Annotated in this window: 116 protein-coding genes, 5 tRNA genes and 3 pseudogenes (2 of these 124 only partly in view); 96 read left to right on the top strand and 28 right to left on the bottom strand. The window is 49.4% G+C overall.

Translation table 11 applies throughout. The features are described from left to right. Nucleotides 1–790, top strand: partial view of a heparinase II/III domain-containing protein gene (locus PSHG_RS19865; RefSeq protein ID WP_010276776.1) — the final stretch only. 1,682 nt of this gene lie to the left of the window's left edge; the window shows 790 of its 2,472 coding nt (coding positions 1,683–2,472); its start codon lies off the left edge, out of view; it ends in the stop codon at nt 788–790. Then, the gene (locus tag PSHG_RS28395; RefSeq protein ID WP_010276772.1) at nt 774–3,461 is read left to right on the top strand and encodes a DUF4962 domain-containing protein; all 2,688 of its coding nucleotides are present in this window, start codon (nt 774–776) and stop codon (nt 3,459–3,461) included. Before PSHG_RS19865 ends, PSHG_RS28395 begins: the two co-directional genes overlap by 17 nt. A gap of 741 nt (nt 3,462–4,202) precedes the next feature. Here PSHG_RS28395 and PSHG_RS19855 read toward each other — a convergent pair. Then, nucleotides 4,203–4,589 (bottom strand): rhodanese-like domain-containing protein, encoded by a 387-nt coding sequence (locus tag PSHG_RS19855; RefSeq protein WP_010276768.1) that lies wholly within the window; start codon nt 4,587–4,589, stop codon nt 4,203–4,205. 850 nt (nt 4,590–5,439) lie between these two features. Further along, nucleotides 5,440–6,075 (bottom strand): spore cortex-lytic enzyme, encoded by a 636-nt coding sequence (gene sleB, locus PSHG_RS19850; protein ID WP_010276766.1) that lies wholly within the window; start codon nt 6,073–6,075, stop codon nt 5,440–5,442. Nucleotides 6,076–6,548: 473 nt separating this feature from the next. On the opposite strand from sleB, the gene PSHG_RS19845 reads away from it, so the two are divergent. From PSHG_RS19845 to PSHG_RS19820, 6 genes are read left to right on the top strand one after another with little or no spacing between them, the layout of a single operon-like run. Further along, nucleotides 6,549–7,082 (top strand): hypothetical protein, encoded by a 534-nt coding sequence (locus tag PSHG_RS19845; protein ID WP_026021494.1) that lies wholly within the window; start codon nt 6,549–6,551, stop codon nt 7,080–7,082. Beyond that, nucleotides 7,070–7,654, top strand: a complete 585-nt coding sequence (locus tag PSHG_RS19840; protein ID WP_026021493.1) for a hypothetical protein — start codon at nt 7,070–7,072, stop codon at nt 7,652–7,654. The genes PSHG_RS19845 and PSHG_RS19840 overlap by 13 nt, the downstream gene beginning before the upstream one ends. Before the next feature lie 4 nt (nt 7,655–7,658). Beyond that, entirely contained in the window at nt 7,659–8,294 is a 636-nt protein-coding gene (locus tag PSHG_RS19835) for a DUF4129 domain-containing protein (protein WP_010276761.1), read from the top strand. Next, a complete protein-coding gene (locus PSHG_RS19830; protein WP_042122410.1) occupies nt 8,278–9,411 on the top strand; it encodes a DUF4350 domain-containing protein in 1,134 nt (377 codons plus the stop codon). Before PSHG_RS19835 ends, PSHG_RS19830 begins: the two co-directional genes overlap by 17 nt. Before the next feature lie 5 nt (nt 9,412–9,416). Then, a complete protein-coding gene (locus PSHG_RS19825; protein WP_010276757.1) occupies nt 9,417–10,337 on the top strand; it encodes an AAA family ATPase in 921 nt (306 codons plus the stop codon). After that, nucleotides 10,288–11,664, top strand: a complete 1,377-nt coding sequence (locus PSHG_RS19820) for a DUF58 domain-containing protein (RefSeq protein ID WP_026021491.1) — start codon at nt 10,288–10,290, stop codon at nt 11,662–11,664. The genes PSHG_RS19825 and PSHG_RS19820 overlap by 50 nt, the downstream gene beginning before the upstream one ends. 43 nt (nt 11,665–11,707) lie before the next feature. Here PSHG_RS19820 and PSHG_RS19815 read toward each other — a convergent pair whose 3' ends face one another. Continuing rightward, nucleotides 11,708–12,751 (bottom strand): stage II sporulation protein M, encoded by a 1,044-nt coding sequence (locus PSHG_RS19815; RefSeq protein ID WP_010276751.1) that lies wholly within the window; start codon nt 12,749–12,751, stop codon nt 11,708–11,710. Between the two features lie 183 nt (nt 12,752–12,934). Here PSHG_RS19815 and PSHG_RS19810 point away from each other — a divergent pair, with 183 nt between their 5' ends. Next, nucleotides 12,935–13,744 (top strand): RDD family protein, encoded by an 810-nt coding sequence (locus tag PSHG_RS19810; RefSeq protein ID WP_010276749.1) that lies wholly within the window; start codon nt 12,935–12,937, stop codon nt 13,742–13,744. A 203-nt stretch (nt 13,745–13,947) separates the two neighbouring features. On the opposite strand, the gene PSHG_RS19805 is transcribed toward PSHG_RS19810, so the two are convergent. Next, nucleotides 13,948–14,856 carry a helix-turn-helix domain-containing protein gene (locus PSHG_RS19805; protein ID WP_010276745.1) on the bottom strand — a complete coding sequence of 303 codons (909 nt, stop codon included), beginning with the start codon at nt 14,854–14,856 and terminating at the stop codon, nt 13,948–13,950. Nucleotides 14,857–15,097: 241 nt separating this feature from the next. Here PSHG_RS19805 and PSHG_RS19800 point away from each other — a divergent pair, with 241 nt between their 5' ends. Then, on the top strand, nt 15,098–19,405 hold the full coding sequence (locus tag PSHG_RS19800; RefSeq protein WP_010276742.1) for a heparinase II/III domain-containing protein: 4,308 nt from the start codon (nt 15,098–15,100) through the stop codon (nt 19,403–19,405). Nucleotides 19,406–19,569: 164 nt separating this feature from the next. On the opposite strand, the gene PSHG_RS19795 is transcribed toward PSHG_RS19800, so the two are convergent. Then, a complete protein-coding gene (locus PSHG_RS19795; RefSeq protein WP_010276738.1) occupies nt 19,570–20,724 on the bottom strand; it encodes a mechanosensitive ion channel family protein in 1,155 nt (384 codons plus the stop codon). A 375-nt stretch (nt 20,725–21,099) separates the two neighbouring features. After that, nucleotides 21,100–21,834 (bottom strand): UTRA domain-containing protein, encoded by a 735-nt coding sequence (locus tag PSHG_RS19790; protein ID WP_010276735.1) that lies wholly within the window; start codon nt 21,832–21,834, stop codon nt 21,100–21,102. A 320-nt stretch (nt 21,835–22,154) separates the two neighbouring features. Between PSHG_RS19790 and PSHG_RS19785 the strand changes: the two genes are divergently transcribed. The 13 genes from PSHG_RS19785 (at nt 22,155) to PSHG_RS28390 (ending at nt 36,121) form a co-directional block, all read left to right on the top strand. Next, the gene (locus PSHG_RS19785; RefSeq protein WP_026021490.1) at nt 22,155–23,141 is read left to right on the top strand and encodes an SIS domain-containing protein; all 987 of its coding nucleotides are present in this window, start codon (nt 22,155–22,157) and stop codon (nt 23,139–23,141) included. 150 nt (nt 23,142–23,291) lie between these two features. Beyond that, nucleotides 23,292–24,593: an ABC transporter substrate-binding protein gene (locus PSHG_RS19780; protein ID WP_010276731.1), complete on the top strand. Its 1,302-nt coding sequence runs from the start codon at nt 23,292–23,294 to the stop codon at nt 24,591–24,593. 89 nt (nt 24,594–24,682) lie between these two features. Continuing rightward, nucleotides 24,683–25,561, top strand: coding sequence for a carbohydrate ABC transporter permease (locus PSHG_RS19775; protein WP_010276728.1), 879 nt, complete (start codon nt 24,683–24,685; stop codon nt 25,559–25,561). 2 nt (nt 25,562–25,563) lie between these two features. Then, nucleotides 25,564–26,442, top strand: coding sequence for a carbohydrate ABC transporter permease (locus tag PSHG_RS19770; protein WP_010276726.1), 879 nt, complete (start codon nt 25,564–25,566; stop codon nt 26,440–26,442). 54 nt (nt 26,443–26,496) lie between these two features. Continuing rightward, on the top strand, nt 26,497–27,324 hold the full coding sequence (locus PSHG_RS19765) for a PfkB family carbohydrate kinase (RefSeq protein ID WP_010276724.1): 828 nt from the start codon (nt 26,497–26,499) through the stop codon (nt 27,322–27,324). 202 nt (nt 27,325–27,526) lie between these two features. Further along, nucleotides 27,527–28,345 (top strand): sugar phosphate isomerase/epimerase family protein, encoded by an 819-nt coding sequence (locus PSHG_RS19760; RefSeq protein ID WP_010276721.1) that lies wholly within the window; start codon nt 27,527–27,529, stop codon nt 28,343–28,345. Between the two features lie 220 nt (nt 28,346–28,565). Beyond that, nucleotides 28,566–29,969, top strand: a complete 1,404-nt coding sequence (locus tag PSHG_RS19755; protein WP_010276718.1) for an NAD-dependent malic enzyme — start codon at nt 28,566–28,568, stop codon at nt 29,967–29,969. An 80-nt stretch (nt 29,970–30,049) separates the two neighbouring features. Continuing rightward, nucleotides 30,050–30,745, top strand: coding sequence for a cysteate racemase (gene cuyB, locus PSHG_RS19750; RefSeq protein ID WP_010276715.1), 696 nt, complete (start codon nt 30,050–30,052; stop codon nt 30,743–30,745). A gap of 143 nt (nt 30,746–30,888) precedes the next feature. Beyond that, nucleotides 30,889–31,731 (top strand): STM4015 family protein, encoded by an 843-nt coding sequence (locus tag PSHG_RS19745; RefSeq protein WP_010276711.1) that lies wholly within the window; start codon nt 30,889–30,891, stop codon nt 31,729–31,731. A 4-nt stretch (nt 31,732–31,735) separates the two neighbouring features. Further along, nucleotides 31,736–33,061, top strand: coding sequence for an STM4014 family protein (locus PSHG_RS19740; RefSeq protein ID WP_010276707.1), 1,326 nt, complete (start codon nt 31,736–31,738; stop codon nt 33,059–33,061). Beyond that, on the top strand, nt 33,049–33,834 hold the full coding sequence (locus tag PSHG_RS19735; protein WP_010276703.1) for an STM4013/SEN3800 family hydrolase: 786 nt from the start codon (nt 33,049–33,051) through the stop codon (nt 33,832–33,834). The genes PSHG_RS19740 and PSHG_RS19735 overlap by 13 nt, the downstream gene beginning before the upstream one ends. 20 nt (nt 33,835–33,854) lie before the next feature. Beyond that, nucleotides 33,855–35,231: an STM4012 family radical SAM protein gene (locus PSHG_RS19730; RefSeq protein WP_010276698.1), complete on the top strand. Its 1,377-nt coding sequence runs from the start codon at nt 33,855–33,857 to the stop codon at nt 35,229–35,231. Continuing rightward, nucleotides 35,228–36,121: an STM4011 family radical SAM protein gene (locus tag PSHG_RS28390; RefSeq protein ID WP_010276695.1), complete on the top strand. Its 894-nt coding sequence runs from the start codon at nt 35,228–35,230 to the stop codon at nt 36,119–36,121. Before PSHG_RS19730 ends, PSHG_RS28390 begins: the two co-directional genes overlap by 4 nt. Nucleotides 36,122–36,183: 62 nt before the next feature. Here PSHG_RS28390 and PSHG_RS19720 read toward each other — a convergent pair whose 3' ends face one another. After that, the gene (locus PSHG_RS19720) at nt 36,184–36,729 is read right to left on the bottom strand and encodes a 5' nucleotidase, NT5C type (protein ID WP_010276692.1); all 546 of its coding nucleotides are present in this window, start codon (nt 36,727–36,729) and stop codon (nt 36,184–36,186) included. A gap of 27 nt (nt 36,730–36,756) precedes the next feature. After that, nucleotides 36,757–37,566 (bottom strand): GntR family transcriptional regulator, encoded by an 810-nt coding sequence (locus PSHG_RS19715; RefSeq protein ID WP_010276691.1) that lies wholly within the window; start codon nt 37,564–37,566, stop codon nt 36,757–36,759. Nucleotides 37,567–37,778: 212 nt separating this feature from the next. Here PSHG_RS19715 and PSHG_RS19710 point away from each other — a divergent pair, with 212 nt between their 5' ends. The 12 genes and pseudogenes from PSHG_RS19710 to ptsP all read left to right on the top strand — a co-directional run bounded on the left by PSHG_RS19710 (nt 37,779) and on the right by ptsP (nt 47,146). Continuing rightward, nucleotides 37,779–38,279 carry a PTS sugar transporter subunit IIA gene (locus PSHG_RS19710; RefSeq protein WP_210436483.1) on the top strand — a complete coding sequence of 167 codons (501 nt, stop codon included), beginning with the start codon at nt 37,779–37,781 and terminating at the stop codon, nt 38,277–38,279. A gap of 18 nt (nt 38,280–38,297) precedes the next feature. Further along, nucleotides 38,298–38,768 (top strand): PTS sugar transporter subunit IIB, encoded by a 471-nt coding sequence (locus tag PSHG_RS19705; RefSeq protein ID WP_010276682.1) that lies wholly within the window; start codon nt 38,298–38,300, stop codon nt 38,766–38,768. A 17-nt stretch (nt 38,769–38,785) separates the two neighbouring features. Beyond that, a complete protein-coding gene (locus PSHG_RS19700) occupies nt 38,786–39,532 on the top strand; it encodes a PTS mannose/fructose/sorbose/N-acetylgalactosamine transporter subunit IIC (protein WP_010276679.1) in 747 nt (248 codons plus the stop codon). Further along, nucleotides 39,529–40,404 carry a PTS system mannose/fructose/sorbose family transporter subunit IID gene (locus tag PSHG_RS19695; protein WP_010276676.1) on the top strand — a complete coding sequence of 292 codons (876 nt, stop codon included), beginning with the start codon at nt 39,529–39,531 and terminating at the stop codon, nt 40,402–40,404. Before PSHG_RS19700 ends, PSHG_RS19695 begins: the two co-directional genes overlap by 4 nt. Nucleotides 40,405–40,446: 42 nt before the next feature. Further along, nucleotides 40,447–41,355, top strand: a complete 909-nt coding sequence (locus PSHG_RS19690) for a class II fructose-bisphosphate aldolase (RefSeq protein ID WP_010276673.1) — start codon at nt 40,447–40,449, stop codon at nt 41,353–41,355. Nucleotides 41,356–41,376: 21 nt separating this feature from the next. After that, a complete protein-coding gene (locus tag PSHG_RS31255) occupies nt 41,377–41,760 on the top strand; it encodes an iron-containing alcohol dehydrogenase (protein WP_210436482.1) in 384 nt (127 codons plus the stop codon). 8 nt (nt 41,761–41,768) lie between these two features. Further along, a pseudogene (locus tag PSHG_RS32095) lies at nt 41,769–41,849 on the top strand (hypothetical protein); the annotation flags it as partial. Nucleotides 41,850–41,864: 15 nt separating this feature from the next. Next, entirely contained in the window at nt 41,865–42,545 is a 681-nt protein-coding gene (locus tag PSHG_RS28385) for a hypothetical protein (protein ID WP_454185275.1), read from the top strand. Nucleotides 42,546–42,575: 30 nt separating this feature from the next. Next, complete coding sequence (locus PSHG_RS31250; RefSeq protein WP_010276670.1) at nt 42,576–43,616, top strand: zinc-dependent alcohol dehydrogenase; 1,041 nt, start codon at nt 42,576–42,578, stop codon at nt 43,614–43,616. Nucleotides 43,617–43,715: 99 nt separating this feature from the next. Further along, nucleotides 43,716–45,104 (top strand): NADP-dependent glyceraldehyde-3-phosphate dehydrogenase, encoded by a 1,389-nt coding sequence (locus tag PSHG_RS31245; RefSeq protein WP_042122502.1) that lies wholly within the window; start codon nt 43,716–43,718, stop codon nt 45,102–45,104. A gap of 19 nt (nt 45,105–45,123) precedes the next feature. Continuing rightward, on the top strand, nt 45,124–45,387 hold the full coding sequence (locus PSHG_RS19670) for an HPr family phosphocarrier protein (protein ID WP_010276664.1): 264 nt from the start codon (nt 45,124–45,126) through the stop codon (nt 45,385–45,387). A 7-nt stretch (nt 45,388–45,394) separates the two neighbouring features. Continuing rightward, on the top strand, nt 45,395–47,146 hold the full coding sequence (ptsP, locus tag PSHG_RS19665; RefSeq protein WP_026021487.1) for a phosphoenolpyruvate--protein phosphotransferase: 1,752 nt from the start codon (nt 45,395–45,397) through the stop codon (nt 47,144–47,146). A gap of 148 nt (nt 47,147–47,294) precedes the next feature. On the opposite strand, the gene clpP is transcribed toward ptsP, so the two are convergent. Then, entirely contained in the window at nt 47,295–47,876 is a 582-nt protein-coding gene (clpP, locus tag PSHG_RS19660; RefSeq protein WP_010276659.1) for an ATP-dependent Clp endopeptidase proteolytic subunit ClpP, read from the bottom strand. A gap of 207 nt (nt 47,877–48,083) precedes the next feature. On the opposite strand from clpP, the gene PSHG_RS28380 reads away from it, so the two are divergent. The 3 genes from PSHG_RS28380 to PSHG_RS19645 all read left to right on the top strand — a co-directional run bounded on the left by PSHG_RS28380 (nt 48,084) and on the right by PSHG_RS19645 (nt 50,318). Next, nucleotides 48,084–48,836 (top strand): RNA polymerase sigma factor, encoded by a 753-nt coding sequence (locus PSHG_RS28380; RefSeq protein ID WP_010276655.1) that lies wholly within the window; start codon nt 48,084–48,086, stop codon nt 48,834–48,836. A gap of 618 nt (nt 48,837–49,454) precedes the next feature. Beyond that, nucleotides 49,455–49,784, top strand: coding sequence for an ArsR/SmtB family transcription factor (locus tag PSHG_RS19650; RefSeq protein ID WP_010276653.1), 330 nt, complete (start codon nt 49,455–49,457; stop codon nt 49,782–49,784). 24 nt (nt 49,785–49,808) lie between these two features. After that, nucleotides 49,809–50,318 (top strand): SRPBCC domain-containing protein, encoded by a 510-nt coding sequence (locus PSHG_RS19645; RefSeq protein ID WP_010276650.1) that lies wholly within the window; start codon nt 49,809–49,811, stop codon nt 50,316–50,318. A 338-nt stretch (nt 50,319–50,656) separates the two neighbouring features. Here PSHG_RS19645 and PSHG_RS19635 read toward each other — a convergent pair whose 3' ends face one another. The 4 genes from PSHG_RS19635 to PSHG_RS19615 form a co-directional block, all read right to left on the bottom strand. Next, nucleotides 50,657–51,601: a YwqG family protein gene (locus tag PSHG_RS19635; RefSeq protein WP_010276647.1), complete on the bottom strand. Its 945-nt coding sequence runs from the start codon at nt 51,599–51,601 to the stop codon at nt 50,657–50,659. Nucleotides 51,602–51,678: 77 nt separating this feature from the next. After that, entirely contained in the window at nt 51,679–52,371 is a 693-nt protein-coding gene (locus PSHG_RS19630; RefSeq protein WP_010276644.1) for a DUF4274 domain-containing protein, read from the bottom strand. Nucleotides 52,372–52,465: 94 nt separating this feature from the next. Beyond that, nucleotides 52,466–53,050 (bottom strand): LOG family protein, encoded by a 585-nt coding sequence (locus PSHG_RS19625; protein WP_026021486.1) that lies wholly within the window; start codon nt 53,048–53,050, stop codon nt 52,466–52,468. A 434-nt stretch (nt 53,051–53,484) separates the two neighbouring features. Next, nucleotides 53,485–54,498, bottom strand: a complete 1,014-nt coding sequence (locus tag PSHG_RS19615) for a hydroxyacid dehydrogenase (protein ID WP_010276637.1) — start codon at nt 54,496–54,498, stop codon at nt 53,485–53,487. A 590-nt stretch (nt 54,499–55,088) separates the two neighbouring features. Here PSHG_RS19615 and PSHG_RS30100 point away from each other — a divergent pair. Beyond that, a complete protein-coding gene (locus PSHG_RS30100) occupies nt 55,089–60,908 on the top strand; it encodes a cadherin-like beta sandwich domain-containing protein (RefSeq protein ID WP_010276632.1) in 5,820 nt (1,939 codons plus the stop codon). A gap of 435 nt (nt 60,909–61,343) precedes the next feature. On the opposite strand, the gene PSHG_RS19605 is transcribed toward PSHG_RS30100, so the two are convergent. Both PSHG_RS19605 and PSHG_RS19595 read right to left on the bottom strand, forming a co-directional pair. Beyond that, nucleotides 61,344–62,687 carry a sensor histidine kinase gene (locus PSHG_RS19605; RefSeq protein WP_010276630.1) on the bottom strand — a complete coding sequence of 448 codons (1,344 nt, stop codon included), beginning with the start codon at nt 62,685–62,687 and terminating at the stop codon, nt 61,344–61,346. 72 nt (nt 62,688–62,759) lie between these two features. Continuing rightward, nucleotides 62,760–63,449: a response regulator transcription factor gene (locus PSHG_RS19595; RefSeq protein ID WP_010276626.1), complete on the bottom strand. Its 690-nt coding sequence runs from the start codon at nt 63,447–63,449 to the stop codon at nt 62,760–62,762. A 162-nt stretch (nt 63,450–63,611) separates the two neighbouring features. Between PSHG_RS19595 and PSHG_RS19590 the strand changes: the two genes are divergently transcribed. Further along, nucleotides 63,612–64,484: an S-layer homology domain-containing protein gene (locus tag PSHG_RS19590; protein ID WP_010276624.1), complete on the top strand. Its 873-nt coding sequence runs from the start codon at nt 63,612–63,614 to the stop codon at nt 64,482–64,484. Nucleotides 64,485–64,721: 237 nt separating this feature from the next. Continuing rightward, nucleotides 64,722–68,060 carry an S-layer homology domain-containing protein gene (locus tag PSHG_RS29560; protein ID WP_010276623.1) on the top strand — a complete coding sequence of 1,113 codons (3,339 nt, stop codon included), beginning with the start codon at nt 64,722–64,724 and terminating at the stop codon, nt 68,058–68,060. Nucleotides 68,061–68,466: 406 nt separating this feature from the next. On the opposite strand, the gene PSHG_RS19575 is transcribed toward PSHG_RS29560, so the two are convergent. Beyond that, entirely contained in the window at nt 68,467–69,237 is a 771-nt protein-coding gene (locus PSHG_RS19575; RefSeq protein ID WP_010276619.1) for a class I SAM-dependent methyltransferase, read from the bottom strand. 314 nt (nt 69,238–69,551) lie between these two features. Here PSHG_RS19575 and PSHG_RS19570 point away from each other — a divergent pair, with 314 nt between their 5' ends. Next, the gene (locus PSHG_RS19570; RefSeq protein ID WP_010276616.1) at nt 69,552–72,473 is read left to right on the top strand and encodes an S-layer homology domain-containing protein; all 2,922 of its coding nucleotides are present in this window, start codon (nt 69,552–69,554) and stop codon (nt 72,471–72,473) included. A 326-nt stretch (nt 72,474–72,799) separates the two neighbouring features. Here PSHG_RS19570 and PSHG_RS19565 read toward each other — a convergent pair whose 3' ends face one another. The 5 genes from PSHG_RS19565 to PSHG_RS29555 form a co-directional block, all read right to left on the bottom strand. Then, complete coding sequence (locus PSHG_RS19565; RefSeq protein ID WP_010276613.1) at nt 72,800–73,534, bottom strand: DUF899 family protein; 735 nt, start codon at nt 73,532–73,534, stop codon at nt 72,800–72,802. A gap of 78 nt (nt 73,535–73,612) precedes the next feature. Further along, nucleotides 73,613–74,131: an SRPBCC domain-containing protein gene (locus tag PSHG_RS19560; RefSeq protein ID WP_010276610.1), complete on the bottom strand. Its 519-nt coding sequence runs from the start codon at nt 74,129–74,131 to the stop codon at nt 73,613–73,615. A 129-nt stretch (nt 74,132–74,260) separates the two neighbouring features. Beyond that, on the bottom strand, nt 74,261–74,386 hold the full coding sequence (locus tag PSHG_RS31760) for a hypothetical protein (protein WP_262362381.1): 126 nt from the start codon (nt 74,384–74,386) through the stop codon (nt 74,261–74,263). Nucleotides 74,387–75,641: 1,255 nt separating this feature from the next. Further along, a complete protein-coding gene (locus PSHG_RS30730) occupies nt 75,642–77,126 on the bottom strand; it encodes an S-layer homology domain-containing protein (protein ID WP_010276607.1) in 1,485 nt (494 codons plus the stop codon). A gap of 90 nt (nt 77,127–77,216) precedes the next feature. Beyond that, nucleotides 77,217–77,927, bottom strand: a complete 711-nt coding sequence (locus PSHG_RS29555) for a hypothetical protein (RefSeq protein ID WP_010276605.1) — start codon at nt 77,925–77,927, stop codon at nt 77,217–77,219. Between PSHG_RS29555 and PSHG_RS28360 the strand changes: the two are divergent. Continuing rightward, nucleotides 77,881–78,171 (top strand): annotated as a pseudogene (locus PSHG_RS28360) (porphobilinogen synthase); the annotation flags it as partial. The gene PSHG_RS29555 and the pseudogene PSHG_RS28360 overlap by 47 nt on opposite strands. Before the next feature lie 57 nt (nt 78,172–78,228). Beyond that, nucleotides 78,229–79,524 carry a glutamate-1-semialdehyde 2,1-aminomutase gene (hemL, locus tag PSHG_RS19535; protein WP_010276599.1) on the top strand — a complete coding sequence of 432 codons (1,296 nt, stop codon included), beginning with the start codon at nt 78,229–78,231 and terminating at the stop codon, nt 79,522–79,524. 188 nt (nt 79,525–79,712) lie between these two features. Here the strand turns inward: hemL and PSHG_RS19530 are convergent, their stop codons facing one another. Both PSHG_RS19530 and PSHG_RS19525 read right to left on the bottom strand, forming a co-directional pair. Beyond that, entirely contained in the window at nt 79,713–80,318 is a 606-nt protein-coding gene (locus PSHG_RS19530; RefSeq protein ID WP_010276598.1) for a TetR/AcrR family transcriptional regulator, read from the bottom strand. Nucleotides 80,319–80,335: 17 nt separating this feature from the next. Beyond that, nucleotides 80,336–80,806 carry a hypothetical protein gene (locus PSHG_RS19525; protein WP_010276595.1) on the bottom strand — a complete coding sequence of 157 codons (471 nt, stop codon included), beginning with the start codon at nt 80,804–80,806 and terminating at the stop codon, nt 80,336–80,338. A gap of 239 nt (nt 80,807–81,045) precedes the next feature. Between PSHG_RS19525 and PSHG_RS19520 the strand changes: the two genes are divergently transcribed. The 8 genes and pseudogenes from PSHG_RS19520 (at nt 81,046) to PSHG_RS19490 (ending at nt 88,065) form a co-directional block, all read left to right on the top strand. Further along, nucleotides 81,046–81,240, top strand: coding sequence for a hypothetical protein (locus PSHG_RS19520; protein WP_010276592.1), 195 nt, complete (start codon nt 81,046–81,048; stop codon nt 81,238–81,240). A 254-nt stretch (nt 81,241–81,494) separates the two neighbouring features. Beyond that, nucleotides 81,495–81,647, top strand: a pseudogene (locus PSHG_RS29550) (uroporphyrinogen decarboxylase family protein); the annotation flags it as partial. A gap of 14 nt (nt 81,648–81,661) precedes the next feature. Further along, complete coding sequence (locus PSHG_RS28355) at nt 81,662–82,087, top strand: site-specific integrase (protein ID WP_235782088.1); 426 nt, start codon at nt 81,662–81,664, stop codon at nt 82,085–82,087. A 384-nt stretch (nt 82,088–82,471) separates the two neighbouring features. After that, entirely contained in the window at nt 82,472–83,524 is a 1,053-nt protein-coding gene (locus PSHG_RS19510; protein WP_316244851.1) for a LolA family protein, read from the top strand. Between the two features lie 177 nt (nt 83,525–83,701). Next, nucleotides 83,702–84,895, top strand: coding sequence for an alanine racemase (gene alr / locus PSHG_RS19505; protein WP_010276584.1), 1,194 nt, complete (start codon nt 83,702–83,704; stop codon nt 84,893–84,895). Between the two features lie 159 nt (nt 84,896–85,054). Then, entirely contained in the window at nt 85,055–85,306 is a 252-nt protein-coding gene (locus PSHG_RS19500; RefSeq protein WP_392392027.1) for a CopG family ribbon-helix-helix protein, read from the top strand. Between the two features lie 3 nt (nt 85,307–85,309). After that, nucleotides 85,310–85,660: a type II toxin-antitoxin system PemK/MazF family toxin gene (locus tag PSHG_RS19495; RefSeq protein ID WP_010276580.1), complete on the top strand. Its 351-nt coding sequence runs from the start codon at nt 85,310–85,312 to the stop codon at nt 85,658–85,660. Nucleotides 85,661–85,887: 227 nt separating this feature from the next. Then, nucleotides 85,888–88,065, top strand: coding sequence for a Tex family protein (locus tag PSHG_RS19490; protein WP_042122485.1), 2,178 nt, complete (start codon nt 85,888–85,890; stop codon nt 88,063–88,065). A gap of 232 nt (nt 88,066–88,297) precedes the next feature. Here the strand turns inward: PSHG_RS19490 and cmpA are convergent, their stop codons facing one another. Together cmpA and PSHG_RS19480 are read right to left on the bottom strand one after the other, a co-directional pair. Then, entirely contained in the window at nt 88,298–88,429 is a 132-nt protein-coding gene (cmpA, locus tag PSHG_RS30300) for a cortex morphogenetic protein CmpA (RefSeq protein WP_085980220.1), read from the bottom strand. A gap of 88 nt (nt 88,430–88,517) precedes the next feature. After that, nucleotides 88,518–88,874 (bottom strand): hypothetical protein, encoded by a 357-nt coding sequence (locus PSHG_RS19480; protein WP_010276573.1) that lies wholly within the window; start codon nt 88,872–88,874, stop codon nt 88,518–88,520. A 373-nt stretch (nt 88,875–89,247) separates the two neighbouring features. On the opposite strand from PSHG_RS19480, the gene PSHG_RS19475 reads away from it, so the two are divergent. The 6 genes from PSHG_RS19475 (at nt 89,248) to PSHG_RS19450 (ending at nt 90,810) form a co-directional block, all read left to right on the top strand. After that, the gene (locus PSHG_RS19475) at nt 89,248–89,715 is read left to right on the top strand and encodes a SprT family protein (RefSeq protein ID WP_010276570.1); all 468 of its coding nucleotides are present in this window, start codon (nt 89,248–89,250) and stop codon (nt 89,713–89,715) included. 370 nt (nt 89,716–90,085) lie between these two features. Continuing rightward, nucleotides 90,086–90,161, top strand: a tRNA-Asn gene (locus PSHG_RS19470). Nucleotides 90,162–90,169: 8 nt separating this feature from the next. Then, nucleotides 90,170–90,261: transfer RNA gene (locus tag PSHG_RS19465), tRNA-Ser, on the top strand. A gap of 268 nt (nt 90,262–90,529) precedes the next feature. Then, nucleotides 90,530–90,604, top strand: a tRNA-Glu gene (locus PSHG_RS19460). 4 nt (nt 90,605–90,608) lie between these two features. After that, nucleotides 90,609–90,684: transfer RNA gene (locus PSHG_RS19455), tRNA-Lys, on the top strand. Nucleotides 90,685–90,727: 43 nt separating this feature from the next. Beyond that, nucleotides 90,728–90,810 (top strand) — tRNA-Leu (locus tag PSHG_RS19450). Nucleotides 90,811–90,923: 113 nt separating this feature from the next. On the opposite strand, the gene PSHG_RS19445 is transcribed toward PSHG_RS19450, so the two are convergent. The 3 genes from PSHG_RS19445 to PSHG_RS19430 all read right to left on the bottom strand — a co-directional run bounded on the left by PSHG_RS19445 (nt 90,924) and on the right by PSHG_RS19430 (nt 93,672). Continuing rightward, nucleotides 90,924–92,060 carry a site-specific integrase gene (locus tag PSHG_RS19445; RefSeq protein ID WP_010276566.1) on the bottom strand — a complete coding sequence of 379 codons (1,137 nt, stop codon included), beginning with the start codon at nt 92,058–92,060 and terminating at the stop codon, nt 90,924–90,926. 755 nt (nt 92,061–92,815) lie between these two features. Then, nucleotides 92,816–93,229, bottom strand: a complete 414-nt coding sequence (locus tag PSHG_RS19435) for an ImmA/IrrE family metallo-endopeptidase (RefSeq protein WP_010276563.1) — start codon at nt 93,227–93,229, stop codon at nt 92,816–92,818. 53 nt (nt 93,230–93,282) lie between these two features. Next, nucleotides 93,283–93,672, bottom strand: coding sequence for a helix-turn-helix domain-containing protein (locus PSHG_RS19430; RefSeq protein WP_010276561.1), 390 nt, complete (start codon nt 93,670–93,672; stop codon nt 93,283–93,285). Between the two features lie 156 nt (nt 93,673–93,828). Here PSHG_RS19430 and PSHG_RS19425 point away from each other — a divergent pair, with 156 nt between their 5' ends. From PSHG_RS19425 to PSHG_RS30720, 38 genes are all read left to right on the top strand, one after another. Further along, complete coding sequence (locus PSHG_RS19425; RefSeq protein WP_010276559.1) at nt 93,829–94,059, top strand: helix-turn-helix transcriptional regulator; 231 nt, start codon at nt 93,829–93,831, stop codon at nt 94,057–94,059. Between the two features lie 14 nt (nt 94,060–94,073). Beyond that, nucleotides 94,074–94,274 (top strand): helix-turn-helix domain-containing protein, encoded by a 201-nt coding sequence (locus tag PSHG_RS19420; RefSeq protein ID WP_010276556.1) that lies wholly within the window; start codon nt 94,074–94,076, stop codon nt 94,272–94,274. A 12-nt stretch (nt 94,275–94,286) separates the two neighbouring features. Further along, entirely contained in the window at nt 94,287–94,946 is a 660-nt protein-coding gene (locus tag PSHG_RS19415) for a Rha family transcriptional regulator (protein WP_010276551.1), read from the top strand. A gap of 90 nt (nt 94,947–95,036) precedes the next feature. Continuing rightward, complete coding sequence (locus PSHG_RS19410) at nt 95,037–95,291, top strand: hypothetical protein (protein ID WP_010276549.1); 255 nt, start codon at nt 95,037–95,039, stop codon at nt 95,289–95,291. A gap of 127 nt (nt 95,292–95,418) precedes the next feature. Beyond that, on the top strand, nt 95,419–95,652 hold the full coding sequence (locus tag PSHG_RS19405) for a helix-turn-helix domain-containing protein (RefSeq protein WP_010276546.1): 234 nt from the start codon (nt 95,419–95,421) through the stop codon (nt 95,650–95,652). A 180-nt stretch (nt 95,653–95,832) separates the two neighbouring features. Next, nucleotides 95,833–96,339 (top strand): hypothetical protein, encoded by a 507-nt coding sequence (locus PSHG_RS31590; RefSeq protein ID WP_010276544.1) that lies wholly within the window; start codon nt 95,833–95,835, stop codon nt 96,337–96,339. 19 nt (nt 96,340–96,358) lie between these two features. Then, nucleotides 96,359–96,598: a hypothetical protein gene (locus tag PSHG_RS19390; RefSeq protein WP_010276541.1), complete on the top strand. Its 240-nt coding sequence runs from the start codon at nt 96,359–96,361 to the stop codon at nt 96,596–96,598. Further along, complete coding sequence (locus PSHG_RS31045) at nt 96,585–96,755, top strand: hypothetical protein (RefSeq protein WP_162830538.1); 171 nt, start codon at nt 96,585–96,587, stop codon at nt 96,753–96,755. The genes PSHG_RS19390 and PSHG_RS31045 overlap by 14 nt, the downstream gene beginning before the upstream one ends. Before the next feature lie 290 nt (nt 96,756–97,045). Continuing rightward, the gene (locus tag PSHG_RS19380) at nt 97,046–97,249 is read left to right on the top strand and encodes an Acb2/Tad1 domain-containing protein (RefSeq protein WP_010276538.1); all 204 of its coding nucleotides are present in this window, start codon (nt 97,046–97,048) and stop codon (nt 97,247–97,249) included. A 92-nt stretch (nt 97,250–97,341) separates the two neighbouring features. Continuing rightward, nucleotides 97,342–97,578 carry a hypothetical protein gene (locus PSHG_RS19375; RefSeq protein WP_010276535.1) on the top strand — a complete coding sequence of 79 codons (237 nt, stop codon included), beginning with the start codon at nt 97,342–97,344 and terminating at the stop codon, nt 97,576–97,578. Further along, nucleotides 97,575–98,057: a siphovirus Gp157 family protein gene (locus tag PSHG_RS19370; RefSeq protein WP_010276531.1), complete on the top strand. Its 483-nt coding sequence runs from the start codon at nt 97,575–97,577 to the stop codon at nt 98,055–98,057. The genes PSHG_RS19375 and PSHG_RS19370 overlap by 4 nt, the downstream gene beginning before the upstream one ends. Continuing rightward, on the top strand, nt 98,054–98,680 hold the full coding sequence (locus tag PSHG_RS19365; protein ID WP_316244850.1) for an ERF family protein: 627 nt from the start codon (nt 98,054–98,056) through the stop codon (nt 98,678–98,680). Before PSHG_RS19370 ends, PSHG_RS19365 begins: the two co-directional genes overlap by 4 nt. A gap of 1 nt (nt 98,681) precedes the next feature. Beyond that, a complete protein-coding gene (locus tag PSHG_RS19360) occupies nt 98,682–99,056 on the top strand; it encodes a single-stranded DNA-binding protein (RefSeq protein WP_010276523.1) in 375 nt (124 codons plus the stop codon). Between the two features lie 52 nt (nt 99,057–99,108). Continuing rightward, nucleotides 99,109–99,435, top strand: coding sequence for a hypothetical protein (locus PSHG_RS19355; RefSeq protein ID WP_010276520.1), 327 nt, complete (start codon nt 99,109–99,111; stop codon nt 99,433–99,435). Next, nucleotides 99,435–99,719, top strand: a complete 285-nt coding sequence (locus PSHG_RS19350; RefSeq protein ID WP_010276516.1) for an HNH endonuclease — start codon at nt 99,435–99,437, stop codon at nt 99,717–99,719. Before PSHG_RS19355 ends, PSHG_RS19350 begins: the two co-directional genes overlap by 1 nt. Beyond that, nucleotides 99,716–100,561 (top strand): helix-turn-helix domain-containing protein, encoded by an 846-nt coding sequence (locus PSHG_RS29545; protein WP_010276513.1) that lies wholly within the window; start codon nt 99,716–99,718, stop codon nt 100,559–100,561. The genes PSHG_RS19350 and PSHG_RS29545 overlap by 4 nt, the downstream gene beginning before the upstream one ends. Continuing rightward, a complete protein-coding gene (locus PSHG_RS19340) occupies nt 100,509–101,786 on the top strand; it encodes a replicative DNA helicase (protein ID WP_010276510.1) in 1,278 nt (425 codons plus the stop codon). The genes PSHG_RS29545 and PSHG_RS19340 overlap by 53 nt, the downstream gene beginning before the upstream one ends. Next, nucleotides 101,746–102,120 carry a hypothetical protein gene (locus PSHG_RS19335; RefSeq protein ID WP_010276508.1) on the top strand — a complete coding sequence of 125 codons (375 nt, stop codon included), beginning with the start codon at nt 101,746–101,748 and terminating at the stop codon, nt 102,118–102,120. The genes PSHG_RS19340 and PSHG_RS19335 overlap by 41 nt, the downstream gene beginning before the upstream one ends. Next, complete coding sequence (locus tag PSHG_RS28345; protein ID WP_010276506.1) at nt 102,117–102,356, top strand: hypothetical protein; 240 nt, start codon at nt 102,117–102,119, stop codon at nt 102,354–102,356. Before PSHG_RS19335 ends, PSHG_RS28345 begins: the two co-directional genes overlap by 4 nt. Before the next feature lie 13 nt (nt 102,357–102,369). Continuing rightward, entirely contained in the window at nt 102,370–102,753 is a 384-nt protein-coding gene (locus PSHG_RS19325) for a hypothetical protein (RefSeq protein WP_010276502.1), read from the top strand. Nucleotides 102,754–102,955: 202 nt separating this feature from the next. Then, nucleotides 102,956–103,189: a hypothetical protein gene (locus tag PSHG_RS19315; protein ID WP_010276494.1), complete on the top strand. Its 234-nt coding sequence runs from the start codon at nt 102,956–102,958 to the stop codon at nt 103,187–103,189. Nucleotides 103,190–103,194: 5 nt separating this feature from the next. Beyond that, nucleotides 103,195–103,569, top strand: coding sequence for a RusA family crossover junction endodeoxyribonuclease (locus tag PSHG_RS19310; RefSeq protein WP_010276490.1), 375 nt, complete (start codon nt 103,195–103,197; stop codon nt 103,567–103,569). Nucleotides 103,570–103,584: 15 nt separating this feature from the next. Then, nucleotides 103,585–104,499, top strand: coding sequence for a phosphoadenosine phosphosulfate reductase domain-containing protein (locus PSHG_RS19305; RefSeq protein WP_010276485.1), 915 nt, complete (start codon nt 103,585–103,587; stop codon nt 104,497–104,499). 575 nt (nt 104,500–105,074) lie between these two features. Continuing rightward, on the top strand, nt 105,075–105,221 hold the full coding sequence (locus PSHG_RS30725) for a hypothetical protein (protein ID WP_157213477.1): 147 nt from the start codon (nt 105,075–105,077) through the stop codon (nt 105,219–105,221). A gap of 12 nt (nt 105,222–105,233) precedes the next feature. After that, complete coding sequence (locus PSHG_RS29540; RefSeq protein WP_010276477.1) at nt 105,234–105,632, top strand: YopX family protein; 399 nt, start codon at nt 105,234–105,236, stop codon at nt 105,630–105,632. Continuing rightward, nucleotides 105,629–106,318, top strand: coding sequence for a dUTP diphosphatase (locus tag PSHG_RS19285; protein ID WP_010276472.1), 690 nt, complete (start codon nt 105,629–105,631; stop codon nt 106,316–106,318). The genes PSHG_RS29540 and PSHG_RS19285 overlap by 4 nt, the downstream gene beginning before the upstream one ends. A 12-nt stretch (nt 106,319–106,330) precedes the next feature. Continuing rightward, nucleotides 106,331–106,633: a hypothetical protein gene (locus tag PSHG_RS19280; RefSeq protein ID WP_010276469.1), complete on the top strand. Its 303-nt coding sequence runs from the start codon at nt 106,331–106,333 to the stop codon at nt 106,631–106,633. Nucleotide 106,634: 1 nt separating this feature from the next. After that, entirely contained in the window at nt 106,635–106,916 is a 282-nt protein-coding gene (locus PSHG_RS19275; protein ID WP_010276465.1) for a hypothetical protein, read from the top strand. 106 nt (nt 106,917–107,022) lie between these two features. Beyond that, a complete protein-coding gene (locus tag PSHG_RS19265; protein ID WP_010276462.1) occupies nt 107,023–107,214 on the top strand; it encodes a hypothetical protein in 192 nt (63 codons plus the stop codon). Nucleotides 107,215–107,695: 481 nt separating this feature from the next. Continuing rightward, nucleotides 107,696–108,172: a sigma-70 family RNA polymerase sigma factor gene (locus PSHG_RS19255; RefSeq protein WP_010276454.1), complete on the top strand. Its 477-nt coding sequence runs from the start codon at nt 107,696–107,698 to the stop codon at nt 108,170–108,172. A 416-nt stretch (nt 108,173–108,588) separates the two neighbouring features. Further along, the gene (locus PSHG_RS19250) at nt 108,589–109,056 is read left to right on the top strand and encodes a helix-turn-helix domain-containing protein (protein WP_010276451.1); all 468 of its coding nucleotides are present in this window, start codon (nt 108,589–108,591) and stop codon (nt 109,054–109,056) included. Next, on the top strand, nt 109,049–110,494 hold the full coding sequence (locus PSHG_RS19245; protein ID WP_010276447.1) for a phage terminase large subunit: 1,446 nt from the start codon (nt 109,049–109,051) through the stop codon (nt 110,492–110,494). Before PSHG_RS19250 ends, PSHG_RS19245 begins: the two co-directional genes overlap by 8 nt. Before the next feature lie 9 nt (nt 110,495–110,503). Next, a complete protein-coding gene (locus PSHG_RS19240; protein WP_010276444.1) occupies nt 110,504–110,716 on the top strand; it encodes a hypothetical protein in 213 nt (70 codons plus the stop codon). A 40-nt stretch (nt 110,717–110,756) separates the two neighbouring features. Next, nucleotides 110,757–112,820: a portal protein gene (locus tag PSHG_RS19235; protein WP_010276441.1), complete on the top strand. Its 2,064-nt coding sequence runs from the start codon at nt 110,757–110,759 to the stop codon at nt 112,818–112,820. Between the two features lie 74 nt (nt 112,821–112,894). Next, nucleotides 112,895–113,845, top strand: coding sequence for a V-type ATP synthase subunit I domain-containing protein (locus PSHG_RS19230; RefSeq protein WP_010276437.1), 951 nt, complete (start codon nt 112,895–112,897; stop codon nt 113,843–113,845). 13 nt (nt 113,846–113,858) lie between these two features. Beyond that, entirely contained in the window at nt 113,859–114,275 is a 417-nt protein-coding gene (locus PSHG_RS19225; RefSeq protein ID WP_010276434.1) for a hypothetical protein, read from the top strand. A 12-nt stretch (nt 114,276–114,287) separates the two neighbouring features. Then, entirely contained in the window at nt 114,288–115,244 is a 957-nt protein-coding gene (locus PSHG_RS19220; RefSeq protein WP_010276431.1) for a Mu-like prophage major head subunit gpT family protein, read from the top strand. 36 nt (nt 115,245–115,280) lie between these two features. Then, a protein-coding gene (locus PSHG_RS30720) for a hypothetical protein (protein ID WP_157213476.1) crosses the window boundary here: on the top strand, nt 115,281–115,343 show its beginning. The gene runs 93 nt beyond the window's last position; the window shows 63 of its 156 coding nt (coding positions 1–63); the start codon lies at nt 115,281–115,283; its stop codon lies off the right edge, out of view.

Raw genomic sequence — 115,343 nt, 5'->3', positions numbered from 1 at the left:
GATGGACCGCCATTTATGGATGACATCAGAATGGCTTCTCGATTGGTTCGAGATACGGACGCACGCTGAAGGTGAGAACGTGCCGAAGAAGGACTCAGGCGTGGATTGGTGGTTCCATTTTCTTGGTAAAGCCTCTGATATGAGCTGCCATCCTAATGGTGAAGGAGGACGGCGGGTGCCGATTCAAGGCAGATACCCGCAGAATAGCGTTACCGGAGTAGTACCGGACCTTGAGGCAAGCGGCCATGCTGAAAGGCAGGAGCTTGGCGACAGAGAAGGGAAAGAGGCTTGGAAACCGCTCGGAAATAGCGGGAATAGCGATGGCTACCGCTTTGTTCATGGGCACTGTCTTTCCGGCAGCCAAGCTGCCGCAGGCTTTCCCGAGGCTGGCAGTGGCCAATGGAGTTTCGTAATCCGGCAAACGACTCAGAGCTTACGCTCGCAAACTGGCACTGTGTTTGATGATAGCCCGGGCCGCTCTACCCCAGAGCCTGTGGCAGTCACTTTATGGCAAGAGGCTAACTCGGAGCTGTGGGAGGTTCGTTCTCCCGGAATCGCGATTGATCCGACAGTTCCAATGGAGGGCATGCTTCTTAGGCAAAAAGGAACAGCAGCCCGTTTTGTGGCTATATACTCTGCAGGAAACATCCCAGTAGGGATGGAATGGGAGGATGACGGGACGCTAAGGCTGGCCGGAAAAAGCACACTGGGTTTGCGGCTAACCTCGGACGGTTTGCAGCTCGCATCCGTGAACGAAAAAGGGGGCAAAAATGATGAACAGGCTGTTTGAGCCGCAAAGCGGCAAGCTGACTGTGCAGTATGCACCCGACGAGCATACCCGGCTGGAAGAGAATCCGCCTAGGTTCACCTGGATTCCCGCTAAGTCCGAAGGGGATTGCTATGTGCTGCAAATCTCGACTTCGCAGCATTTTGAGGCCGCGGTGACACGCACGATCGAACCGCTTCCCTATAATTTTTACACACCGGATTGGGTTTTCCCGCCCGGAGAGTATTATTGGCGGTATGCACTAGCGGAACAGGCGGAAGTGGAAGCAGAAACGGAAGCGGAAGGAAAAGGAGAAGGGGTAGTGGAAGGAAAAGAGAAAGCAGAGGAAGTGAAGGGAGGGACGGAAGAGAAGGCAGATGGAGAAGCGGAAGGAAGAGGGGAAACGAGAGGAGAAGCGAAGGGAGTAGCGGAAGGAAGAGGGGAAACGGAAGGAGGAGCGGAAGGAGAAGGAGGAGCGATAGGCGGGGCGGATGGGACGAAGGGCCACGCGGCCATTTCTAAAGGGGCGGACATAAGGGATGGGTCTGGCGCGGCGACGCTCGGGGGAGAAGCAAACGCCGGTGTGGAGGCTCTGGCTGGTCAGCATACCGAGAACACGGAAACCGCTTTCGGCATGGATAACAGGGGCGCTTTGTCCGGTGAAGACTCCCGGTCTGCCTGGAGCCGGGTAAGGAAGTTTTGCGTGCCCGCGGACCTTCCGCACACACCGCTTCCTGCCCGTGAAGCGAGATTTGAGCATACTTCCGAAGCCCACCCCCGGCTTTGGCTGAATGAGCAGGAGTTGGCTGCTTTTCGCCAGGAAGTTGCCAATGATCCTAACGCTTTTGGTTGGCAAACGTTTATCGATCGTTCCGTTCGCCCTTGGCTGACTAAACCGCTGATCGCAGAGCCCGTCCGCTATCCCAACAACCAAAGAGTGGCCCATTTGTGGAGGAAAATGTACATGGATTGCCAGGAACTGCTCTATGCCGTAAGACATTTGAGCATAGCAGGCGTCGTACTGGAGGACGCTTCAATCATCGAGCAAGCTAAAAAATGGCTGCTTCATGCCGTTTCCTGGGATGTGGCTGGCACTACCTCGCGAGATTATAATGACGAAGCCGCATTTCGTGTGGCAGGTGCTATTGCCTGGGGGTATGACTGGCTCTATCCTCATCTGTCCATCGATGAGCGCGGTGCCGTACGCACCTGCCTTCTGGAAAGGACACTTCAGGTGGCCTATCATGTGATAGAGCGGTCCAAGATTCATAGAGTGCCTTATGATAGCCATGCAGTACGTTCGCTTTCCTCCGTGCTCGTCCCGGCCTGCCTGGCAATGCTGCATGAAGAGCCGCAGGCAAAGGAATGGCTTCACTATACCGTGGAGTATTACGCCGGATTGTACACTCCTTGGGGAGGCAGGGACGGGGGCTGGGCGGAAGGTCCCATGTATTGGACAACTGGAATGGCCTTTGTGACGGAAGCGCTGAATCTGTTGAAGAAGCAGACTCGGCTTGATTTTTACCGAAGGCCCTTTTTTCAGAAAACCGGTGATTTCCCCCTGTACTGCTTCAGTCCGGACACTGTTCGTGCCAGCTTCGGCGACCAATCTACTCTAGGAGACCCGGTTAGTTTGAAGACCGGATTTAATATCCGCCAGTTTGCGGGGGTGACCGGCAATGGACTTTATCAATGGTATTACGAACAGGTTCGCGAAGCGGATGTCGATCCGGAATCGAAATATTACAACTATGGCTGGTGGGATTTTCGCTTTGATGAGATGATGTACCGGCATGACTATCCGCAGACTGCCCCCATAAAACCTACGGCTGACAAAATCGAGCCTGTCAAGTGGTTTCGCGATATCGGATGGGTAGCGATGCACAGCCGAATGGATGACCCGAGCGAGCATATCATGCTGCTGACCAAGAGCAGCCGCTATGGCTCGATCAGTCACAGCCATGGAGATCAAAACGGATTTTTGCTGCATGCTTATGGAGAGCCTTTGGCAATTGAAAGCGGCTATTATATAGCTTTTAACAGCACCATGCATACTCGCTGGCGCAGGCAAACCTTGTCTACTAACAGTTTGTTGATTGACGGAATTGGCCAATACGCCGGAGGGGATAAGAGCCTCTGTCTGGATGCCTATGGCGTTATTGAAGACGCTTATTCCCGGGAAGGGGGCGGGTATGTTCGGGGCAATGCTACAGCTGCTTATAAGCACACAGTTCCCTATGTGCGGAAATTTGTTCGGGAGCTTTATTTCTTTAGTGAGTCGTATGTAGTTATTGTCGATCAAGTAGATCTGGAAAAGCCGGGTCAAGTTCAATGGTTGTTCCATACATTGTACCCCATGAAGTTGAAGAATGATTCCTTTGAGGTAGCAGGCAGGCGGGCTGACATGGAAGGGCGTTTCGTCTATAATTCCTCCGGCGAGCTTGCGCTCTCTCAGCATAACGATTTTCCGGGGGTAGATCCTGCAGAAATTGAAGGATTACCCCGTCAGTGGCATTTGAGTGCAGCTACCGGGCTTGCGGCCAGCCATCGTCTGGTCACTCTGCTGGTCCCTATGAAAAAGGGAGACAGCAAATATGTTTCCTGTTTTCTCGACGATCAGGATCATGGGGTTCAGCTTTACTTTACCGATGAGTGGGGCATCTCACGCAAGGTCGAGGTTCCCAAAGCGTATTAGCAACCGGCTCTCTCTTGCTGAATCTACCGTCATTATCGAGTTGCACAAATATCGAATTGTCATACGTTTATACGGATCATCCAGTACAATGGGCTGTCATGAAGCAAGGGTGAACTCTTTCCTTGACCCTTTTCCTTGGCAGCTCTGTTTTCACTCGCAAATTGAAGCAGCTCATACAGTTTGATTTTCACGGATATCTAGCTGTTCTATTCACTACTTACAAGGCAGTTGGAATAAACGGGACTATTCTTGGCGACTCCTTACCCCAGTGGAAAAATGAGCCCCCAGTTCGTTCAAAACCGAAGCGGAGGCCGTTTTCTAGAAAAGCAGACTGGACTGACTGCTCTACAGTAGAATTTCCAGGCTCACAGCGCATTCATGACAATGCATCCACGAATATGCCAATCCGCCACTAACTTCCCGTTATTGCTATTGGATTTTTATCAAATGTGAAAATTATCAAGATAAGTATGGAAGACTATGTCTTCACCTATACTATGCCGTGGATCAGAGGTATTTTATACATGGTGCAACATTTGGAATCGTTTCGCTGCCATGGTGTGATCGAGACGATCGGAGAGATGATAGAGATCCGTAACCTTGACTGTCATCTTACCTGTATTAGATTTCTGTAAGCTGGAATGCTCAAATTTGGCGGCAAGCTTGGCGGTCTGGCGTCCATGACCACGTCTTAGGTTCAAGCTAAGCAGTTCTTCATAGGGCAAGCAATTTAGTAGCGGTTTAGTTTTGATCTTTCCTTTTCAGATTGGCCATTGAAAACTCTGTGATTACATGCTCATTTCCATGGGCAATTTCCTTGTCCCAAGCTAGCATGCCTCCTAAGTAGTTGTGGACCTTCTCAATCCCTTCGCTTTGAAAAAAGCGGGCGACCTCAAGGCTTCTGCGTCCGCTGCGGCAAATAAAGATATATTCGGCATCCTTATCAAAGCTGTCTACATGTTCAGGGATTTGGCCCATGGGCAAAAGAGGAATGCCAGGAATATGTCCGGCTTCATACTCTTCCGGCTCTCTTACATCAATAACATAAACGTTCGCGGGGGACTGGTTCAAAACCTCATATACTTCGTCTGCATTCAGATGGGAAACACCTTCAATGATTTCAGGCATGGCGAACAACCTCTTTTCTTATAAGAATATGTGCACACGCTATAAAATGAGGACTGCCGGAGGATACTGGACTGCTGCGCCTAGGCTTTCAATTCCATCAGCTTATCGGGTCCTTCCTGTGAGCGCACCAGGCACTAGTCCGGCATGCTTGCTGTTTCGTGCATCGGCACCAGTGTATTCGTCTGTAGAACAGGTGTCAAGTAAAACAACGTCATGACTCTTAATTTCTCTACCAAGGCTTGGACTGCGGGCTCCGACCAGGCTGCGAGCTCCGACCGGACTACGGGCGTTCGCTGCGGTTCGGGCAACGGCGTCTACGAGCAGCTTACTGTCTTAACAGGACAGCAAAGTGCTCTAATAAAGCGAAATCCTTCTACTGTTGGAACAATAGAAGGATTTTCGTGTGACACGACGCAGGGCCGTGCCGGCACCACATAGAGCACGTGTAGACACGACGCAGGGCCCTTGTAGACACGTGGAGCCCGCGCAGACAACGCAGGGTCCGTGTAGACACAATGTGGAGCCCGTGCAGATACGAGCGGATTCCTCACTCTGATCACGATTTCCTGAACGAGGGAGCCAATGAAGCACTCTAATGCTCAGTGGATGCATGGAAATCCGGCTGCTAACCTACATGGCGGCTATTCCGCTGGTTGAGGGAATGCGCTCTCGAAAAGGCAGTCAAAGGAGACCTGCAAGCTGTTCCGCGCTAACGCTCGCCCTCGCTCTTATTTGGCCGAAAAAGCAGGGATTTTATCTTCTGACCACGATCTTCCGACGAGGATTCTTCCGAATACGTTCTTCCGAACAGAACATTTTTTACCGAACTTATAAAAGAAAGACGTGTGTATTAAATGGCGAAAACATGCTTGCCGATTTTGCCCGTTTGTTGGCGGGTCCATATCCAGGCGGACGTTGCAGTTACGGGATTAAAATAATATAAGGCTCCGTTGGTTGGATCCCATCCGCGAAGTGCGTCCATAGCTGCTTGATAAGCCGATTGGTCAGGCTGCAGATAATACTGGCCGTCATCAACCGCCGTAAAAGCACGAGGCTGGAAAATGACATCAGCCATCTTATCCGGAAAATCCGGCGATTGCATGCGGTTAAGGACAACAGCGGCAACTGCCACCTTACCCTCGTAAGGTTCTCCCCGCGCTTCACCGTGAATGACTCTGGCCAGCATCGTCAATTCACTAGCATTGGCGGAAACCCTCTTCAGTGCTGACCAGGTTTGCGGGCCAGCGATCCCATCCACCTTCAAACCGTAATTTTGCTGAAAACGGCTCACAGCCGTCAAAGTATGATAACCGAAAATTCCGTCTATTGAATGTTGGTAATAACCGACAGTGTGTAATCTAAATTGCAAGTCCCACACATCTCCGCTTTGGCTTCCCTGCTGGACGGTTGGCGCTGCGGCAGTAGTAGGAACCAGAATTAACAGACAAAGAATTAATGACAATAAAGGTAAAAATTTCCTCTTCAAGTTATCCCCTCCTCGTTTGCCATTATAATGGGAGGGATCATAGGCCTCAATGCAATCATATTGGTAATCCAAGATAAGTTTACCAAGCAGCTGCGCGTTTCTGGCGGCATATAAATAGGTAGGAAAAAAGTAATATTGTTACGTTTTCCGTCACTGAAGCGCTAATTTTCTGATATAATTAGTCAATGATTTTGATTGTGCAGGTAAAAACGAAAATAAGGGCATGGCAGGACAGAAGAGGCACGGTCATCAAATAGGGACATGGACTGAACAGGAAAGGCGCGTCGCACGGAGGACAAAATTAGATTGTTTACATAAGCATTTTACATAACCGGTTTACGCTGTTTCCTTGTACAAGACATTGATTAATTGAACATTCTGATCCATACACCTGAATTAATATTGATTAACGAGGATATCCGGGTTCACCTTAAAATTTTACATAATAGAGAAAAAGAAACAGGAGGAAGACGATGGAGAGTTGGATGAAACCGGTTGGCGTAGGAGAACTGCTCGACCGCAGCTTTCAGCTGTACCGCAAATATTTTTTAACGGCATTTATGATTGTGCTGGTATTTATAGGACCTGTATACCTAGTACAGAATTTGCTGTTCTTTGATTACAGTGAAGCGACGAACATAGGCTTTTCTTTGCCATGGGAGGATGGCTTTGCAGCGGGAAACGAACTGGCGCCGGAGGGAGATGACGTTTCCGGATGGCAGGTTTTGTTCACCGTAGTGCTTTTGCCGCTGTATCTTATTTTTGTTTTCCCGTTAGCCTTATCAGCTAATCTGCATCTGGTCCGCGCCGGTTCCCGAGGGGAGCAGCCGTCCATTGGAGAACTGCTTAAGCGCAGCATTTCCCCCTTCTGGAAAAGATCAGGGTATTCGATATTATTCGGGCTGATTTTGTTAGGGATCTATATTGCCACAGTGCTGGCTGTCGTGGTGGCTGTCTTTGTCGTAATGTTTTTTTGTCGATCGTGGGGCTGGGAATGGTTCAGTTGAATGCCTCTTCGCCGGCTTTAGAGATTCTAATGGTTGTCATAATGATGCTGCTGTATATTGCGCTTGTTGCTGGAATTATAACAGGCTTTTTGTACTTTGTTATCCGTCTCGGTTTTTTTCTGCCCGTTCTCTCCCTGGAAAAAGAAAATGGGCCCTTCGGTAAAAGCTGGAGGCTTACCAAACACAGCTTTTGGCGGATTTATGTGACATTAATTGTTTTAACTGCTATATATAGTGTATTTTCTTTAGGTATCTATCTTCTTGTTTACTATGTGTTTAAGGTGTCGCTGCTGGGGCAATTAGTTTCCGTCCTGCTTTCGCTGCTTATTTTGCCTCTGTATACCATCACTTACGGTGTTGTGTTCGAAGATTTGCTGTTCCGCAGCCGGGGGAAGGATCTGGAGGAACGCATCGACTCGGCAATAAGGGAGTATCAGCAGCAATGGGAACGTTCCCGTTCTGCCGGGGCTCCGCTTGCAGCCGGCCCCATAGGCCCTTCTCCGGCGCCAGGCTATTCGCCAGGCTCCGCGCCTGAGGGCTCCACATACCGCAATCCACCGGAGGAGCATTAAGCTTATGAGCACTATCGACAACAGGCATGAAGACCGCGAACATTTGCAGGAGATCCTGTCCCGGGATGAATTCATGGCCTACCATCAGCAAGAAAGGGGTCCTTCTTTATGGGAACGAATGTGGGATCTGATCTCCGACTGGTTTCCCGATTGGTCGATCCAGCCGGAGGGCTCCCGCTCCGTAACCTTGATTATCGTTGCCGTGCTCATGGCGGTTCTCGCTGTAGTTATCATCTGGCTGGTTCGTAAAATGATCCTTAGCCGAACTATTCGTCATAAAGCTGTCTTTTTGAATGAAGATGATTTGCACAAGTCTTCGGCGGATCTGCTGCGGGAGGCCAATCTAGCCGCGCAGAAGGGCCAGTATAGAGAGGCAATCCGTTACCGCTTCCTGGCAATCCTTATAGCGATGGATGAGCAGGGCTGGGTAAAGGCGGAAAAGTGGAAAACCAACTATGAATACCGGGAGGAACTGAGAGAACAGCAGGCCGGAGCCATTCCGCCTTTCAGCAAGGCAGCCCGATTATTTGAGCAAATTTATTACGGCCGTTCCGCCGCGGGGCAATCCCAGTATGAGCTGATCAAGCAGTATGGCGAGGACTGCATGCGGAAGGGGGAACGGGATGATGCGCGTAGCTAAAGAGCATATCCTGCTTGGCTTCTGTGTGTGCGTTTTTCTTGTTCTGGGCTATTTCTTCGTTAAGCCGGATGTGCCCAAGTGGCCTTCTTATGCAGCTTCGTCTGCGGACAGGGACGGGGTCAAGGGCTTGTTTACCCTCATGAAAGAAAAGGGATACCCGGTGAAGGAATGGCGTCAGGAATGGCGGTTTCTGGCCGAAAGCCAGCAGGGCACGCTGGTAGTCATCAAGCCAGCAGGTGTTAGCGAAGCAGACCTTGATCTGATACATGATTGGGTGGCTGAGGGCAACCATGTGCTGTGGTTTGACAATAGAAGCCGTATCGGGGACTGGTTTGAAGCAGAGGGAAGCGGTGCACCTGCTGAAGGCGAAACGATAACAGCCTTCTCGGGTGCTGAGGGTGATCGCTCCGGCAGCTGGCCGGCCGCGGGCTATACCTCCTTGCGGATTGTCCCGGGCGGGGATATTGAACCGCTCATAACCGACGAGCATGGGATGCTTGCCGCAAGGAAAGAAGTAGGTGAAGGCACGGCGGCGCTGTTTCTTGTACCGGAATGGATGCGTAACGAGACGATTCTGGAGCAGGGTCATTTTGAGCTGATATGGCCCTATCTTAGCAGTCTTGAAGGTCCTGTCTGGTTTGACGAATATTATCATGGTTTACGTGTGCAGCCGGGAATCCTGGCCGTTTATCCCGCCTGGCTGATTGCGGTCCTGCTGCAGCTGGCTATCGCCGTTTTGCTGTGGCTGTGGTATAAGGGAGCGCGCTTTAGTCCCGCTTATACCCCACGGGAGTTTACAGTCCGCCGCGGGGATGAGACGCTGCTGGCGGCTGCCGGCTGGTACGAACGGCGACGGTTTGCGTATGAAGCCCTGGAGCATCAAATGCAGTACATACGCCATCTGTTCAGGGAGCGCTGGGGCGTTAGGACTGATGCCAGTGACTCTCAGCTGCTGGCTGCGGCCAGGCTCCATTGGAGCGCGGAAGAGATTCGGCGGTTGGATGAGCTGCTGCAAAGCTGGAGGAACGCAAGGCAGAGCAAGCAATATTCGTCCAAGCAGCTGCTGGAGGACAGCCGCCGTGCGGATGAATTCATACTTAAATTGGAGAAGGAGTGAGAGCGATGCAGCAGTTGCTTTATCAGATGGAACAAATTATTAAGGGACAGAATACGAATATCCGCTTGCTGTTAACCGCCTTTTTATCCGGCGGACACGTTCTGCTTGAGGGGGTTCCCGGCATCGGAAAAACGAAAATGGTGAGGACGCTTGCCGAGTTGACCGACGGGGTGTTCCACCGGGTGCAGTTTACACCGGATATGATGCCCAGTGATATTACCGGCAGCTTAATTTTCAACAGCCGCGAGCATTCCTTTGAAATGGTGAAGGGGCCGATATTTGCGAATTTGCTGCTGGCGGATGAAATCAACCGCACTCCCCCAAAGACGCAAGCGGCATTGCTGGAAGCGATGGAGGAACGGCAGGTAACTGTGCAGGGGGATACTTACCCGCTGCCTGATCCTTTCTTTGTAGTCGCTACCCAGAACCCGGTCGAGTACGAGGGGACATATCCTTTGCCGGAAGCCCAGCTGGACCGGTTTCTGTTTAAGCTGACGGTATCGTACCCTTCACTGGAATCTGAACTGGCTATTTTAAAAAATCACGTTCCTTTTTACGCGGAGAATCAGCAGGAGCCAAAGTCCAGTCTGTCCATCCAGCGCATAAAGGAGCTGAGAGCTGCCTTGACAAAGGTTGTCGTGGAGGATTCGATTATCGAGTACGTCGCTCAGCTGATCCGGTATACCCGCGAAGACAAGCGGCTGCAGCTTGGTGCGAGCCCCAGAGCGGGCATCGCCCTGCTTAACGCCGCCAAAGCCTGGGCTTTGCTGGACGACCGCAGCTTTGTCACTCCGGATGATATCAAAATCGTTGCCGTTCCCGCCTTGAGACACCGTTTACTGCTAACTCCGCAAATGGAATTGGAGGGAGAAACCAGTGACCACTTCATCCAGGAAACGCTGGCGACCATTCCGGTTCCTCGTTGAGGTGCTTGAGCGGCGCGCCGTGGTGCCGACGCTCAAGATGGTGTGGTTGACGGGAGCCTCCGCCCTGATTACCGGCTTGGGTTATTTTCTCGGATTGGGCCTGCCTGCGCTGCTGCTGACCAACGGTCTGCTGCTCGGTGCGGCGGTGCTGGATATATCGCTGCTGCCCCGGCGCAAAGGCTTGAGCTTTAGCCGTGAGCTGCCCAAGCAGGCGGATATCGGCAGCCCGTTTGAAGTGACGATTCATGCCAAAGCTCAAGACCCGGTATCGATTCCGATTGAGGTGCGTGATGATTTGCCGGCGGAATTCGTGTCTCCGCCAGTTGAACAGCTAGCAGCGACTTGGCAGGGAAGACACGCTGAAATCCGCTATACCACAACCGGGCGGGAACGCGGCCAATTCACATTGGGCTGGTTCCGTGTTCGCCTGCGGGGGCCGCTCGGCCTTTGGCAGAAGCAGATGAAGGTGGAGCAGCCGCAGGTCATGAATATTTACCCGGACTTGTCCGGGGTCAGGGGAGTGCTGTCTTCGATGCAGAACCATCTCATGCTCGAAGGCAAGCGACTTTTCCGCCGCGACCGGAGCGGCTCTGAGCTTCATGCCATCCGTGAATATGTGCCGGACGATGACCCGCGGATGATTAATTGGCGGGCTACGGCACGGGCCGGGACGCTGATGACCAATGTGTTTCGTCCGGAACGTGGAAAGACAGTTATGATCCTGATTGATTGCGGGAGAAGAATGGGCGTTGAATTGGCCGGCAGAACGAAGCTGGATGCAGTGCTGGAAGCGGCGCTTTCCCTGGCGGCGGTTGCCCTGAAGCAGGGAGACAAGGCGGGATTGATCGTGTTCGCCAGCGAGGTCAAAATTTATGTGCCGCCTGGCGCGGGATTAACTCATCTGCAGGCGATGACGGACGCTGTCTTCAATGTGCAAAGCGATTACGTAGAGTCCAGCTATGAGATGGCCCTGCAGTTTTTGATGAGGGTGCAGAGGAAACGCACATTGACGATCCTGTTCTCCGACCTCGATCTTTATATGCTGGAGAAATCCACCGGCATGCTGCTGGCAAGGGTTAGAAGGCAGCATCATCTGCTGCTTGTCGGGCTGCGGGATGAAGTGCTTCATGCCTGGACCCAAACGGAATCGGAGTCGATTCGCGATGCTTATATTAAAAGTATGGCGCATAAGCTTACTATGCAGAGAATGGAGCAGACCGCCCGCATAAAGGCAGCCGGCATAGAAGCGATAGATGTTCCGGTCGGCGAGCTGGCTTGGACAACGGTCAACCGTTATCTCCAGATCAAATCATCTGATGTGCTGTAATGAATGAAAGCAGCTATAGCGGGACAACGAAAAAAACCGGACGTCAGGTGGACGTCCGGGTCATGCCGGGCTTTCGGGCTGCCAGCAAGCTCTTGCGTGAGCGGCCTTGATCTTGCTTGGCCTGGTTCAAATCATGCCTGCGCTGATTCATTCTGCCGTAGGCTATATAGAGAACAAGGGCGAGCAGCGTGACCAGCGCGAACGTATACTTGGCGGCTAGCGGCAGGGTGGAAGGAGTAACGTATCCTTCAATTATGGCCGCGATGACAAACAATGGAATTGTGCCGATTAACAGCATCGCCGATTCACGAACGGTGCGCAGCAGCCGGTATTTCCATGTATAGGCCCCGGGATTGATCATGCGGTAGCCCAGATACAGGCCGGCACCTCCTGCTATAAAGATAGCAGCCAGCTCAATGATCCCGTGAGGTAGAATATAGGCCCAGAACACGTAGCTGGTCCCGGCCTGCCAAAATACCGCGGCCAGCGCCCCGATGATCAAGCCGTTGTAAAACAGAACATAGACGGTCATAAGACCAAGCGTAATGCCGCTGACAAAGGCCAGAATAGCGACCCGGATGTTATTGGTCATTATATTCGTAGAAAAAACAGCATTCTGCAGCTGGTCATGACCTTCTCCGACGCGGTAGGGGTCGATCTGGGAGGCCAATTCCGGCGAAGTGACGGCGGCGAGATTCAAGGGATCGATATATACCGCTATGAAACCGCTGATTCCACCCAGCATAAACAGTGCGAAGGCAAGCAGAATCATGTACCGGCGGTCAACCAAAAATTGAATAAACCGGCGGCCAAAAAAATCACCGAGGCGATGGGACGTTTTCCATTGCTCAGCGTGCAGGACATGATGAGTGCGTGATACGAGCTGGTTCAAGTAGACAACGATTTCATCGTTGGCGTAATAGGTTTGGGAGTAGGCCAAATGGGAGGAGGCCAGCTTGTATAAATAGGTGAGCCGGTCGATATGCTCTGCCTCCAGGCGGTTCTTATTTTTCTCAAATAATGTGAGCAGCTGCTCCAGTTCATTCCATACCGGCTTGTGCTCCCGGATATAACGTTGAATGGTCATAAGTTCAGGCAATCTCCTTATCGATAAAAGTTCCATTACATAGATAGCGTTAAGCTTTTTTTCTTAAACGATTCCAGCGCGGGTTACAAACTATATGGTTTGCAGCGCGTGATTGCAAATTTAGAGGGGAATCTATACGTTTCTAATTTTATCATATTACTCGAGTGAAGGAGAGATATACCTTTGCAGGACACATATCGAAGACAGTCCACAGTGGTTACTTCCGAGCATGTGCGGCTCCAGTTAACGATGGCCGGCTTAGGGAGCCGCGCTGCTGCGCTCCTGCTGGATATGCTTATTATTATCGGAATCATTATGGCGGTCAATCTGATCTTGTATCTTCTTCTGGCGCTGATTGGCACTGATCTCGCTAACCTAATGGGACAATATGTGGACGCTTTTCTGATTGTATTCAGCTGGCTGCTGTTCAGCGCGTACTATATTGTTATGGAATATTATTATGGCGGTCAGACCTTGGGCAAAAAATGGCTCGGCATAAGAGTGATCCAGGAAAATGGCCAGCCGCTTACCTTTTTATCTGCGGCTATCCGCACCTTTTTTCGGCTAATCGACTTCCTGCCTATAATGTTTATATTGGGAGCGGTATGGATATTCTTTCATCCTCAGGACCGGAGGCTGGGGGATGTAGCTGCCGGCACCGTGGTCGTACGTGATGCTCAGCAGGAAAGTCTTCGCCGCGAGAAGCGGCTGAACAAATGGCTCAAGAAGTTCCAAGCCAAATACGTCGTCCATCTGACATTGTCTCCCTCATTAAGCGAGCAGATGAGCCGCGAGGATTGGCAGCTTCTGCAAGGCTTGGTGGAAAGAATGCCTGCCCTGGATGCTCGGAAGCAGTATGAGCTGGCTTCGAAGCTGGCCCACTTATTAGGGGCAAGGCTGAATTTGCCGCGGGAGCAGTACTCGTCTTATCCTCAGGCTTTTCTTGTTGAATTGTATATGACTGTAAGAGAGGAATGGAAGCTGGGAGCTTGAAGAGAATGGCGGATCTGAATGGCGCTGCCTGGAGCTTAGCTAGGCGGATCTGAATGGTGCGGCTCGCAGCTGGGAAGCAGGCCATACAAGACCTGAAACGGTTAGGGAGCCGCGGAGCTCCATGTTAGCCGCTTCAGGTCTTTTTGTCATTGATTAGTTCAAACAATGAAGATGGGGCTAAAATCCTATAAGGTTTGCTATGGTTACGTTTCCTGGCTTTGCCGGGAAAGCCGAAATTCTGTGGGCGAGTAGCCAGTCCAGCGTTTGAACTGCTTGCTGAAGTGGGCACCGTCCTGATAGCCCAGCTTTGCAGCAATCCCTTCCAGCGTTTGCCCCGGGTCGAGCAGTTCGATTCGCGCAGTGTGCAGCATCATCCTCGACCAGTATTGCCGGGGAGAGCAGCCAAAGATTTTGTGGAACACTTTACGCAGATAGGATGCGCTGTAGCCGAGCTCCTCGGCCAACCGGGCAATGGATCGCTGGGAGTAAGCGGGCTGAACGTGGTCAGAGCGGATGGCATCCTCAATCCATTTCGCCATTTTGCAGGCCAGCCCCAGCATCGACGTATTCTGCGGCTGCTGCGGGAGTTCCCCGCGCTGCTCGCTGACTGTCCCCAGGGCGGCGAGCAAAGTGAATAAGCGAGAAACAAAGATCATTCTCTGCGAGATTTGCGACTGATCTTTACTATCATGCTTAATTACCTGCAGCAGCTGGCCCAGAGGCTCACGCAGAACGCTTTCCGAGGCCGAGCCTGCAGGATGAAGACCGCAGCCGTATTGATTAAGCATAGCTCTGAAGATGTAGTCCTCCACATCAAAATGAAGAGCGAAATAGACAACCTGCTGATGATTGGAATCAGTCACCCGATGAGGCACGCCCGGGGGAATCAGCAAAATATCGCCGGAATTCATGACAACCTTATCGTGGCCTACCAGCACTTTTTGGTGACCTTCCAGAACATAATTCAGTTCAAACATGGGGTGCTCGTGCAGGGGTCTCGACCAATTAGGCTGGGTGACCCGCCAGTGGGTTTGGTACACTTGGAAAGATGTGCTCATATCCGGAACGTAGATTGTTTGCTGATGAGAAGACAGCTTTGGAATCGCTTTCAAATCATCTGCTCCTCTCTTCTTTTCCTATGATATTAAGTATTCCTAGGTACACATGCCGAAGTGGGATGATGCGGAAGTTAGATGCTTTTATCTTATCATTACCCCAAGTTTAATTGAATAAAACGGTAGACTCATTTTGTCCAAGCTTCATCCTCAAATGTCCATTACCTTGATCATAGGCAGCGGCTATAATGCAGATGGAACCGTTTTACCAATCCTAGGAAAAAGGAAGTGATCCGGTGTGAGGTCTGGACGAAGGTTAAAGCCATGGCAAGGTGCAGGCTTGTCTGCTGTATTGCTGCTAAGCTTGCTGCTGCCGGCAATCAGCAGTGCTGCACAGCAGGGGGAAAGGGTCGATGAAGGAAGTCAGCATCAGGCGGGGACGTTGATTTATGATTTTTTGGATGCGTTTTCCGGTGACGGGGATCTCCGAGTGCTGGGGGATCCTAACGCGGCACCGGTGACGATTCGCAACAATGCCTACGGAGCAGGTATTGATGCACGCTCTATAGGCTTGTCCCGATCATTTGAATTTTCGGTTCCTGAGTCGGGGCATTATCTGCTCTCCTTCCAGGGCTACCTCTATTTTAGCGCCGGTATAGGGGAGCTTTCCGTGAACGGAGTATCGGTTGGAAGCTATGATTTTTATGACCCCGGCAGTGTTTTTGGTCCGGTCAAACCTATGAAAACGTTGTATTTAAATGAAGGCGATCATGTGCTTACTTTTGAAGTGATAGGACGCAATCCGGCGGCTACCCCCGGCAATAATTATTCTATGTATGCCAGCAAGCTATTCCTTGAGCCTGTAGAAGAGCCTTCCGAGCCGCACTTGGCGCAGATCCACCTGCAAACCGATCCGGTAACCGTAACGGTAAGCCAATACGGTCAAACGCGGTTAACCGGCCAGTATCAGGATGGGACCGAGGCGGACTTGTCTTATGCCTCTATAGAATGGGAAAGCTTGACTCCCGATATCCTGTACGTGGATCAGGCTACCGGAGATTACCGCGGGCTGCAGCCAGGCACTGGGGAGCTGCAGGCAACGGTGCAGCTGGATAGCGCCACGGTTACCGATTCTGTCTATATCGAGGTGACGGAGCTTACCAGTGACAAAACCAGAATCACTTATTATACAGAGGAAAAAATCACGAACGCAAGAAATAACGCGGCGGCTTATCCTTGGGCGGCCAGTATTCGCGATGCCGCGGTTACGGCAGCCGATGAATTCCTCGCTCTGGGCCATGAATTTCTATGGAATATGGTCTCTTCCCAGCATGTGCCGCGGAGCTATGGCGTCAATCAGGTGATGGGCAGTCCGGTCACGGGTAGGGACATCGATGAATACGGCAACTACCCTTATACGGCGGATCCGGTGAATGCCCCATGGAAAATAGTGGATCCGAGCAGCGGCTATGTTTTCCCGACCAATGATTTTGCTGCCTATTATGAGAGCGGCCTTGACGAACATGGCCTATTCCAGCCGGAGCTTGCGGATCGCAGTCTGCTGGTCAACACACTCTATCCCGAACGCGGCCCTGACTGGGGAGTAGACGACGGATATGGCTGGGTGGATGATGAAGGCAATACGTATACGTTTATCGCGTATTATAATCACTGGAACCTGTGGCATTCCACCGGCATGATTCCAAGGGCGCTTGCTGCTTTCAGAGACGCTTATTTGTACACAGGAGACGAAAAATATGCAAGAGCAGGAATTATTTTGCTGGACCGGGTTGCTGATGTATATCCCGATCTCGACACCTCCGCCTTCGACCCTGCCATCTTCCTGCAATCAGCTGGAGGAACGGGAACCGGTAAAGCGATTGGCTCGATTTGGGAGACGGCAACAGTTAAAGTGTTTATCAGCGCGTACGATGCTTTTTTCCCGGCAACCGATGATCCCGGCGTCATCGATTTCCTAAGCGCCAAGGGAGCGCAGTATAAGCTGTCCTGGAAGGATTCGGGCGAAGGCATCCGCCGAAATATTGAAGATGGCATTCTACGGCAAGTTTATCCCGGAGTTCAGAAAGCCCAGATTCGGGGAAATGTCGGCATGCACCAAAGCGCCCTGGCCATGGCGGCGGTAGTTCTGGATACGATGCCGGAAACGCAAATTTGGCTTGATTTTAACAATCAATCCGGCGGGCTGGTAGCTAATCCCTGGAGAGTTACCGGCGGCAACATCCTAGCCTCGCTCGTGAACGATGTTGATCGTGATGGGCACGGCAATGAAGCGGCCCCGGGCTATAATCGTCTGTGGCTGAACAATTTCATTCAAGTTGCCGATGTGCTGTATGGCTATGATCTGTATCCGACAGCCGATTTATATGAGAATGTGAAGTTCCGCAGCATGTTTGCCGCTATATATCCGCTGCTTCTGTCTGACCGGTATATCCCGTCCATCGGGGATTCGGAGAAAACCGGCAATCCAACGTTAAGCGGGCTGAATTTGGCCCAGACGGTTAAAGCCTTCCAAATCTATGGAGACCCTATCTACGCCCAAGTAGCGTATTTTCTGAATGGGAATTCCAGCGAAGGGATTCATGGAGATATTTTCACCGAGAATCCGGAAGCAATCGCTGCTGATTTGGAAGCGGTCATTCAGCAGGAGGGCCCTCTGCAGCTGGACAGCGTGAATTTGACAGGCTATGGATTCGCAGCGCTTCGCGATGGTGTAAACGATAGGACCCAGTATGGGATCAATTATAATTTCCCGCAGCTGCCGGTAACCCACGCTTCCACGGCTTACAATACGTATGCGTCTTCCGGGACTGTGCAGCTGGAGGCGGAGACGGCGGGGCACAGCATTACATTCGCTTTTGATGTGGCGGAAGCAGGCACGTATCATGTTATGCTCAAGCCATTCCGTGCAGCTTCGTATGGAGTATACAAGGTTTACTTGAACAATCAGCTGGTCAAGGAAATTGATTTCTTCGGGACGAACAGAGACGAAGAGCTATTGGCGGAGATGCCGCTGGCTGCAGGCACTCACACCATCCGGTTTGAAAATATCGGCCGCACGCCGGGAGCAACCAATTATAAAATGGGAGTGACCTCGCTCCGCCTGCTGACGGAGGAGGAATATGAACGGGTAGATGTGCAGCAGGATACGCTTCGCGATGTGTGGATGTACTATGGTCGGAACAGCGGACACGGCCACCGGGATACCCTTAACCTGGGTCTGCATGCCTTTGGGCTGGATTTGGCTCCTGATCTCGGCTATCCGGAATTTGCGGATTCAGTAGATATGCATAGAGCACAGTGGGTCAATAATACGATCAGCCACAATACGGTTGTCGTCAATAAGCGCAAGCAAAACTCTCAATTCGTTGCGCTTCCGACTCATTTCGACGAAACCGCACGGGTTAAGCTGGTTGAAGTGGAAGCGCCGCTTGTTTATCCGCAGTTAGATATCTACCGCAGGGCTACAGCGATGATCCAGGTGGACAACGAGAACTCTTACAGTGTCGATTTCTTCCGTGTCCGGGGCGGCAATGATCATCATTTCAGCTTCCATAGTGCCGAAGGAACCGTCACGACAGAGGGGCTGTCACTAACTGCTCAACCGACCGGCACCTATGCAGGGCCGGATGTGGAGTTCGGGGAGCGAGTGGATGATGTCCATGGACCGAACTATATGGGCAGCGGATTTCATTGGTTGAAAAATGTGGAGCGGGGCACGAGCTCAGCGGATCAATTCAGTATTGACTGGAATGTGCGGGATACTTGGAACGTATTAGGAGAGGGAGCGAGGGCCGCTACCGATATTCATCTGCGTCTGACTATGCTGGGAGCAGTGGATGAAGTGGCTTTGGCTGATGGAGTTCCGCCGAGGAATAAGCCAGGCAATCCTCCGGAGCTGCGGTATATGATCGCTCACCGCTCCGGCACCAATCTGGACAGCTTATTTACTTCCGTAATAGAGCCTTACCGGGGTGACCGGTATATCGAAGAAATCTCGGAAGCGGAAATAAAGCTTAACGGCGCAGTTGTAGATACTTCGGCTGATATGACGGTTCGCGCTGTAAAAGTGGAGCTGGTGGACGGACGGGTAGATTACATCCTTTATTCTGCTGATCCAGCGAAGGAATATGTTATCGATGACCGCATTGTGTTTAGCGGATTTTTCGGAGTGTACTCGGAGCAAAACGGTACGGCGGAATATTTGTATCTGCAGGATGGCACCAAGATCGGCCTGGTAGGGGAGACTCCGGTAACGTCTGCAGCTGCAGTCACGGGAGAGGTTGTGGATTTCACAAGAGACCTGAGCATGGAGAATGTAATTGAAGCCGAGCTCGAGTTGAATGGAGTGAATCCGCAGGAGCTCGTCGGACGCATGATTTACATTGAGAACGACGGGGTGCGTAATGCGGTGTACCCGATTCAGGGACTGGAACCAATTAGCGGCAGCCTCTACCGCATCGATATAGGTAATCAGACAACGGTTCGCAGGTATTTGAACGCGAATGATTTCAGTCAAGGTTACGTCTACGATCTGGAAGAAGGAGCTTCATTAAGAATTCCTCTGTCGGTGGAAATGGAATTTTAATGATCCGGATAGCAGTCAGAAAAAAACGAGCGCCAGCGCGGCTTCGGCCGCAGGCGCTCGTTTTGCTTGGGGCTGACCACCATCATGTGACGCCTAGCATTCACTCTTACGGGGGATCTAATACGTTAATGGGTTAGCATTTATTTCATGGCATTAAATTATCACTAACTACCCTGGCTTTCTTTGCGGATAGTCTGCTGGCTTTCTTTGTGTGCAGTTTCCTGATTTGTCTGCTCGCCTTCCGGAAGCGGTGTTTTAAAATATACACTAGTGCTCGGCAGAGCGATAGCTACCCCTTCCTCTTCCAGAATCTGCGTTATTTTCAAATTGCATTGTTCCTTAATGTCCAGCCACTCGCCCCAGACGGTTGTTTTGGTAAAGAAGTAAAAGTATAAGTTATACCCTCTGTCGGCAAATCCATCGAACTGTACAAATATCGTCCTCTGGTCAATATCGGGATTATTCTTCAGATACTCACGGATTCTCTCTAGACTGCGTTCCAGGCTGGCTCTCGGTGTAGTATAGGCAACCGGCAGTTCAAAGGTGATTCTGCGAATCCCCATCCTCGACCAATTCATGATCGCCTCGTTAGCCAGGGTCGAGTTGGGCACGGTAACGAGCGCTTGAGCAAAGGTCCGCACCCGCGTGCTGCGGAAGGTAATCTCTTCTACCGTTCCTTCTACGGAAGGGGTCTGGATCCAATCGCCAATCGAAAACGGCTTCTCGGTAATAATAACCACACCGCCAAAAATATTTTTCAGCGCATCCTGTGCAGCCAGGGCGAACGCCAGCCCTCCCAAACCGAGACCGGCGATAAAGGCGCTGATTTCATAGCCCCATTCCTGCGCAATGATGCTGATGCCAAGCAGGATGATAATTCCGCGGATAACCCTCGACAAGATAGGAATTAAAATCTGATCAATATCGAAGTTGAATTTCTTGCTGATCGCCTTAATCCAATTGGAAGAGCTAGCCGACAAGTTGAAAATCGCCCATACGATCAGTACAATAATCGCCGACCGGAAGGCACGATAGATGAACACATTAGTTGTGGCATTGAAAGGAATACCCAGAGCCTGCAGGGCAAAGAAGAGTCCGATGATAACGAATAAAACCTGCACAGGCTTTTCAAAGGCAAGCACCAGATGAGGGGCGAATTCGCTTCTTGTTTTGCGGCTGATCCTGAGAATAAACTTGAAAATGTATGTCGTAAATAATTTGCGCAGGAAAAGAAAAAGGAGAAAGAGGACACAGGCGGTCACCACCCTCATCCAGTTATCGGTAATCCATACATAGTACTGTTCAAGTGATAAAAACATAGTGCACTCCTTTATGCTAAGAAATGATTGATACATCCAGGTTATCATGTGATCTTATACGCGAGTGGGAAGCTGTTACAAGACGGCAGATTTCAGTTGGTTCACATTTTACCATACCTTGGTCAAGCTGAAAAATCTGCTGGGGTCGGAGTCAGAAATGCCGGGACAACATGGCGAAAGTAAAAGTGATGGCAAGTAAGCAGAAGCGATGCAGGTAAGCAGGAGATGTGGGCAAGTAGAGAGATATGGGTAAGTAAAGGAGATGCTGGCAGCAGAAGTGATGCAGGTAAAAGGGGTTGAGGCAAAAGCCCTGGACTTCTGCCTGTGTTTGGTCGGGAGAAAAAAGCAAAGAGAATGCTTTATGTGCCGGGTTAGCTACTTCCGCTTATCAACGGTAATGGTAAATTTAACCCGGTTCGTTTTATACAGGGATGACGATATGTGGATGGGATGATCATGGTTATCATAGGATTTGCGCTCTATCCGGTAAAGGCCGGCGCCCGGATCACATTTCAGCAGCCTTGCCTCTTCTTCCGTAGCATGAACGAGCTCAAGTGTTTTCACCGAGTAAGTGATTTCTACGTTGTACCTCGTTTTTAGCGTGCTGTAGGTAGAAGGATTCTCCATAATAAATCTTTCCAGATCGGGAAACCGATTAAGCGAATAATGGGCCGTTTCCAGGATCAGCGGCTCATCCTTGATATGGTGCAGACGCTTAAGCTCAAGAGCCCGCTCTCCGGGTTCTTCTTCGAAGAAGGCAGCCAAATAATCGTCAGATAATGTAACCGAGCAGGAGATAATCAGCGATTGCATGCCTTCTGCGCTGGTTGCTGTAGTATCCGAATAGCCTCCTATGGAGAACAATTCGCGTTGAATCATCGCTTCCCTGACGAAAGTGCCTTTACCCTGCTGGCGGCTAAGAATGCCTTCCTCCACCAGATCCATGATCGCTTTGCGGGCGGTTCCGCGGCTTACCCCGTAAATTTCACATAGCTCAGATTCCGGTGGCAGCTGTTCTCCGGGAGCGTAATTTCCTCTATTTATTTCTTCTTTGAGAACATGCTTCAATTGTAAATATAACGGTTCTTGACTAGAGTTGTTTAATTTCATAACTAAGACTCCTTGTTCATTGGCAGCTCATCACGGAAAAGGGAAGGATTGTGAAGTCTTCCTAAACCCGGTCATCATCAAGCTCTAATTAATCATACTTAGGATAAATATAAGTGTCAATCATTGCGAGTTTACAGCCTGGAAAATCGGAGGATTTGGAAAATCACATAAAGATCGATGTTTGAAAATCTAAATAGGGATTCATGTCGAACAACATAGAAATTTTTTTGTTGACCAAATTTGTATACTAATGTACAATGACGACTATAAACAATTATACTCATGGAGGTAACATCATGGTTAATGGTCAGATGCAGCAAGTGAACGGTCAGACGCAAAAAGTGAACGATCAGGTACAAAAAGTGTTGGATGCCGTTAAGGAAAGAACGATTAACCGGGTTTTCTTTGTAGCATGCGGAGGCTCTTCCTCGTTGATGTACTCAAGCAAATATATGATGGACCGTGAGGCGTCAAGCATCACAACCGACTTGTACAGCTCTAATGAATTCATTCATAGAAATCCGAAAACGTTGGGTGAACATTCGCTCGTTATTCTTTGCTCGCTTAGAGGGAACACCCCGGAAACCGTGGAGGCAGCACGGTTCGCACGCAGCAAAGGAGCTATTACAGCGGCGATGACGAATCTGGAAGACTCTCCCTTGGCCCAAGCGGCTGAATATGTGATTAAATATGGGTGGGGGCCGGATACACCGGTGGAAGAATCGAATTACTCTATTCTTTATCAGCTCGTGCTCGGCGTACTTTCCGTCAAGGAAGGAAATACGAAGTTCGAAAGCCTGATGCGAAGCTTGCCCCATCTTGATTCCGTTTACAACAAGGCGAAGCAGCAGTTTGCCGCTGCGAGCAAGCAGTTTGCCGAGAAATTCAAGGATGAGAAAGTCATTTATACAATGGCCAGCGGCTCCAATTACGGTATTGCCTATATGTTTGCGATCTGCTTCCTGATGGAAATGCAGTGGAAAAACTCCCATGCCATTCATGCCGGCGAATTTTTCCACGGGCCGTTCGAAATTCTCGATAAAGACGTACCCTTTATCCTGTTCATGGGCTTGGACGAGACTCGTCCGCTGGAAGAACGCGCTCTGAAATTCCTGAAGCAGTATGGAGAGAAGCTGCTCATTATCGATGCACAGGACTACGACTTTGCCGGGATTGAAGCCGACATTAAAGGCTACATTGCCCCGCTTGTGTTAAACCAGGTAATCCGCCTGTTTGCCGTTGATCTGGCTGAACAGACGAAGCATCCGCTGGAAACAAGAAGATACATGTGGAAAGTCGCTTATTAATATCATTAAGACTCTTACGGTCGGTTCGGCGCAGGACAAGGTAAACATCTTCCTGCGTCCGGGCAGTCCGGCGGAAAGCGGCGATTTTCTTCCTGCAGATTTTGTAAGCGCTTTTTATCGATCAGAAGATATCGAAAGGGGTAGAAGTCTATGAAAAAAAAGCTAACCGTCATATTGGGGATCGTAATGTCTTGCGTATTGATTGCCGGCTGCGGCAGTGGCAGCGGCAATCAGGGGGCTTCTGGCGAAGAGGGGACAGAGCAGGTTACACTGCAGTTTTTCCACAGATGGCCCAACGAACCGTTTAACGAGTATTTCAACAGTGTAATTGCAGACTTTGAGAGCCAGAATCCGGGCATCAAGATTGATGTAATCTCGGCCCTTAACGATCAATATAAACAAAAAATCAATGTCGTATTGGCCAACAGCAATCCGCCGGACATTTTCTTCTCCTGGGCGGGCGAGTACGGGCAGAAATTTGTCAGGGAAGGCAAAGCGTTGGATCTGACGGCCTTTTATAACGAAGACAAGGAATGGGCGGACAATATTATCAGTTCCACCATTGAGCCCTTCAGTCATGAGGACAAAATCTATGGCGTTCCTTTCATGGCCTCCGCCAAATTTTTCTACTATAATAAAACGGTTTTTGACCAGCTAGGGCTAAGTGAGCCTGAGACATGGAGCGAGTTTATGCACGTATTGGAAACGCTTAAGGCAGAAACCGAAATGATCCCGCTTGGCGTGGGCAACAAAGCTCCTTGGGTTGCAGGCGCTTACATTACAACCCTGAACGCGCGTATGGTGCCTGCCGATGTTCTTGCCAAAGACTACAACGCCGCAACAGGAGAATTTACCCATCCGGGCTATGTGCAGGCACTGGAAAAGCTTCAGGAGCTGATTCCTTACATGAACGAGCAGCCGAATGCGGTTTCCTTCGAAGAAGAGAGAAATATGTTCATTAACCAGCAGGTTGCGATCTCTTATGAAGAAACAAGCGGCTTCCGCTTCTTTAAAGACCTTCCCTTTGAATGGGGTTTCTTCCAGCTCCCCGCTATAGAAGGAGGGGAAGGAGATCAGACGATACTGACAGGAGCTCCGGAAGGCTTTATGATCTCCAGCCAGACCAGGCATCCGGAAGAAGCGATGAAATTTCTTAAGTTCCTGCTGTCCAAAGAAAACGGCGCTAAATACGTTGCGGAAACCAATTATGTAAGCGTCGTAGAGGGAGCGATCAACGAAGAGACCTCTCCTCACCCGCTGATGATCGAAGCCGCTAACAAGATTATCGAGGCGGAAGCCATGGCTCAATGGGTCGACACGCTTACCGATTCCCGCTTAGCAACTCCTTATATGGCGGCCATGCAGGGACTGCTTAATGAGGAGAAAACTCCCGAGGATGTGATGAAGGAAGTACAGGCGGTGGCCAGCGATCTCAGGTCTTCGGCCAAGTAGTACTTTGCTCGGCCCCAGCAACCTAATGCAGGATTTTGATGGCAGCGGAGCAGCAGCTCCGCTTCCTCCCATATGGAAGGTGTGGTGTAATGACGAACAGGAAATCGACTCCGTATCTGTACATTTTGCCGGCCATGATCATCATTAGCATTTTTATATATTATCCGGTCATTGAAAACTTGCGTTCCGGCTTTTACAGCTGGAGCCCTTTTTCCAGTACAAGGGATTTCAACGGAATAGACAATTATATCCGTTTGTTTAAAGATGCTATTTTTTACGTGGCTCTCAAAAACACTTTGCTTCACGCGATCATCTCCCTGGTCTGCCAGGTTTTAGGGGGAATGATTCTGGCGGCGATTCTGGAAGACAAGATTTTTCGCAGAGTGTCCCCGTTATTCCGTACTATTTATTTCATACCGGTGCTCATATCCGTTTCCGTAATCGGGCTGCTCTTCAGCTTTGTTTATAATCCGCAGATCGGCTTGCTTAATCATTTCCTCGGTATGATCGGTCTAGGCGAATATGCAACAGGCTGGCTCGGCAACAGCAGTACGGCAATCTATGCGGTCATAGCGATGAGTCAATGGCAGGGCATCGGGTACATTACCATGCTGTATATCGTAGCTATCCAGAAAATTCCCGCTGAATTGTACGAGGCGGCCAAGATAGACGGAAGCAGCAAAATCCAATCGTTCTGGCGGATTACGGTGCCCCAGGTTAAGGAAATGACCTTTGTTACGGTTGTTTTCGTTATCAGCCAATCGTTTCTGACCTTTGCCGACGTGTTTGTGTTGACGAACGGGGGGCCGGGCTATTCTTCCCAGGTGCTCAGTACCTATTTGTATGATAAAGCCTTTATCGACAGTGAGATGGGCTATGCTTCAGCGATCGCCAATGTTATCTTGGCTATTACCTTTTTGCTGTATGTAATGCAGACTAAACTATTCAAAACCGATGAGGAGGGATGACAATGAAAGCCGTCTTCGCACAGCCGGACAACCTGGCGCTTTCCCATAAGAAAAATGCCCTGGGAACTAAAGCCGCAATCGGCCTGGTCGCTCTCCTTCTGATCGGTTATTTCCTGATCGTAGCGTATCCGCTGTTCTGGATGCTGATGAGTTCGTTCAAGAAAACAGAGGAAATTTACAGCAGCACCTGGTCGCTGCCTCATGAATGGATGTTTTCGAATTATGCCAAAGCATGGGAGATGGGGGTTTCCCAGTACTTTTTAAATAGTGTGATTGTGAGTACCGTCGCGGTTATCATTACCGTTCTCGTCAGCGCTTTTAGTGCTTACGGGCTGTCGAGATTTTCCTTTAAAGGGAAATATCTCATTCTCGGCCTGCTATCTGCCGGGCTTATGTTTTCGCCGCAGGTCAGCTTAATCCCGTTGTACAAGCTCGTGCAAAACCTGGGCATTCATGACACTCATTGGGCGCTTATTCTGCCATATGTGGCGTTTCGGATCTCCATGACGGTGCTCTTGATCCGCTCCTTTTTTCTGAAAATTCCTAAGGAGCTCGAGGAGTCGGCTTATTTGGAAGGTTGCTCGAGTCTCGGGATTTTCTTTCGCATTTTCGTTCCTCTGAGCAAGCCAATTATATGGACCACCGTGCTGCTCACCGCTTACTGGACGTGGAACGAGTTCTTGTTCGCCATCATCTTCATTGACAGCAATTCTATGAAAACGATCACCTCCGGCCTGCTGGCGTTTCGCGACGCGCTGTATACCGATTGGGGCGTGCTGATGGCCGGGCTGGTAATCTCCGCGCTTCCTCTCGTGCTGCTGTTTATTTTTATGCAGAAGCATTTCGTGAGAGGACTAGCAGAAGGCGGAGTCAAAGGCTGAGCTTAACACTATACAACGATAGATGACTCGAAAAGACAGGAGAGGTGGAACCGGATGAAGCTGATCGGCATCGGCGACAGCGTCGTAGACTACTACAAACATCAAGGCGTGATGTACCCCGGAGGCAATGCTCTGAATGTGGCTGTATTTGCCAGACGGAACGGAGCCTCTGGAGCGGCTTATCTTGGAATTATCGGGGAAGACGAGCCCGGCGAGCATATTTTGGCCAGTCTGGCAAAGGAACAGGTCGATGCTGCTAGGGTGCGGGTTGTTAAAGGGATTACCGGGGTAGCAACGGTCTCGGTCAACGAAGAGGGAGACCGTGTATTTTTGGCCTTGAACAAGGCGGTAAGGGTACAATCGCTGCTCAAGCTGAATTTGGGTGACGCTGATCTGGAGTACATTAACGGCTTCGATCTGATTCATACGAGCATTAACAGTGATTTGGAGCCAGAGCTCGGCAAGCTGAGGCATAAACCAATTTCCTTCGATTTCTCGACAGCTAACCGCTGGAATCGGGAATACCTGCATCTGGTCTGCCCGCATCTGACCTATGCGTTCTTCTCAGGGAGCGGCTGGACTCGCACGGAAATTGAAGATTTATGCGGCTTCGTTCATAAGCTTGGGGTGAAAGTGGTAGGAGTTACCCGAGGCTCGCAAGCGGCGGTATTTTCGGAGCAGGGCAAATGGTATGAACAGATTCCGGTTCCCGCCAAGGTCGTGGATACGATGGGAGCAGGCGATTCGTTCATTGGCTCCTTCCTGTACCACTATCATGAGAGCCAGGATATGACGAGCGCAATTGAGAAAGCAACTGCTTTTGCCACAAGCGTTTGCGGGTATTATGGAGCTTTCGGTCATGGTAAAGAGATTGAGCTGTAAACGGAAAACCGTAAAAAGCGGAGGTTCAAATAAACGGCAGCAGTAAAAGGGAGCAATGAGATGGAGCACCGGAATAGGTCGCCGAGATGGAACAGCGAAATAGAACAGCGAAATAGAACAGCGAAATAGAACACCGAAAAAGAACAACAAGATGGAACAGCTTATAAAAGCCACTATGACTGTAATGGGACGGAGGATACCGATGGACAAAATTGCCAATATGAACTTTCACTATCACCGCTACCCGTTCGATTATTTCCTCGATTCAACGGTCCGTCTCGGGCTGAACGCAATTGAATTGTGGGCCGGCGCTCCACATTTATATGTGGAAGATACGACCCATCAGGAAGTGGCCGCACTCCTTAAGGAAATCAGGCGGCGTGATCTGGAGCTTGTCTGTTTTACACCGGAGCAATGCATTTATCCGATCAATCTGGCAGCTAAGAACGATACTCTGCGTAGAAGAAGTCTGGATTATTTCCAGAAAAGCCTGGAGGTAGCCAACTCTCTGGAATGCGGGATGCTGCTTGTTACTGCAGGCTATGGATTTTTTAACGAGCCGGCGGAGGAGGCTTGGCGGCGGGCGCGTGAATCGCTGGAGGAGCTGTGCCGGCATGCGGAAGCGGCCGGTGTAATACTTGTGCTTGAGCCTTTATCGCGCTTCGGTTCCAACGTCATCACGAATCTTGCATCGCTTAAACGGATGATTAGCGAAGTCGGCTCTCCTCAAATGAAAGCACTGCTCGATACAGTTCCGATGACACTTGTCGGAGATACAATCGATGGTTATGCTGCCGCTTTGGGCCGGGATCTGGCGCATGTACATTTCCTGGATGGAGACGGCAAAACCTCCGCCCATCTGGCTTGGGGTGAAGGGTGCTTTCCGTTAGAGGCTTTCAAACGGAGCTTGGACAACAATGGCTACGACGGCTTCCTGTCGCTGGAAATCATCGGGCCCCAATATAATTGGGATCCGGAAAATGCGACAAGAGCAAGCCTGGAGCGCCTTCGCCACAATTAGCCTGCAGCAGTGTCGCAACCCGAGCCGCAAAATGGCCTCCTACCCGATTCGGAGCCATTTCTACAGCCTAATCAGTCGTCTCTGGAATCCGGTATAAGCGCAAAGATTGATCGTTACTAAAACTCAGGAAGAATAGGCCTTTAACCCCGCTTCCTAACGAGATATATGGCTAGTTAAATTTTTATCAGCATCAGACTCAATACACAAAGGCGGAGACAGTATGGCACAATCGAGCATAATTTTACGAGTGGAGTTGGAACATAGACTGGCCACGTTCGGAGATGTGGCATCGGTGATCAGCAGGGCAGGGGGAGACGTCAGCTCTATCGACTTGATTCGTCCCGGGAAAGATTCATCCGTTCGGGATATAACGGTAGATGTAGCCGATACAGAAGAAGCCGCTATAGTGGAGGCAGTTAAAAAGCAGGAAGGCATAACTTTGATAAATGTATCCGACCGTACTTTTCTGGCTCATCTCGGAGGCAAAATTTCTGTCCAGCCTACTGTTCCGATAAAAAACCGGGATGATCTTTCCAAGGTGTACACTCCTGGTGTCGCCAAGGTATGTGCGGCCATAGCGCAGGATGAGAAAAAAGCGTATTCCCTGACAATCAAGCGAAATACCGTAGCGGTTGTATCGGATGGCAGTGCCGTGCTCGGACTCGGGGATATCGGTCCGCATGCGGCTGCGCCGGTTATGGAAGGAAAAGCGATGCTGTTCAAGCAGCTAGCTGGCGTTGATGCTTTTCCGATCTGCTTGGACACGCAGGACACGGAAGAAATTATCCGGACCGTCAAGGCGATCAGTCCGATTTTTGGCGGCATCAATCTGGAAGATATCAGCTCGCCGCGCTGCTTTGAAATCGAGAACCGATTAGCGGAAGAGCTGGATGTGCCGGTTTTCCACGATGATCAGCATGGTACAGCCGTTGTCGTTGTGGCTGGATTGCTGAATGCGCTGAAGGTCGTTGGAAAACGAATAGACCAGGTTAGAGTCATCGTTAACGGCATAGGAGCAGCGGGCTCAAGCATATGCAAAATGCTGATCGCCGCAGGGGTTACCAGACTAGTGCCTGTTGACCGCGACGGCGCTATTGTGCGTGGCGGGGATTACTCGCATCCTGTATGGCAGTGGTTGGCCGAAAAGGAGGAAGTAGAGAGCACGGCGGGTACCCTCCAGGAGCTGATTGCCGGGGCAGATGTGTTCGTAGGAGTATCCCGGGGAAGGGTGCTAACCTCCGAGGATGTCAGGCGAATGAATGCAGACAGCATAGTGTTTGCTATGGCTAATCCCGATCCGGAAATTTCTCCGGAGGATGCGCTCCCTTATGTCAAAGTGTACGCCACAGGACGAAGCGATTACCCGAACCAGTTGAACAATGTCTTGGTATTCCCGGGAGTTTTCAGAGGTGCTCTGGATTGCCGCGCCAGAAGGATTAATGAGCCGATGAAGCTGGCCGCAGCCCGGGCGATCGCATCGGTTGTGACAGGCGCAGAGCTTAACGAGCAGTATATCATTCCGAGTCTGTTCAACGAGCAGGTCGTCAGCAAGGTCCGGCACGCTATTGTGGAAACGGCTATTCTCACCGGGGAAGCCCGTCGAATTCCTCCTGACTTCCGCTAACCGCCCGGATCTGGAAGTTTTGCATACAATAGCTTCGCAAAAACTTCGCCTTATAACAGCGATCGGGGAGGAAACGATACATGTCGAAATCGAGGACAGTAGGAATTATTGGTGGCATGGGCCCGCTGGCGACTGTTGACTTAATGAACAAAATTATTCAGCAGACACCCGCACGGCAGGAGCAGGAGCATCTTCATCTGATCGTCGATCAATATCCGCAAATTCCGGACCGAACGGCTGCAATATTGGGAAGGGGCAGCGATCCTGTCCCTTATCTGGTAGAATCGGCCAGGCGGCTCGAGAGCGCCGGGGCTGAATTGATCGCCATAGCATGCAATACGGCTCATTATTATGTACGGCAGCTGGAAGAGACGGTCGCCATTCCCATTCTGCATATGCCGCGGCAGACCGTTGCTCATTTGGAGAAGCGCGGAGTGAAAAAGGCCGGTTTGCTGGCCACTGATGGGACGCTGCAATCCAGACTGTATCAAGACTTGCTGGCTTCGCGAGAAATAGATGCAGTGGTGCCCGAGCCTGCCGTGCAGCAGCATGTAATGCAAGGCATTTATGCAGTAAAAATCGGTGATCTGGAGATGGGAGTAAGTTTGCTGGCAGAAGCGGCAAACTCGCTTGCAGCCGCCGGGGCAGAAGTGGTTATAGCCGGCTGCACGGAAGTTCCTATTGTACTGAGCACATCGGAGCAGCTGCACATTATTAATCCGACGGAAATTCTGGCCAAAGAAGTCATCGCCCAGGCCAGACTGCCTGTTTGTTAAGATTATGCGGAGCTAAGGCCAGAACATTGTAGACATTCTTGTAAAAAAACGCTCTAGCACCTTGACCAAACCTTACAACCATCATAAACTATAGGCCAATATAGGAAAATTATTCATACTTAATAGGTCAAGGAGTTGGGAGTATGTCCGAAATCAAGCTCGTCATCGATTATGAAGCATATGAATCAGGCAAGACCATGACTGAAGGCTTGGAGCAGCTTGCTGCAAGTTCACAAAGCCAAGAACTGACCCGGCTGGTTATTGGAGATTGGGGAGGATCTTATGAAAATGATTCCAGCGAAATTGTCGCTACTTTGATTCGCCTTAAGGACCAATTTCCCAAGCTCCGCGAGCTATTTATCGGAGATATGGAATTTGATGAATGTGAGGTTTCCTGGATTATGCAATCGAATCTGGGACCGATCCTGGATGCCTTTCCGGAACTCACTTCATTGACGATCAAAGGGAGCACAGGATTAGAGCTTGACCCGGCCCGTCATGATAAGCTGGAAGAGCTTATTATTATATGCGGAGGTCTGGACAAACAAGTGCTTTCCGCTATTAGCGAAGGGCATTTTCCAAGTCTAAAAAAATTGGAGCTCTACTTGGGTGTGGAAGATTACGGGTTTAACGGTACGCTGGACGATGTGATGAAACTGATTGAACCGGGCCGATTCCCTCAGCTGCGCTATCTGGGTCTGAAGGACAGTATTATCCAAGACGAGATTGCTATTGCGATTGCCGAACACCCGATCCTGGAGCAGCTGCATACTCTCGATTTGTCGCTTGGAGTCTTGACTGATAAAGGCGGGGAAGCTTTGCTGCAAAGCGAGAAGATCAGGAAGCTGGAATTCCTTGATCTGAAGTATCACTACATGTCCGATAAAATGGTGAACCGCTGGAAGAAATCCGGCTTAAACGTTGATGTAAGCGAACAGCAGGAGGAAGAGGAAGAAGAGTATCGCTATCCTTTCCTGACGGAATAACACGATGTATGGTCCATTGGTTTTAATAGGAAATCTACATAATAAACGGACTTCAGGGCTCAGGCGAGCCAGGGAAAGATTCGGGCTTCCCGCAGTTATAGAAATTTCCTATCTTGATTTGCTGGAAGGCCGAGTAACACTTAGTGATACGCTGCTTCAGCACGGATTTGAAAGGGATGACCGTATCCTGCTGCGGTTGGACTCTCCTGGCGAACAATTTGCAGTAGAGCGGTCCTTGATTGCCCTTGGAGCAGCGGATGCATCGGAGATGCCAGCTGCTCCAAGTAATCCCGGTGCTCCGAGTGGCCTTAGTGCACGCAGGGAACCGGTTGAGTCAGTTGGCCCCGGTACACCCTATGCCGGGAATTACCTCGATAATAAGTGCTGGGCCGAAATGTCAAATTGGCTCCGAACCGCGGCCCGGCACTCTTTTTTATCCAGACAAGAGGCGCTGAAATTAGAAGAGCAGCCCGGTTATTTGCACCATCCTTCCCAATGGTTTCATGGCTTTAGCCGTTTTCTTGGTGAATTGGAACGGGAAGTAACTGGCGGATGGCCGCAAGCTCGCTGGTGGAATTCCCCTTCAGCCATCCTGCATATGATGGACAAGCGGCTCACCTATCGCGTCCTGACGAATGCGGGTGTCCCTGTGCCGCCTCGGCTCGCTGATCCTGCAGATATTCCCGACTACGTAACATTATGTGAGCGAATGCTTAAGGAGCGGATGCACCGCGTGTTCATTAAGCTTGCGGTCGGGGCGGGGGCTTGCGGGGTAATGGCTTTTCAAATCAATCCGGTGACGGGCAAGCAGCTGGCGGTAACCACTTTGAATGTGAGCAGTTCGAGTACCCGGCCGAACTTTTTTTTCAGTACGAAAAAGCTGCAAAAGTATGAAGACACCCCTGTGCTGCAACTGATGATTGATTGGCTCTTGAGCCACGGAGCGCAGGTAGAGCGCTGGATAGCGAAAGCCGGGCGCGGTGATCAGGTGTTTGATATTCGCCAGCTTGTAGTAGGCGGCCGAGCCTGTCACAGTGTTGTCCGCATCAGCCGCAGTCCGATTACCAATCTGCACCTGCGCAGTAAGCGGATGTCCCCGGAGGAATGGGGGCTGTCCGCAAGTGTTCTTGATGAGGTCAAACAATGTGCGGAGCAAGCTGTCCGTGCTTTTCCTCACGCTAATACTGCAGGTGTAGATGTTGTGTTGAGCCGCCATGCTAACCGCCCCTATGTTGTCGATGTGAATCCTTTCGGCGATTTATTGTATGATGTCACCTACCAAGGGTGGGATACATACGAGTGGGAGATGAAAATGTTATGCCAAATATGAATGAGGTTGTGGGCAGTCACGACTTATTGATGATCACCCTGGACACGCTGCGCTATGATGCTGCCATCATGGAGGAGGCGAACTGCCCTAATCTTTGCGGAGGCGGGGGATGGGAGAAGCGGCACACGCCGGGAAGCTTTACTTATGCCGCGCACCATGCTTTTTTTGGCGGTTTTTTGCCGACGCCGGCCACGACAGACAAATCGACGCATGTCCGGCTCTTTCATTCCAAAAACACAGGTCTTAACACGCACCCCGATACGTGGCTGTTCGACGCGCCGGACATCGTTTCCGGCTTAGCGAACGAGGGGTACCGGACCATCTGTATTGGAGGGGTAGTGTTTTTCACCAAGAAAGTGCCTTTGGCCCGCGTTCTGCCCGGTTACTTTCAGCAAAGCTACTGGCGCATGACGTTCGGGGTGACTAATCCGCGTTCTACGGAACATCAGGTCAATCATGCCCTGCAGCTGCTGGAGGGCATCGCGCAAGACGAGAGGCTTTTTCTGTTTATGAATGTGTCGGCAATCCACGGGCCGAACCATTATTTCGTGCCGGGTGCGAAGAAGGACTCCGTGGAAACACAGCGAGCTGCGCTCCGTTATGTGGATGGCGAGCTTGGCAGGCTGTTTACAGCAATGAGAAAGCGTAAACGTCCGGTGTTTTGCATGGCTTTCTCGGATCACGGCACCGCTTACGGGGAAGACGGCTACGAGGGCCATCGCTTGGCTCACGAAGTTGTGATGAACGTGCCTTATCGGGAATTTTTTCTATGACGGAAGGAGGGAAAGCCACCATGATGGATTCGCTGATCCCCCGCAGGAAGCTGGAGCCTGGTGAAGAAGAACAGATCGCGAGCTGGAAGCAGCAGCTGCTGGCTAATCCGTACCGGGCGTATCTGTATTCCTATCCCCATAAAACAGCTTACAGGCCTTTCCCCGCTCCGCTTAAGCTCTCTGATCTTTGGCGAGAAGAGACGGCGGAGACGTTTTTTTTGTACATGCATATTCCATTTTGCGGGGCCCGCTGCGGCTTTTGCAATTTATTTACCCTTCCGGACAAAAGAACGAGTGCCCATGAACAGTATGTGGATGCGCTTCAGAGGCAGGCCGAGCAGTGGGCGCCATACGTTTCGCATAAACCGCTGGCCCGCTTTGCGATTGGCGGAGGGACGCCGACTTTGCTTGAGCCTGCCTTGCTGCAGCGATTGTTTGAAATCGCTGAGAACACGATGGGCATGAATGCGGATAAGGTGTCTATTTCGGTGGAAACATCGCCTGAAACGGTGACCGATTCGCGGCTTGAAATATTGAAAGCGTACAGGACCGACCGCGTTAGCATGGGAATTCAGAGCTTTATAGAGGCGGAAGCAAATGCGATCTATCGTCCTCAGAAGCCTCAGGAGGTGGAGCGGGCTCTGGAGCTTTTGAGGGAGGCCGGCTTCCCGGTGTTGAATCTGGATTTGATCTACGGGCTGCCCGGTCAGACAGTGGCATCCTGGCTATATTCACTGGAGCGGGCGCTCGCTTACGAGCCGGAGGAAATCTTCCTATATCCGCTGTATACCCGGGAGCATACAATTGTGCGCCCGGAGCAGATTGAGGCGCAAGGAGAAGATTTACGCATGGCTTGTTATGTCGCGGGACGGGACAGGCTGCTGTCAGCGGGGTATGAGCAGCAGTCGATGCGGCGTTTCGCCAAGCAGGATGCTTCGCTCACCAAAACACTGCTGCCGTACAGCTGCCAGGAAGAAGGGATGATCGGACTCGGCTGCGGGGCCCGCTCCTATACGCGCCGCGTTCATTATGCTTCCCGCTATGCGGTCAGTAAGCGTGCAACGGCGAGCATTATTGCCGATTACGTGTCCGCCAAGTGCTATGATGAAGCCGACTACGGAATTGTGCTGAATGAAGCGGAACAAAAACGGCGGTTCATCATCAAAGCTATTTTGCATAGGGAGGGCTTGTCTTCAGCCGATTACACGGCCCGCTTCGGAAAAGGGCTGCTGGAGGATCATCCCGAATTGGAATGGCTTGTGCTAGGCGGGCTGGCGGAAGCTGCGGGCGGGATCATCCGCTTGACCGCTGAAGGCCTTGCCCACTCCGATGCGATCGGAGACTGGCTTATCTCGGAAAGGATTCGTGAACGAATGGAGGCGTTCGTGCATTTATGAGAGCTACCCTCTATTATCGCGGGAGCTTGTCCTCCTGCAATTACGATTGCCCCTACTGTCCGTTCAGCAAAAATAAAGACAATGCCGAGACGCTTGCTAAGGACCGCACCCAATTAGCCCGCTTCATGGACTGGGTGCGGGAGCAGGAGGCGGGCGGCAACCGGCTCTCTGTTTTCTTCAATCCTTATGGGGAAGGCTTGGTTCACCGCTGGTACCGGGAGGCCATGACGGAATTATCGCATATGGCGCATATTGACAAGGTTGCGATCCAAACCAATCTGTCTGTCAAGTTGGATTGGACGGAGCGGTTGAATCCGCGAAAAGCAGCATTCTGGGCCACTTATCATCCGGGTGAGACCAGCGAGGCGGCTTTCTTGAAGCAGTGCATGTTTCTCTATGGGAAGAACATTCCGTTCAGCGTCGGTTCCGTCGGGGTGAGAAGCGCCTTCGCGGCCATAAACTCATTACGCCGCAAGCTGCCGGAAGACGTTTACCTGTGGGTGAATGCTTTTAAGGATGCCAAAAACTATTATTCGGAAGCGGACAAAGAGCAGCTCCGCTTGATCGACCCTCATTTTGACCTTAATGTGAACGATTATGATAGCTATGGAAAACCGTGTGAAACCGGTCATTCGGTGTTCTACGTGCAAGGTAATGGTCTTGTCAAGCGCTGTTACAAGGACCGCACCGTCATTGGCAATCTGTATCGCAGCGGCCTGGAAGGACTTGCCCGGCAAAGGCCCTGCAGGCTCGCTTGCTGCGACTGCTATATCGGTTACATCCATATGCCGGAACTGGAGCTTAAGTCGGTATATGGAGAAAGTATGCTGGAACGGATCGCCAAGCCTGCCGACAAGGGCAGCGGCATGCGGCAGCGTATGAAGATCTAGGGGGAAAAATGTTTGGATAGACTTAAAGCGTGCCGGTTTGTCTTCTCGAAATGAGGTGCGGACTACCGGCTCAGCCATTCCGGCAGTCTGCTTTCAAACTCGAGCCAGGATTGAACACGGTGGCAATCGATATGCCGATTATACGGATAATCCATAGCCACCGCCACTCTGCCTGTGTTTTGAAACCCAAGCAGATTGTCGGGTGCGTCATCAAATAGCAAATCCCCCCGAATCATATCCTTGCGGTGGGAGAAGATCAGTCTTTCCTGGCCAATGAAGGGCAGATATGCCGCGACCCACTGCACCTTCTCTGCCAGCGATGACAGTGATGGGGGGGCTGTCACGAGAAACAACTCGTAATCAAGGTTCAGCCGCCCAAGCACTTCGATGGCATCAGGAAACGGCTTCAGACTCAGAAATAATCCTGGTTCGTGAAGATAATCCAAGATTTTGTCCCCGCATTCCTCCTTCACATAGCTTGGCGCATCCCAAGTATAAGCGCGTTCCACAGTAAGATCGTCGCCGTAATCCCGGTTATAGCGCGCAAACCATTCAGTGAACAAATCTGCGATAACCGCGTCCATATCCAGGCAAATGACAGGTTTCATGCCCCTCAACCCTTTCCTTCGGCCCAATTAGGTGGCGGTTCCGTTATGCATCCTAATCGTATAGCTGAACAAATCCCCGCGAAATATACCTTCCTCGTAAAGTACAGGAATGTCGTTCGCGTCATAATTCGTGCGCTCCATTGAGAAGCCGGCAGATTTCGATTCAACGCCTAAATGTCCGGCGATCTCTTCATCAATCAGTACCGCGCGAATCGTATGAACGGCGGAAACAACCTCCCTGCTGTGGCGCTCAAGCAAAGTATACAGTGAGTCCGGTAACGCCTCGTCCGGATTAAGCCCGATACTTAACGGAATATAGCTGACCAGGTACAGGATCGGGACATCGTTGCCCGTCCGAATGCGATGAGTCATTAATACCTTTCCCTCTGTTTGCAGTTTGCTGCGAACGTGCGGCGGCGGATCGATTACGGAAGAGAGAACAACGATCGTTCCCGGCCTCATCCCTCTGTCGATCAAATCCTGGGTCAGGCTTTTGAGCCGCGGAAGCATGATGTGGTCTTCTGGAATCTTGACGCTGACGAAGGTACCGCGGCCTGTGATGCGGATCAGTTGCCCTTGGCGAACTAGTTCTTCCAGTGCTTTGCGGATCGTCGCCCGGCTGATCCCTGTGAATTCCTGGATAAGGAGCTCGGTGGCAAAAAAACTGCCAGACTCCAGTAAGTTTTCCTCCAAAACCGATTGCATCGCCTGAAGAAGCTGGTGGTACAAGGGAAGCGGATTTCGCTTTGTCACCTTCTGCAGTGCGCTCTCAACCGGCTCTGGCAGCTTGTCGCTTGATCTTGGTTCTTTATGTGTCAGTTCAGTCATGCGGTTCATTATCAGTCCTCCTAAAATTATCAAAGGTTTGTTTGTATTATAGCACCAATTTCATGTATATACAAATATACAAATAAAACTAATATAATTACAAATCCCAAGATTTCAAGTGTGTAAAACAGCGCTATCCAAGTAATTTTATTCTCCAATAATCATTAATATTACAGCATTTATTTTTGTTGACAGGGAGAAGGAAAGGATGTACTGTTTAATTGTACACACAAACATACAAATTAATTACCCTGCTGTGTGCACAACAAAATAGTTCCTCAATAACAACGGAAAGGAAGGTGAAAGATGTGATCGGCCTCTTGTTGGTGACGCATGGAAATTTCGGAGCAGAGTTGCTGAGAAGTGCTGAGCTCATCGTTGGACCGTTCGAGCAGGCTGAGGCTTTGACTCTGCAGCATGGAGACGATGTGCAAGTATTACGGAAAAATGTAGCGGAGCGTATCTGTGCTCTCGATCAAGGCGAGGGTGTGCTGGTGCTGATTGACTTATTCGGCGGCAGTCCAAGCAACATTACAGCTGCCAATATGCGCGAAACTGATTTCCAATGTCTAACAGGGGTTAACATGGCGATGTTGGTCGAAGCACTCGAATTCCGCGAGGAATGCGATCTTGTGGAGCTTAAGGAACGCTGCCTGGAGGCGGGGAGAGCAGGAATTCGCGATTTGCGTGAAGCATTTCAAGCGAGGAAAATGAAAGCGTAAACAATTGGAGACCTGAAATTGATCCGGATCGATAGCCGCCTGATCCACGGCCAAGTCATCACGAAATGGCTGAAGCTGTCGGGAGCTTCTCGCATTGTTATCGTTGACGATGAGCTGGAGGCCGATCCGTTCATGTCCGACATTTTCGTTATGGCCGCCCCGCAAGGCATAGCGGTCGAAATTTACAGCGTCGAACGCGCTTTGCAGAGGTGGAAGGAGGACGAACTTGGGGAAGGAGACATTCTCGTGCTGTTCAAGGGCGTTGATTCCTGCTATCGTGCATTTGATGGTGGATTTCCGATCCGGACTCTGCAGATTGGAGGCCTCGCGAGCGCGCCTGGACGAACCACGGTTTCGAAGGCGGTTTCTTTCGATGCTGAAGATGTGCGTCAGCTCAAGGGGATGCGGTCCCGGCAAGTAGATATATACATCCATATTATTCCGGAAGAATCAAAAATCGACTTCGATAAGGTCGTCAAAAACTTTTAGGCGGGTGATGATCAGTGATGCTGGGATTGGCTCTATTTACCGGCCTTTGGTATTGGTTTTGCCGGAGCGCCTTTGGATATACCTTTCACGCAGTGTTGTGTCAGCCGGTTGTTATGGCGCTTCCAATCGGACTGATTATGGGAGACGTGCCCAAAGCGATGATGATCGGTGCAGCTATCGAGCTTGTTTATTTGGGCATGGTAGCGGCAGGGGCGAATATTCCCGCTGATGAAGCATTGGCCGGGGTAATCGCGATACCGATTGCGATGCAGACGGGAATGACTCCTGAGATGGCGGTTGTGCTCGCCGTCCCCTTTGGTATCCTTGGCGTATTTCTGGATCAGATCCGGCGTACCGTCAATGCGTTCTTTGTGCACTGGGCTGATAAACATGCGGCGGTTTGCAATATACGCGGCATCTGGTTTTGTGCATTGCTCTATCCGATGATTCTCGGCCTTATTCTCCGGTTCCCCCCGGTTTTTGCAGCCAACCTGTACGGCGCTGCTGTTGTCGAGTCGTTCATTGACAAGGTACCGGACTGGATAATGCATGGAATGAGCGTGGCTGGGGGAGTGCTGCCAGCGCTTGGTTTCGCTATTACGATTTTCATTATCGGTAAAAATAAGCTGATCCCATTCTTCATCCTCGGCTTTTTCGCTGTGAAATATTTGCAGATCAATATAATGGCTGCGGCAATCTTCGGCACCTGTATTGCACTGCTCATGGTATTCATGCGACGGGAGAAAGAGGGGGAAGCGGTATGAGCGCAGAAATGAACACGCCGGTTCAACCAGCAGGCACCGGGGCTTCCGATGTCCGCCCGGAGACGAACAAGCCGCTGCTCGGCAAGCGCGACGTTAACAAGTCATTTTTGTTGTGGTATCTCATTTGTGAAGTGTCCAACTCTTACGAGCGGATGCAATCGCTCGCTTTTTGCGCCGCGATGACTCCCATTCTAAAGAAATTGTACCGGACGAAGGAAGAGTTGAGCGAGGCGCTCAAGCGTCATCTGAATTTTTTCAATACTCAGGCAATATGGGGAACGCTGATCCACGGTATTACGATCGCGATGGAGGAGCGCAAGGCGAAGGAGAAGGACGTGCCGGACAACGCGATTACTGGCGTCAAAACCGGTCTGATGGGACCGATGGCAGGCATCGGAGATACGATAGACTGGGGAACGCTTAAGGCGATCATCTATGCTTTGGGTGTATCGTTCGCGACCAGCGGCAGCCCGCTTGGGGCGATTATTCCGTTCCTATTTACCATTATCACGCTGGCGGAAGGATACATGCTGTGGAACCTGGGATATGCTCTCGGTCGGGAATCGGTCAAGTCGATTTTGCAAAGCGGGTGGGTCAAAGAGTTGATTATGGGAGCCAGCATTTTGGGGTTGTTCATGATGGGAGCGCTTTCCGCCAACTTCGTTAAGCTGACGATCCCGCTTGAATTTCAAACCGGAGCGGAGCCGCTGGCTGTGCAGAATTTGCTGGACAGCATTGCACCAGGACTTCTGCCGTTGGCGGTTATCTTCGGCATTTACTGGTATTTGAAAAACAAAGGGCACAAAATCAACTACATTCTTCTGATTTTGGTAGCGGGAAGCCTGATTGGTTCGCTGATCGGGCTGTTCTGACAGACACGGACGTAAATCCATTCGGACAGGAGAGAAACGAATATGCTGGTTTCCATGAGACAAATGCTAGATCGGGCAAAAGCGGAAAAGTATGCGGTCGCCGCCCCCAACACGTTCAATGTGGAGACGGTAGAGGCGGCCTTTAAGGCGGCAAGCGAGTTGAAATCTCCCGTCATCATCGATTGCGCGGGAGTTCACGATATCGAACTGATCGCGGAGTTGACCCGTTTTTTTGACAAGCGATATCCCGAAGTGGCGGTTGCGCTCAATCTGGACCATGGCTCCACATATGAGGAGGCAATCAGGGCGATCAAGGCCGGATTCACTTCCGTCATGGCGGACCGTTCGACCCTGCCATACGAATACAATGTAACCCAGGTCAAGGAGATCGTCCAAGCGGCCCACGCCGTCGGCGTGTCTGTTGAGGCGGAATTGGGGCACGTTGGGATGGGCTATGAGTACGACAAGACAAGAGATGGCGCTCTGACGGATCCTGACGAAGCTGTGCGATTCGTGAAGGAGACGGACATTGACTGTCTGGCTGTCGCTGTAGGTACGTCCCATGGCTCCTACAAGGGTGAGCCGCGCATTGAATTCGATCGGCTGGCTGCCATGCATCGGAAAATTAACATTCCGCTAGTTCTCCATGGAGGCTCCGGAACAGGAGATGATAACCTGAGAAGGGCAGTTAAGACCGGTATCCAGAAGGTGAATCTATTCACTGACCTGAGTAATCGGGGCATCGGCTTCATGAGGAATTATCTGGTTGACATGCGGTCAGATGCGGAAGCTGATGCCGCTGCAACCGCGGGTAGTGTTGAGCCGGCCGGTGAATTTGACGGGAACGCCGGGACGATCAATCTGTGTGACGCCTTTGCCGAGGGAGCCAAGGGTTACAAGGAGGCGCTGAAGCATTATATGGTGCTGTTCGGTTCAGCGGGCAAAGCGTAAAACGATGATAGGAGCGGTTCCATGAATAATTTCGTTTTTCACAATCCGACTAAATTGATCTTTGGCAAAGGAGCTGAGCACTCAATAGGCGCGGAAGCGCGTCTTTTGGGAAGCCGAGTGCTGCTGCACTATGGCGGAGAGAGTGTTCGCAAGAACGGAGCCCATGCGAGGGTAACGCAATCGCTAAGTGAGGCTGGCATGTCTGTCGTTGAGCTGTCCGGAGTGAAGCCGAATCCACGGCTTGGTCTTGTGCGGGAAGGCATTCAACTGTGCCGTGAGGAACGGATTGACCTTATTGTGGCCGTTGGTGGCGGAAGTGTGATCGATTCGGCAAAGGCAATAGCGCGGCTGGTGTTGCCTATGAGGGTGATGTATGGGACTTTTTCGAGAAAAAAGCAGAGGTAGGCGCCGCGCTGCCGATTGGAACGGTTCTAACCCTTCCCGCTGCGGGAAGCGAAAGCAATGGCACGTCGGTAATTACTAGTGAGATTGGGGGTTACAAACTGTCTTTGACGCATCCGGCTCTGACCCCGGCATTCTCGATCCTTAATCCCGAATTCACTTTCACCCTGCCGCCGACTCAGACGGCAGCCGGCTGCGCGGACATGATGTCGCACGTGTTCGAACGCTATTTCACTCGTACGAAACATGTGTTGTTTACAGACCGGCTATGTGAAGCAACGTTAAGGACAATCGTAGGGCTGCTGCCCGTTGTGCTTAAGGAGCCTGCTCATTATGAGGCGCGCGCTGAAATTATGTGGGCGGGTACGATCGCCCATAATGGATTGCTCGGCACCGGCAGGGAAGAAGATTGGGCATCACATCTTATTGCGCATGAGCTGGGGGCCTTGTACGATATCGCTCACGGTGCGGCACTATCTATTGTATTTCCTGCCTGGATGAAACATTTGTACCGTTCCGATCTCGACCGTTTTTGCCGATATGCAGCTGAGGTATGGGATGTTGCGGAGGATGGAGACCGAGAGCGGACCGCTCTCAAGGGCATCGAGCGGACGGAAAGGTTTTTTGGAGAGGCGGGTCTTCCTGTCCGATTGTCCGAGGCGGGCATCGACAGCAGCCGCATCGAGGAAATCGCCTGGCGCTGCTGCCCGGAACCAGGCAGGACAATCGGGCACTTTGCGCGGCTTACGGTCACAGATATCATCAAGATTTTGCAGTCGGCACAGTAAATTTATAAAGAGAGCGAAGGAGTGGAGAAGATGACCGACAAGATGAGATTTGCGGTACTGGTTAAGGCGGGGCAGGCGGAAGTTAGGGAGCGTATGCTGCCCGAGTTGAAGGATCATCAGGTTCTGATCAAGCATGAGGCCTGCAATATTTGCACGACTGATTACGGCCAATGGATGGGCTTGAGGGAGCATCAGCCTTATCCGATGGCCGGCGGTCACGAGTGCTCCGGCCAGATCATCGCTAAAGGCAGTGCTGTCGGTGATGATCTGATGCCTGGCGATCGGGTGGGCATCGCTTATGGCTATTGCGGGATTTGTGACGCTTGTAAAGTTGGCTTAACCGGAGAGTGCAAGCAAATGTCGGGAGCGCCAACAGAGGACGGCTACTATGGCGACTTCGGATTCTCCGATTATTACGTCAGAGATGCCAAATCACTTGTCAAGATGAACCCCGAGCTGTCTCCTGGCGAAGCTGCGTTCCTGGAGCCGCTGGCAACGGTGGTGAAAGGCCTTCGCAAGCTGCGGCTTTCCCCTATGGAGACGGTAGCCATTATCGGCGCGGGCACGATGGGACTGGTTAACGCTCAGGCAGCTAGGGCCTATGGCGCTCGAGTCATCATTACAGAAATAATGGACAAAAAAATTAAGACGGCTGAGGCGATGGGCTTCGATGTCATTCGCGCCCATGAAGAGGATCCTGTACAGGCGGTCCGGAAGTGGTCGGGCGGCCATGGGACGGATGCAGTCATTATCGCGGTTGGGGCTACGATCGCTAATGATCAGGCGATTGAGATGGTCAAGAAGTGGAACGGGAGAGTGCTGTTGTTTGCTGCGGGATACCCTGCGCCTGAGCTTCGCGTCGATTCGAACAGTATCCACTATAGAAAAATGGAGCTAATCGGTACGTACGGAGCAGATATGGCTGATTTTATGGACTCCGCCCGCCTGCTCAATGATAAATTGGTGGACGTTTCCCTGCTCATCGAGAAAAGCTACGTGCTTGATGATATTCAAGCGGCTTACGAAACCGCCAGCACACCGGGAAGCTACCGAGTGAGCGTGAAGCTGTGAAACTATGTGAGGATCGCAACATTGCCCGGAAGGAGGATAACAGCATTGAAGTCCGCGAACATTGAGGAGTTTCCATACTTGCTGGACGGCCAGTGGCAAATGAGTAATTCTTCGCGCTATATCGATATTCACTGTCCTTACAAGCCGCTTGTTGTCGGACGCGTGCCGGCGATGACGGCGGATGAGGCGGGCAGTGCGGTTCTGTCCGCTGAGCGCGCCCAGAAGCTGTGGGCTGCTGTTCCCTTGCATGAAAGAGCAGGATTGCTGTATGCATGGGCAGATGAACTGCAGCGGATGGCGGACGAAATCGCAGAGTTCATTATGCTAGAGGTCGGGAAGAGTAGGGCAGCTGCACTCGCAGAGATTGAGCGGAGCGCTGATCTGGTCCGTCATACTGCGGAAGAAGGGCGGCGGTTGGGCGGGGAGCTGATCCGCGGAGATGCTTACCCTGGAAGCAAGCCGGGGAAGACAGCACTTATTGATAAAGTTCCGCTGGGTGTCGTATTGGCGATATCCCCGTTCAACTATCCGGTGAACCTGTCTGTCAGCAAAGTCGCCCCAGCGCTCATTACCGGTAATACGGTCGTGCTCAAGCCGCCGACGCAAGGTTCGATCAGCGCTCTGCTGGCCGCCCGGGCCCTTCACCGTGCGGGGTGCCCGCCGGGAGTCCTGAATGTGGTAACGGGCAGAGGCGCGGATATTGGAGATGTGCTTACGTCCCACACATCGGTACGCTGTATCAGCTTCACTGGAGGAACGGCCACCGGCAGGGCTATTTGCCGCAAAGCGAACATGATTCCCGTCATTCTTGAGCTTGGCGGAAAGGATCCGGCGATAGTGCTTGAGGATGCCGATCTACAGCTGGCTGCCCGTGAAATCGTAAGCGGCGCATTCTCTTACTCCGGACAGCGCTGCACGGCAATCAAGCGGGTCCTAGTGGCGGAACCTGTGGCTGAGCCGTTGATAGAGCTGCTCCGCTGCGGAATCGAACGACTGCGCGTCGGATCTCCGGAGGAGCAGGCTGATATTACACCACTTATCGATACGCAGGCAGCGGATAAGGTGAGCAATTTGATTCGCGAAGCGTTGGATGAAGGGGCCCGCCTTATAATAGGCAACCGGAGGGACGGTAATCTTATTTACCCGACCTTGCTAGACGGCGTAACGGAGAGGATGAGAGTGGCCTGGGAGGAGCCCTTCGGGCCAGTGCTCCCGGTTATTCGGGTTCGGGATGAGGAGGAGGCGATTCGGTGGGCAAATGCCTCCGAGTTCGGACTGCAAGCTAGTATATTTACGCGCGATGTACAGTCTGCGCTTGCTATCGCCAAAAGACTCGAGGTAGGCAGCGTGCAGCTGAACCGGAGAACGGAGCGGGGGCCGGATCATTTCCCGTTTTTAGGAATTAAAAGCTCAGGCCTCGGCGTCCAAGGCATACGCAGAAGCATTGAAACGATGGTGCGTGATAAAGTGACGGTGTTACAGGAATAGCTTCGGGAGGGTGAAAGAGATGGCGCAAAGAACGATTCGTCTGCAAGTCGAGGGAGGCCTTCATGCGAGGCCAGCCTCCCACGTTGTCAAGCTAGGCAAAAAATTCAAAAGCCGGATTACGTTCCGGTACGAAGATAAAGAAGCAAACGGCAAAAGCTTGCTCGGGATCATCGCGCTCGGTGCCGATGAGGGCCAGACGGTAACGTTGACGGTTGAAGGCGAGGACGAGAATGCTGCGCTCGAGGAGATCGCCTCCTATTTGACGGGCGTTGTCGGGGAATGAGGTGGGCATGGTGAAGGTAAGGCCGGAGATGAGACAACTGCGCGGTGTGGCCGCTGCCCCCGGTTACGCGATGGGAGCGGCTCGCTTGGTGGGCCGACAGGAGGCGGAAATCGATCCCCGTTCCATTTCGGCTGAGCAAGCGGAAGCGGAGCTTGAGCGGTTGGAGAACGGACAGCGGGGGGCGCAGACCGAGCTTGAACAGCTCGAGATAACGGCCCGCGAGACGGTTGGTGAAGAGGAAGCCGATATCGTTGCATCGCATCTGCTTATGCTGGATGATCCTGATCTTCTCGACCCCATACGCGAGAAGATTGGACGTGATCTGCTGAATGCAGAGCGTGCGGTTGCGGAAGTATCCGATGAGCTGATTGTCACGCTGCAGGCGCTGGAAAGCAGCTATATCAAGCAAAGAGCTGATGATCTGCGCGATGTACGCGATCGGCTTCTGCGTCATCTTCGTGGTGATGGAGGAGATCCGCTGCAGGGACTAACGGAGCCGGTTGTCCTGATCGCCCGTGATCTGGCCCCGACTGATACGCTCCGGCTGCGTAAAGACCTTGTAAAGGGCTTCGCCACCGATGAGGGGGGCAGTGCTTCACATACAGCCATTGTAGCCAGGTCGCTGGACATTCCGGCGGTGGTTGGGCTGAATTCAGCCACCGGTGAGATTCGCGACGGCGATTATGTGATAGTGGACGGTGTTAACGGGCTTGTTATCATCGACCCTGATCCGCCGGTACGGGATGAATACCGACAACGGGAAGCTGCTTACCGGGCGGAGCGGGAGGCATTGGCCAGCTTTCGGGGGGAGCCATCCGTCAGCGCGGACGGCACTCATTTGGAGCTGATGGCTAACATCGGCAGCGTGCAGGAAGCAAGAACTGCAGCGGAACAAAGCGCGGACGGCATCGGGCTGTATCGGACCGAGTTTCTGTATATGGGCCGTGCCCGGCTGCCTACCGAGGAGGAACAGCTTGAGGCATATCTGGCCATTATTCGGACGATCGGACCTGATAAGCCGCTAATCATTCGCTCGCTTGACATTGGGGGCGATAAGGAACTTCCCGCGTTCGGCTTAGAGCGGGAAAGCAATCCATTCCTGGGGTATCGCGCCATTCGGTTATGTCTGGATCGGCAAGAGCTGTTCAAGACGCAGCTGCGGGCGATCGCGCGCTCCAGCGCCTATGGCTGCGTCAAATTGATGTATCCGATGATCTCGACCTTGACCGAGCTGCGTCAAGCGAATGCGCTGCTCGAAGAAGCGCGGCGGGAGCTATCAGCTGAGGGCATCCCCTATAACCCGCAGATGGAGGTTGGGGTAATGATCGAGGTGCCATCGGCGGTTCTTGTTGCCGACAAACTCGCCAAAGAAGCTGATTTCTTCAGCATTGGCACTAATGATCTAGTTCAGTACGCGTTGGCTGTCGATCGAATGAACGGAAAAATCTCGCATCTATATCAGCCGTTTGATCCGGCAGTGCTGCGCTTGATTAGCATGACCGTTGATAGCGCCCGGCGGGAGGGAAAATGGGTTGGGATGTGCGGGGAAATGGCCGGCCAGCCGAAGGCGCTCCCCCTGCTGCTGGGCATGGGACTAACGGAGCTGAGCATGAACCCTTCTTCCGTCCTGCGCTGCCGAATGCTGCTCAGCCAACTGAGCATGCGGGACGCGGAGCAGCTGGCAGAACAGGCCTTGAAGTCGGAAAGTGCGCAGGAAGTGGAGCAGCTGTTAGATAACTTTTTGCAGGCTGTCAAATAACCTGTTTCATTTAAAAAACGGCCCCGGGCAATGGATGCTCGGGCCGTTTTTTTGTGTCAAGGGTAATGAAACCATGTATCCAGCGTAATGAAAACAAAACCTGATGGCATAAGGTTATGGTCGTTATATTTTATATATATCCCCGGGTTCAACCGGCAGTAATTATTTTATCAATAATCCCGTATTCCAGGGCTTCTTCAGCGGACATAAAATAGTCTCTGTCCATATCCTTCTCGATTTTCTCTATGGGCTGTCCCGTACGTTCAGACGTGATCTTTACGATCTTTTCGCGCACTTGCAGGATGCGTCTGGCGCTGATGGCAATGTCGCTGGCTTGCCCTTGGGCGCCGCCGTGGGGCTGGTGGATCATAATCTCGCTGTTGGGCAGCGCGAAACGCTTGCCTTTTGCTCCCGCAAGCAGCAGAAGAGAGGCGAAGGAAGCAGCGAAGCCGGTACAAATGGTGTTCACTTGTGGTTTAATATATTGCATCGTATCAAAGATACCGAAGCCTGCTGAAGTAGAGCCTCCAGGACTGTTAATGTACATGTGGATATCTTTATCCGGATCTTCCGCCTGCAGAAATAGCAGTTGGGCGACAATGCTGTTGGCTAAAGCATCATCGATTGCTGCCCCGACAAATACGATGCGGTCCTTAAGCAGCCGTGAATAGATATCATAGCTTCTTTCTCCACGCCCCGTTTGCTCAACAACATATGGGATATGGTTCATGGTGAAAGGGGAATAGTTCATTAAGATCGCCTCCGTTTGGTTGATGCTTTTTACTCGTAGTCGAACAAAGAAGGTGAAAAGATACGCTTTAGGGGCGTAACTTTTTACAGGGTTCAATCGTTTACCCCATAAAGGATAAGTAATATATAAGAATAAGGTGTGTTATATAAGGATAAGGTGTGTGGTTTTCAGAAAGGAGATCAGACTATGAGCTTGAAGCGATGGCGGGAATCAATGAGCGAAGAGCAATTCCAGGGGCTGCGGCTCGCTTTGTATAAATACTGTTTGTCTTTGACCAGATCAGCTCAGGATGCGGAGGATTTGGCGCAGGAAACTTGGCTGAAGGTTGCTGCTCAAGAAAAGCGGTACGGCAAGCATGCAAATCCAGAAGCGCTGCTGCTGCGTGTGGCCAAGAATACATGGATAGATTCCTTGCGGAGAAGCCTGTTATTCGGCAAGGTTTTACAGCGGGAGCAGGAACGGCAGAAGATAGCCGGCAGCAGCCAGGAGCAAAGTACAAGACAAAGACTGGAAGCAGCTTTTTATGTCATGATGCAGGATTTGTCTCCGATGCAGAGAACAGTGCTGCTGATGCGCGAGGTGTTTGGTTATTCTGCATTGGAATGTGCAGAGTATCTGAATACAACAGAAGGGGCGGTTAAAGCGTTGCTGTACAGAGCAAGGCAAGCCTTGATTCCGGCCAGAATGCGTGGAATTGATTTCTATGAGGAACAAATAATCGTTGAGGATGACAGCAAGCTGCCTGACTTAAGCTTATTCGTTGAAGCCTATGAACAAGGTGACATGGAGAGATTGATTGATATGGCCGGATGGAGTGTAAAAGATAAGCATGCGGCTAGTAATACTGGTTTGCAGGATTATGCTCAACCGATTTCCAAGCCGGCGGCTTTGCCTTCTATGAACACGACACCGCAGATGGCGATGAGTCTGGCGGCTTGATCTTATTGCCGCGTAGAGGCTATTGCTTATACGCGTAAAAGCTGTCGCTTATAAGCATAAAAGCTGCCGCTTATAAGTGCAAATCCATCCGTTGATCAACGGATGCTTGTGAGTGCAAGGCCCTGCGCGAGGTGCGGTGCGGGGCGTGTGGCGCTGGCACGAGGCGCTGGGCGCGCAGGTGTGTGGGCGCGAGACGTGAGTTGCGAGGCGTGAGTCCTGCTAAGCGCGGCATGTGCTAACGCTCGCCCTCGGTCTTATTTGGCAAAAAAGACCGGGATTTTAAATCTAACGCTCCTCCTCGCTCTTATTTATTACAAATAGTGGGGAAAACCGCGGGCGCGCAGGGTAGGCAGAGCTGACAGCGAGCAATCTGCGGCTAGCCTCCCGCGGACAGCGAGAAATCTGCGACTAGGCTGAGCGGGCGGCAAGCATGCAACTAGGCTGAAGCGGGCAGCAAGCTGCCGCGGTCAGCCCCATGGGCGCATGAGCTGCATAAGCTGTCTGCTCCAGCTCCAGGGGCTGCTTTTTAAATATTCCTTGAAAAGAATATTCCTATAATGGTATATTATCATTAATAAATACAAAGCAGAACCGAGGTGAATCTGCGCATTCAAAGTAATGAAGATTAAGCTGTTCAACGCATTAGCGGATCCAACCCGATTGCTGATAGTTGAGAAATTGCGGAAAGGACCCCTAATGGTAGGAGAGGTTGCTGAACAAGTAAATATTCGTCAGCCACAAGCTTCTAAGCATCTTAAGATTTTACATGAAGCTGGTTTGGTTGAAGTACAGGCAGAGGCTAATCGCAGGTATTACCGACTTCGAGCAGAGGGGTTTCAAAGTCTGGAATCCTGGTTATCTGATTATCGCCAGTTATGGGAAGATCGCTTTGATAATCTTGATGAATATTTAAAGAAGCTGCAGGCTGAGGGCAGTAAGTCAGACTGACTAAACGTGCAGGAGGAACAAGATATGGCGAAAAAGATGGTTACAAGAACTGAAGGTCGGGAACTCATTATGGAGAGGGTATTCGATGCGCCTCGGGATCTTGTATTTCAAGCTTTTACAAAGGAAGAGCATCTCAAGCAGTGGTGGGGACCAAAAGGTTGGAGCCTTACCTATTGTGATTTAGATTTCCGTCCAGACGGTGTCTGGCATTATTGCATGAAGTGTGTGGATGAAAGCCAGGGGGACTTTTTTGGGATGGAATCGTGGGGAAAAGCTGTGTATGCGGAAATTGTAGAAGGAGAGAAGATCGTATACACTGATTATTTTTCAGATGCTGAAGGAAGCATCAATACGGATATGCCTGCAGCTACGGTTACGATGATCTTCCTCGAGCAGGGAGGGAAGACAAAGCTAATTAATCGCAGCGAATATCCGACAATCGAAGCTCTCCAGCAGGTGATTGATATGGGGGTAGAGGAAGGTACCAGTCTAACGTTTGATTGTCTCGACGAATATTTGGAAGCCACCCGGTAGCGGACTGAAGCCGGGCTGCCTAATACGTCTTTCTCTTCTGGCGAAGGTGTCAAAATGAAACACCCAAGAATGTTGATTATAGGCATTCTTGGGTGTTGATTTTACGGCATTCTTTGGTGTTGATTTTTTAGAGTGTCAACTAAAATGACTTTAAGCGAGGCTGCCTAATAGAGCGGGGTTGCCTGTAAATCCTCCCTTTCAAAGTTTCAAAGCTGCTTTTCTAACATGTCAAAGCTGCTTTTCTAATATATCAAAGCTGCTTTCAAAAAGGTTGGTTCTTTGCCGTGAGCAAACAGTCAGAATAACGATGAAAGGGAGAAGGATCATTTTTTAACGCATTAACTAGTAGCCAAATTGAGGTAGGTGCGATCAAAGCGCCTGCGCTTCAGATCGTTGCGGTCGATCAGAAACTCAAGGAACCCAGCGTCCCACCAGCACATGTTAACGGCATCCAATGAGGATAGAGAGAGAAGCACCTGCCAATCCCGGGCCGCTTCCCGATGCTCTTTTTCCCGGTCTTTAAACTGAAGCAGGAGCGGAAGAGCCTTATGCTCGAGGTGTTCCGCATATTGTTCTTGTCCGTTCTCCATCGCTTGTCTCGCCTTTTGAAGCAGCTGTTCCGGCGTTCGATGAGTTTCAAACATGATTTCCTTCATTCCATGCCGGCATAAATAAGCATCCAGCTGTGTATCCCCGCACCAGCTTTGGAGTCCGCCGGCGAGCGCGTCGCTCTGGTCGCATATTTCCATATACAACGCCTCATTTTGGTCCAGTAATCCATCCGACTGTTCTCCCATGTCCGGAAGAGATAGCTGAGGCCTAAATGTAACCCGGTGGGGTACAAAATCCCTGTCTTCCGCAAAGACTTCTTCCTTTCCTTCTGGCGGAGAAGCCAATGTGAGCTCCTGGAGATCTCCATCATAAAATAGAACACGGTGATCCACGTCATAGGCCGGTTCATCTGCACCCAGGAAAAAATACAGCATGCCCGCGGCTGGCCAGTCGTCTGAAGGAAGAAAAGGCAGATCGCTCAAATTGATTTGGGCAAGAAAAGTATACCATTCTCCATCCTCTGTGCAGGGCCAGTCGATAGCTGGCGGCAGATCAGGCCGGCCTGCTATCCGGCTGCAGCCTTTTTGCTCATAATTTTCCTCACCTGCAAGCTCAAGCTTGATAGCTACTTCCGCATGCTCTAGCAAAAGCGTCTCAAGCTGCTTGTCCTTTTCGGCTCCGTGCTTACTGAGTATGTCTGCAATGGCTTGCTTCCTCCATGTTTCTCTCATCGCGGTTCTCTCCTTAAACGTGAATAGGGGGACTCATCTTTTTGAAGCAATCATTATTAGGGAATTTGCAGCGCTCATCATAAGGCATCGATTACAGGCTTCAGTTTCAATGCAAGCTTTCTATAGCCTTGTGTTTCGGGATCGGGCGCTTCTTCCAGCTCCAGCCAATAGTCTCCTTCCAGAAGGTCATACATATCAAGCTTGGTAATTTCCGCGCATGCAGGATGCTCGAAGACAGCAAGCATGGCTTCAGGTCCATCATCCCAGTTATATCGTTGAACAACAGCATGGAGGAGTTCGGCTGTGGGCAGCTGCCTGATTTTGCGGCATACAGCTTCTCTCGATTCATCGTGCAAAATATCATCAACCGTTTTGTCTTCCTCCTCAGTTAGAGTCAGACGTACCGCTCCTTTAGTAGCCAGGAGCATGTCGGCCAAGGAGAGGTCCTTAAAACGAGCGATGTTCCAAGCGGTCTCAAGTATACCTCCCGGAGAATCCAGCTTGGCTCCATAGTCGAGCAGCAGCCGGGCAGCTTCCTTCTGCTGAAACTTGGCCGCTTTTTTTAAAGGCGAGTCTCCCAGTTTATCCGCTGCTTCCAGTTCTGCTCCGTGATCGAGTAAAATTTTGAGCGCTTCAAGCGGTGCCCGATTTGTAATAAAAATCAGCAAAGGGGTGCGTCCCCGCTCATCACGCTCATGAATATCCAGTCGCTTGACAGCCTCTCTAATTTGAGAAATATCGTTAGCCTTGCTGACCGTTTTCCACTCCATAGTTAACTCCTTGCTTTATAGTTTGAGCGTATTGCGGGTGTATTTTAGGTGCATTTATACGATTCTCCACACTCAGCGCTTCTTCACCATTCCTCTAGGTCTGCGATGTGTCCGAAATATACGTTTTAGTGGATGGCGGCTCATAGGAATTGAATTTTTCAAGCAGGCTGCCAGGTTCTTCGTCTACTATAGCCATAGAGCGGTATTTTTCATGCAAAAACTGTTCCTTCAGCATATGATTGAACAATTCAACGAGAGGATCAAAGTAATGGTTAACGTTGAGGAGGCCGCAAGGCTTCCGATGCAGTCCTAACTGAGCCCACGTGTAAATTTCAAAAAACTCCTCTAATGTGCCCGGACCTCCCGGCAAGGCGATAAAGCCGTCAGCCAGCTCCGCCATTCGAGCCTTCCGTTCATGCATAGAATCGACAATAATCAGCTCGGATAAATGTTTATGAGAGATTTCTCTTTGATCTAAAAAGCCTGGCATGATGCCTATCACTTGTCCGCCTGCTTCCAGTACAGAATCGGCAAGTGCTCCCATGACACCGACGCTTGCCCCGCCATATACGAGAGTGATGCTGCGTTTTGCCAGTTCTCTGCCCAATTTTTGTGCGCTGTCTATATATACACTGGATGCCCCGTTGCTGGAGCCACAAAATACGGCTACATGGTTAATGGTGATCGCCTCCTAATGAAATCAGCATTATTATACAGGAAATCCCGATGCTTTGTTAACTTCATGCCGATGAACGCTTAAGCAAGCCAGCGGTCATAAAGATCTTTTGCATTTTAAATATTCTATCCTCAATAAGCGAAAAGACACATTCTATATAAGCGAAGACGCCCTCTATATAAGCGAAAAGACGCCTTCTTCCCAAATAGCTGTTAAAAACACTGCCGTCATCCAATTTAGATCCTTCACACAATAAAAATTAGCATTTTCTTAGAATAGCGGTTATGAAAATCACCTACAGGCCTGCATCCGGACTGCCAAAAAAGAAGATGCTCTTGTCCTGTACGGAGCATGCATCTTCTTCTTTAGATGAGGGTGTTCGATGGCAGTATAACGATAATAAATTTTTACCAGATAGAGCACATAGAGACGACAGGTCAGGCCATATAGCGGACTCGTTCTCTCGTAATCTCCCACAGCAGCTTTTCTCCAGCCAGATAGCGGCGAAGCTCGTCCAGCATATAGCTGCCCATGCGCCGGCATTCATTGTACAGCGAGCCGGCAATATGCGGGGTAAGCACAACATTCGGAAGACGGTACAGCGGCGACCCGGGCTCCGGCGGCTCCGGATAAGTAACATCGAGCACAGCGTACAGATCTTCCCGCTTGCGCAGAACCTCAATCATTTCTTCTTCCCGCACAACCGCTCCGCGCGACGTATTAATAAAAACAGCGCGCTGCTTCATCCGTTCAAAATGCGCACCGGTAATCATGCCTCGCGTCTCGTTCAGAAGCGGTGTATGCAGTGACACTACGTCGGACCGTTCAAACACCTCATCGAGTGAGCAAAGCTGCACACCAAGCGCCCGGGCTGTTTCTTCATCGACAAACGGGTCATACGCTATAACGTTGACGTCAAAAGGTTTCAGCAGCTCGCAGACGCGGCGCCCAATCATCCCGATAGAAATCAATCCGACTGTGCTACCGAATGCGCCCGGCGTTTCAATGCGAGGGGGGTAATGACCGTCCTGTTTCGTTCTGAGCGCATAATACCAGCCGCCTTTTAGAGCGAATAATATTTGGGAGAGGGAGTATTCGGATACAGGTACAGCATTAGCGGCATAGGCGCTGCATACACGTATCCCTCTGTCCCATAACGCATCTGTTACAAAGCCTTTTACCGAACCGGCGCCATGCAGCACCAGCTTCAGCTTCGGTGCCCGGTTTAAAAAAGCTTCATCCATATAGGCGGTTTCCCATCCGCTGAAAATCACTTCCGCTTCTCGCAAAATGTCAGGATTGTCTAAAATCGTTTCCCTGGTCTGCAAGGGGGCATAAATATGTACCAGTTCATCGATTCCGGCCCGCTCTTGAGGCCCATAAATCCAGTCAAAATTTCTTTCTCCGAGCAAATAAAGCGCTCTTGGCTTGTCGGCATTACGGGAATCCATTCCACCCTTTCCTTTCCATTAATTTTCTAATGTAGATTATACCATACCTTTTACCTGCTAGAGCCTTTACCTGCTAGGCCTTTTGCTTGTTAGACCTTTTGTTTTGAAAGACTGCTTTGAGTACATTCTAATATTGTTGGTCCGGTGACCTCGCTGACCCGGTGGTCCGATGATTGACACATACGAAATGTGGGGTTAGTTTCCACAAATTTACGAAAAGTAGTCTATTTTACGATTTTCGCAAAACGGTTAAAAAGCTTCAATACAGACGATTTCAAATAGAGCTGATTATGGTTATGATATACGCCAAACAAACCCTTGCGTTTAGAAGGGAGGGCAGCCGATGACCAGGGATTAGATTTAGATACCAGAGATTAATATTTAGATGACCAGAGACTAGATTTATAGGTATAGAAAAATTCAACACAACTGACATGAATCTCAAATTGGTGAATCTCAAATTAGTGAATTCCAAATTATTATGCAGCAAAAAAATGAAAGCGCTTCACTAAGCGTGTTTAGGAGTTGTTGGATTCAAGCGCGCATCTGTTGGCAAACCATGTACATGTATTGGAAAGGGGTATGACCGCATGCTAAAACGGATAAAGCACGATTTGAAAATCGGAACGCTGCTGTTATTGGTCGTTGCTCTCACGCTAGTTGGCCCGCTGACTGTGCCGGCGCCAGCACAAGCGGCGGGAGCGGTGACGCTAGATACGCCGGCAACAGGAACAACGTTCGGACCGGAGATCGTCCGCATTTCCGGGACGTATACGAACGCCTATGATCTTAGATTGTTTATCGACGGGAGCAGGCAGGTGCTGGCTACAATGGTAGACCCGGACGGAAACGATTCGGGGACTTGGTATTATGACCTGGATACCTCAACCTTTTACGGGGAAGTACAGATCACGGCTCGCGGCCTTGACAAGGATACGCGTTACGGTGTGTGGAGTCAGCCAATTACGCTGTACATCGACAATCCGGCGGCTGCACCGCCCGTTGTAAGCATCGTCAGCCCCCGAGAAGGGGTGTCGCTGAGCGGCATTGTCACAGTGCAGGTGGACGTGGAGGCGCATGCGGATGTGGAACGGGTCGAGGTGCGCATCAATAGCGGACCTTGGCAGCAGGCCACTGCAGACGGCAGCTTTTATACGCTGGAATGGGATACGGCTCCGCTTGGGGACAAGACGTCCAGCATTGAGGCGCGGGCGACGCTCGTCGGCGGTCAGCAGGCCAGCAGCCTAACGACATATGCCAAGGTTGGGGCTGGGACGAACGAGCCTTTTTATATGGGCAATCAGGATCGGGCGATATGGATTTGGGAGCCGGAAGCCTACAAGCTGCTGCTGAACCCCGGATCGCGCGATGTATTGGATGCGTTTGCACAAGATACGGAAACTTTCGGTTCAGATCCGATTACGACCTTTTACCTGGCTATTGGTCCGTTCGCGGGGATTGATATTCTCGAGGATGATCCAGGCAAGGTGCGTGATTTTATTGCCTGGGCGCATGAGCGGGGCTACCAGGTGCATGCTTGTATAGCAGGAGGCACATCGCCGCCGTATATGGGCGCATATGAGCGTTATCATCCGATGGCGATCCGCGAGATTGAGCGTGTCATCAACTACAATATAGCGGCAGGAGACAATGAAAAATTCGACGGAATCAACGTCGATATCGAGCCGTATATTGCTCCTGATTTTGCCAATGCGTATCCGTCACTGCAGCTACAGTATTTGGACGGGCTGAGCAAAATGATTGAGCGGCGCGATACTGCGGGCATCAATCTGCCATTCGGTCCGGCGATTCCCAGATGGTATGATACTTCAGACAATGCGAAGGACATTACGTGGAACGGCAGTACGAAATGGCTGTCCGAGCACATTCAGGACATCAGCGATTATATCTCGATCATGAATTATCGCGATACGGCGGACGGGTCGGCAGGCATTATCGCCCAAGCTCAAGGCGAGATCAATTACGCTGACTCCATCGGCAAGCCGGGCTCGGTCGTCATTGGCGTAGAGACGCTGGATGTCGCCAACAGCGGTGACCCCTCCGTGATTACGTTCCGCGAAGAAGGCCGCACGCATATGGAGGCCGAGCTGGATAAAGTGAACACGGCGTTTGCACATAATCCGTCGTATGGCGGTATTGCCATGCACCATTATGACTCCCTCCTTAACCTGCCGTCCGATTGGGGAAAAGACCGAATCTACTGGCAGCCCCCAGCCGATACAGAGCCGCCGACAGCGGTAAGCTCGGAGCTTGTTGCCGCGGCAGACGGCTATCAGGCTGCCACGCTGTCTTATGGCATGGCATACGACAACACCGAGATTGACCGCTATATTTTTTACCGCAGCACCATAGACGGCTTCACACCTGATGCGTCCCATATCGTCGGGATGACGCGCGGCCTGTCGTATCGGGATGTCGGCCTGCTGCCCGGAACGACTTATTACTACCGCGTAGCTGCAAGGGACGTGCAGGGCAATATAGGCCCGGCCTCGCAGCAGGCAGCAGTTACGACCGCGACTACGGAGCTCAAGCCGGCAATCCTTGATGGCCTGCATGTGGACTATGCGGCCAATAACCAGGCTGTGGCTGTCGTACAGGCAATCGACCTGGTTACGGGTGAGCCGCTGGCCGGAATCAGGGTTGAGGGCCGGTTCACTTATGCCGGAGGCAAGTACGTCGTGACGACGACAGACGAGAAGGGCTGGGCGACCTTCGTCTCGGAGACAATCCCCGAGGGCTGGCAAGCCGGCTTTGAGCCGCGGGCTTTGACCGCCGCCGGCTACTACTGGGCGCAGGCATACGATCGGCCGCATACGACTGCATGGGCGCCATGGTCAGGCTTGCAATCGCTTGAGCTGTTTGGCGCGGACGGCGTTATCGAGCTGCCATTCGAGACCGGCCAGACTCGCTATACGGTCGCTGTGCCGGAGCATATCGATCTCGTAACGGTCAGGCCGGAGGCCGCTGCCGCAAGCAGTATCGTTTTGGTGAATGGGCAGCGTGTAGAGGGCGGCCAGGCGACAGCGCCGATTGCATTGCAGCCGGGTGCGAATATGCTGCGCGTACTCGTCTATAACCTGGAAGGGACGATCGATACGTATACGCTCACGGTCACGCGAGGTGATGCGGGCAGCGAGCCGGAGCCGGTTGACAATGTTTTTGTCGCGGCGGAGGACACGTATGTGTCTGAGCATGAGCCGCGGGAAAATTTCGGCTCTGAACCGCTGCTGGAGGTCCTTTCTATACCGAGGGCGAACGGCGGAGGCAACCGCACCGCATTTTTAAAATTCCGTTTCGAGGATTACAATGAGCCTGTCGAAGATGCGGCCTTTTACTTCTATGTGGCCGAGAAGCCGGCTGTGCCGGTTCCGGTGAAGATCGAAGCCTACGATGCGGACAATTGGAGCGAGAGTGAGATGAACTGGGACAATCGTCCCCGCTCGGGCGTGCCCGGCTGGTATGCTCTGGGCAAAATCACCGTGCGCGATGCTGGCTGGCATCGGTTCGACGTGACACAGTTTGTCGCCAATCAGGCAGCGACAGACCGGATCGCGACAATCCGGCTGCTGGATGAGGATTTAAAAGCGACTCCAGTTCGGATTCACAGCCGGGAGAATGAGACGAATCAGCCTTATCTGCTGATTAATCCTTCATCGGACGCAGCGCTGCGGACACTAACTCTCGATCCTGGCAGCGTAGAGGTAGTGCCGAATGACGACGAATCGGTTTATGAGGCCGCTGTGCCCTATATCGTGGAAAGCGTGATGGTCACCGCCGTGCCTTCAGAGCGGCATGCAACCGCAACGGTCAACGGTGTTCCTGTGGAGCGCGGCCAGCCTTCTGAACCGGTTGCGCTGAAGGTCGGTGACAACATAATCACAGTGCAGGTCAGGGCGCAGGACGGGACGATTCGCGATTATTCTCTTGTCGTGAAGCGGGACTTACCAGCGGTTGCGGAGCTGAGCTCACTCACGCTGACCGGGATGGAGCTGAATACGGATTTTCGCCCTGACTTGACATATTATGAAGGAAGCGTCACGTATTCGGTGTACGGGATTGGATTGCAGGCAGTTTCGGCAGATCCGCTGGCAGGCATTACGATCGGAGAACAAGGCTTTGTCGGAGTGGCGAGTGTGCCGTTCGTACCGCTGCAGGTTGGCGACAATGAGCTGCGGATCAAGGTAACGGCACAAAACGGCAGTGAGCGCACGTATGTTTTGGCGATCGAGCGCCAGCCGCAAACGGTAGATCCCGGTCCGGAGCAGCCGCCTGAGGGGCCAGAGCAGCCGCCTGAGGGGCCAGAGCAGCCGCCGGGGGAGCCGGAGCAGCCGCCGGGGGAACCGGAGCAGCCGCCGGGGGAACCGGAGCAGCCGCCGGGGGAACCGGAGCAGCCGCCGGGAGAACCGCAGCTGTCCTCGGATGCAACTGTGCACACGCTGTCGATTGAAGGTGCGGTGGTAATACCGGATCCCGGCGGCGATGGCAAAGTTTATAAGACGGTAGTTCCTCACCTTGTCAGCAGCGTGACTGTAACCGCCGTGCCAACGAACCCGCATGCAACCGTAACGGTCAATGGCATACCTGTGGAGCGCGGTCAGCCTTCGGAGCCAATCGCGCTGCAGGTTGGCGACAACACCATCGTTGTGAGAGTGACGGCGCAGGATGGTACGGTTCGCGACTATACTCTTGTCGTGAAGCGCGACCTGCCAGCGGTGACAGAGCTGAGCTCGCTCACCTTGACCGGCGCCGCACTGAGCCCGAATTTCCATCCTGATGTGACGCGGTATGAACTCCGGGTGCCTAACAGGGTGCGAGAGCTCGGACTTTCCGCAGCAACGCTAGATCCGCTGGCGGTTCTTCGTGTAGGCGAACGTGATTACGTCGGGACCGCTGCAATATCATCTGTGCCGCTGCGAGTTGGCGTCAATGAGCTGCGGGTTAAGGTAACGGCTCAAAACGGCAGCGAGCGTACGTACACGATTGTTGTGGAACGGCGTGCAGCGAATCCAGGCACAGGTCCGGGGTGGTTCGGAGACGGTCAGCTGATCGGAGGCGGCGACCGGAGGGCAATTGTGGACGTTGGTGGACAAAGCAGCAGTGTCTTCGAAGTTGAACTTGTACGCAGTATGTCAGAAGGTAGAGTGAAGGATGCAGTTATTCTCGAGGAGTCCGCAATCGATCGAGCACTGAGGTCGGCAGGAGATACGGATGACCTTTCATTTAGGCTGGAGATTCGCGATTCGTCCACCGAACCTGCAGACGAGCTCCACGTGACAGTTCGCAGCGCGGCAGCTGCGCTGCTGGCTGAGCGGGATGCTGAACTGGTAATCGCTTCGTCCTACGGTACGATCCGCCTATCGGCTGAAGCACTGCGGCACTATGCTGCTGCTGCGGGCGGCAGTGACCTCGTGCTTGTAATCTCGCCGATCCAGGAGGATGAACGATCGGCCCTGACCGAGCGTTTCCTTGCAAACGAGACGTTGTGGAGGGAGAAAGGACAGGACTCGGAATCTGCGGCGAATATCGTCGGTGTCCCCGTGCGCATCGAGACTAAGCTCGAAGGTCGAACGGTTGGTGTATATTTGCCGTTGGATGAGGCTCCGGGTGAGACCGATTTAAGCCGATGGGCAGTCTATATCGAGCACAGCGACGGCGAGAATGTGCTGCTTCGTCCTTCCAAGGTTAGCTTGGACGACAGCACGGGGCGCCTGGCCGGTCTGGAGGTTGAGGTCGACAAGTTCAGTACGTTTGCCATCGTGCGGCTGCCACAGCCGTTGATAGATTCAGATGGTGAAGGCGGATCGCTGGAAGCGTACGTGAACGGGTACGAAGACGGCACATTCCGCCCGGAGGACACGCTGACGCGGGCGGAGCTGGCCGTATTGTTCGACCGTCTGTCTCCAGCGGCGAGCGGTGAGCCAATCCGGCTTCCCTATGCGGATATGACCGATAGTCATTGGGCGGCTGCGGCGATCAGCCGTCTGACATCTGAAGGCATCGTGGAAGGGAGAAGCTCCGGTTTGTTTGCTCCTGGCGAACCGGTAACGCGGGCGGAATTCGCCGCCATAGCGGTCCGTTGGCATAACGAAGCGGGAGGGGCCGCGTCCGCTGCGCAATTTGGCGATACGGCCGGTCATTGGGCTGAGGCGTATGTGGCCGTGTCAGCCGGGCAGGGATGGATCGAGGGCTACGAGGATGGCACGTTTCGTCCTGACCGGGAGGTGACGCGAGCCGAGGCGGTTACCGTACTGAATCGCCTTACCGGTCGCGAGCCGCTGTTAGACGAATCGATCAGCCCATCCTGGGACGATGTTCCGGTGACCCACTGGGCATTTGCTGCGATCGAGGCTGCTTCCCGCCATCTTCCGGCAGGTGAATCGACCAACTGACAATGAATTGTGACCGGACACGCTTATATAAGAGAGCAGCGATATGCTGAGGAAAGAAACAGGAAGCGGATGACATCCGTCTCCTGCAAAACTTCCTTAGGTCGGGTTTCTTCTCCGGCTCTATTAATCCAGAAATAACCGACCGCTATGCTCATACACCCCTATTGACAGACAGATAAAAAAATCTGTTTGTTAATAGGGGGTTTTTATATCAGGAGTTAATTTCTGCAAAAGTAACGACGATCGAATCGAGTTGTTTGCCGAACTCTCCGTAAACATCGAAATAATCCGTTATTTCAAGTAATGACTAGATGCATACTCGATGACGAAGGAGATACGCATCCGACAGCGTCCGCATTTGGAGGCATCGTCATTCGCTGACGTCCGAGACTCAATTGGATGAAGGCGGGGCGGTACCATCTGGCAAACATTCGGTTACGATGAAGCCCGCATCGTTCCCGGGTCAAGTGGCAGGATTAAGGTAAACGTCGTTTTTTCGTTCGGAAGGCTCTCCATGTGCACGCGCCCTTTATGGGCATTAGCCACTTCCTGAACGATGGATAAGCCGAGGCCCAGTCCTTCACCGCCACGAGCTTCTGACCCCCGGTAAAAGCGTTCGAAGATAAGCTTCTGTTTTACTGCGTCAATACCGGGGCCATGATCGGCAATGGTGATATGGACATGATCTTCCCTTTTATTCAGAAAAATGCCCAAATAGTTGCCTTCTCCCCCATGCTGTAAGGCGTTTTCAATCAAGTTCCGCAGCGCTCTTTCCATTAGAGGTTGATCGAAAGACGCATAGAGTGGTTCCTCCGGAATGTGGACATCCATGTCAATCGAGAGCGACTCCACCATCGGGATGTAGTCAGCGGCAATGAGCCGGATTGTCTCTCCTAAGTCTTGACGAATGAATTGGACACGGTCTTTATACGTATCCAGCTGCGCGATTTCCAGCAACTTCTGCAAGAGCACTTCCATATATCTGGCCCGTCTCAATAAGTTGGACGTAAATTTTTTCCTTTCCTCCGGGAGTTTCACGACTTGCCCGTCCAAAGACTCGGCATAGCCTATGATCATAGTTAGCGGTGTTCTCAAATCATGGGAAATATCAGCGATGAGCGACTTGCGCTTGACTTCCAGCTCCTGTATCCGCGCAACGTTGGAACGGATGCGGGCAGACATGTCGTTGAAGCTGCGCGTCAGCTGACCGATTTCGTCTTTGGATTGGCTCTCAATGGGCATAAGGGAACCGTTCGCATCAAATGCATTCATGGCATGATTCAACTTTTGCAAGCGACGGTTTAACCGGAAGAAGAAAAACAGAGCAAATACATAAGGCGTCACAATGAATAGGGCCACTGGGAGGAGCAGCTGGATGAACTGGGCGCTGTCCTGAATATAGACAAAAATTTGACTGCCTTGCATAACGTCGCTGGGCAGCATCATTACCAGAAACTGCTGCCGCCCTTCCCGCTGCCAATCGAAGAGGAGGGTGATGTCCGCCCCTTTCTCCCATAGGCTGGACGGCATATTCAAAAATCGGTTCATCAACTCATTCATGTCATAGTCTGTGGTACGGCCGTCGGTTGCATAGTGCAATTCACCGTTTGCCCCCAGCCAGGCAAGATCAATGAGCGGGTGTTCTTTCCGAAAATCGGCTAGCCGTTCTAGAATCTGCTCAGAATCAGCTCCGGCTTGTTCCGCCTCACGGCTCAGCTGATCGCCGAGTTCATTCAAATTCTGGTGCGTATAACCTTGGTTAAAGAGCAGCCCGATCACAGCAGCTATTCAGCAATAGCAGGGAGGTCAAGGAACTGGCCAGTAGCAGCAGCCACAGCTTGCCCTTCAGAGTCATGACGGGTCCCCCATAAAACGATAACCGATCCCCCGAATCGTCTGGATATACTTCGGTTTTGCCGGGTCATCTCCGATTTTTTTTCTTAAATAATTCACGTACACTTTGACCGAGTTGTTGTCTGCATGATCCAGCTTCCACACTTCCCGGAAAATTTCTTTATGGGTGAAAACCTTGCCGGGGTTTTGCAGAAAAAGTTCAAGCATCGCTCCTTCAATAGGCGACAGAGGGGTTGTTCCGGAAGAGCTCTGGATGAAGGAACCTTCAACATCAAAGATGCTTGAACCCAGCTTGAACTGCTTGATCCGCAAGTCCGGCTTGCTTCTTCTAAGAATCGCCTGGATCCGGGCGATCAGTTCGCCGGGGCTGAAGGGCTTCGTCACATAATCATCAGCACCCAGGCCAAGGGTTTCGATTTTGTCCGATTCCAGCTGTCTGGCACTGAGTACAATCACGGGAGTTCTCAACTGATGCTGCTTCATATATTTCAGGACTCCCCAACCGTCCATCTGCTCCATCATCAGATCCAGCACGATTAAATCAATGGGCTCCTGGCTAAGAATGGACAAGGCACACTGGCCCGAATCAGCTTCAAAGACCTGCATCGAGGCGTTCTCCAGGTGCAGCTTCAGGATGTCGCGGATTTCCTCCTCATTATCTACTACTAGTATTTTTTGACCTTCCACGGACGATCCCCCGTTCTGCGATCATTTCTCTTTTTCATTATACGGAATTGCTCTCGTAATCCTAGTGTTTTACATGAGCCTTTAACCGAGCTTTAACCGAGGAGCTCTATTCCCGATGGTAAAATGACGGGGATGCAGGAACGAGAGGAGAGAGTGGGTTTGATGCAAGTAAACGGTCGACTGTTTTCATGGGTGTTGATGATCGTTTTCGCTTTGTTGCTGGGACTAGGTGTGCCTGTTTTGGAGGTGAGTGCGGACGATGGACCATTTGAGGAAGTGCCGTATACCTATGAGGTTAACGAAGATGGTTCGGCGATGATTACGGGCTGGAACGAAGATGACTTTGGCCCGGTTCCGGCCATCGCAGTCGATCGGGATCAGGGAACGGTCAGCGGCACGATCGATCACTTAGCGGTTTTTGCAGCCATTGCACGGCTGGTGGAGACGGACGAACCCGAGGCTGAAGAGCCGGAACAAAAGGAACGAGGAGAGCCGCAATATTCCGGGCCGTCTTTCGCTGATCTTGACAGCCACTGGGCGAAAAACGAGATTTATCGTCTGGCTGCATGGGGCGCAGTGAACGGGTATCCTGATGGTACGTTCCAACCGGATCAGACGATGGCACGCGCTGAATTTGTAACGATGGTGGTGCAGGCGTTGAATCTGGAGGGAGGCAACGGCCATCTATTTGCCGACAGTGAACATCATTGGGCGCGTGATGCAATTGCTGCAGCAGCGGAGCACGATATCATAACGGGCTATGATGAGACGATATTTGGTGTGAACGATCCGATTACGAGGGAACAGTTGGCGTTAATCATCATGCGTGTGATGAAGTTGCCGGCGCAGCCGATTGAACCGTTGACGTTTACCGATCAGTCTGACATCGCGAACTGGGCTGGGGAGGCGGTCGCCCTCCTGCAAGCGGCTGGGATAATAAATGGTTACCCGGACGGAAGCTTCCGCCCTAAGCGGGAAGTAACGCGTGCGGAAGCAGCAGTTGTACTGGTTAGGGTACTGGACGAGATCAAATGAACAAAGAAGTCGAATAAGGAATTTACAGAGAGAGGCAGTCGTGCACTCTCTCCTTTTTTGATCCCCGGTTGGCGGCACTATTCATAATACTTGATTATTACGCATGACTAGCACGGATCGTCTTCCTTTAACCAAGCTTTAACCCTATAAGCGATTTTCGGAGATAGAATGATTAGGACGAGACGATGTTGGTATATGAAAACCAACGTAATGGGTTCAATGGGGGAGGTTATATATGTGAAGAGGCTGAACTTAGTGATTAGCCTTGTCCTGACGCTGTGCCTCACGGCGGGAGGTATCGCGCCAGCGATTCAGGCCAGCTCGGCAGAGAAAGCCGATTATGCCGGCCATTGGGCAAATGAAACGATTAAAAAATGGATCCATATGAACATGCTGGATGGTTATCCTGACGGATCCATTCGGCCGGATCAGCCGATTACGCGCGCGGAATTTGTCGTTTTTATCAATCGTGCGTTCGGATTTGCGGCAGGTGCAGCGAATCCCTTTCACGATGTGGACGAGGATGACTGGTACGCGCCAGCGGTAGCGATAGCGGTTCAGGCGGGATATGTCAGTGGTTATGAAGACCATACGTTCCGGCCGATGCAGGAGGTGAGCCGGCAGGAAGCGGCACAGATGCTGCATCATCTATTGGCGCTTCCTCCCGACCCGGCAGCGGCGGCCTCCTTCCTTGACGAAGCGGAGCTCGCCGATTGGAGTCGAGGCGCGGTGGGCGCCGTCACGGCACACGGCATTGTGAGCGGCTACCCGGGTGGACAGTTTCAACCGGAGCGATCACTGAGCCGGGCGGAAGCGATTGTGTTATTGGATCGGGCGCGTGAAACATGGGGTGAGACCGCTACGGAAGAGGAAGAAGAAGCGGAAGCGGTGGACGAGCGTGTGATCATTGACGCAGCAGGAGACACTTTTGGTCCGGATAGCGGCAGTCCGCTACGAATTGCCGGAGACGTAATCGTGGCCGCACCGGATACGACGCTCCGAAACTTGATCGTTGAGGGCGATGTCATCATTGCGAAAGAAGTCGGTGAAGGCGATGTAGACCTGCAAAATGTGGATGTGGGCGGAACGATGAACGTGCACGGCGGGGGAAGTGAAAGCATCCGCCTGCAGGACAGCACCGTGATTCGGCTCATTATTGAGAAGGAGAACGGTGCGGTTCATATCGTTGTATCCGGGGATACCGTCATTACGGAAACGGTCGTCTATTCTCCAGCCTTGTTGGAGGCAGCGAGAGATCTGGTTGGAGAAGGGTTTCAGCGTGTCACGTTGTTCGGCAGCGACATGGAGTTGCGTTTCATAAGGGCGGTCATCGGTCTGCTGCATGTGACGGAAGAAGTATCGGATTCTGTGATATACCTCCTGAACGGAGCAAGGATCATCGAATTGATCATGGATGGGAAGGCGACCATCATTGATAGCGGAAGCTACAATCCAAGCCATCATCCCGGTTCGGATTCGGGGAATGAGCCAGAGCCGGGGACGGGACCGGAGCCAGAGCCGGGGACGGGACCAGAGCCAGAGCCGACTTTGAGCTTTATCACGCACGCACCGGAAAGCCTATCCTTCAACGGGATTAGGGAGACGGAGAGCATCAGGCTGACGGCGCATTGGAGTGATGAAACGTCGGTTGATGTAACCGCTGAAGCGGTATGGCACTCGGATGACGAAACCGTCGCTTCGGTGACGGACGGCATCGTGACTGCTGAAGGATACGGTACAACGATGGTTTGGGTGGAATACGCAGATTATACGGCCAGCATTCCGGTTTCGGTTGTTCGCAAGGCATTGTATGCAGACATCGCAATCGCGGCCGAACTTGTCGTAGCCGGAGAGAACATCCCGGTAACATTCACAGTTTATCGTTCCGATGGCAGCGTCGATTCGGACTTCAACGGGGAGAAGATGGTGACGGTGAGCGGATATACGAACGCGCCAAGCGGAACAGCCGGCAGCTTCGCGGGAACGCCGTTGATTGGAGCTTCTACGGAACGATTACTCGCATTCACCAATGGTAAGGCATCAGCAAATCTCGTCTTGCATCATGCTGCCGAGCAGACGATCTTGATCGATGTGGTTGAACCGGAAGATGAGTCAACCCCATTTACGATCACACCGCAGCCTGCCGAACCAAGCAAGCTCACATGGAAGCAGAAGCCGGGCAAGGTCATTACGGAGGATGAAGCTTTCGAAGCGATTGTCCAGGTGGCAGATGAGTATGAGAATCCAATTGAGAAGCTGGGCCTGCTAGAAGTGCAGGCTACGATCGCTGAATCCGACACCGGAGTCAGCTTTAAGGAAACACCAGCCGCTAATGTTGTGGACGGCGTCGTTATTTTTCGCAATTTATTGCTGCAGGGTCTCGATTCTGATGCCAATCCCGAAGATGTTACTCTTCGCTTCACGTTGAAAATGGACGGAGCCGAATTATTGCTTGACAGCGATTCGGTCCAAGTGGTGCGCTTTGCACGTGGTGCAGGTACGGAAGCCGAACCTTATGAGATCGAAAGTCTCGGTCAACTCGCAAATGTGAGCAAACATTTGGATGCTCACTTCCAATTAAACGCAGACATCGATATGCCTGATAACCTGGAAGACTACAACGATCCGGGCGGTTGGATTCCGATCGGGCATGGATCCGGGACTGGATTCCAGGGTGTATTTGACGGAAAGGGGCATACCATCTCGAATCTTATGATCCGGAGGACGGGCAGCGAAGGTACAGGCGCCCAGGCATTAGGGTTGTTTTCAACCATTGCTTATGGCGGGGAGATTCGGAATCTGACATTGGAGAATGTGGACATCAAAAGCCCGGGGTCAGATGAGGACGGTGTAGCAGGAAGGAGCGTTGGTTCAGTGGCAGGTGTGATGAGCGAAGGCAGTTCCGTTACGAACGTAACGGTTTCCGGTAAAGTGGAAGGGGATAGTCAGGTTGGCGGTTTAGTCGGCTTGAATGCAGGTACAATTACGGAGTCCAGTGCGAATGTCATGGTAACAGGAAATTCAGCGGTTGGCGGTCTTATTGGGTTTCACAGAATGTTTGGAGGAGAGGTTACCAAATCATATGCAACAGGTGATGTGAATGGATCGTTGTACGTCGGCGGCCTGATCGGGCAAAAGGAAATGCTTACAGAGGTAAGCGAGGTGTTTGCGACAGGGGACGTGGCAGGCAGCGTTAATGTGGGCGGCCTGATTGGGGGTTCTTCCGGAACCGTCCGAGACGCCTATGCAACCGGCTATGTAACAGGGGACAATAACGTTGGCGGCCTTATCGGCAATATTGGCGGCGGAAGTACTATAGAGAATGCCTATGCAAAAGGCGTGGTGACAGATATAGATCCTTCCTCCGGAACTAATGTCGGCGGATTAATTGGCAGTATGTTATTTGGAACACCTACTGCTGCATACTATTATCAAGAACCGGATAATGGACGCGGGGAAAAGAAGAGTGAGAGCGAAATGAAACTACAAACCACTTATGAAGGCTGGAAATTCGATACCATTTGGCAGATTGTAGAAGGAGAATCCTTCCCGACTTTCATTTGGCAAAGTTCTTGATTGTCCTCATCTGTGCAGGCAGGGGAGCCCTTCGGGGTTCCCCTTTTTTTGGTAGCAGAATCCCAAGCGGAGTATTAGTCATAAAAGGATCCCGCACGCGAGCTGTAAAAGAGCTTTTGACAACAAACGCATTCGAATCTGATTAATTGGGATATAGAACACTTCATCTTATATGGAGGAGAATATGCCATATTCCATCTTAATTGCCGAAGATGACGCGCCCATTGCCGAACTGATCAAGCTTTCGCTGCAAGCAGGCTGGATCCCCCGGCGGGGAGGAAAGCCATTCCGCTTTTGCCGGACATTCGATGGAAACGGTCATACGATCTCGAGCTTGATAATGATTACTGGACAAGGATCTCTTTTACCATTTAAGTGCAGTTCCGGATCCGGCAAAAATGGAAGATCATAAAGGGCGTACGGCTTCGAACATGAACGTCTGGTTGGCGTGAACCGGCTTTTGCCCATAGACGAAATCAGCCGACACGACAATGTCTGTGAATCCGATGTCAGCCAGCAGCAGCTTGAATTCTTCCACCCCATACCAACGCAGGGCAAAACGCTGCAGCTCGGTCTGGAGCAGTTTGCCGTCGCGCCATTTCTCATAGCGCAAATGCGTGACCGTGTACTGGCGCAAGAAATCGGCTTCCACTAATGTGCGCTGCAGGGTAATCGTATCGCCATTCGGCAAGGCGTAGGTGGAAGTATCCGTTGATGCCCCGGTCTCGAAGCGAGGTTCCGGCAGGAAAATATCCATCAGCAAGCGGCCTCCCGGCTGCAAGTGCTCATATAGCCGCTGCAAGGCGAGTACGGATTGTTCGCGATTCTCAATGAGCAGAAATGAACCGGCTGGAATCAGAATCGCTTCATACCGCGTCGGTAGAGACAAGGTTTGCAAATCAGATTGGTACAGCTTTGCCTGCAGCCCGCGTTCTTCACAGCGGCGGCAGCAGGAAGCTAGCATATCCGGAGAATAATCGACGCCTTCCGCCTGCAAACCGGCTTCCAGCAGGGAAATCAGGACGCGGCCGGAGCCGGCCATCGCCTCCAGTATCGGCCCTTGGCAATTTTCAAGCCGCTTGAGGTAGTAGTCGATATCTCCAGCGATCGATTGTCCGACTTTTTTGGTCAAATCATAAACTTCGGTGCATAATTCCCCATAGTAACTAAATGACATGGCAGCATCCTCCAACTGTGCAGATAAGTCGAATCATAGGGCATGAAACGATAAACGTCAACCGTCAAACCCCAAACCCCAAACCCCAAACCCCAAACCCCAACTCCAGCGCAGTCGTGTCTTGCGGAAGCTATCTCTCGAGATGCAAGGGAGTTGGAGGAAAGGCGAAAAAAAAGTCAACGATGTCTCCAGCAGCCTTTCTTTTGATCCCTTGCGAAAAGGAATTGCTTTCCACCTTGCTGTATATCGTTCTATAATGTAGAAATAGCAAACAAAAAGAGCTTAGGTCTAGAAAATAACTGAGGTGAAAGCGTTTGAAAAACAACAACCGTGCCAAAAGAATGGCGAGTTTACTGATCTTATTTCTTGTATTTCATAATATATTTTTTCAACCGGCGGGTACATCGGCTGCAGGGTCAGAAGTTTCGCAGCCCAGCACGCCCATAAGCTTAAGTTCTGGTACAGAACGGATTGTGGATTACATTTACAATCAGAATGGGTTTAGTTATAGCGGACTTATTCCGGCTCAACCGCTAGGTACAGAGATTGAAATGATTGGTTATCAGGATTGGCCGGACGGTTTTACAAAAGATCGTTATGCCTTTGCTGGCGGGGTATTTGACGGTCAGAGCATTTGGATGCTTCCTTTCGATGCGGACCGGGTTGTGAAAGTGGATAGCGTGACCGGGCAGATGACGGGGTATAACGACTGGCCTGCCGGCCTTGATCTAGGGGGGAGCGGTGCGGGCCTCTTTGTCGGGTCATTCAGAGGAGGGGCGTTTGACGGTGAGAACATCTGGATGGTCCCTTATAATGCCAGCCATGTGGTTAAGGTGAATACAGCAACAGGCGAGATGACAGGCTATAATAATTGGCCGGCGGAATTCACAAAAGAAATATACGCCTTTTCAGGCGGGATCTATGCTGGTAATAGCCTGTGGCTGATTCCTGAGTCGGCTGATCGCGTCATCGAACTGAATACGGAAACGGGTGAGATGACAGGCTATGACGCTTGGCCAGCCGGTTTTACGAAGGGTTCGTATTCCTTTGCGGGCGGAGTGTACGACGGCCGAAACATTTGGCTGATTCCATACAGTGCAGACCGGGTTGTGAAGCTGGACACGGAGACCGGTGAGATGACAGGCTATGACGCTTGGCCAGCCGGGTTTGCGAAGAATCCGTATGCTTTTGCGGGTGGTGTGTATGACGGTCAGAACGTTTGGCTGGTTCCCCTTAACGTTTTGCAGGTGGTGAAAGTCAACACGCTGACAGGGGAGATGACTAGCTACGACTTGCCTGGTGATGCTTTGCAAGGAAGCGGGAGCGTTTTTCAAGGCGGCGTGTATGATGGTCAAAGCATCTGGCTCCTTCCTTATTCAGATGGGATTGGGGTGGTGCGAATTGATAAGACGACAGGCGAAATGACAACCTACAAAAATTGGCCAAGCGGCTTCTCAAAGGGGTTAGGTGCGTTTAATAGCGGTGTGTTTGACGGCCAAAATATCTGGATGATCCCTTATAGTGCCGACCGTATCATCAAACTATTTTCGCTGACCTATACGATAGAGGAGATCCAGGACCAGCAAATGATCCCGCTAACGGAAGGGTATGAGCCGGGCGCACAAGAGATCAAAACCATGACGATCACAAGGAGTGGGACAGGAGAGCTAACAGGCGTTGCGGTGGCCTTAAGCGGAACGGATGCTGATGCATTTGAGATCAGCCAGCCTGCAGCTGCAACCTTGAATGATGAGCTGGAGTCAACGACCTTTACCATCCAAGCGAAGGATGGACTCGAAGCGGGGACATACACAGGGCTGGTTGCTGTCACGGCCGACCAAATGGCGGATGATGTGACCTTTACCGTCACGCAAACGGTTGTCGGAGATAGTGTGCTAAGTCCCGTGACGGCGAGCTTTGACAAAAACACGGCTTCAGCAGCTTATGCAGATGTCACAACAGAAATAGCATGGAAGGGAAATACGTTAATTGCTATAGAAAACGGAGAGAAGAGGCTGGTTCCTGAGATCGACTACACGCTGACAGATAACGTGGTGACGATCAAGAAGGAATACCTGGCCGCCCTGCCTGCAGGCGCTACTAAGCTGACGTTTACATTTAGTGCAGGGAAGCAGCAGACACTGGCGATAACGATCAGCAACTCGACACCCGTAATTGAGGATGTGCCTAACCATAGTGATACAAATGACGGGGAGAGCATACCTCCAAATACCCACCTGATTTCGCATGCTGGGGCAACCATTTCTTTTCAAGGGGGACAGATTGTTATCCCTGAGGGAGCGTGGAGCGGTTCTTTTTACCTTACGATTAACAAGCTGCATAGCACAGAGGTTTTGGCTTTAGCCGATACACTGTCGTTAACAGCAAAGGGGCAGTTTGTTAGTGAAGTTATCGAGCTGGAAAAAGATCAGGCCGGGAAGTTTCAAAAGGAAGTTACCATAAAATTGGAGTTAACAGAGGATGAAGACTTTCTTGAGAGGGAAGGCATGAAAGTGTCCCTTTACTGGCTTAACGAAACAGCTAACCAATGGGTTGAGCTAAATAACGTTACCATAGATGGGGAAAAGAATATGATCAGCGGAACCGTTGCTCATCTTACTAAATTTGCAGCGATAGCTTCACAGATGGAAGAAAGAGAGGAAGCAGAAGAACCGGAAGAAACAGAAGAAACAGTACCCGATGTCTATTTATCTGATATTAGCGGACACTGGGCCGAGGAAAATATCCGTCGTTTGGTTGCCATGGGGATTGTTAATGGTTATCCGGATGGAACCTTTCAACCTGGTAAATCCGTGACAAGATCAGAATTTGTGACCATGTTGGTACGAGCGTTTCAACTTGAGCCAGAAGATGGACGTACGGCTGCGCTGCCTTTTGAAGATGTACGCGGGCATTGGGCTGCTGAAATGATCTCTGCTGCTTATGATTACGGAGTCATTCAGGGCTATGCCGAGACTGCTTTTGGTCCGGATGATTGGCTTACACGTGAGCAGATGGCAGTCATGATGGGTAATTTAATGGCGTTAGAAACGGCCGCGTTCGACCCAATATTTGCAGATCAGGGATCCATTTCTGACTGGGCTGGTCCACGAGTTATGGCCGTAGTACAGCATGGGATCATGGACGGGTATCCGGATCAGGCGTTTAGGCCGAAAGCTTTTGCTACTAGAGCGGAGATCGCCACCGTTATCCTTCGTGTGTTAGAGAAAAAATAAGCAAACTTACACATCACTCGCGGCAACGCTGCGTTTGTAAAGATGATAGGGTGCCAACAAATAAAGGACGACTGGCGCTCCGGCTCTAAACAATCGGGCAGGTTATCCCCGCCAATAAAGTGAAAAGAAAGCAGCCCGCTTTGCATGGCATGCGGTGGGCTGCTTTCTTTCATCGTAGTAAGGTCATCTTCAGGCATTAAGGCAAGATTCTATAGAGTTTTTCATATGTTTGAAAAGCTGCAAACAAACGCAAACACGAAGCTCGATGATAAGGATAGGGACAGCGAACTGCCAATTTACTGGAACTAATATAGGCATAGTTTGTCTTAGTTTCCGAGATCATCGGAATGTCCTGCTGCTAGGCGGGACCATTGTGCAGTTGGACGGCCGTCTAACTGAAATTGACCGCCTTTAGAGCCCCAATGTTGCGGCCAACCCTCGGGAGACTCCTCCCAAAACTCCTGTCGGCCGTAGACTGTAAGGTCTAGCAATCCGTAGGATGGTGACATTGGTTCGTTGCCGCGGCCCGTGGTCCAATAAGTTTCATAAACCTTATCACCATCCCGGAGATAGCAGACCAGGATGCCGAAGTGCCGATCTACGATCAACGGTTTCACGGCAGCCTGGGGCACTGAGTACCAGGGAACCTTCCAGCCCATGAAGTCACGATATCGCGAGCTTTCCTCATAAGGCCCCTGACAGAATGTAGCGTAGCTGACGTCCCGTGAATGTAAATAGGACAGCTCATTGATGTGAGCCGTGGAAAATGTACAGCCCTCGCACTGTTTAGCGGCAGGCTTGCCGGTGTGCCACATGTGATAGTAGGCGATCAGTTGGCGACGGCCTTGGAACGTATCCAGCAAAGTGACAGGACCATCCGGGCCTATTAACTGGATAGTTGAGTCCACCTCGACCATCGGCAGCCGCCTGCGGGCTGCTGCAATTGCGTCGCCTTCGCGAGTATGCATTTTCTCTCTGATGCGCAATTCATCAAGTTCTGCCTGCCAACTAGCCCGATCAACAACTGCAGGCAGCGGATTATGGTTGTCTCTTTTATTCATTTCATCATCCTCTTTCCCATCGTATACTTATTTCTGATTGTAATAAGTTCATTACTAATGATGTGTTTCGTTGTGCAGCTACTTTAATGACTCAACCAACGTGTTCAATCGTTCCAAAATCTGTGTCATTCCTTCTAAGAATCCCGTATCCTGAACAACTTCGAGGGATTCTTTCGAATTGAACACGTAACGGCTGACCAATTTTGTTTGTTCGCCTAAATCAACGAAATACATTGTAACTTCTGGTGCTGGCATGGATTCATCAATGTTGCCGTCAGCATCAGAAAAGTAATCGATATAACGAATAAACTCGGGTTCGACAATATCCTTGTAGACAATTTTCCCCCAAGCCTCCACACCGTAATAATTCTTTAAGTTTGGATCGATGCACTTCATACAATAGTGCCATATACCGCCAGGACGGAAATCAATGTGGCAAACCGGTATTTCCCAACCGTAAGGTCCCCACCAACGCTTAACATGCTCCGGTTCTTTGAAGAGCTTAAACACGAAATCACGCGGAGCATCGTATGTTCTTTCTAAGACTATAACCTTATCATTTTCAATCTTTGAGTTTATTGAATGATTGGATGTCATAATTCCTCCCAGATTTTAAAAATTTAGAACACTCCCTTGTCTTTCAATTCCAATAAATAATCATCTAAATTGTTGAATCTTTCTTCCATGGTAATTTCTCCAACAGTACGAGGCGAGTGCCTCAATAGTTCAACTATGGCCATTCGGTTCGGCTAATGCCTTGAATGTAGCGACATCCATGTCAGGAACATCTACTTGCATTTGGTTCACCTCTTTATAATAGGTACCCAGGTTGTGCCAGTTCGTGTCACTCATCTCTTTTCTCCGAATACGACTTGTTTACAATATAACATTTTTGTTATATAACTTTCAAGGCATATATTATCATAATGTTGTACAGGCAATGCTGGGACTAGCTACAGTGGCATAGAATCCGCGGGAGTCGTTACCCCTCGCCCCCGAATGACGATTCTGCTCAAAAGCTCGTCAAACCCGTCCGCATAGCTGTCGGAATGCCTCTTTTGCTTCTCGGAACCATTCGCCGGAACCCTCACGGCGCAAGGGATTGGGAGGTTGGGAGAACTACACGTGCGGGGATATTTGGAAAGCTGCAAACACGCTGCAAACACGAAACTCGGCTAGGATATTTCGGAACCCCCAAGCCAAGAGGTTCTAAGCAGGAGCAAGAAGCCGGGGCGAGTGTTTGGCCCGAGAGCTTCGGTGGTGGCCGGGAAGCCGCACTCTTGGGCAAGCGTCGAGCAGCTTGCCAAACCTGCGGGCATCCGACCGCCCCTCTGACCGGCAACAAACTACAAGATTAGGAAAGGGACTGGGCGGCCAGTGGGGTTCCAAAGTGCCGTCCCACCTAGCTGAAGTAACCTTAGTAACCCTCAAGTAAACATGACTACACGCCTCTGTCTCGGTGTACACGAAACGCAGTAAACCAAGTAAAAAAAGTAACTATGTATATATACATCTAAATCTGTATGTGAGTACGGGGGTACGTTTAAAGAAGGCTTCGCCAGATGTTACTGCCTTTACTGCGGTTACTGCCTCCCGTTCCCGCCGAAGCCGAAGCCACCCCACACCTTTACTGGAGCCTTACTAAGCATTACTAGCCCTTACCGGCAAAGCACTGCGGTTCCTGTAGTCTGCCTCTCCGTTCACAAGCTAGCCGAAAACACTTACAGCTACAAGGTCATCTTACACTGGAGTCATGGTGGCAAGGCGGGCGAACTGCCGAGCGCAAAGGTTCAGAGGCTGGGTCCATTGGCTTGGAACCTACACGTGTAGTTGCTGGTCAGACTCCCGAGTCTCAAGCGGAGTATTCAATCAAGACAGCGAGACGTTTCCCGACAAACGGAGAGGCATCTTCCTTGCGTTCGACTTCTATCTTGGGTATTTCATTGCCGTCCGTGTACACCAAAGCCAAGGGAAAGGCATTCTAGCCTATTTCTCTACAACAATAATTGCAACACTGTGAGGACCCATTACCTTTCTTCTACATATGCAAAAGGCACTCTCCTATGAAGGAAAGTGCCCTTAATTATGTTTCAGATTATTTATAACTTCACCAATCGGCTGGGCGGATGCTGTTAGGGTCAATGGCAACGTAGTGCTCACCATTAATCATAATGTTGTCAAAGATAGTTGTAGTACGAGACAAACCGCCGAATCCAATATCGATTCCTCTCGAATCATTGAATATGACACGAACATCCGCATATCCTTCGTACCAAACATTTCTTTGAAGGTTAAAAATGTCTACTTTACCATGATACTGCCGCACGTATTCATCGTGTACAATCATGTTATTCAATTCATCCGCATGGTTGATTCGGAATTTGTATTGCACACGGACAATATGATGTCTGCCATTGTCATATACAGTAGACGGTTCTACCTTGAATTCACCTTCGATTTGCACACGATTGGCTACAACGGCTTCTGCAAACGGCATATTGTATTTCCAAGCCGTATGACTACGCTCGTTATGTTGATACTTGAGAAGTTCTTTCGACCAAGCTTCGGGGTCCATCGTTCGATAGTCTACGTTGTACATCAGGTTGAGACCGGCTTCCACCTTGTCTAGAACTTTCTCAAATTCGGGCTTGTCATACACATTGTATAAATCGGATTCAAAGTATTCCTTGGGATTCAAAAAACGGTCCTTGTTCCAAACGAAGAACGGCATTTCGTACATTTCGTTGGGAATGTCATGCAGGATGTATGGGAACTGGTCTGCATTGCTTGGCAAATTGGTTGTACGGATAGCACGCTCCCAGGGGTCTCGTTCGGAACTCACATACTCAAGTGCGGTTGCGTCAACGGTAAGCGTTTCGCCATTCTTTAAAGCGAGCATGCGGTCTATAACCATTACAGCCTGAGCGCGTGTTACCGTATCATACGGCAATAGTTTGCCACTAGCCATGCCGCGGATAATACCTAGCTCAACTGCTTTCTTCATTACATTGTTTCTATGTTTCCAATCGTAGAGTACTTCAAGCGAGATATTATCTGCGATTTTGGAATTCTCTACTGACTCACCTAGAGCATTCAGCACAATCTCCGCCATTTCCACACGGGACAGAGGAAAATGGGCAAGATCAGCAGAAATTGAAATGCCATCTAAAGATGCGCCATAGCCACCTCTATTGTCCACTCCCTCCGGATATTGCGTATCTAGTTTCATTTGGTACTGGCGTGCTTCAATCCATCCATGTTCCACAGCTGCTGCGATGTATTTCATGGACCAGAGTGGGTAGTCTTGGAGTTTAGAATTGTCAATACCTGCAGCTTCTACCGCCATTTTAATGAATTCCTCGCGAGTCACTTTCTGGTCTGGCTTGAATGTGCCATCAGTGTAGCCGTTAACATACCCGGCGCTGACTGCTTGGGCAATGGCATCGGCCGCCCAATGATTCACCGGCACATCATCAAAAACTCTCTCATCATCACCGAATGCAGCAGATACGGTCACGCTCTGCGGAAGAAGAGCGAAAACCATAACGAATGCCATGACAAAAGCTGTAGCTGAAAATAAATGTTTCCTCAAAGATTGAAACCTCCCTATAAGTCATGTTTCTCATTTTTATATCGGTGAACTTTACTAAGAATTTAACGTGCCGATGCCGTTTATTGTGTATTACAGTTTCTTGAAATGAATGGTCATCCGGTCTGAACTGATTGCATGCGGTCGTACAGTCACTTGATAATCATCTGTAATTATCCGAGTGTCCTTCGCCTCAAGCAATGTCGGCGCTTCACGAATGGCATTCCGGATTTCATCATTGAGCGTAACCCCAGCGGCTTCCAGCATATCCAACGTTAAATCGATAACGGTGGAATCTGTAGCTTCAAAGACTAGGACAGCATCCGATTCGCTGTATTCGTCGATTGAATACGACAGTAGGGCTTTGTTCGTTTCCTTTACACTTACATCCGTGCTACTGTATACAACATCAAAATCTGTGTATGCCGGGTTGTTGGCAATGATGTCCTCCATGGCCGCCACCATGTTGGCAATTTCCTCCGGAACATCAGTCGGCGGTGTTGTCGGCTTTTGACCAGGCAGTGTCGGACGTTCCTTGAGTTCAGAAAGACCAGCGTCCTTCACGTTCTTAATGAACTGAATCGCTTCGGCCCTCGTCAGGAAATCTTCACCCTTGTAGCCGTCCACCGTTTTCTCTCCTGTTTTGCCTTGGGCAAAATTCTGATTCAGGAGATACTGGATGGCATCCACGCCGATAAGGTTAATGCCGTTGGCACCTGCGATGATGTTAGCGACCGTTTCACGTGTTACGGCTGTATTGCGGGAAGCAGAGAGCGATGTAGCGGAAGGCGCCGATATGCTCATGGTAAAGCCCGCACTGGCATACTTGGATGTCGTACGTGCGCTGAAGGAACGATTTGATTTGCCGGTTGCCGCATACAACGTAAGTGCTGAGTACTCGATGATTAAAGCGGCTGCGCAAAACGGTTGGATTGACGAGCGCGCGATCGTGCTGGAAATGCTCACGAGCATGAAGCGGGCAGGCGCGGATATCATTTTGACGTATTTTGCCAAGGACGCCGCGCGCTGGCTTCAGGAAAATCGATAACGGTTAAAGCTAAGATTAAGAAACACGCAATATGTTGAAAAGGAGAGTTGCGATCTAATGAACAGACGCAAGGATCAAAAGTCTAAGGCGGCATTTGAAGCGGCGAAAAAAGTGATTCCCGGCGGTGTAAACAGTCCGGTCCGCGCATTCAAATCGGTCGGAAACAACCCGTTTTTTGTTGAACGGGCGAGCGGTTCCCGCATTTACGACATTGACGGAAACGAGTACATCGATTATATCGCTTCCTGGGGGCCGCTTATTCTCGGTCATGCTCACCCGGAAGTTGTCGAAGCGATCAAACGTACGGCCGAACAAGGGACAAGCTTTGGGGCGCCGACAGAAATTGAAACCGAGATGGCTGCGCTCGTATGTGAGCGGGTGCCGTCGGTTGAAACCGTTCGCATGGTAAACTCCGGTACGGAAGCGACGATGGCCGCGTTGAGACTGGCACGCGGATACACCGGCCGAAGCAAGATCGTAAAATTCGAAGGTTGCTATCACGGACATGCGGATTCGCTGCTGATAAAAGCCGGTTCCGGCGTTGCCACGCTAGGCTTGCCAGACAGTCCCGGCGTCCCGGAATCAGTCGCAGCCAATACGCTGACTGTGCCATATAACGATCTCGATTCGATCCGGCTCGCATTTGAGAAATTTGGTGAAGATATCGCAGCGGTCATTGTCGAGCCGATTGCCGGCAATATGGGTGTCGTTCCGCCGCAGCCCGGTTTTTTGCAAGGACTGCGTGAAGTGACGGCGCAGTATGGCAGCTTGCTCATATTCGATGAAGTGATGACCGGCTTCCGCGTGCACAAAAACTGTGCGCAAGGCTTGTTTGGCGTCACGCCGGATTTGACCTGTTTTGGCAAAGTGATTGGCGGCGGGTTGCCGGTAGGTGCTTATGGCGGACGTCGAGACATTATGGAGCAGATCGCGCCGACTGGCCCGGTATATCAAGCAGGAACATTGTCAGGAAATCCGCTGGCGATGGCGGCAGGATACACGACCTTAAAGCTGTTAGGGAAGCCTGGCGTTTACGAGGAGCTCGAGCGGAAATCGGCACGTTTGGAGGAAGGGCTGCGGAAAAATGCGGAGGAAGCAGGCATCCCGGCAACGATTAACCGTGTCGGTTCGATGATCTGCCCGTTTTTTACCGATCGGCCGGTGGTAGATTACAATTCCGCTTCATCCTCCAATTTGGACAAATTCAAAAATTACTTTAACAATATGCTCGACGAAGGCGTTTCGATCGCACCGTCCCAGTTCGAAGGGATGTTCATGTCGCTGGCGCATTCGGACGAAGATATCGATCAAACCATTTTAGCTCATCGGAAAGCGCTTCGGAGACTTTCGTAAGACGTTTAATCGCATTTAAACATAAACCCTTTAGCAACGTAGCCGAAAAACCGGGTGCTCAGCTTTTCCGGTTTTTCATCGATGAAGCTGGCAATTAATAAAGAACCTCTTGAGATGAAGCGTGATCCGATGACACCGACTTCAATGATATAAAAAAGCAGCCGTTTACAGTGCGGCTGCCAGTTTTCCTACGTACCGTTTCGTTTAATCATCCTAGTGATCATTTCAATGCATACTTGCTTATAAACTTCCGAATCAAAGGATTCTCCGTTTATCAGCATAGATTCAGCAATCGCTCCCTGGATCATGATTGCAGCGTATTTAGGATTAAATTCGGAAAATTCTTGTGTCTTCTGTCCGTAGACCAAAATGTTCTGTAATAACGCATATAACGGGTCTTCATCGTCATTGGTTACCTTATAAAAAGGGACGTTTTCCTCTGTGCGCGCATTAAAAATAATTTCAATTAATGCGATATTATGCTCATTGTGAGCAGCCTGGTAATCTATAGATGCTCCAACAAAGGCAATCAATTGGTCGTATGCAGATTGCTGTGTGCGCACTTTTTCTTCAATATATTCATATTGTTTTTTTAACAAATATACCAGCGTATGATTGATCAAGTCATCTTTATCCTGAAAGTGATAGGAGATTAATCCTGCGCTGATTTTTGCTTTTTTTGCGATTTTAGCTAGGCTGACATTGACATAGCCAATCTCATTTAAAGTTTCAACCGCTGCCTTGATAATTTGTTCTCTCCTTGCTTGAGCGATAAAAGACGGCTGATCTCCCATTGTCATTCCTCCGAGCCTTAGTCCTTTTTCATTTTCTTTTTGTTTAGCTTATTGATAACCACCAGAAAGCCAACGATCAAGAGTATAATAATGATCGCAACATCGTATTTACTTGGATAATTTTCAATAAACATCCGGATCGGTTCAGGAAGTTGTCCTTGAAATATCGATCCAATCAGCATTCTTATAATAGTTATAATAAACAAGCAAAGCTGTAAACACAATAATACAGGAAGTAATGACAACCCGAAAATGAACCCTTTCCATGCTAACGCTTTGTGAAAAATGAAAATGATAGCAGACAAGAGCAGGATGACACCGATGAGGGCAAAAATAATGAGTCTGATCCATTGTATAAATTGCAACGATTCCTGGTTAACAAGATAAAAAACATACCAAAACGACGCACCTGACAAAATAATGCTTAAAAACGGAAAGGCTAATTGAAACGAGCGAGGGAAATCGTGAAAATTAATTTGTTTGCTCATCAAAGCACCCCTTTGATTGGTCATTCAATTAAAATTTAATCATTTAATTAAATCCTATACTGATCGATCAAATTTGTCAATGCGAATAATCAATTTGCAGTTGAAAAGCTTAATTATGTCTGCAAATGATATGGTAAAGTGAAACGAAGAGGAAGATTGGAATCACTGGCAGCCAAACGATCGATTGTCTTGGCTGGTATAGGAATATATCAAATTATACAAAAAAGTAAGGTGAGAACATGGTAGAGATTCTTTTGCTCATCATCGCGATTTTAGTCTGGAATCTTAATTGGAACGTGAAAAAGCGGCTTGAAATTCAGGAACGGAAATTGGAAGAGCTTAAAACTATCGTCGTCAGAGGGTTTCGCATGAACAATAAGCAGCTTGATAAATTAGTGGATGATCGTGACGGAACCGAGGCAAAAAAGGAATAAGCGATCGGTTACCGTCTAGTTAAATGACGAGCCAACTGACGTCACGAAGTCAGCTTTGTCATATATTTGTCAGAAACATTTTGTTTACGCTGGTTGTGACGTATCTTTAAAAAGGGCATAATGGATTTAAGAGAATACAGGAGTCGATTTCACTGTTCGTCATGGCGGTTCCCATAATCGCATGTATGGACGAAGCACCTCTTCGGTGCACGGAAATTGGCTTACAGCACGGAGTTTAAGGAGACTCAGAACTAATGACATATGACGATTTGTTCATTCGAGCCTGCCGCGGACAAAAGGTAGAGCGGGTTCCTGTATGGTATATGAGACAGGCGGGACGATACGATCCGGAATATCGGGAAATCAAGAAAAAATACAGCTTGCTTGAAATTTGCCGCCAGCCGGAGTTCGGACCGTCGCTTTGCCGGAGCAGACCATCACCGCCTTGAAAAAACACAGAAGGTGGCAACTGGCGGATCGGTTGGCATCTGAACACTACCAGAACCACGACCTTGTTTTCTGCAAGCAAGATGGCGGTCCTCTCACACCGCAACAATTGGAAGGGGTCTGGTACTACTTCTTTCGGAAGAAAACAAAGTTGCCTTACATCCGTTTCCACGACCTTCGCCACACCCATGCTTCACTGCTTTTGAAAGCCGGTGTTCACCCGAAAGTAGTCAGTGAGCGACTCGGCCACTCGTCCGTCACGATCACACTGGACCGCTACAGCCACTTGCTCCCTGGGCTTCAAGAAGCTGCTGCCGCCAAGTTTGACGAACTTGTACAACTGGAACCGGCACAATCAACAGGGTTGAACGCACTCATCCAGTGTACCGATTCGGTGTGACACTCGTCGGAAGTCTTGGCTTCTGTAGCCGCCTTCACTGCGCCCACTCAAGGGAACCTTTCGGGGTTCCTTTTCTTTTTGTTCAGAAGTACGAGCATACGCTCGGTTCACTCTTTCGTTGAAACCACTTCCAGCGAGTTCCTGTTTGCAAGCTGTTAGCGCCGTGACGTTGTAAGCAGTTTCCCGGAGAACCTGCGTGAACTTGCTGCAGAGACAGCGAAACCGTCCGGGACGCAGACTCTTGCCTTTCCAGGCGAAAACGACTTGTCATGCTCGTCAAACCCGTCCGCATAATTGGCCAAGTCGGCTCATAGACATGTATCAATGTACAAAGCCAAGGCTGACGAAGCCGGTTTTAGAACAATTCCACGATGGAGGAGAGGAATGATAGGTATGCGGCGCATGTTTGGGTTTGTGGCTCTCGTAATGGCTATTGCTGTGGCGCTGGTCGGCTGCGGCACGAAAGACGTAGAATCGATTGTCGGGGATTTGGAGAAGAAGGTCGGGGATTTGGAAAGCTATCAGGGCGTGGGGGTTATGACTTTGCACACGGGGCAGCTGCCTCAGGAATATCAGGTGGAAGTATGGTATAAGAATCCGCATTTTTACCGGATCGCGCTGACGAACACGAAGAAGGATATTACCCAGATCGTTCTGCGCAATGACGAGGGTGTTTATGTGCTGACTCCTCATTTGAACAAAAGCTTCCGTTTTCAGAGCGACTGGCCAAACAATCAGGGACAGGTATATTTGTATCAATCGCTGGTGCAGAGCGTCGTGCTGGATAAGGAGCGGCAATTCACCAATGAAGAAAACAGCTACGTTTTTGATGTGACAGCCAATTACCAGAATCCATCGCTAGCGAGACAGAAAGTTTGGTTTGATGCCAAAACATTACAGCCCCTGCATGTAGAGGTCAGCGACGAGAACAGCAACAAAATGGTTACAGTTGATTTCACCCACTTTGAGTTCGGCAAGCAGTTTGAGAATGATTCGTTCGACATGAGCCGCAATATGACCGCAGCACAGCTGCAATCCACTCCCGTTATGGCTGAAGCCGATCAAGGTGTCGATGCTGAACCTACGGCAGGCGAGCCGCAAACGCCTGTTTACGTGGAGCCGGAATACTTGCCGGATGGAGTCGTTCAGACAGGAATTAGCGAGGTACAGCTGGGAGAAGGAAAGGGGCTGCTACAGCGTTATAGCGGAACGTACAACTATACGATTCTCCAATCGAAACCGGTTGATCAGGCGGCTTCCGTTCAATCCGGCAAGCTGATAGATTTGGGCTACACGTGGGGGACTCTCATTGGGGAGGATAAAAAGACATTCACCTGGATTAATGACAATGTGGAATTCAGACTTTCTTCCGGTGATTTGCCAGAATCCGAGATTATTCAAATCGCTTTGTCGGTGCAGGGGCAAAGCGGAAAATAAGGTCTAAGGTTTGATTGACAGCATTACTTGCAGCGTTTACGATTAAGGTGGTTAAATAGCAACGAACTGTAAAAATGGGGAGGGTTACATAGACGGCCTGCTTGCGGTCCTATGTGCCCTCTTAAGTTGTATGGAAGCTGCTAAGCTGTCTAGGCTGCAAGAAGAAGGTGAAGGAGTTTGGACTCGTTTTATCGTCCTACATGGATAGAGATTTCCCTGGATGCATTGCGTGACAACCTGGAGGCATTTGCGAAGCTGCTGCCTCCATCCATGCACAGGATGGCCGTCATCAAGGCGGATGCTTACGGGCATGGTGCCGTGGAAGTGGCTAAGGAAGCCATTGCCTGCGGCGTGACTTATTTGGGGGTAGCCTTTTTGGATGAGGCGTTGGAGTTGAGAAGAGCAGGCATTACGACACCGATTCTCGTCTTGGGCTATACCCCTGTCCAAGGAGTGCCGCTCGCCCTCAGTCATGATATTACATTGAATGTGTACAGTGAGGATGTTTTGGAGGCTTTGGCTGCAGGGGCGACAGAGCAGCATCCTGCGCGAGTTCATGTCAAGGTCGATACCGGAATGGGGCGGTTAGGGCTGCATCGGACAGATGAAGCCATCGCATTCATTAACAAGGCTCTGCGTACACCTGGCATCGAATTGGAAGGGGTATTCACTCATTACGCCTGCGCGGATGAAGAGGATAAAACGTATACGAGAGAGCAGCACCGCAAATTCAAGCAGATTATTGATCATTTTGAACAGAGTGGGCACTCCTTTCGTTTTATCCATGCAGGAAACAGCGCAACCGCGATTGATTCGCCCGAGTTGACTTATAATATGGTGCGTCTTGGCATAAGTATGTATGGAATCTATCCTTCAGCGGAGGTTTGCCGTGAGCGGATCAGGCTGAAGCCGGTGATGAGCTTGAAGGCCGGCATTGTGATGCTTAAGGAAATGCGGGCGGGAGAAGCGATCAGTTATGGTTCCATCTATCATACCAAGCAGGATGGAGAACGGATAGCGACACTTCCGGTCGGATATGCAGACGGCTATTCCCGGATGTTAACGGGCAAGGCCGCCGCGCTTGTCGGCGGACGCCGTGTACCGGTAGTGGGGACGATCTGTATGGATCAGTGCATGCTGGATGTTACTCAAGTTCCTGAAGCGAAGCTGGGCGACGAGGTGGTATTGTTTGGCACTCAAGGCGAGGAATCTATTACCGTAGAGGAGATTGCCGCTCAACTGGGAACCATTCCGTATGAAGTCGTGTGTATGATTTCGCATCGTGTAGCGAAGATTTATGTGCGCGGCGGTGAAGTTCAAGAAACCGTCAATTTATTGCAGCATTATTACGGATCGCCCTCAATCAGCTGATTTGAGTGGGCATCGCCAAGGAGTATAGCTTATTTGCTATACGAATGTCATATATTTTTTCTTGTATTAAATTGCTTACATTCCGTTATAATGGTAATATGGGTTTTGAAATGTTTGGAGGTGCAAAGATCTGTGTCCAGTTTGAACACTAAAAGGATCATGATTAGTTTGCCGGACCAGCTTTTGCGAGAGGTCGATGGAATTGTGGAACTTGAGAAATCCAATCGCAGTGAATTGATTAGACAAGCGATGCGGCTTTATCTCGGGGAACGCAAGAAAAGAACTTTGCGCGAGTCGATGCAGCGCGGATACATGGAAATGGCAAAAATCAATCTCCACATCGCCTCGGAAGCTTTTCAAGCGGAGGAAGACGCGGGAGGCACAGTAGACCGCTTGGTTAGCGGGGTGTAAACATTGATAGTGAAACGTGGCGATGTATTTTTCGCAGAGCTTTCACCGGTCGTGGGGTCGGAGCAGGGTGGCGTCCGACCAGTGCTAGTTATTCAAAATGACATTGGAAACCGATTCAGTCCGACGGTCATTATTGCGGCAATTACGGCCCAGATTCAGAAGGCCAAACTGCCTACTCATGTGGAAATCGATGCAAAGACGCATGGGTTTGACCGCGATTCGGTCATATTATTGGAACAAATTCGGACCATTGACAAGCAGCGCCTGACGGATAAGATCACTCATTTGGATGATGAAACGATGCGCAAAGTGGACGATGCTTTGCAGATTAGTGTCGGCCTAATTGATTTCTAACCAGCGAATTCCAGTGAGATAACTTCATGACTGGCACAACAAACGGAGGGATGCAGTTCCTTCCGTTTTTTGTCGGTATCCGTTATGGAACGCAAGCCGTATTGGTAGAACAGCAGAAGAGGGTGGGCAGATTAATGACGAACGGGATGAAGGAAAGTGTTAAGCCGGTGCAGGAGCAGGAGGCAGCAGCGGCTGCAGACCAAGAGCAGGCCGCGAAGGAGAAGGCGATGATCCGGGAGCGGATCCTGAAGCAGTTGGCTGCTGAGCTGGCATTGCCTTTTGGCAAGGTCAAAACTACGGTCGGCTTGCTCGATGAAGGCAATACGATCCCATTTATCGCACGCTATCGTAAAGAAATGACAGGTGAGATGGATGAAGATACGTTAAGAACGATAGAAGAACGGCTGCATTATTTGCAATCGCTTGAGGATCGTAAGCGTGAAGTTATTCGCATCATAGAGGAACAGGGCAAGCTGTCCGCAGAGCTTCAGGCTGAGATCGAGCAGGCAACGAAGCTGCAGGAAGTGGAGGACTTGTACCGTCCCTACCGGCAAAAGAGGAAGACGAGAGCAAGCGTGGCGAAAGAGAAAGGGTTGGAGCCGCTTGCAAACTGGATTTTATCGCAGCCGCGTGAAGGGGATGTACTGACAGAAGCCGCGCGGTATATAGATGAAGAGAAGGAAGTAGCTTCCGCTGAAGATGCGCTTCAGGGCGCCAAGGACATTATCGCTGAGATGATGGCGGATGAGCCGAAGATTCGTGCCTGGGTGAGAAAATACGTCTGGGATCGCGGTGCCGTGATTACTAAAGCGAAGGATGCTGATCAGGAATCCGTTTATGAAATGTACTATGACTATCAGGAGCCGGTGAATAAGCTGCCTTCCCACCGCATCCTGGCGATTAACCGCGGTGAACGCGAAGAGGTGCTGAAAGTATCGATCGAGGTGCAAGCCGAGAAAATTTACGATTATATGAACCGCCACTATATTAAACGCTGGGGCTCGATCGCGGTTCCCGTGATTGAGGAAGTGGTGGAGGACGCCTATAAGCGATTAATTGCTCCGGCAGTAGAGCGAGAAATCCGCAACCAATTGACCGAAAAGGCAGAGGAGCAGGCGATCCAGATTTTCTCGGAAAATCTCCGCCATCTGCTGCTTCAGCCGCCTGTCAAAGGTAAGGTCGTGCTCGGTGTAGATCCGGCTTTCCGGACAGGCTGCAAGCTTGCTGTTGTGGACGAAACCGGCAAAGTGCTTGACATTGCTGTTACTTATCCGACTGCGCCGCATCATAAAACGAAGGAAGCCAAGCAAATTTTCCATGATTTAATCGGACGTTATCAGGTGTCCTTGATCGTTATTGGCAACGGAACGGCTTCCCGCGAAACGGAGCAGTTCGTAGCCGAGCTGATTGGTGAAATCCGTGAGCGCAATCTTGAATATATTATTGTCAGCGAGGCAGGTGCGAGTGTCTATTCGGCTTCCAAGCTGGCTCAGCAGGAATTTCCCGATCTGGATGTCGCTGAGCGGAGCGCGATTTCGATTGCCCGCCGGATGCAAGATCCGCTGGCCGAGCTTGTTAAGATTGACCCGAAATCGATTGGCGTTGGCCAGTATCAGCATGATGTTACCCAGAAAAGGCTGGAGGAAAGCCTGTCTGCAGTCGTTGAGTCGGCGGTTAACCATGTTGGCGTGGACTTGAATACGGCTTCTCCGTCATTGCTTTCTTATGTTGCCGGGGTGAACGCGACACTGGCTAAAAACATAGTCAAGTTTCGTGAAGAGAACGGCAAATTTCTCAATCGCTCTCAATTGAAAAAAGTTCCGCGGCTTGGCGCGAAGACGTTTGAACAATGTGTCGGATTTATGCGGATAAGCGATGGCGATTACCCGCTCGACAACACCCCGATCCATCCTGAGTCGTACGACGTGGTGGACAAGCTGTTTGCAGCGGTAAACCTGGAGTTGAACCAGCTGGGGCAAGCCGAATTCAAAGGAAAGCTGCAATCGCTGGATGTTGAGCCGATCGCGGCCGAGCTTGGAGTTGGAGTGCCCACGTTAAGGGACATTCTGGACAGTTTGCTGCGTCCGGGACGAGATCCGCGGGAGGAGCTGCCGCCCCCCATTTTCCGCACGGATGTGCTTAAGCTGGAGGATCTCTCTCCGGGCATGGAGCTTCAGGGGACTGTCCGCAACGTAATTGATTTCGGAGCATTCGTCGATATTGGAGTGAAGAATGACGGACTTGTACACATCTCGCAGATGAGCAGCAAGTTTATCAAACATCCGATGGATGTCGTTTCCGTAGGAGATAATGTAACGGTGTGGGTGTTGAACGTGGATGTGAAGAAGGGCCGTGTGGGTCTTACCATGAAGCCGCCTAAAGACAGCGGCAGCGCCTTGGGTTAGCGGAGTTTCAATAACGAACTGGTAAAAAACCAAATTGGTAAAAACCAAACAGATAAAACCAACTGGTAAAACTAAACTGGTAAGACCAAACCGATAAAACTAAACTGGTAAGACCAAACTGGTCAAAATAAGCAACTGGTAAATAAAGGACGGGTAAAAACAAAAAGCAGACGGCTGTCGTCTGCTTTTTGCCGATTTCGCTGTATGAAAGCCGCAGGCTATTGCTTGTTCGCTAGCGCTGCTGTTCTTTAGCGACATATTGTCGTGTACGGTAAAAAAACCAGCAATCATTAAGCAGTTTAACCTGCTTGCGGTTCTTGCTCTGGAATGCTCTCATAAGCTGCGAGCTTAGCCACTGTGGCATAACTTCCGCCCCTTCCTGCTGAAAAATCACCTGTCTTTTACCATATGGGCAAATAGGGCGTTTTGTGCAGGTCCGAGCGTATGAAAAGTTAAACTTGATCCAGTTCTTCCTCGTACCATTGCTCCAGCTGAGCCTGGAGGGCTCTGATCTCGGTCAGAAGCGAAATTAGAGGATAAGCCGTCTCTTTAATGCTGGAAAATTCCTTTTCCAAACGGTTAATATAATCAAGGCCTCCGGTGACCGGGCAAGCGTTATCGATCACTTCCAGCTGATCGCACTCGGCAATCATTTTGGGAAGCTGAGGTCTATCCTCTGCCGTTAATTTATCCACTTCTTTATGCAAGCGGCGGTTTAAGGCTGTAAGCTGGTACATATGAGTTGCAGGCATTTCTACAAACTCCAATTCTGCTCCTAGCTTCAGCAGTCCGTATCTCATTTTTGGCATAGTCTTCTGCTTTCCCCTCTCGCTTATCTAACTTATGTATGGATGATAAAGCTTCCATATGTAATCTTTCGTGCCGGGCTTGGCCCCAATTTTCCTGGTTTCAAGACTTGTCTACTTGACAGTTTAGCTCAAACTGCGGTAATAATTCAAGAGAGAAGGGGAGCGGGTTTGCAGCCTGCTTGAAATAAAGCCCAGAAACATGAGGAAATAGAATACCTTGAGGGCTTTTGTACGGAGCCTTCAAACGAAGAAAAAAGTTGGGGATCTATTACGGGTTCAGTCTTCAACGAAGGGGAAAGCTGGATGCTTGCACGAAAGCGTCAATCATGCAAATAAGTTGGAAATTTATAGAACTAGCAAGGGAGGCAAAAGAATGAATAACGATGACCTCCAACGGTGGGTGGAACAGATTTCGGAGGTTTATTTTCAGCGTCCCTTTGTTCATAAGGCTGTGTTCAACCCCCGCTTAAGCGCGACGGGCGGAAGGTATTTTACAGGTACCCATAATATAGAGATTAGTCTAAAGCAGTACGAAGCATACGGCAAAGATGAGGTTGAGAGCATCATCAAGCATGAGCTGTGCCATTACCACCTTCACTTGACGGGCAAAGGCTATCGCCATCGTGACCAAGACTTCAGGCTGCTTCTGGCTCAGGTGGGAGGCAGCCGCTACTGCCAAGCACTGCCTTCCAGACAACAAAAAGCCCGTGAGCGAAAGCACCGGTATTTGCTGCGTTGTACGCAGTGCTCTGCTGAATATTTGCGAAAACGCCGCATGGACACAGCGAAATTTGTATGCGGAAGTTGCAAAGGGAGATTGGAACTGTTTGTTCTGGAATAGTTTGTTCTGGAGTAAGCATAGGAGACGAGCCGGGTCCGAGGCTGAAGTTTGAAATACAACTGGAATTACGGGCGCTTCATGACGGGCGGTCGATCGACCACGTGCTTGGTGTGAGACTGTGTAATTTTGCAGCTTTTGGGACAAACTACTCTTAGGATTCAGCGCGAGACTATACTCGGGGCGCTATTCGAGGCGCTGCCCGGGGCACTATTAGTGGATAGTTATCCTAACAAAGATCCAAGGAAAAAGTAAAGAAAAGGTTTTTATCTGATGTGAGTTCATAAAATACAAAACAAAAAGTGAAACCGCCAGCAAGTCTTGACGATCAACGGGATTCATGTTAAATTAAACTTTACATATGACTTTACGTTCCCTGATAGCTCAGTTGGTAGAGCACTCGACTGTTAATCGAGTTGTCACAGGTTCGAGTCCTGTTCGGGGAGCCATTTTATTTGGAGAGATACCCAAGTGGCTATAAGGGGACCCTCTGCTAAGGGGTTAGACTGCGTAAGTGGTGCGAGGGTTCGAATCCCTCTCTCTCCGCCATCTTTTTTTCCATAAAACCGCACAGGCGGTTTTTTATTTTGCTGTAACCTGTTGTTGGCTGGCTTCCGGGCAGTTGGTTGCTCCTCATTGACCTCCCGAACTATTGACCAGCTGAATTATTAAGCCAGTTACAGGATTGGCAGTGAAACCCGAAGAATCGGATTAAATATAGAATGAAACATTGGCTTAGGAATCGAAAAATAAATGCTTGTCAACGACATGAATTTCCGTTATAATAACACTTGTCGCCTTGAGAGGCAGACACTGTGGCCCGTTGGTCAAGCGGTTAAGACACCGCCCTTTCACGGCGGTAACACGGGTTCGAATCCCGTACGGGTCACCATTTTGAGCCATTAGCTCAGTTGGTAGAGCACCTGACTTTTAATCAGGGTGTCGAAGGTTCGAGTCCTTCATGGCTCACCATTGCTTCACTTGGGGAGCATGGAGGGACGTTGTTTCATATTGAGCGGTCGTGGTGGAATGGCAGACACGCTATCTTGAGGGGGTAGTGGGCGTACGCCCGTGGAGGTTCGAGTCCTCTCGACCGCATACCGAAGAAGTCCTTGTATATCAAGGGCTTTTTTCTTTTCCTAGCCAAGATTTTGACCTCCTCAAAAATCAGTTTAGTGGTCAATGACAGGATTTTGACAGGCTTTATTGTGCTAAAGCGTGTTTTTCTTGCCTTCAAAAGCACTCTCAAACCGATCTGCTGCCCCCTGTTGCATGTCTGGGAGAACATGAGTGTAAATGTCGCTCGTGGTTGATGTTCGACTATGCCCAAGACGTTCGGATACTACTTTGATATTTTCCCCCATTTTAAGGAGAAGGGTTGCATGAGTATGGCGAATATCGTGAAATCTGATTTTTGGAACATCTGCGGCCTTGATCATGCGTTCGAAGTGTTCTAAGAAGTTTCTCGGCTTTATTGGGGACCCATCTTCCCAACAGCAAACTAAGTCATGATCTTTATATCCTGGACCTAACAGCAACTTATGTTGCGCCTGTTCTGCCTTTCGTTTCTTTAACTCCTTTACAACATTTTCGGAAAGGGCGATTTGACGAACTGAGTTTTCAGTCTTTGGTTCCTGAAATATTACTCCCTCTCCAGGTATCCAATATACTGATTGCGCAACAGTAAGCTTTCTGTTTTCTAAATCAACGTCCTTCCAACGTAATCCTAATACTTCGCCGCGGCGCATTCCGGTAAATGCAGCCAACACAAACCCGATATGACAAACATTCTCCTTGCTCGCATCCAGAAACCTCTGAATTTCTTCAATGGTCCATGTCTGTATTTTGGTTTTCTCTAATCTGGGAGGCTCAACACCATTCATAATATTACGGTTTGTAATCTGCCATTGGATGGCTTTTTTCAGAGCCGACCTAAGTAGTGAATGAATACTGTGAATATAACTGGAGGATAGGTTCTCATCTTGCAACTTTCCGTAGAATTTGTTTATATCTACCGGATTGAGTTTTTCCAACTCAATGTTCCCTATGGCCGGCACAATACGCTTTTGGACCAGAAGCTCCCTTATACTGTAACTAGATGCTCTCATCTTCCTTTTAGCATAATCCCGAAGCCATAAGTTAAGGAATTGTTCCACGGTCATTCTCTTTGGAACATGATATTCACCTTTTTCAAATTTGGAAATGATGTCTGCACAAGCTGCCTCTGCTTCTTTTTTTGTTTTGAATCCTCCTTTGCTTTTCTGCACTCGCTTTCCCGTTTCTGGATCCCGTCCAAGCTCGACTTGATAATACCATGTGGAACCACGCTTCCTGAACGTCCCTTTCATCTTTTACCCCTCCTGTGGATAATATGTTGATAAGAATATATGTTCTACTAATCGTGGAAAAGAAAAGCCCGAAATAAGGGCTTCAAGACTATTCTTTATCAAAACCTAACACTTCTTTGAATTCATTTAGATAATTTATACCTTCTGTGAAATACGCCACTGAATCGTTTATCAATTCTTCTGTTGCGTTCATCTCAGATGCGGGAAATTCTTCTTTATCTAACATTTTCTTTGCTTTGCTTATTGCTTCAAGTCGAAATGCAATGGCATCTTCTACTTCTACTCTAAATGATCCTAGTCTTTTCTTTAGATCATCATTGAATTTTTCATCCGGCAGTTCCCCTAGTTGCCTATATATAAGGTCGTACCTCTTCTTGGCAGTGTCTAATTTCTTCCAAGCTTCAGATGTTGTGAATGTACCATCCGTAACCCCTTGGAATGTAAAAACCCAAAGAGTTTCCCAAATAAAATCAAACTCTTCAATTATGTGATCGATTTCCGGTTTAGTTTTTCTTCATAATAGCTTCTTTGTTCTTCGATCGGTATTTCTTGTGCGACAGGTTCGTTTTCTCTATTCTTATCAGTTTCATCAACTTGGGATACTTCCAGGGAACTTGATGGGGTAATTACTGGACTATTTGAAGGTGTCGGTTCCCCTTCTTTATTGTCGCTACAAGCGGAAATAAAAAGAAAAGAGATAAGAATAAATAACAATAATTTTTCATCAGTTTTACCTCAATCACCTTTATTATTGCTCACATATAGGCAGCCATTTCTTTAGGTATTCCAACCCTCATACAGTATTCCTCTTTCGATTCGGATTCCAACATAGAAATTTTCATTGTAAGTAGTCTGACTGCGAAGGTATTAGCTTGTCTTTCCAGTTTCCCAGGGTGGTACAGTGTCTTTTCTTCAATGAAATAATATCCCATCCCAGGATGAAGCCGGTCATGTCCTAATTCATGAGCGCATACAAAGCGTTGTTCTATGTAGGTCAGGGCCGTGCTGATCGCTATGTATCGGCGCCGCAGAGTTTTAAGATAAAACCCGCGGCATCCCTCTGGTAAATCTAAAAACCACACTTCAATGTTTAGATAAGAAGCTAACTCAAACGGGCAGTTCGTTTTGAATTTGCGGACAAGCTTATTTGCCTGCTGAGTAATGAGCAATTAGGACCCTCCAATGAGTGTAATATTTGATTTGCTCAGGCACTCCTATCTGTTTATTCTGTCTGTTTTCGTTTATTCTTCTTTTTCGCATCCCAAAACATTGCTTCCATGAAACCGATAATCTTCGCTCTGTCTTCTTCACTCATAGGCACACCATCAAACATTACTTCTTGCTGCTCCAGGAAATTCCTTGCGTCTCGTTTATCTTTAGAAGTGGCCCAGGTCGGATAATCATCTCTCCCTTCATCTTCTCGGTCAAGAAGGAAATCAACAGAAACTTGGAAAACATCCGCTATTTTCTGAATTGTCTCAAGATCAGGATGTCTGTTTCCTTTTTCATAACCAGAAATTGATACCTTAGTAACGTTAATTTTATTGCCGAGTTCTTGTTGTGTCATTTTATGAGAAATTCTAAGTTGTTTTAATCGGCTTGGAAACCCCATTTTCAAAACTCCTTATAAGTTAACTAATACCATTATAAGTTAGCAATAAGTTAACGTAAATAAAGTTAACTAAATAGAAATTTTTGTATTGACAATTAACTATCAGTTAACTACAATAGAGTTAACCACAAGTTAACTGAAGAGAGGTGAAGGGATATGATTAAAGAGAATTTGAAAAGGATACGTAAAACCGAGAGGAAAACTTATCAGGAAGTGGCTGATGCGATCGGTGTAAGTAAACCTTATTACTGGCAAATTGAAAATGGTAAGAGGCGTTTGTCTTATGAACTTGCCGTTAGAATAGCTGCGGTATTTAATAAAAAACCAGATGATATTTTTTTGCCAGAAGAGTTAACTAAAACGGAACAAATCACAAAAACGGCTTAGAGGAGGTCAGTTAAATGAGCAGGGAGTCATATCCAGAAATCCTAGATGCTCAGGACATTGCTCAAATCATGAGGGTTTCCCTAAGTAAAGCTTATGACTTGATGGAGTGGCAGGGATTCCCTTTAGTAAGGATCGGTAGAAACAAGAGAGTTGGAAGGGAAGCTTTCTTCGAATGGTTGGATAGGCAGGCAGTAAAACAAAAAGAAGCTATCTAAAGGAGGCGTATCATGAACAAATTAGTTTTCATCCATAATAATCGTCCAGTGACAGACAGTCTGACGGTATCAGAGGTATTTGGTAAAGAACATGCAAGAGTTATGAGGGATATCCGGGATCTTGGTTGTAGTGAAGAATTTCGACTCGGCAATTTCGCCGACTCCCACTACGAGAACCTTCAGGGACGAAAAATGCCAAAGATCATTATGACGGAGCAGGGGTTCACACTTCTGGCAATGGGATATACCGGTCCGAGAGCTATGGAATTCAAAGAGCAATACATTTCTGAGTTTCATCGAATGAGGGAGGAACTCAACTCTAACAAGGTTGTCGCTCTTGATGAACGCAAGGTTCGGATGGAACTTCTGAAAACCGCACTGGAGCATGAAGAACGTTTAGACCTGGTAGAAGACAAAATCCAGTTGATTGAAAAGAAAGTGGACGAGCAAATCACGCTTGACCACGGCGAGCAAAGAGAAATGCAGAAGGCAATCGCTAGGAGGGTGTATGAACTGGAAACCGATCCGGCGGCTAGAAGAGAGTTGTTCAGTCAGATACACCGCGAGATCAAGGATCGGTGGGCTGTTGGAAGCTATAGGGACGTTAGGAGAACTGAACTTAAAGAGGTTATCCGGTACATTAACGCTTGGATCCCGAAGAGAGTAGCTTAAGGAACTTCTTAATGTCTAAACCCAGCTGCTTACAAACCTTGCGAATATCAAGTTTCTTCATTAATACCACCTCAGGAAGGAGAGTGAAAAATGAATATCAAGGAGTTTAGCGAGGATGACATCAAAGTTGGCGAGACATACTGGTTTAGATGGTTTAGATCAGTAGGTGGCGGCGCCCTAAAAAGAACTGTTATCGAAATTGGATCACCACATAAACGGCTCTTGAGATATAGAAAACCTTCTGGATCGGAACACGAAATTGATATTCGCAACTTCGTGAAGATTTACCGATCAAACGGAATTTCGGAAGAGGAAGCCAAGAAAGAAGTATTTCATCATGATTGAGGGGTAAGGGGAGCCCGCCACGTTCGCGGGCCCGAGGGGAATGTGTGGGATGTTCTTACTTATAGTTTACAACGGAAAAGCATTCCCTGTCTGTTCGAAATTAGAACAATGGGGGAGGTGATAATATATGAGTTTTGGCGGTGCAATCATGAGAGCTTACAGGGCACACATGGGCTGGAGCCAGGAAAAACTAGCAGAAAAGCTCCACTTGTCCAGAAGCGCTGTAAGCAAGATAGAAAATGATCAGCAAATGTTTGATGTCAACATATTGGCAAAGTTGATCAGGCTATCAAATGAACCGACTATAGCATTTTCCATAATTTGTGGAGTTGATGGTTTACTAAAACTTTTAGGAGGTTGAACGATGTTTAGCGGAATATCAATGAATCCAGGTTGGCAATTGTTAGGAGCGTTTTTAATCATATCACTATTGATTATCTGCATCACAGGCTTACTTGAAGACAAAAAAAGAGACCACTAAAAAGTGGCCTGAGAAAAATAATGTTGAATCAATTATAACACAAAAAGGAGCGAACGTAATATGAAAGGTACAGATTTGTTAACAGTTGATCAGATAAAGAGCTATGACCCATGCAGCGAGGGGTACAAGTTTTTCCTGACGCATTTTCCCGATGGCGGCGAGTATCAGGCTATCTTGGACAAATGTTGCGAGGCCGGACGATCGGACTGGGCGGAGTGGCTAATACGTAAAGTTGGCCCGACCGAGGATGTGCGGGAGTATGACGAGCATGTTAGTAGCACGGAGTTGTCTATCGTCTTTGCTGGCAGAGTGGTATTTAAGCTAGGAGCCGTTGTTAAAAGGTTGATCGCAGGCTTGGGCATCGAGGCAGGCGAGGGCATCGAGGCAGGCTGGGGCATCGAGGCAGGCGAGGGCATCAAGGCAGGCTGGGGCATCAAGGCAGGCGAGGGTTACGGTGTTTTTGCCGGATTGCGCATCCGTTTGTCAATGTGGAGTCGATACGCAAAGGTAACGGCTAAATCTAAGCCGGACAACCTCATTAGCGGGGAGTGGGAGGAAATGAAATGACATATCAGGAGGGTACAGAATGGCAAACGATAAAGCTTTAAAAAGTCGAATCGCTACTTTGCAAGAGCGGATTGGGTCGGCAAAAACAGCCGATGTGATCGAGATCAAACTAAGGGCCAACAAGCCAGAGGATGATTACTTTTTTATAGATGCGTCTGATGCGCTTAGGAGCGCCATTATCAAGGCTGCGAAAGACGAAATTGATTACCTAAATTATTTATTTAGCGTGAAAGGGGCTGGCGACAATGCCCGTGACTGACATCATAGAGAGGTTTGAGGTCATCTTCTCGACTACTTGTGGATGTGGAGGGTTTGCAGAATACGAGGTTTACGAGGACAAGCAGCCGCACTGCAAAGCGTGCATGCATGATGCAGTAGATAACGACATCCCGGTATTAGTACGCAAGATTGGGTAGGGCTTAGCCCTATCGTTGAGGATATAGCCCGATATACTCCTCCATCGTTTCGGGGGTTATGTCCTCAACGATGCGGCTAAATCGCATCAAGAGTGGTGGCGGAATAGGTAGACGCTGTAGGGTGGTTAATCTAGCCCGTGATAGACGGGAGATGCCGAGACTACCCGCTGAATGGTAGGCGATTCATGCAAGGTGCAAATCCTTGCCCACTCTAATTATCAAAGCGTCCGCTGGCAAGCCCTAGCGACTTCGGCGGCGGGCGCTCAATACATAGAGAAAGGAGGGATACGATGAATCCCCAAATCGAAAATAACTTTAAGTACCACGCTCCTAAAGAAGGGCAGCCAGAGAAGTATACAGCTATCCGTGAAAAAGCGAAGGAACTTGCATACCTGATTGATGATAAGTGTCCAAACAGTAGAGAAAAATCACTGGCTTTGACTAACTTGGAACAAGCTATCATGTGGGCTAATGCTGCAATAGCGAGAAATTGACATAAAAAAGCCCCTCTGCAAAGGGGCCCCGAACAAAACAGTTACTGATAGTTTAGCATCATTTATCAAATCTATCAAGTGGAGGTATACAGATGCAGGCACAACAGCTATTACAACAGATTAAGTCCCTTGTCGGTGAGTTGGACGAAATCAAAGACCGCAAATTGCAATACGCCATGGTAGACCTTACCGAATGGCTGGACAATAAACTCCCCCAATTAACGGACACCATCGGAGATATGGAATATGTCCTTAACACTGAATACCCCGATCAACAGTTAATTTTAAATGCAGAGTTTGATAAAGCAGCAGAGGAGCTGAGCGCATGAGACTATACGACCTCACAGAGCAGTATCAAGACTTGCTGGACATGCTGGAGCAAGACCCGGACAATCCCTCTTTACAGGCCATGCTGGACGGCCTGGAGGGCGCTATTGAAGACAAGGTAGAAAACATAGTCAAAGTAATTAAATCCCTAGAAGCGCAAGAGAAAGCCCTAGAGACTGAAGCTAAAAACATGATGTCGAAGAAGTCGGCAGTTCGGGTGAACATTGACAGATTGAAAGAACATACTACAGACCTCTTGAACAAATCTGGACTCGAGAAGGTAAAGGGCACATTACACAGTGCTTGGTTACAAAATAACCCGGCTAGCGTATCGGTTGTAGACGAGTCCATCATACCCAAAACCTATTATGTTACTCCTGAACCAGTTTTGGTCAAAAGAATGGTCTTAGAGGATCTAAAGTCTGGACTGACTATCCCAGGCGTTGAACTTAAGCAAGGTAAGTCATTAAGGGTGAGGTGAGGGAGGTGGATGGTTTGAAAGAACGGAGTCTTGTCACCAAGCTTGCTGAGGTCATGAGCCAAGTCAAGCACATTCCCAAAAACGGGTTTAACAAATTCCATAAATATCACTACGCCACTGAAGCCGATGTCAACGAAAAAGTGAGAGAAGAACTATTTAAAAGAAATGTAGTTCTGATTCCAAATATGAAAAGTCATACAGTCCGCGAGCATAAAACTAATGCCAACAAAACCGAATATATCGTCACTGCTGAAATCGAATTCACATTTATGGACGGAGATTCGGGCGAAACCATAGCATTTACTGTTTTTGGAGAAGGTCAAGACGCGGGCGACAAAGGGGTATACAAGGCGATTACAGGCGCGCAAAAATACGCTCTTATGAAAGCCTTTATGATCCCGACAGGAGACGATCCAGAGGCAGACAATCAGAACGAAAACGAAACAGGACAAGGGAAAACGATTAAAAATGATCCTCCTGCAGCTTTAAAAGCCAAGTATCAGATGGGCAAGGGCAGTTTGGACGGATTTGAAGAATGGGTTGCTGATCAGAGGTCAAAAGGCCGTAGTTTCAATCAAATGGAGCATGTGCTGCAGCAGGCTATAGAGAAGAAAGGGGCATGACATGAACAGAGTCAATCTAACTGGTAGATGGACCAAGGATTTAGAGCTTAGACATTTGAATGATGGCACTGCCGTTGCAACGGGGACGATTGCAGTTGATGAAGGATGGGGAGAGCGAAAGAAAACGTATTTCTTCCAAGTAGTGCTTTGGAAAAAGACAGCAGAAGCAGCTGCACAGTATAGCGGAAAAGGTAAACGAGTGGCGATAGATGGGAGACTGACCCAAAGAAGCTGGGAAAAGGATGGTCAGAAGGTATACGTAGTGGAAGTGGTTGGTGACCATGTGGAGTTTTTAGAGTCGAAGGAGCAACAGAAAGACCCTTTTCAAGACGAGGGGAAACCAATAGATATTACATACGAAGACCTGCCGTTTTAGATCCAGAAGTCAAATCAATCTACAAGGAAATATTTGAGGAGGACTGGCCTGAATGGACTTAGTAAACATCACTCAAGAAATGTACGAAACCTCACAAAGGCTAGATCAGGCCAGCCGAGTCATACACAAGATGGCCCGAGTAAAGGCTGAGACGGAAAGAGTCTACCGGATGAAGCTAGCGCAAGAAATGATGACGTTAAAGGCAGAAGGCATGAGCGTCACCTTAATAGCAGACATAGCACGTGGAAACGTGTCTGACCTAAAGTTTGAACGTGATTTAGCAGAGGGACAGTACAAAGCGGCTATCGAATCCATGGAAGCCATTAAAAGCCGTCTGAGTGCCCTGCAAAGCATATTGAGATACCAGGAGGAGAGATAATGGCGATACCAGTACCGAAGCCGAAATTCAAGCGTCACAAACCGACAGCCAAGCAACGAGGGGAAGTCACTAAGAAGGTTAGGGATCAGTTGGAAGCACGGTCAGGCGGCATGTGTGAACGCTGCGGAAGACATGGCGTACAAGCTGCACACATCACAAGACGTTGGAAGCTCAAAAAGACTACAGTAAACGACTTAATCCACCTTTGCATCAGTTGCCACCATTGGGCAGATAACACGGCAGACGGTCGGAAGTGGCTCAAGAGATTGGAGGGACAGAAATGAACTATATAAAGGAAATAAACGCATTTTACGACTGGTTGGAGTCAAACCCCTTGCCAAGTGAAGCTATCGCCTTATGGCACGCTCTCATGTCTATTTGCAACAAAGCCGGATGGCTGAGCGAGTTCACGGTAGCTAATTCAACCCTCCAAGCCAAAGCTGGATTGTCCCGAAAGCAGTTGGACAGATGGAGATCTAACTTAATGGAATACGGAAGAATTACCTATCAAAAATCCAACAAAGTTAATGAAGCTGGGAAATATACACTAATCAGTTTCAATTCCCCGATTGTTCAAAACGGGATACAGAACGGGACACAAGAAGGGACACAGAACGACACACAAAAGGGTGCACAAGACGACCTTCAGACTCTTCCGATTGTTCAAAACGGGACACAGAACGACACACAGAATGGGGCACAGAACGGGCACATTATTAAACTAAACAAAACTAAAGAAGATATATATGTGATTTTCGAGTTTTGGAAGAATAGCGGACTAAAGAAACATCCCAAGATTACTCCGCAGATCGAACAACAATGCAAATGGAAGATTGAGAAGTACGGAACAGACAGGTTATTAGAGTCGATAACCAATTATGCAAAAATCCTTCACAACGAGAATTATGTTCTGGATACGAAATGGGGACTAGATACATTCTTGGAAAGAAATCATTTTGAAAAGTTCTTTTCAGAAAATGACCCTTATAGCTTTTACCCAAGGAATAAAAGACAACCGCAGACCGGACCGCATCTAGAACTCGTAGTCCCGACCAAGGAGGAGAGGGATTTCCTTGAGCAAGTATACGAACAACAACGGATTAGAAACCAGCAGAAACGAGCCTAGAGCCGAGATTTTAGGGGGGTTCCTTTCAGACCCAAGTCTTTTGGATGAGTACCGGCAGCAGCTAACACCGGAAATGTTTGCAGAGTATCGCTGGCTTTATAACCTGATTTTAGAAGTGGCAGACAGCGAAGGGTTGACCTTTAGAGGGGTATCCTCCCGTTGCGACTTATACCAGATACAGACCCTACACCAGGTAAAGGCATCGTTTTTCAGCGAACGCAGACTGCCGGACCTTATAACCCATATCAAAAAAGAAAACCTAAGTCTCGTGATTAAAAACATAGCCCGGCAGGCGCTTGAAACCGATGATCCGGACGAAGCATTAAGACTCTTGCAGCAGGAAACTTACACCTTGTCATCAACCGAATCAGGTACAGAAAAAGACTTTGACCAGGAACTAGACGAATGGGCTGCTGAGGTCATGGAAATAGCCGATGATCCAAGCAAGGCCTACGGCATGATGACCGGACTAGGCGAACTAGACAGATTTACGATGGGGTTTCAAAGAACTGACTTTTCGGTGATCGGTGCTAGAACCAGCATGGGGAAAACGGCTTTTGTAATCGAGCTTATGTTACGCCTACACAAGGCGGGTTACAAAGTAGCAATGTACTCCTTGGAGATGGGTCGGAAGCAGTTGTTTTACCGGATGATAGCCAGCTTAATGCAAGTGGATTTTGAAATGTTTAAATCGGGGAAATTGGCGAAAACACACTACGAAACAGCCATGAAGCGCAAAGAAGAGTTACGGGGGCTGGTAATCAACGACACCCGGGGCGTAACGGCTGATTATATATCCGATGACATGAGGCGGTTGAAACGAACGCAGGGACTGGATTTTGTTGTTGTCGACTACATCCAGGACGTACACGAACCAGGCGAGACAAACGATAACAGCGGTAGCGCGATATCCCGTATATGTCGTAAATTGCGCAAAGCAGCAAAAATAAGCGACTGCCATGTTATGGGGCTCTCACAAGTCGTCAGAGACGTGGAAAAGCGACAGGACAAGAGACCACTTAACTCAGACCTATCAGGCAGCACAGGGATAGAAACAAGCGCAGATGTGATTGCACTTTTATACCGGGATGACTATTACAACCCGGATACGGACAGAAAAGGAATCTTAGAGGTCAATTTTACCAAGCAAAGAAACGGAAAAACCGGAAAGGTGGAACTCTATTATGACCGCACAACCCAAAAGATTAGCAGCTTATCAAGATGAAGTGGTGTATGAGTTGATGGTCAACTTTCAGGATATGTTCGTCAGGCATTTAGGCATTGCTCTTGAAACCGGGGAGTTGGACGAAATCAATTATCGGCGGCTGATGATGGACACTTGCACGGCAGAAACGGTTGAAGAAGTATTTAGTTTTTACGAAGACAAGTACAAGGAATTGAAAGAGTGCTTTAGGAAGAACATGCTAAACCGGATCCTAAAGGGCGCTGAGTACATTGAAATGATCGGTAAGGACCATCCGAATTACAAGCGAGCAATGGAAAAATATGATCGGTTAGTCGAGAGCTACCGAGAGTTTGAGAGAAGGGAAAGCGCATGAATCGATGGCATGTTTACACTCACTTAAAACAAACCTTTATGTATTCGGGACAGGTCCCGACACGGTATGAAGTCACAGAGAAATTTGGCAACGAAATGAGTAAGGAAGAATTAGAAGAGGGCATTTTGGAGTTTGAAATGATGGCGAACGTCACAGTTAAATCAACGCCAGATTATAAGTGGACACTGGACCTGAAAAATAAACACTACCGGAGAGCAGAAAAATTACGCATCTAAGGAGGGTAAATCGATGGGTGAATTAGCCTATGTAACGCCAAGAGATAAGTTAATCATCAACCACATAAGCAACAGCGGGAAAGCGCCAAAAATGAAAAGCAAAAACATACTTAAACAAAGGCTCAATAAGTTACTAGACCAAGGGCTCATCAAGAGATTAGATCGTGGTGTATACGAGGTAACAGACAAGCCATATGTCGTGGTCTTAAAACGACCTATTAAGATCAATTCAATTAAATATCGCGTTAACTTATCACAATCGCAAATTGATTATATATTAGCCAATTACATGCTATATCGCCGTAAACGAGGATTACTAGCAGCTCAATTAGGCTTGAGTAGATTAGACCTTAACTTTGCCATTATGGATTTAGGTCTATGTAGTGGTGATGACTAATGTATAGGATGACGAGTTATGGTAAGCCATTTGGAGGGCCGAAAACCAGCAAAGAAGCAATAACCACAGTAAGGACAATGGGGCACATCATAAAAGGTTTAGGATACATGCCAATCAATCAACGTCCTCTGGAGCAGGATCAGAGGGATAGTATCAAACGGATCGAGGAACGGGCAAGAGAGGCGAAGGAGGAAGAACAAAGATGAAACTAACGGATAAACAAAGGGAAGAGATAGAGCAAAAGTATCTGAAGTTCTGCGAAGAAGACCCCTTTAATGATCAATATGTGATCCATACTAACGACATAGAGCGTTTGATATCCAGCGAACAAGCATGGAAAGAGGAAGCAGAGCAACTAAGTGAAGAAAACGAACGGCTAAAGGATGCACTAGAAAATATACAGAATGAACTAGGCCGAGGCTATCCAGGAAGGTGAATAGAGTGGAGAACAAACCACCAACCAAACATAAAATCATCATCCCCGGAAATTTACCGACCATGAACGAAATGATAGACGCATCTAAAGCTCACTGGAGCGTCTACAGAGACATGAAAGAGCAGAACACCCAATTAGTCGCTATGATAGCCAAACGGCTGCCGGAGATCGACAGAGCCGATCTAATCATAACTTGGTACTGCAAGGACAGACGAAAGGATAAGGACAACATAGCAGCTGGGCAAAAGTTTATTTTGGATGGGCTGCAGCAGTCTGGACGGATGAAAAACGATGGGTGGAAGCAGATCGGGGATATCACACATCGGTATGAAGTTGACAAGAAGAATCCACGAGTAGAGGTTGAATTGCTGGTGGGATAGAGGGGAGAGAAAGGGATGGGACAAACGGTGAACGTAATGACTGTATCCGGAGGAAAGGACAGTGCAGCCATGTGGATATACGCTGTCAAGGAACTAGGTGTTGAGGTATATCCCGTCTTTTGCGATACCGGAAATGAACACCCCATGACGTATGAATATATTGATTACCTGGAATCAGTGCTTGGTCCGATCCATCGAGTCAAGGCTGACTTCTCGAAGCAGATCTCCCATAAGCGAGAAGTGGTTCAGACGAAATGGAGAAATGACAGAGTTTCAGAAGAAATTATCCAGCAGGCTCTTGAGATGCTTCACCCTACAGGAAATCCGTTTCTAGACATGTGCTTGTGGAAAGGCAGATTTCCTTCGACAAAAGCAAGATTCTGCACTCAAGAACTAAAAATAATCCCCACTTTGGAACAAGTCTACATCCCGTTGCTGGAGGACGGTAAGGAAGTAGTAAGTTGGCAGGGGGTTAGGGCGCAGGAGAGTCCTCACAGAGCTAGGTTGACGGAATGGGAAGATACCCCAGAAGGATACCGAATTTACAGACCGTTGCTCAAATGGTCAGTAGAGGACGTGTTCGAGATGCACGAACGGCACAGCATTAAACCCAACCCTCTCTACAAAATGGGAATGGGGCGCGTCGGATGCATGCCCTGCATCAATTGCGGTAAACAAGAACTGTTTGAAATTGCTCGTAGATTCCCAGAAGAAGTGGCCCGGATCGCTGAATGGGAGGAACTGGTTAAGAAGGCTAGCAAGCGACAGGGAGCAACATTTTTCCCCACTGCCAACGGTCAAGGGGAAGGTGTCCATGAAGTAGTTGAATGGTCGAAAACCACTTATGGCGGCAAACAATACGACCTGGTGAAGGCAATTGAATTTGAGGATGTACCCGTTTGCTCTAGTCAGTACGGATTATGTGAGTGAGGGGAGAGGAAAGGACATGGGAAGTGTATTATCTAATAGGAGTGCGAAGGATAGGCGAGAACTTGACTATTACCCAACTCCACCAGAAGTTACGCATGCGTTGATGGATTTCTTGAAGCTGCCTCGCGACTTAATTGTATGGGAACCGGCTTGCGGAGAGGGTCACATGTCGAAAGTAATAGAGTCTTACGGGCATGAGGTCATATCCACAGATATCAGATATACGGATTATGGTACTGGGGGGGTAGATTACTTGACGGCGAAACCAGTATCTTGCGATGCCATAATTACCAACCCACCGTTTAAACAATCGGCAGAATTTATCCGTAAAGCGATATATGAGGCTCCCATTGTGGGGATGTTGCTTAAGTCTCAGTACTGGCACGCAGCAAAGCGAGCAGATTTGTTTGACAAATACCCTCCTGCATGGGTTTTGCCACTCACCTGGAGACCAGATTTTCTTTTCGGATCCAAAGGGGGAGCGCCAACGATGGAATGTATTTGGACGGTTTGGGAACGGGGACAAACGGACACGAGATATCGAATCTTAAGTAAGCCGAAGTGAGGTAGAGTAAATGAAACCCGGCCAACGCTACAAACTAGGCAACCACAAAGTAACGGTAACGTCCATCATAGGTAACATGGTCTTTATCGAGGGACGCAAGACAGTCAAGCAAGGCATACCGATCAAGGAGTTTAAGAGAGTCGCTAAGGCGATATAGGGAGGCAAGAGAATGAGAGAGTATAGAGGCAAACGGATCGATAGCAAGGAATGGGTACATGGATATCTCATTGGCGATGATGTCATTGTTGGGCCAATTGTGGAATTCGACGATGAATATTTCAATACAGAATATTGGTATAAGGTCGATCCTGAAACGGTAGGGCAATATACCGGCAGCAAAAACAGAGGTTACGAAGGCGACATTATCAGCTACGTAGAGCCAGAAAGAGGGGAACACGGCGACATAATTGGCTACAACTATTATCTGGGTGTGGTGGAATGGGATAACGAAAGGTCGGGTTTTATTCTTCGCTGCTCTAACGGGAATGAGTGGTTAGAAGATCTTATGAATATCACGATAGTGGGTAACCGCTGGGACAATCCAGAGCTATTGGAGGCCAAACAATGAACATATCAGAGCTAGTAAACATGCAACGGGAGTTGGATGCGAGGATCATAAAGGACAAAGGAATAGAGGGGCAAGACCTGTTTGCTGACAAGGTGCTAGCGCTGCTTACGGAGATTGGGGAGTTTGCGAATGAGACACGCTGCTTTAAATACTGGTCAAAAGATCAGGATCCGAGGACAACACTAAAATGCAACAAATGTAATGGAAACGGATATAAAGAATGGTTTTCTGGGAGTCTTGAAGCTAACAACCTTCAACAAGAAACAACTACTTGTGAAGAGTGCGGAGGGATTGGAGAAATCAAAGAAATTAACCCTCTACTCGAAGAATACATTGATTGCTTCCATTTCTTCCTTTCGATCGCGATATACAAAGGATGGGAAGAACACCTATACATTCACGAAGAAGCGATTGAAGAAATAAGGGGAAAAAGCTTGGACGGTGGATTGACGGGGGCTATCCTCGAAACGTCCTACTGGATACTAAAGATGAAAATGGAAAAGGACAAGGACGAAAAGATAGAAAAAGCATTTGGATACAGCAAGCAAGTATTTTGCTTTAAAAACGCTTGGTTTTGCTTTATAGCAGTTGGGATGGTCGGTTTTAATTTCACTTGGGATCAGTTATGTGAGGCTTACATGGCAAAAAACCAGATCAATCACGATAGGCAAGCCACAGGATATTAGGAGGGATAGCAAATGCCAATTATCAAAAATAATGAATACACACAATTAGAGTTTGGTCATGGCGATATCGATGTAGCACCTGCACTACTTAAACAAGATGATATTGTTGGAGCTGTATGCTTTTTCAATCGAACCACAGCAAACAAGATAGGAGAACACGTAGATTATGAGCCGAACTTGGAAGTGGATCTAAAAGATACTCCTGTAAGAATGACATTTGAAAAGGTTGAATCCATAGATGTTGTCATTAAGATGCTGAAAGAAACCAAACGAATGATGATTGAAAAATCCCTTGAGATAGGAGTGGAGGGATAGCATGTCAGAATGGAAAGCTATCAGTGAAGCCGTACAGCGAGAGAATCAGCAGCTAAGGGAAGAGAACCAGAAGCTAAGAGAAGACAAGTCACGACTTCTTACTACCTTGAAAGAATACAAAGATAACTCAGACCAAATCATTAAGGAAGCTGTAGAGGAACGGGATAAGCTCATAGAAGCCTTACGAGAAATCGAAGACGAATCCAGCCAAGAAGACGCTTGTATCACAAAGATAAATGGTATTGCACATAGTACATTAAAGGAAATCGGGGTGACTCCATGATATCCATAGGTTTAGGAATACTACTCTTTGTAATAGCGACTATGGCGTTTGCTTGTGCGGTAAAGGGTGCAGCTAAGAGGATGCCTCAGAAAGGGGAGGGGTAAGAGTGGACGATGCAATAAGCAAGAAGATGATATTAGACTGGATCGCTACCCGCAAAAGTGCACTAGAACAAGTTGTCAAACAACATACTGGATATCATAAGCGGCACTTGAGCGGACAACACAGCGCACTTGTTGACTTAGAGTGGGAAGTCGAATCCGGTAGTTTTGATATAAAAGGCTATTCGGATTATTGAGTTGAAACGAAAATTTCACATTCCATTGATGTTAGTAAATGGGTGTTGCAAAGTATACAAAAAAGCGAAGGAGAGTGAAGGAATATGAAGACAGCCAAGGTTAAGTTTATACGCGAGATTGAAGCCTTACGGCAAGGCGTTGACACCGATGATGAGAGTCGGGATATGTCGCTCACAGTGTGCGAATGCATGAATTGCCACTGGACGTTTATTGGAGATTGTGAGCGGCAGGGATACGGGTTTACGAATCAGGGCGTTCAAGTGCCGAATTTCTGTCCTATGTGCGGCAGTAAGTTCGACGATGATCTACTGGAATGATTCATATTACTGGAAATTGAAACACCCATTTCAACCATAAAATCCGAATACCCATATAAAAGAGAGCGAATAAAACAAAATTCCCCCACCGATCCTGGGGAGGGGCAGTGGGGGAAACAAGAGTTCCTATACCAATTATACCACATGGGAAGGGGTATAACACATGAAAACATGGATAGAGACTCTTACAGACGAGTATAGCGAAACAAACAGGGAATTAAAACGGTATAGAGAGAGTTTGGACAGGACAGACGAAGCAGGAAGAGACGAATTTACCGTAGTGGGTGGGATGATAAACGATATGGACTTCGCGCTGCAATGGATGCGTAACGGGCGCAGACCAGGCAACCGTAGGGGTATAGAGCGCCAGAGTGTGTACCAGAGGACGGCTTTGCTTGATCCAGACATATTCCCGAGTTTGGATCTGGAAACGCCTGAGAAGCCGTTAGATGACCGAGACAAGCGAAAGCTAGTGGATATGTTGTGGAATCTATCAGCAAGAGAAAGACAATGTTATTTGCTGCATATGAGCTATGGAATGAGTTACGCAGAAATTGCACGAGAATTAGCTCTTTCAAGGAGAACAGTCCAGCAATATGTAGAAAGGGCGAAAGAAAAAATAAAAAATTCTGCTGCTTGACGTGCAAATGACGTACAAGCGCCAGATATAAGTGAAGGGTACGCAGACAACCGCAGGTCTAGCGTACCTTTTACTATGTATAGTTGCTAATGTAATAACATAAGGCTCTTAGAGCATCATATAAAACCGATAAGTCGGGATATGGGCCGTATAGGCAGATAAGGATGCTCTCTTTTTAGATTAAGGCTCACTTCGGTGGGCATAAAAAAAGAGCCCGGGGATGCTTTCCCACAAAGGCTCATAAATAATTATAGCAAATCAACGCAAGCGGGTATATAGGATTATTGTCATGCACCCTCGGGTGCTTTTTATTATGGTTTTATACATCGATGCGCATAAAGATACGTAAAAGTATCAAAATTCACGGGGTAAATACAGAATTTCGTGAATATTCAGTGAATAGAGGAGATGATCAGATGGCAGGAGGCAGGAAAAGCAAGTACCATACGCATGTGGAGCCTAAGCTCCTGCTAGTGGAGGCATGGGCTAGAGATGGATTAACGATAGACCAAATAGCAGATAATCTGGGTGTAGCAAGTTCCACTCTGTTTGACTACAAGAACAAATACCCGGAGTTGTCGGAGGCCTTAAAAAGAGGACAGGAAGTTGCTGACGTTGAGGTCGAGAATTCCCTTTATAAACGTGCTCTTGGCTATCGATACGATGAAGTCACTAAAGAGGCTGTTACTGACCCAAAGACAGGCAATGCAATCATGGTCGAGACTAAACGAGTGACAAAGGAAGTACAGCCAGATGTAACAGCTCAAATATTCTGGCTTAAGAACAGAAGGCCGGATAAGTGGCGAGATAAGAAGGACATTGACGCTAACCATTCAGGTGGCCTAACAGTCGTCTTTGATGATGGAATGACCAAAGATGAATAAGGTCGTGATTCCTTATAAACCGCAGCCGAGACAAAAGGTATTCCACCAAGTAGAAGCAGACGAAATTCTCTACGGGGGAGCAGCAGGGGGAGGAAAGTCCGAGGCTACTATATTTGATACCCTTAAGTACGCCATGCAATACCCAGGTAGCCGACAGATTATATTCCGGCGGACGTATCCAGATTTGCAACGTTCTATAATCGCTCGGACGCTTCAGGTATTTCCAAAAGAGTTAGGTAAATATAACTCATCCAAACATGAATGGAAGTTTTTGAATGGCAGCATCATCGAGCTAGCGTATTGGGACAATGACGCAAACTACATGAACTATCAAGGTGCTGAATATGATGTTATCCGATGGGAAGAGTTAACGCAGTTTGAGGAAAAATGGTACAAGTACATGCTTTCCCGTTTACGGGGTAGTAAACCGTATCCACGCAGCGTCAAGAGCACTACTAACCCCGGAGGGATAGGACACACTTGGGTCAAAAAGAGGTTTGTATCCATCGGACAGCCAGAGGTAGTCCATAACATACCAGAAACGGACGATGATGGAAACCCATTGTTTTGGCCCGAAGGAACACCACAAGCAGGAGAGCCCATCATAAGAAGCCGCATCTTCATCCCTGCTAATGTGCATGACAACCAAGCCTTGGTCCAATCGGATCCGGGTTATTTGGCGCGTCTTTTGGCTCTACCCGATATTGAGCGCAAGCAGCTGCTTGAAGGGGATTGGGATGTATTCGCAGGTCAGTATTTCAGTGAATTTACACGCTCTATTCATGTTGTGGAACCATTTGATATACCGAGGGAATGGAAGCGATATAGAGCGCTGGACGAAGGTTACACTGATCCGTTTGTGTGTTTGTGGATTGCTTTAGCTCCTGACGGCACTGCTTACTTATATAGGGAGTTGTCACAAACTAAACTCTTAACGAGCCAACAAGTGGAAGCTGTGAAGCTAAACAGCCCGGTTTCAGAGCGATATGAATACAATGTGGCAGATACAAGCTTCTGGAACAAGGCCAAGACGGAAAACATAACACCTGCTGAGATATTCGCTCAAAAGGATGTTCCATTAATCCAAGCCAAAAAGGAACGGGTTAACGGCTGGAAACGACTCCGCGAATGGCTACACGTTAAGACAGAACTCGACCATGTAACCGGGAAGACTTACAAGACAGCAAAGTTAAAGATATTCTCGACATGTATCAAGGCAATCGAAGCGATCCCAGCAATGATGCACGATGAAAAAAAAGTAGAGGATGTAGCAGCACACTCATTAGACCATATACCGGATGCATTAAGGTACTGGGTAATGAGTCAGCCTACTCCAGCTAAAGGAGATTCGGCGTGGTCGGCTACCCCGGATGAATCGACAAGAAAGAACTTTGATGACGAAGACGAGAACGAATTTGAAATAGAATCCTTTTGGTGAGGTGATAACATGCTAACCACAATAGCTATCCTATACTTGGTACTGGCTGCATTTAGTGCCATAGTGATACTTAAGCAACAAAAGACGATAGAGCGCCTGACGGACCGTCTAATGGCCCGTGACTATAAAGAGTACAAAACTATGACGGACGCTCCAAAGTCCGTGGATGAGCCTAAAAGAGAACCTCTTAGCTGGTATGACGATAGAGACATAGAGGATTAAGCCGAGAGGCTTTCTTTATTTTTCGGAAAGGGGTGAAAACGTGGCTGTACTAGACAAGATTAAAGGTATCTTTTCGGGAGATACAGAAACCCAAAACAGCAATCCGAACACGCCGAAGCAGCAAGAGATATATGAGATGGTGTCCAATGACTATCAAGTGTTTAAAGCTGCCAGACAGCCCATGGAGCCGATCTGGCGACAGGAACAAAGGTTTTATATGGGCGACCATTGGCACGGGCTTAGACCTGAGTCAGTTTCACGACTAAGACCTAATAGCGTGGATAACGTTGCCTGGTCACAGATAGAAGCGATTGTAGCCAAGTTATGCGGTTGGGATCCATATCCCGACTTCGAGCCACAAGAACCACAGGACGACCAAAAGGCAACGGAACTCAACGAGTTTATCCCTCACGAGCTTAAGCAGATTAAGTTTAGGTCAAAGCACGTCCGGGCAGTCAGGCGCATGGTTATACATGGCCCTCTTATTTACAAGGTGGTCTATGACCCGACCATAGAGGGTGGCCGGGGGAATAATCGCTATATTGGACAGAACGACATTTTGCCAGTATCTTTAGATAGTTTTTATCCTGATCCCCGTATTAGAGATTTCAATAACTTGCAAAAGGGACAGGCTCACATCATACGCACGCCGAGGCCGATTGAGTACTTTAGGGAGCGTTGGCCGGGACAAGGCGACAAGGTAACAGCAGACTATCAAGGTGAAGATGACGTATTCGACAATGATGGTCAATCCATTGATAGCTTTAACCGGGATGAATATATCAGCGAAGACACCACCACCAACCAGCAGCAATCCACGCTTATAGAGTATTGGTATAGAGGCGTTCCAAAAATGATGAGCCGAGAGGATAAGGAACTCTTTAGGGAGTTAGGCGAGGAAAAGTTAGCCTCTGGTCTTGACCCCTCTGAAGCCTTTGCAAAAGCCGAGGGACGCATGGAAGGGGTACATTGCATTTATATTTCAACGTCTGGAGTCTTTTTGGAGCATAAGTCCTACGTGTATGACCATGGACAATATCCTTTTATAGCACGCACATTATTTCCGGACGAACAAAACCCGTGGGGCAAAGGATATATGCGTGACATGATCAAGCCTCAGATCATGCTAAATAAATTTGCCGAAATCGCTATTGAGACAATGGCGAAGCAAGGAAATGGCGCCATTGTATATGAAGAAGGAGCCATTACAAGGCCGAACACCTGGAAGGAACAGCGTTCGCAGTCGGGGGCCATGTTACCAATAGCTCCTGGTCGCATGAATGACTGGAAAGAGCTCCAGGGCGTCAACATTCCGAACACCGTCTTCAACATGCTGGAGTACTACAAAGACATGTTGCAAAAGATTCCGGGGCAGTTTGACAGTGCAAGGGGCCAAGCAAACTCCAATGTTACATCAGGAGAGCAGGCCAAGGCCTTGATAAGTGCATCCAGCACACTTCTTAATCTTGCAACATCCATTATAGAAGGAGCACTTGAGGAAGTGTTTGCTCAGTACATCGAGCTTATAGCACAGTTTTACACAACCGACCGAATAGCCCGAGTAGTAGGCGAAAGAATCATTGCAATGAGCCGGGATCGCCTGATTTCTCTCGCTGAATCGCAATATGAACAGGTAGACGAAACTGGACAACCGATAGAACAGCCGGTATTAGAAGAGTACGTTCCACACTTTGACATTAAGGTTAATATCAGCGTGGACAAGCCTCAGGACAGGGAATATTGGATTCAGTTGGCTTTTAACCTCTTGCAGATGCAAGACCCGGTAACAGGCATGCCAATGATCGACATGGAAGGCGTACAGTACACCATTGCTAACGGTCGCATGGAGCCTTTCGATATCATAAGGGCGAGAATCGAGGAAAACGCCGGGTTACAACAACAAATGATGCAATTACAGCAGCAAAACCTAGAGTTAACCGGGCAATTGCAACAAATGGGGCAAGCTTTACAACAACAGCAACAAGCTAACATGCAAGGTGAAGCTGAATTCATGAGACAACAGAGAGAGGCGCAGAAGGAGCAATTTAATCAAGAGATTCAGCGCGGAAAACTCGAAGTAGAAGCAGCGAAACTATTGAGGTAACACGGGGCATTGGTGAGAATCCAGTGCCCTATTTATATTAGCGGCAGCCATACCGCGACAGGAGGAAATGAATTATGACAGATCAAATCGGCAGCCATACCGAAGAGATTGAAACGACAGTAGACGAGAAGAAACAGGACATAGCGAGCGCTATGGAGGCGTTTGGCTTGGAGTATCAGACGGAGGAAGAAACGCCAGCAGAAACAGAAGACGAGGAACCGGAAACCGATCCTCCCGCCACAGAGGGAGAGGAACCGGAACCGAAACAGGAACCAAAGAAGGTTAAGGTCAAATTTAACAAGGAAGAAGTCGAAGTTGATGTTAATGACGAAAACCTTCCAGAGTACGTTCAAAAGGCACTAGCTCTTGATAAGGAGAGGGAACGTAAAACCGAACTGGAAAAACACCTGGATCGAGCAGCCAAACTCGCCGGGTTTAAAGACCATTCGGAGTTTGTTGCTAATATTGAGCTACTAGAACAGGCCCAAGTCAAGAAGCAACAGGACGAATACGAACAGTTGCAGAACAAGCTTTTGGACGAACTTGAAGAAAACGGAATCGATCGTCAGCAGGCTGAACAGTACTTGAACAATCATCCTTTACTACAGCAGGCCAAACAAGCGCTTGAAGAAAAGGAACGCCTGAAAAAAGAACGGGAAGAGATTGAACTTAATCAGCAAAGACAAAAAAAATGGGAAGAACTTTTCCAAAAGTACCCTGAGACGGCCCAGGAAGTCGATTCAGAAGGAAATGCACCTTGGTTTACGCCTGATATGATTGATCGCATCCAAAGGGGTTATGACCCGGTAGATGCTTATGAATTGGCGCACCGGGATAAGATTCAAGCGCAAGTTAAAAAACAAGCCGAACAGCAAGCCATCAAGCAGCAGAAACTCAACAAAAGGTCGCTTGTAGAAACTCAAACGGACGGTGATATTGAACCGGAAGTTCCGGAAGAGTTGGCAACGGCTTTTTCTATGTTCGGTTTATCACCAAAACTAGCAAAAAAATACGCGAAGAAGTAAGGAGGACTTACCTATGCAGGGATTTAGATTTGTATACAACGAGTACGGTGCACCGACAAGCCGTATCACAGACATTTTGTTTACAGATGGAGAGGACGGAAGTGCTGGCGAAGCTGTAAAGATTGACGCTGGGCGCTGGACAAAGGCGGGGGCTACTGATGAAATTGGGGGCTTCTTGTCGTCCAATATCGAATCCGGAACTGATCAACCGTGTGAAGTGTTTCAGGCCCGGGAGGGAGACGTTTTTGAAGCAGCCTTTACCGGAACGCCAGACGCCGGATTTGTCCCTGGGGCAAACGAAGTGGCAATTGCAGCTGATGGTCTATCGGTAGACGCTGCCACAGTAACAGGTGGATCTATTGCAGTTTTAGGAGTAATCGAGGATAAGAAAGTGTGCCGTATCAAAGTAAAAAAACGGCAACTTAGCTAAGGGGGTTAAACCATGCAAACAAAATTACAATGGAATTCAGATGTACTAGAACCAGTTTTCCGTGAGCTTTACTCCACAGCAATGAAAGATAAGAAGGACTTTATTCCCGACATGTACGGGGTGGAAAACTCCACAAAGGATACAGAAAGCTACGATGGCGCTGGTGGAGAGGGTCTTTTAGAGGACTGGAACCACAGTGGAAACCAAGTCCACTATGAAGACATTGACGAGCTATGGGAAAAGAGAATTCGTAATCACAAATATTCTGGTGGTCGTGAGATCGACCGGGACTTTATCGACGATCTGAAGCTGACTCAAATTAAAGACCGTATTACCGGGCTTGCTGATGCTACGTACAAAACCCAGCAATATCAAGCGGTTGAATTTCTTAACAACGCTTTTGTTACAGCTGGACCTGACTTTAAAGGGCGTAACTATAACTCTGCTGGACCCGATGGCGTGGCGTTATGTGCAGCAAACCATCCTTATAGCCCTAAAAATAGTGTCGATGTACAGTCTAATCTTGGAGACTCTCCACTTACTATTGATGCTTGGGATGACACTGTAGTGGCAATGCAAGAGTGGGTAGATGACAAAGGGAATTTGATGGCCGTCATGCCAGATCGTCTTATTGTTGCTCCGTATAACAGGCGTGCTGCCCTCCAAATTGCTGGCGTTCCGGGCAAGGAGATTCCCAAGTATGAGCCGGGATCTGATCAATTTAACATCAACATCTATCAAGGTGAGATTACTGTTGTGGTCAATCCCTTCCTTAAAAACCGTCATGCCTGGTTTGCAGTTGATACAGCCAGGATGAGGCGATATAACAAATGGCAATGGAGACGCAAACCTGAGAATGGCTCCATTACTGACTTTGACAAAGAAACATTGAAATACAAGGTTATCGGCCGCTGGGGGAGAGGTTTTATCAACTATTCCTTCATTTACGGACACAATCCACAACCTTAAGAGAGGGGTTCATCCCCTCTTTTTTAGGAGGTTATCATGTATCGCATTGAATTAGACGCCCTAAACGCCCTTGTGAGGGAGCAACAAAAAACGAACGAG

Source organism: Paenibacillus senegalensis JC66 (assembly GCF_000285515.1).
Classification (GTDB): Bacteria; Bacillota; Bacilli; order Paenibacillales; family NBRC-103111; genus Paenibacillus_L; species Paenibacillus_L senegalensis.
The sequence above is the reverse complement of the archived record's forward strand: the minus strand, read 5'-3'. Positions and strand labels throughout refer to the sequence as shown.

Coding starts and splice junctions, on each gene's coding strand:
- PSHG_RS19780 (WP_010276731.1), top strand. CDS start 23,292: ATGAAAAAAAAGCTAACCGTCATATTGGGGATCGTAATGTCTTGCGTA.
- PSHG_RS19530 (WP_010276598.1), bottom strand. CDS start 80,318: ATGGGAGATCAGCCGTCTTTTATCGCTCAAGCAAGGAGAGAACAAATT.
- PSHG_RS19370 (WP_010276531.1), top strand. CDS start 97,575: ATGAGACTATACGACCTCACAGAGCAGTATCAAGACTTGCTGGACATG.
- PSHG_RS31250 (WP_010276670.1), top strand. CDS start 42,576: ATGACCGACAAGATGAGATTTGCGGTACTGGTTAAGGCGGGGCAGGCG.
- PSHG_RS19730 (WP_010276698.1), top strand. CDS start 33,855: ATGATGGATTCGCTGATCCCCCGCAGGAAGCTGGAGCCTGGTGAAGAA.
- PSHG_RS19690 (WP_010276673.1), top strand. CDS start 40,447: ATGCTGGTTTCCATGAGACAAATGCTAGATCGGGCAAAAGCGGAAAAG.
- PSHG_RS19840 (WP_026021493.1), top strand. CDS start 7,070: ATGGTTCAGTTGAATGCCTCTTCGCCGGCTTTAGAGATTCTAATGGTT.
- PSHG_RS31760 (WP_262362381.1), bottom strand. CDS start 74,386: ATGAGTGACACGAACTGGCACAACCTGGGTACCTATTATAAAGAGGTG.
- PSHG_RS19735 (WP_010276703.1), top strand. CDS start 33,049: ATGCCAAATATGAATGAGGTTGTGGGCAGTCACGACTTATTGATGATC.
- PSHG_RS19700 (WP_010276679.1), top strand. CDS start 38,786: ATGCTGGGATTGGCTCTATTTACCGGCCTTTGGTATTGGTTTTGCCGG.
- PSHG_RS31045 (WP_162830538.1), top strand. CDS start 96,585: ATGCCCGTGACTGACATCATAGAGAGGTTTGAGGTCATCTTCTCGACT.
- PSHG_RS19250 (WP_010276451.1), top strand. CDS start 108,589: ATGGCAGGAGGCAGGAAAAGCAAGTACCATACGCATGTGGAGCCTAAG.
- PSHG_RS19790 (WP_010276735.1), bottom strand. CDS start 21,834: ATGAAATTAAACAACTCTAGTCAAGAACCGTTATATTTACAATTGAAG.
- PSHG_RS19615 (WP_010276637.1), bottom strand. CDS start 54,498: ATGGATTCCCGTAATGCCGACAAGCCAAGAGCGCTTTATTTGCTCGGA.
- PSHG_RS30100 (WP_010276632.1), top strand. CDS start 55,089: ATGCTAAAACGGATAAAGCACGATTTGAAAATCGGAACGCTGCTGTTA.
- PSHG_RS28395 (WP_010276772.1), top strand. CDS start 774: ATGAACAGGCTGTTTGAGCCGCAAAGCGGCAAGCTGACTGTGCAGTAT.
- PSHG_RS19240 (WP_010276444.1), top strand. CDS start 110,504: ATGCTAACCACAATAGCTATCCTATACTTGGTACTGGCTGCATTTAGT.
- PSHG_RS19740 (WP_010276707.1), top strand. CDS start 31,736: ATGTATGGTCCATTGGTTTTAATAGGAAATCTACATAATAAACGGACT.
- PSHG_RS19590 (WP_010276624.1), top strand. CDS start 63,612: ATGCAAGTAAACGGTCGACTGTTTTCATGGGTGTTGATGATCGTTTTC.
- PSHG_RS19445 (WP_010276566.1), bottom strand. CDS start 92,060: ATGAAAGGGACGTTCAGGAAGCGTGGTTCCACATGGTATTATCAAGTC.
- PSHG_RS19380 (WP_010276538.1), top strand. CDS start 97,046: ATGAATCCCCAAATCGAAAATAACTTTAAGTACCACGCTCCTAAAGAA.
- PSHG_RS19475 (WP_010276570.1), top strand. CDS start 89,248: ATGAATAACGATGACCTCCAACGGTGGGTGGAACAGATTTCGGAGGTT.
- PSHG_RS19245 (WP_010276447.1), top strand. CDS start 109,049: ATGAATAAGGTCGTGATTCCTTATAAACCGCAGCCGAGACAAAAGGTA.
- PSHG_RS29545 (WP_010276513.1), top strand. CDS start 99,716: ATGAACTATATAAAGGAAATAAACGCATTTTACGACTGGTTGGAGTCA.
- PSHG_RS31245 (WP_042122502.1), top strand. CDS start 43,716: ATGAGTAATTCTTCGCGCTATATCGATATTCACTGTCCTTACAAGCCG.
- PSHG_RS19770 (WP_010276726.1), top strand. CDS start 25,564: ATGAAAGCCGTCTTCGCACAGCCGGACAACCTGGCGCTTTCCCATAAG.
- PSHG_RS19430 (WP_010276561.1), bottom strand. CDS start 93,672: ATGGGGTTTCCAAGCCGATTAAAACAACTTAGAATTTCTCATAAAATG.
- PSHG_RS19845 (WP_026021494.1), top strand. CDS start 6,549: ATGGAGAGTTGGATGAAACCGGTTGGCGTAGGAGAACTGCTCGACCGC.
- PSHG_RS19825 (WP_010276757.1), top strand. CDS start 9,417: ATGCAGCAGTTGCTTTATCAGATGGAACAAATTATTAAGGGACAGAAT.
- PSHG_RS19635 (WP_010276647.1), bottom strand. CDS start 51,601: ATGAGAGAAACATGGAGGAAGCAAGCCATTGCAGACATACTCAGTAAG.
- PSHG_RS19565 (WP_010276613.1), bottom strand. CDS start 73,534: ATGAATAAAAGAGACAACCATAATCCGCTGCCTGCAGTTGTTGATCGG.
- PSHG_RS19775 (WP_010276728.1), top strand. CDS start 24,683: ATGACGAACAGGAAATCGACTCCGTATCTGTACATTTTGCCGGCCATG.
- PSHG_RS19645 (WP_010276650.1), top strand. CDS start 49,809: ATGGCGAAAAAGATGGTTACAAGAACTGAAGGTCGGGAACTCATTATG.
- PSHG_RS19225 (WP_010276434.1), top strand. CDS start 113,859: ATGCAGGGATTTAGATTTGTATACAACGAGTACGGTGCACCGACAAGC.
- PSHG_RS29555 (WP_010276605.1), bottom strand. CDS start 77,927: ATGAGCATATCGGCGCCTTCCGCTACATCGCTCTCTGCTTCCCGCAAT.
- PSHG_RS29540 (WP_010276477.1), top strand. CDS start 105,234: ATGAGAGAGTATAGAGGCAAACGGATCGATAGCAAGGAATGGGTACAT.
- cuyB (WP_010276715.1), top strand. CDS start 30,050: ATGTCGAAATCGAGGACAGTAGGAATTATTGGTGGCATGGGCCCGCTG.
- PSHG_RS19230 (WP_010276437.1), top strand. CDS start 112,895: ATGACAGATCAAATCGGCAGCCATACCGAAGAGATTGAAACGACAGTA.
- PSHG_RS30725 (WP_157213477.1), top strand. CDS start 105,075: ATGAAACCCGGCCAACGCTACAAACTAGGCAACCACAAAGTAACGGTA.
- PSHG_RS19765 (WP_010276724.1), top strand. CDS start 26,497: ATGAAGCTGATCGGCATCGGCGACAGCGTCGTAGACTACTACAAACAT.
- PSHG_RS19375 (WP_010276535.1), top strand. CDS start 97,342: ATGCAGGCACAACAGCTATTACAACAGATTAAGTCCCTTGTCGGTGAG.
- PSHG_RS19715 (WP_010276691.1), bottom strand. CDS start 37,566: ATGAACCGCATGACTGAACTGACACATAAAGAACCAAGATCAAGCGAC.
- PSHG_RS19630 (WP_010276644.1), bottom strand. CDS start 52,371: ATGGAGTGGAAAACGGTCAGCAAGGCTAACGATATTTCTCAAATTAGA.
- PSHG_RS19405 (WP_010276546.1), top strand. CDS start 95,419: ATGAGTTTTGGCGGTGCAATCATGAGAGCTTACAGGGCACACATGGGC.
- ptsP (WP_026021487.1), top strand. CDS start 45,395: ATGGTGAAGGTAAGGCCGGAGATGAGACAACTGCGCGGTGTGGCCGCT.
- PSHG_RS19695 (WP_010276676.1), top strand. CDS start 39,529: ATGAGCGCAGAAATGAACACGCCGGTTCAACCAGCAGGCACCGGGGCT.
- PSHG_RS19285 (WP_010276472.1), top strand. CDS start 105,629: ATGAACATATCAGAGCTAGTAAACATGCAACGGGAGTTGGATGCGAGG.
- PSHG_RS19795 (WP_010276738.1), bottom strand. CDS start 20,724: ATGTTTTTATCACTTGAACAGTACTATGTATGGATTACCGATAACTGG.
- PSHG_RS19305 (WP_010276485.1), top strand. CDS start 103,585: ATGGGACAAACGGTGAACGTAATGACTGTATCCGGAGGAAAGGACAGT.
- clpP (WP_010276659.1), bottom strand. CDS start 47,876: ATGAACCATATCCCATATGTTGTTGAGCAAACGGGGCGTGGAGAAAGA.
- PSHG_RS19410 (WP_010276549.1), top strand. CDS start 95,037: ATGAATATCAAGGAGTTTAGCGAGGATGACATCAAAGTTGGCGAGACA.
- PSHG_RS19415 (WP_010276551.1), top strand. CDS start 94,287: ATGAACAAATTAGTTTTCATCCATAATAATCGTCCAGTGACAGACAGT.
- PSHG_RS19510 (WP_316244851.1), top strand. CDS start 82,472: ATGATAGGTATGCGGCGCATGTTTGGGTTTGTGGCTCTCGTAATGGCT.
- PSHG_RS19425 (WP_010276559.1), top strand. CDS start 93,829: ATGATTAAAGAGAATTTGAAAAGGATACGTAAAACCGAGAGGAAAACT.
- PSHG_RS31255 (WP_210436482.1), top strand. CDS start 41,377: ATGAATAATTTCGTTTTTCACAATCCGACTAAATTGATCTTTGGCAAA.
- PSHG_RS28345 (WP_010276506.1), top strand. CDS start 102,117: ATGAATCGATGGCATGTTTACACTCACTTAAAACAAACCTTTATGTAT.
- cmpA (WP_085980220.1), bottom strand. CDS start 88,429: ATGCCACAGTGGCTAAGCTCGCAGCTTATGAGAGCATTCCAGAGCAAG.
- hemL (WP_010276599.1), top strand. CDS start 78,229: ATGAACAGACGCAAGGATCAAAAGTCTAAGGCGGCATTTGAAGCGGCG.
- PSHG_RS19500 (WP_392392027.1), top strand. CDS start 85,055: ATGATTAGTTTGCCGGACCAGCTTTTGCGAGAGGTCGATGGAATTGTG.
- PSHG_RS19755 (WP_010276718.1), top strand. CDS start 28,566: ATGGCACAATCGAGCATAATTTTACGAGTGGAGTTGGAACATAGACTG.
- PSHG_RS19720 (WP_010276692.1), bottom strand. CDS start 36,729: ATGAAACCTGTCATTTGCCTGGATATGGACGCGGTTATCGCAGATTTG.
- PSHG_RS19650 (WP_010276653.1), top strand. CDS start 49,455: ATGAAGATTAAGCTGTTCAACGCATTAGCGGATCCAACCCGATTGCTG.
- PSHG_RS19280 (WP_010276469.1), top strand. CDS start 106,331: ATGCCAATTATCAAAAATAATGAATACACACAATTAGAGTTTGGTCAT.
- PSHG_RS31590 (WP_010276544.1), top strand. CDS start 95,833: ATGAAAGGTACAGATTTGTTAACAGTTGATCAGATAAAGAGCTATGAC.
- PSHG_RS19830 (WP_042122410.1), top strand. CDS start 8,278: ATGATGCGCGTAGCTAAAGAGCATATCCTGCTTGGCTTCTGTGTGTGC.
- PSHG_RS28390 (WP_010276695.1), top strand. CDS start 35,228: ATGAGAGCTACCCTCTATTATCGCGGGAGCTTGTCCTCCTGCAATTAC.
- PSHG_RS19670 (WP_010276664.1), top strand. CDS start 45,124: ATGGCGCAAAGAACGATTCGTCTGCAAGTCGAGGGAGGCCTTCATGCG.
- PSHG_RS19390 (WP_010276541.1), top strand. CDS start 96,359: ATGGCAAACGATAAAGCTTTAAAAAGTCGAATCGCTACTTTGCAAGAG.
- PSHG_RS28380 (WP_010276655.1), top strand. CDS start 48,084: ATGAGCTTGAAGCGATGGCGGGAATCAATGAGCGAAGAGCAATTCCAG.
- PSHG_RS19490 (WP_042122485.1), top strand. CDS start 85,888: ATGATCCGGGAGCGGATCCTGAAGCAGTTGGCTGCTGAGCTGGCATTG.
- PSHG_RS19575 (WP_010276619.1), bottom strand. CDS start 69,237: ATGTCATTTAGTTACTATGGGGAATTATGCACCGAAGTTTATGATTTG.
- PSHG_RS19315 (WP_010276494.1), top strand. CDS start 102,956: ATGAAACTAACGGATAAACAAAGGGAAGAGATAGAGCAAAAGTATCTG.
- PSHG_RS19835 (WP_010276761.1), top strand. CDS start 7,659: ATGAGCACTATCGACAACAGGCATGAAGACCGCGAACATTTGCAGGAG.
- PSHG_RS19525 (WP_010276595.1), bottom strand. CDS start 80,806: ATGAGCAAACAAATTAATTTTCACGATTTCCCTCGCTCGTTTCAATTA.
- PSHG_RS19335 (WP_010276508.1), top strand. CDS start 101,746: ATGACCGCACAACCCAAAAGATTAGCAGCTTATCAAGATGAAGTGGTG.
- PSHG_RS19560 (WP_010276610.1), bottom strand. CDS start 74,131: ATGACATCCAATCATTCAATAAACTCAAAGATTGAAAATGATAAGGTT.
- PSHG_RS19520 (WP_010276592.1), top strand. CDS start 81,046: ATGGTAGAGATTCTTTTGCTCATCATCGCGATTTTAGTCTGGAATCTT.
- PSHG_RS19220 (WP_010276431.1), top strand. CDS start 114,288: ATGCAAACAAAATTACAATGGAATTCAGATGTACTAGAACCAGTTTTC.
- PSHG_RS19325 (WP_010276502.1), top strand. CDS start 102,370: ATGGGTGAATTAGCCTATGTAACGCCAAGAGATAAGTTAATCATCAAC.
- PSHG_RS19855 (WP_010276768.1), bottom strand. CDS start 4,589: ATGCCTGAAATCATTGAAGGTGTTTCCCATCTGAATGCAGACGAAGTA.
- PSHG_RS19355 (WP_010276520.1), top strand. CDS start 99,109: ATGGACTTAGTAAACATCACTCAAGAAATGTACGAAACCTCACAAAGG.
- PSHG_RS19745 (WP_010276711.1), top strand. CDS start 30,889: ATGTCCGAAATCAAGCTCGTCATCGATTATGAAGCATATGAATCAGGC.
- PSHG_RS19350 (WP_010276516.1), top strand. CDS start 99,435: ATGGCGATACCAGTACCGAAGCCGAAATTCAAGCGTCACAAACCGACA.
- PSHG_RS19420 (WP_010276556.1), top strand. CDS start 94,074: ATGAGCAGGGAGTCATATCCAGAAATCCTAGATGCTCAGGACATTGCT.
- PSHG_RS19255 (WP_010276454.1), top strand. CDS start 107,696: ATGAAAACATGGATAGAGACTCTTACAGACGAGTATAGCGAAACAAAC.
- PSHG_RS19480 (WP_010276573.1), bottom strand. CDS start 88,874: ATGCCAAAAATGAGATACGGACTGCTGAAGCTAGGAGCAGAATTGGAG.
- PSHG_RS19360 (WP_010276523.1), top strand. CDS start 98,682: ATGAACAGAGTCAATCTAACTGGTAGATGGACCAAGGATTTAGAGCTT.
- PSHG_RS19760 (WP_010276721.1), top strand. CDS start 27,527: ATGGACAAAATTGCCAATATGAACTTTCACTATCACCGCTACCCGTTC.
- PSHG_RS19815 (WP_010276751.1), bottom strand. CDS start 12,751: ATGACCATTCAACGTTATATCCGGGAGCACAAGCCGGTATGGAATGAA.
- PSHG_RS19275 (WP_010276465.1), top strand. CDS start 106,635: ATGTCAGAATGGAAAGCTATCAGTGAAGCCGTACAGCGAGAGAATCAG.